Origin of the sequence: Nibribacter koreensis (assembly GCF_039541795.1) — a bacterium.
GTDB lineage: Bacteria > Bacteroidota > Bacteroidia > Cytophagales > Hymenobacteraceae > Nibribacter > Nibribacter koreensis.
The window spans coordinates 1,089,036-1,204,378 of the sequence record NZ_BAABGX010000001.1; the positions used below are offsets into that span (position 1 = coordinate 1,089,036).

At 48.6% G+C, this 115,343-nt stretch carries 76 protein-coding genes, 3 tRNA genes and 1 riboswitch (2 of these 80 cut by a window edge); of the genes, 44 read left to right on the top strand and 35 right to left on the bottom strand.

What is annotated here, in order from left to right:
* The 4 genes from ABD880_RS04810 to ABD880_RS04825 all read right to left on the bottom strand — a co-directional run.
* Positions 1 to 2,222, bottom strand: the 5' portion of a protein-coding gene (locus ABD880_RS04810; RefSeq protein WP_345162897.1) for an alpha-amylase family glycosyl hydrolase. 367 nt of this gene lie to the left of the window's left edge; 2,222 of the gene's 2,589 nt are visible here — the first part of the coding sequence; the start codon lies at positions 2,220 to 2,222; its stop codon lies beyond the left edge, outside the window.
* A 196-nt stretch (positions 2,223 to 2,418) separates the two neighbouring features.
* Positions 2,419 to 3,876, bottom strand: coding sequence for a copper resistance protein CopC (locus tag ABD880_RS04815; protein ID WP_345162900.1), 1,458 nt, complete (start codon positions 3,874 to 3,876; stop codon positions 2,419 to 2,421).
* Between the two features lie 19 nt (positions 3,877 to 3,895).
* Complete coding sequence (locus ABD880_RS04820) at positions 3,896 to 5,380, bottom strand: RagB/SusD family nutrient uptake outer membrane protein (RefSeq protein WP_345162903.1); 1,485 nt, start codon at positions 5,378 to 5,380, stop codon at positions 3,896 to 3,898.
* 70 nt (positions 5,381 to 5,450) lie between these two features.
* Positions 5,451 to 8,555: a SusC/RagA family TonB-linked outer membrane protein gene (locus tag ABD880_RS04825; RefSeq protein WP_345162906.1), complete on the bottom strand. Its 3,105-nt coding sequence runs from the start codon at positions 8,553 to 8,555 to the stop codon at positions 5,451 to 5,453.
* Between the two features lie 346 nt (positions 8,556 to 8,901).
* Here ABD880_RS04825 and ABD880_RS04830 point away from each other — a divergent pair, with 346 nt between their 5' ends.
* Together ABD880_RS04830 and ABD880_RS04835 are read left to right on the top strand one after the other, a co-directional pair.
* Positions 8,902 to 9,945, top strand: a complete 1,044-nt coding sequence (locus ABD880_RS04830) for a LacI family DNA-binding transcriptional regulator (protein WP_345162909.1) — start codon at positions 8,902 to 8,904, stop codon at positions 9,943 to 9,945.
* Between the two features lie 320 nt (positions 9,946 to 10,265).
* Positions 10,266 to 11,885: an MFS transporter gene (locus ABD880_RS04835; protein ID WP_345162912.1), complete on the top strand. Its 1,620-nt coding sequence runs from the start codon at positions 10,266 to 10,268 to the stop codon at positions 11,883 to 11,885.
* Positions 11,886 to 13,192: 1,307 nt separating this feature from the next.
* On the opposite strand, the gene ABD880_RS04840 is transcribed toward ABD880_RS04835, so the two are convergent.
* Complete coding sequence (locus ABD880_RS04840; protein WP_345162915.1) at positions 13,193 to 16,012, bottom strand: DUF4961 domain-containing protein; 2,820 nt, start codon at positions 16,010 to 16,012, stop codon at positions 13,193 to 13,195.
* 191 nt (positions 16,013 to 16,203) lie between these two features.
* Between ABD880_RS04840 and ABD880_RS04845 the strand changes: the two genes are divergently transcribed.
* Positions 16,204 to 18,222, top strand: a complete 2,019-nt coding sequence (locus ABD880_RS04845; protein ID WP_345162918.1) for an alpha amylase C-terminal domain-containing protein — start codon at positions 16,204 to 16,206, stop codon at positions 18,220 to 18,222.
* 242 nt (positions 18,223 to 18,464) lie between these two features.
* On the opposite strand, the gene ABD880_RS04850 is transcribed toward ABD880_RS04845, so the two are convergent.
* Positions 18,465 to 19,793, bottom strand: a complete 1,329-nt coding sequence (locus ABD880_RS04850; RefSeq protein WP_345162923.1) for a glycosyltransferase family 4 protein — start codon at positions 19,791 to 19,793, stop codon at positions 18,465 to 18,467.
* Positions 19,794 to 20,004: 211 nt separating this feature from the next.
* Here ABD880_RS04850 and ABD880_RS04855 point away from each other — a divergent pair, with 211 nt between their 5' ends.
* Positions 20,005 to 22,437 carry a glycoside hydrolase family 31 protein gene (locus ABD880_RS04855; RefSeq protein ID WP_345162926.1) on the top strand — a complete coding sequence of 811 codons (2,433 nt, stop codon included), beginning with the start codon at positions 20,005 to 20,007 and terminating at the stop codon, positions 22,435 to 22,437.
* A gap of 95 nt (positions 22,438 to 22,532) precedes the next feature.
* Here the strand turns inward: ABD880_RS04855 and ABD880_RS04860 are convergent, their stop codons facing one another.
* Complete coding sequence (locus ABD880_RS04860) at positions 22,533 to 24,323, bottom strand: glycosyltransferase (RefSeq protein WP_345162929.1); 1,791 nt, start codon at positions 24,321 to 24,323, stop codon at positions 22,533 to 22,535.
* A gap of 263 nt (positions 24,324 to 24,586) precedes the next feature.
* Between ABD880_RS04860 and ABD880_RS04865 the strand changes: the two genes are divergently transcribed.
* Entirely contained in the window at positions 24,587 to 25,024 is a 438-nt protein-coding gene (locus ABD880_RS04865; protein WP_345162932.1) for an acyl-CoA thioesterase, read from the top strand.
* 162 nt (positions 25,025 to 25,186) lie between these two features.
* Positions 25,187 to 26,278 (top strand): PAS domain-containing sensor histidine kinase, encoded by a 1,092-nt coding sequence (locus tag ABD880_RS04870; protein ID WP_345162935.1) that lies wholly within the window; start codon positions 25,187 to 25,189, stop codon positions 26,276 to 26,278.
* Between the two features lie 122 nt (positions 26,279 to 26,400).
* Here ABD880_RS04870 and ABD880_RS04875 read toward each other — a convergent pair whose 3' ends face one another.
* From ABD880_RS04875 to ABD880_RS04895, 5 genes are all read right to left on the bottom strand, one after another.
* Positions 26,401 to 26,733 carry a hypothetical protein gene (locus ABD880_RS04875; protein ID WP_345162938.1) on the bottom strand — a complete coding sequence of 111 codons (333 nt, stop codon included), beginning with the start codon at positions 26,731 to 26,733 and terminating at the stop codon, positions 26,401 to 26,403.
* A 161-nt stretch (positions 26,734 to 26,894) separates the two neighbouring features.
* Positions 26,895 to 32,324 carry an MBG domain-containing protein gene (locus ABD880_RS04880; protein ID WP_345162941.1) on the bottom strand — a complete coding sequence of 1,810 codons (5,430 nt, stop codon included), beginning with the start codon at positions 32,322 to 32,324 and terminating at the stop codon, positions 26,895 to 26,897.
* Positions 32,325 to 32,805: 481 nt separating this feature from the next.
* Positions 32,806 to 32,879 (bottom strand) — tRNA-Arg (locus tag ABD880_RS04885).
* 61 nt (positions 32,880 to 32,940) lie between these two features.
* Positions 32,941 to 33,014, bottom strand: a tRNA-Pro gene (locus tag ABD880_RS04890).
* A gap of 114 nt (positions 33,015 to 33,128) precedes the next feature.
* Positions 33,129 to 33,216: transfer RNA gene (locus ABD880_RS04895), tRNA-Ser, on the bottom strand.
* Positions 33,217 to 33,488: 272 nt separating this feature from the next.
* On the opposite strand from ABD880_RS04895, the gene ABD880_RS04900 reads away from it, so the two are divergent.
* From ABD880_RS04900 to ABD880_RS04915, 4 genes are all read left to right on the top strand, one after another.
* Positions 33,489 to 34,457: a vWA domain-containing protein gene (locus ABD880_RS04900; protein WP_345162943.1), complete on the top strand. Its 969-nt coding sequence runs from the start codon at positions 33,489 to 33,491 to the stop codon at positions 34,455 to 34,457.
* Positions 34,458 to 34,519: 62 nt separating this feature from the next.
* The gene (locus tag ABD880_RS04905) at positions 34,520 to 35,383 is read left to right on the top strand and encodes a tetratricopeptide repeat protein (RefSeq protein ID WP_345162946.1); all 864 of its coding nucleotides are present in this window, start codon (positions 34,520 to 34,522) and stop codon (positions 35,381 to 35,383) included.
* Positions 35,384 to 35,566: 183 nt separating this feature from the next.
* Complete coding sequence (locus ABD880_RS04910; protein ID WP_345162948.1) at positions 35,567 to 36,751, top strand: acetyl-CoA C-acyltransferase; 1,185 nt, start codon at positions 35,567 to 35,569, stop codon at positions 36,749 to 36,751.
* A gap of 72 nt (positions 36,752 to 36,823) precedes the next feature.
* Positions 36,824 to 38,158: a toxin-antitoxin system YwqK family antitoxin gene (locus tag ABD880_RS04915; protein WP_345162951.1), complete on the top strand. Its 1,335-nt coding sequence runs from the start codon at positions 36,824 to 36,826 to the stop codon at positions 38,156 to 38,158.
* Positions 38,159 to 38,419: 261 nt separating this feature from the next.
* Here the strand turns inward: ABD880_RS04915 and ABD880_RS04920 are convergent, their stop codons facing one another.
* Positions 38,420 to 38,722, bottom strand: a complete 303-nt coding sequence (locus ABD880_RS04920) for a hypothetical protein (protein WP_345162954.1) — start codon at positions 38,720 to 38,722, stop codon at positions 38,420 to 38,422.
* A 229-nt stretch (positions 38,723 to 38,951) separates the two neighbouring features.
* Between ABD880_RS04920 and bioB the strand changes: the two genes are divergently transcribed.
* The 7 genes from bioB to lysA all read left to right on the top strand — a co-directional run bounded on the left by bioB (position 38,952) and on the right by lysA (position 47,131).
* Positions 38,952 to 39,986, top strand: coding sequence for a biotin synthase BioB (gene bioB, locus ABD880_RS04925; protein ID WP_066511796.1), 1,035 nt, complete (start codon positions 38,952 to 38,954; stop codon positions 39,984 to 39,986).
* Positions 39,987 to 39,996: 10 nt separating this feature from the next.
* Positions 39,997 to 41,145: an aminotransferase class I/II-fold pyridoxal phosphate-dependent enzyme gene (locus ABD880_RS04930; protein ID WP_345162958.1), complete on the top strand. Its 1,149-nt coding sequence runs from the start codon at positions 39,997 to 39,999 to the stop codon at positions 41,143 to 41,145.
* The gene (gene bioD / locus ABD880_RS04935; RefSeq protein WP_345162961.1) at positions 41,103 to 41,741 is read left to right on the top strand and encodes a dethiobiotin synthase; all 639 of its coding nucleotides are present in this window, start codon (positions 41,103 to 41,105) and stop codon (positions 41,739 to 41,741) included. The genes ABD880_RS04930 and bioD overlap by 43 nt, the downstream gene beginning before the upstream one ends.
* A 2-nt stretch (positions 41,742 to 41,743) precedes the next feature.
* A complete protein-coding gene (gene bioA / locus ABD880_RS04940) occupies positions 41,744 to 43,033 on the top strand; it encodes an adenosylmethionine--8-amino-7-oxononanoate transaminase (protein WP_345162964.1) in 1,290 nt (429 codons plus the stop codon).
* A 32-nt stretch (positions 43,034 to 43,065) separates the two neighbouring features.
* On the top strand, positions 43,066 to 44,259 hold the full coding sequence (locus tag ABD880_RS04945) for a beta-ketoacyl synthase N-terminal-like domain-containing protein (RefSeq protein ID WP_345162967.1): 1,194 nt from the start codon (positions 43,066 to 43,068) through the stop codon (positions 44,257 to 44,259).
* A 398-nt stretch (positions 44,260 to 44,657) separates the two neighbouring features.
* On the top strand, positions 44,658 to 45,986 hold the full coding sequence (locus tag ABD880_RS04950) for an aspartate kinase (protein WP_345162969.1): 1,329 nt from the start codon (positions 44,658 to 44,660) through the stop codon (positions 45,984 to 45,986).
* Positions 45,986 to 47,131, top strand: a complete 1,146-nt coding sequence (gene lysA / locus ABD880_RS04955; RefSeq protein WP_345162972.1) for a diaminopimelate decarboxylase — start codon at positions 45,986 to 45,988, stop codon at positions 47,129 to 47,131. Before ABD880_RS04950 ends, lysA begins: the two co-directional genes overlap by 1 nt.
* 130 nt (positions 47,132 to 47,261) lie before the next feature.
* On the opposite strand, the gene ABD880_RS04960 is transcribed toward lysA, so the two are convergent.
* Genes ABD880_RS04960 through ABD880_RS04970 form a run of 3 tightly spaced genes read right to left on the bottom strand, consistent with a single transcriptional unit; the run spans position 47,262 to position 50,885 of the window.
* Entirely contained in the window at positions 47,262 to 48,512 is a 1,251-nt protein-coding gene (locus ABD880_RS04960) for a homoserine dehydrogenase (protein WP_345162974.1), read from the bottom strand.
* Positions 48,491 to 49,546, bottom strand: coding sequence for a homoserine O-acetyltransferase MetX (gene metX, locus ABD880_RS04965; RefSeq protein WP_345162977.1), 1,056 nt, complete (start codon positions 49,544 to 49,546; stop codon positions 48,491 to 48,493). The genes ABD880_RS04960 and metX overlap by 22 nt, the downstream gene beginning before the upstream one ends.
* Positions 49,547 to 49,553: 7 nt before the next feature.
* Positions 49,554 to 50,885 carry an O-acetylhomoserine aminocarboxypropyltransferase/cysteine synthase family protein gene (locus tag ABD880_RS04970; protein ID WP_345162980.1) on the bottom strand — a complete coding sequence of 444 codons (1,332 nt, stop codon included), beginning with the start codon at positions 50,883 to 50,885 and terminating at the stop codon, positions 49,554 to 49,556.
* A 276-nt stretch (positions 50,886 to 51,161) separates the two neighbouring features.
* Positions 51,162 to 51,272: riboswitch (SAM riboswitch) on the bottom strand.
* Between the two features lie 209 nt (positions 51,273 to 51,481).
* Between ABD880_RS04970 and ABD880_RS04975 the strand changes: the two genes are divergently transcribed.
* The 6 genes from ABD880_RS04975 to trpS all read left to right on the top strand — a co-directional run bounded on the left by ABD880_RS04975 (position 51,482) and on the right by trpS (position 57,009).
* Positions 51,482 to 52,417, top strand: a complete 936-nt coding sequence (locus ABD880_RS04975) for a phosphoribosylaminoimidazolesuccinocarboxamide synthase (RefSeq protein WP_345162981.1) — start codon at positions 51,482 to 51,484, stop codon at positions 52,415 to 52,417.
* Between the two features lie 68 nt (positions 52,418 to 52,485).
* Complete coding sequence (locus ABD880_RS04980; protein ID WP_066511830.1) at positions 52,486 to 52,863, top strand: STAS domain-containing protein; 378 nt, start codon at positions 52,486 to 52,488, stop codon at positions 52,861 to 52,863.
* A gap of 17 nt (positions 52,864 to 52,880) precedes the next feature.
* The gene (locus ABD880_RS04985; RefSeq protein ID WP_345162984.1) at positions 52,881 to 53,798 is read left to right on the top strand and encodes a ribonuclease Z; all 918 of its coding nucleotides are present in this window, start codon (positions 52,881 to 52,883) and stop codon (positions 53,796 to 53,798) included.
* Between the two features lie 586 nt (positions 53,799 to 54,384).
* A complete protein-coding gene (locus ABD880_RS04990; protein ID WP_345162986.1) occupies positions 54,385 to 55,179 on the top strand; it encodes a queuosine precursor transporter in 795 nt (264 codons plus the stop codon).
* Between the two features lie 99 nt (positions 55,180 to 55,278).
* Positions 55,279 to 55,935 (top strand): alpha/beta fold hydrolase, encoded by a 657-nt coding sequence (locus ABD880_RS04995; RefSeq protein ID WP_345162989.1) that lies wholly within the window; start codon positions 55,279 to 55,281, stop codon positions 55,933 to 55,935.
* 99 nt (positions 55,936 to 56,034) lie between these two features.
* Positions 56,035 to 57,009, top strand: coding sequence for a tryptophan--tRNA ligase (gene trpS / locus ABD880_RS05000; RefSeq protein WP_345162992.1), 975 nt, complete (start codon positions 56,035 to 56,037; stop codon positions 57,007 to 57,009).
* 82 nt (positions 57,010 to 57,091) lie between these two features.
* Here trpS and ABD880_RS05005 read toward each other — a convergent pair whose 3' ends face one another.
* Entirely contained in the window at positions 57,092 to 58,243 is a 1,152-nt protein-coding gene (locus tag ABD880_RS05005) for a hypothetical protein (RefSeq protein WP_345162995.1), read from the bottom strand.
* A 175-nt stretch (positions 58,244 to 58,418) separates the two neighbouring features.
* Positions 58,419 to 58,820, bottom strand: a complete 402-nt coding sequence (locus ABD880_RS05010) for a hypothetical protein (RefSeq protein ID WP_345162998.1) — start codon at positions 58,818 to 58,820, stop codon at positions 58,419 to 58,421.
* Positions 58,821 to 58,989: 169 nt separating this feature from the next.
* Between ABD880_RS05010 and hppD the strand changes: the two genes are divergently transcribed.
* From hppD to ABD880_RS05095, 17 genes are all read left to right on the top strand, one after another.
* Entirely contained in the window at positions 58,990 to 60,084 is a 1,095-nt protein-coding gene (gene hppD, locus ABD880_RS05015) for a 4-hydroxyphenylpyruvate dioxygenase (protein WP_345163001.1), read from the top strand.
* A gap of 172 nt (positions 60,085 to 60,256) precedes the next feature.
* Entirely contained in the window at positions 60,257 to 62,005 is a 1,749-nt protein-coding gene (locus ABD880_RS05020) for a phospho-sugar mutase (protein WP_345163003.1), read from the top strand.
* 695 nt (positions 62,006 to 62,700) lie between these two features.
* Positions 62,701 to 67,335 carry an FG-GAP-like repeat-containing protein gene (locus tag ABD880_RS05025; protein ID WP_345163006.1) on the top strand — a complete coding sequence of 1,545 codons (4,635 nt, stop codon included), beginning with the start codon at positions 62,701 to 62,703 and terminating at the stop codon, positions 67,333 to 67,335.
* A 264-nt stretch (positions 67,336 to 67,599) separates the two neighbouring features.
* On the top strand, positions 67,600 to 68,499 hold the full coding sequence (locus tag ABD880_RS05030) for a DUF5694 domain-containing protein (protein WP_345163008.1): 900 nt from the start codon (positions 67,600 to 67,602) through the stop codon (positions 68,497 to 68,499).
* Between the two features lie 183 nt (positions 68,500 to 68,682).
* Positions 68,683 to 71,508 (top strand): M16 family metallopeptidase, encoded by a 2,826-nt coding sequence (locus tag ABD880_RS05035; RefSeq protein ID WP_345163011.1) that lies wholly within the window; start codon positions 68,683 to 68,685, stop codon positions 71,506 to 71,508.
* A 111-nt stretch (positions 71,509 to 71,619) separates the two neighbouring features.
* Positions 71,620 to 72,696 (top strand): proline iminopeptidase-family hydrolase, encoded by a 1,077-nt coding sequence (locus tag ABD880_RS05040; protein ID WP_345163014.1) that lies wholly within the window; start codon positions 71,620 to 71,622, stop codon positions 72,694 to 72,696.
* A 406-nt stretch (positions 72,697 to 73,102) separates the two neighbouring features.
* Positions 73,103 to 75,871: a heparin lyase I family protein gene (locus ABD880_RS05045; protein WP_345163017.1), complete on the top strand. Its 2,769-nt coding sequence runs from the start codon at positions 73,103 to 73,105 to the stop codon at positions 75,869 to 75,871.
* A gap of 114 nt (positions 75,872 to 75,985) precedes the next feature.
* On the top strand, positions 75,986 to 76,447 hold the full coding sequence (locus ABD880_RS05050; protein WP_345163020.1) for a GNAT family N-acetyltransferase: 462 nt from the start codon (positions 75,986 to 75,988) through the stop codon (positions 76,445 to 76,447).
* A 77-nt stretch (positions 76,448 to 76,524) separates the two neighbouring features.
* Positions 76,525 to 76,959, top strand: coding sequence for a VOC family protein (locus tag ABD880_RS05055; protein ID WP_345163023.1), 435 nt, complete (start codon positions 76,525 to 76,527; stop codon positions 76,957 to 76,959).
* Positions 76,960 to 76,972: 13 nt separating this feature from the next.
* Complete coding sequence (locus tag ABD880_RS05060; RefSeq protein WP_345163026.1) at positions 76,973 to 77,461, top strand: SRPBCC family protein; 489 nt, start codon at positions 76,973 to 76,975, stop codon at positions 77,459 to 77,461.
* Positions 77,462 to 77,745: 284 nt separating this feature from the next.
* Complete coding sequence (locus ABD880_RS05065) at positions 77,746 to 79,584, top strand: glycoside hydrolase family 2 TIM barrel-domain containing protein (RefSeq protein WP_345163029.1); 1,839 nt, start codon at positions 77,746 to 77,748, stop codon at positions 79,582 to 79,584.
* Between the two features lie 255 nt (positions 79,585 to 79,839).
* Positions 79,840 to 80,562, top strand: a complete 723-nt coding sequence (locus tag ABD880_RS05070) for a tetratricopeptide repeat protein (RefSeq protein ID WP_345163033.1) — start codon at positions 79,840 to 79,842, stop codon at positions 80,560 to 80,562.
* A gap of 87 nt (positions 80,563 to 80,649) precedes the next feature.
* Positions 80,650 to 81,315 (top strand): DUF4240 domain-containing protein, encoded by a 666-nt coding sequence (locus ABD880_RS05075; RefSeq protein ID WP_345163037.1) that lies wholly within the window; start codon positions 80,650 to 80,652, stop codon positions 81,313 to 81,315.
* Positions 81,316 to 81,464: 149 nt separating this feature from the next.
* On the top strand, positions 81,465 to 82,451 hold the full coding sequence (locus tag ABD880_RS05080) for an SPFH domain-containing protein (RefSeq protein ID WP_345163040.1): 987 nt from the start codon (positions 81,465 to 81,467) through the stop codon (positions 82,449 to 82,451).
* Complete coding sequence (locus ABD880_RS05085) at positions 82,451 to 83,371, top strand: diacylglycerol kinase catalytic domain-containing protein (protein WP_345163043.1); 921 nt, start codon at positions 82,451 to 82,453, stop codon at positions 83,369 to 83,371. The genes ABD880_RS05080 and ABD880_RS05085 overlap by 1 nt, the downstream gene beginning before the upstream one ends.
* 202 nt (positions 83,372 to 83,573) lie before the next feature.
* Positions 83,574 to 84,077, top strand: a complete 504-nt coding sequence (locus ABD880_RS05090) for a YdeI/OmpD-associated family protein (protein ID WP_345163046.1) — start codon at positions 83,574 to 83,576, stop codon at positions 84,075 to 84,077.
* A gap of 96 nt (positions 84,078 to 84,173) precedes the next feature.
* Positions 84,174 to 84,938, top strand: coding sequence for an MBL fold metallo-hydrolase (locus tag ABD880_RS05095; protein ID WP_345163049.1), 765 nt, complete (start codon positions 84,174 to 84,176; stop codon positions 84,936 to 84,938).
* A gap of 135 nt (positions 84,939 to 85,073) precedes the next feature.
* Here ABD880_RS05095 and ABD880_RS05100 read toward each other — a convergent pair whose 3' ends face one another.
* Complete coding sequence (locus tag ABD880_RS05100; RefSeq protein ID WP_345163052.1) at positions 85,074 to 85,445, bottom strand: hypothetical protein; 372 nt, start codon at positions 85,443 to 85,445, stop codon at positions 85,074 to 85,076.
* A 247-nt stretch (positions 85,446 to 85,692) separates the two neighbouring features.
* Between ABD880_RS05100 and ABD880_RS05105 the strand changes: the two genes are divergently transcribed.
* The 3 genes from ABD880_RS05105 to fbp all read left to right on the top strand — a co-directional run bounded on the left by ABD880_RS05105 (position 85,693) and on the right by fbp (position 90,164).
* Complete coding sequence (locus ABD880_RS05105) at positions 85,693 to 86,685, top strand: Gfo/Idh/MocA family protein (protein WP_345163055.1); 993 nt, start codon at positions 85,693 to 85,695, stop codon at positions 86,683 to 86,685.
* 659 nt (positions 86,686 to 87,344) lie between these two features.
* Entirely contained in the window at positions 87,345 to 88,991 is a 1,647-nt protein-coding gene (locus tag ABD880_RS05110; RefSeq protein ID WP_345163058.1) for a UxaA family hydrolase, read from the top strand.
* Between the two features lie 183 nt (positions 88,992 to 89,174).
* Positions 89,175 to 90,164, top strand: coding sequence for a class 1 fructose-bisphosphatase (gene fbp, locus ABD880_RS05115; RefSeq protein WP_345163060.1), 990 nt, complete (start codon positions 89,175 to 89,177; stop codon positions 90,162 to 90,164).
* An 87-nt stretch (positions 90,165 to 90,251) separates the two neighbouring features.
* Here the strand turns inward: fbp and ABD880_RS05120 are convergent, their stop codons facing one another.
* From ABD880_RS05120 to ABD880_RS05130, 3 genes are all read right to left on the bottom strand, one after another.
* Complete coding sequence (locus ABD880_RS05120; protein ID WP_345163063.1) at positions 90,252 to 90,941, bottom strand: LamG-like jellyroll fold domain-containing protein; 690 nt, start codon at positions 90,939 to 90,941, stop codon at positions 90,252 to 90,254.
* A gap of 217 nt (positions 90,942 to 91,158) precedes the next feature.
* Positions 91,159 to 91,929: a rhamnogalacturonan acetylesterase gene (locus ABD880_RS05125; RefSeq protein ID WP_345163066.1), complete on the bottom strand. Its 771-nt coding sequence runs from the start codon at positions 91,927 to 91,929 to the stop codon at positions 91,159 to 91,161.
* A gap of 104 nt (positions 91,930 to 92,033) precedes the next feature.
* Entirely contained in the window at positions 92,034 to 92,435 is a 402-nt protein-coding gene (locus ABD880_RS05130; protein ID WP_345163069.1) for a VOC family protein, read from the bottom strand.
* Positions 92,436 to 92,586: 151 nt separating this feature from the next.
* On the opposite strand from ABD880_RS05130, the gene ABD880_RS05135 reads away from it, so the two are divergent.
* Positions 92,587 to 93,567, top strand: a complete 981-nt coding sequence (locus ABD880_RS05135) for an alpha/beta hydrolase fold domain-containing protein (protein WP_345163072.1) — start codon at positions 92,587 to 92,589, stop codon at positions 93,565 to 93,567.
* Positions 93,568 to 93,649: 82 nt separating this feature from the next.
* On the opposite strand, the gene ABD880_RS05140 is transcribed toward ABD880_RS05135, so the two are convergent.
* The 13 genes from ABD880_RS05140 to ABD880_RS05200 form a co-directional block, all read right to left on the bottom strand.
* On the bottom strand, positions 93,650 to 95,998 hold the full coding sequence (locus ABD880_RS05140) for a pectate lyase family protein (RefSeq protein ID WP_345163075.1): 2,349 nt from the start codon (positions 95,996 to 95,998) through the stop codon (positions 93,650 to 93,652).
* Between the two features lie 94 nt (positions 95,999 to 96,092).
* The gene (locus tag ABD880_RS05145; protein ID WP_345163078.1) at positions 96,093 to 99,107 is read right to left on the bottom strand and encodes a pectinesterase family protein; all 3,015 of its coding nucleotides are present in this window, start codon (positions 99,105 to 99,107) and stop codon (positions 96,093 to 96,095) included.
* 733 nt (positions 99,108 to 99,840) lie between these two features.
* A complete protein-coding gene (locus tag ABD880_RS05150; protein WP_345163081.1) occupies positions 99,841 to 100,638 on the bottom strand; it encodes a rhamnogalacturonan acetylesterase in 798 nt (265 codons plus the stop codon).
* 78 nt (positions 100,639 to 100,716) lie between these two features.
* Entirely contained in the window at positions 100,717 to 102,477 is a 1,761-nt protein-coding gene (locus ABD880_RS05155; protein WP_345163084.1) for a glycoside hydrolase family 28 protein, read from the bottom strand.
* A gap of 85 nt (positions 102,478 to 102,562) precedes the next feature.
* Positions 102,563 to 104,221, bottom strand: coding sequence for a glycoside hydrolase family 43 protein (locus ABD880_RS05160; RefSeq protein ID WP_425575821.1), 1,659 nt, complete (start codon positions 104,219 to 104,221; stop codon positions 102,563 to 102,565).
* Between the two features lie 135 nt (positions 104,222 to 104,356).
* On the bottom strand, positions 104,357 to 106,051 hold the full coding sequence (locus ABD880_RS05165) for a pectate lyase family protein (protein ID WP_345163087.1): 1,695 nt from the start codon (positions 106,049 to 106,051) through the stop codon (positions 104,357 to 104,359).
* Positions 106,052 to 106,136: 85 nt separating this feature from the next.
* A complete protein-coding gene (locus ABD880_RS05170; protein ID WP_345163090.1) occupies positions 106,137 to 107,138 on the bottom strand; it encodes a pectinesterase family protein in 1,002 nt (333 codons plus the stop codon).
* Positions 107,135 to 108,367 (bottom strand): glycoside hydrolase family 88/105 protein, encoded by a 1,233-nt coding sequence (locus ABD880_RS05175; RefSeq protein ID WP_345163093.1) that lies wholly within the window; start codon positions 108,365 to 108,367, stop codon positions 107,135 to 107,137. The genes ABD880_RS05170 and ABD880_RS05175 overlap by 4 nt, the downstream gene beginning before the upstream one ends.
* Positions 108,368 to 108,466: 99 nt before the next feature.
* Positions 108,467 to 109,414 carry a pectinesterase family protein gene (locus ABD880_RS05180; protein ID WP_345163096.1) on the bottom strand — a complete coding sequence of 316 codons (948 nt, stop codon included), beginning with the start codon at positions 109,412 to 109,414 and terminating at the stop codon, positions 108,467 to 108,469.
* A 13-nt stretch (positions 109,415 to 109,427) separates the two neighbouring features.
* Positions 109,428 to 110,822 (bottom strand): pectate lyase family protein, encoded by a 1,395-nt coding sequence (locus tag ABD880_RS05185; RefSeq protein ID WP_345163099.1) that lies wholly within the window; start codon positions 110,820 to 110,822, stop codon positions 109,428 to 109,430.
* Between the two features lie 149 nt (positions 110,823 to 110,971).
* Complete coding sequence (locus ABD880_RS05190) at positions 110,972 to 112,270, bottom strand: DUF4861 domain-containing protein (protein WP_345163102.1); 1,299 nt, start codon at positions 112,268 to 112,270, stop codon at positions 110,972 to 110,974.
* A gap of 233 nt (positions 112,271 to 112,503) precedes the next feature.
* On the bottom strand, positions 112,504 to 114,153 hold the full coding sequence (locus ABD880_RS05195; RefSeq protein ID WP_345163105.1) for a DUF4957 domain-containing protein: 1,650 nt from the start codon (positions 114,151 to 114,153) through the stop codon (positions 112,504 to 112,506).
* Positions 114,154 to 114,186: 33 nt separating this feature from the next.
* On the bottom strand, positions 114,187 to 115,343 hold the 3' portion of the coding sequence (locus ABD880_RS05200; RefSeq protein ID WP_345163108.1) for a RagB/SusD family nutrient uptake outer membrane protein. 676 nt of this gene lie beyond the right edge of the window; only the last 1,157 of its 1,833 coding nucleotides appear in the window; its start codon lies beyond the right edge, outside the window; its stop codon occupies positions 114,187 to 114,189.

Consider the following 115,343-nt stretch of genomic DNA (forward strand, 5'->3'; position numbering starts at 1 on the left):
ACCGTGCCCATGACAGTACCGGTGTAAAGCTCTGTTACCTTGTAGGTGCCTGCAGACAAAGTTGACACAGGTAAAGAAACGCTAGGACCCGATATGGCATCACTCCCAAAGTTAGACACCATGATAACGGCTTCTTGCTCATACACTCTTCCGTAACTGAAAATGGACGTATTACCGGTGGTAAGCTCTGTGTGATACCCTTTTCTAAGCGCCGGCTGGGCGTTTCTGATATGGATAAGCTTCTTGTAGTGGTTTAAAAGAGAACCTGGGTCTGCGGCAAGGGTCTGTACGTTAAACTGTGCAAAGTTAGGGTTAAGCGCCCGCCAAGGCGTGCCTGTGGTAAAACCTGCTTTAGCCCCTGGGGTCCACTGCATGGGTTTGCGCTTGTCTTCATCCACCCCTGACCCTTGCATGCCCACTTCTTCACCGTAATACAAGAAAGGCACTCCAGGCATGGTAAGGTAAAGAGAAGCGGCTTGTTTCATCTGCGCCAAATTTCCTCCCAATTCATCCATGATTCTGTTTTGGTCATGATTGGTTAAAAAGGTAGCATACTGCAAACGCGGATAAAGTCTGTTCACCAAGTTTAGTTGGTTTTTAAGCGAGGCAGGATTATTGCTCTTCACTGAATTAATGATGGACAAGGCCAAGTCAAATTCAAAGCACACATCCAATCTGTCATTTTGCACATAAGGCACAACTGATGAGGTATTGGACCAAGCCTCTCCAACCGTGAATGCACTAGCCTTTGCTTGTTTAGCTACTTGGTTAAATTCATGGAGGATATTAAAGGTCTCAGGAGTGTTTTCTAATTGAGAGCCGTCCTCATCTAAATACTTGACCGCATCAATGCGATACCCATCCACTCCTTTATCTAACCAGAAGCGCGTAATGTCCCACATGGTATTCTTAAGTTGTGGACTGCTCCAATTTAAATCTGGCATTCCGCTGTAAAAGATGCCGTAGTAGTAACTTCCGTTTTTTTGATGCCATACGTTTTGGCCCCACGGTCCTACCGTACCGGGATTGGAGTTTGACCAAACATACCAGTCTCTGTAAGCATTGGTATTATTGCTCGCCGACTGCTGAAACCAAGGGTGTTGATCTGAGGAGTGGTTCATGACAAAGTCTATGATCACCTTTATACCCCGGGCATGTGCCGCTGCTAAAAATTCCTCAAACTCTGCCATGGTGCCATAGTCAGATTCTGTTGCATAGTAATTAGTGACATCATAGCCGTGGTAACTAGGCGACTCCATCATGGGCATGAGCCAGATACCTGTAATGCCCAAATCTGTAGTGGTGGTGGGATTACCGTCATTTAAGTAATCCAACTTTTGGATAAGACCCTTAAAATCACCTTTTCCATCTCCGTTGCTATCGTAAAAGCTTCGCACAAATACCTCATAGAAGACAGCATCATTCCACCAAAACGTAGAATAGTCTGTGGACACTGGGATGGTGCCAGAAGTGGAGCAAGAACTGAATATAAAGGAGGGAGTTATAACCGAAGTGGTGGCATCAATGGACCTATTGAAAATATTATTCCCTCCCGAGACACCGCATGCACTGGGTACACTTTCTGCACCAGTACTTGTGTTTCCGTTCACATATTTATATTGAAACAAACCACCCGTAGGCAAAGAGACGCTTACTGAATATATGCCATCTGCGTCTTGGTCTGTCATAGGGATGGCAACAGGATTCCAGTCTGTACCGTATCCTGCCATGGCTTGAAAATTACTCATTACATGAACGCCTGCAGAAGCAACCGTCTGTTGACGCATGTCTACAGAGAAGGTAATCTGAGTATTGCAACTGGCAAAAGTGACGATTGGCAGACGTAGGTCTGTGGCCCCTACAGACACTTGCCTGTTAATGTTACCAGTTCCATCTTTTAGGCCGCAAGACTCAGGCACCAGCTCTGGCTGAGGGACTTGCCAGGTACTACCGTTTATAAATTTGTATTGGTAAACACCTGCCGGTAGCGCTAGGGTAATTTCATATACTTTATCCCCATCAGGATCTGTCAATAAGGTAGAGGCTGGATTCCAGTCTGCTCCAAAACCAGCTTCAGATTGTAAAGACCCCGCCAGGTGTACGCCATTTGGAGACACCGTCTGTTGCCTCATGTCTACTCTAAAAGTGACACGAGGTTGTTGGGCTTGTACTGCCAGTATAGAGACAATCCAAAAAAAACTAAATGTTAAAAGGATTTTCATAAAAACAGGTATTCAAATAACAATACACTTAGAGATAGCTTTTACACAAAACCCTTTAAGTTTTTGGGTAAAGATTATGACACTTTATAAGAATCCTAAAAAAAAAAAGGGACAGCTTATCACCTGTTTAGGTTTATGCTATCCCATTTTTCTTTAAAATTCTAAGTTTCTAAACTCAATAGAATAACCTTAAACGTTATACTTTGGTTAGTTTGTAAGTTCCGGTACCAGTAGTAAAATCTACCTCAATTTTATATTTGCCTGCAGCAAGGCCTTTAGTAGATAAATTTGGGCCGTTACCTTGAAGGTCAAATGTTCCTTGGGCAGATGTTCCTGTGCCAAATGCCCATTTATCACCCCATTGGTTATAATCTGGTAACAACAAATACTCACTGTCTGCTTTCAAATCAATAGTGATAGAATATTTACCGGGAGCAGTTCTAGTAAAGTCCTGTCCAGAAGAAACTCCCCAGTCGCCCGGAGTAGCACCACCCACAATAACTATTTTATTGCCAAGTGTAAATCCTGCATCTCCAAAGGTACCAATGGTAACGCGTACCGGATTTGTTTTACCATCCCATACAGCAGATTGCACAAACCCATATCTGTTTTTACCTGTTGCAGAGGCAGATCCTTTGACTACCACATATTCTACACCTGTCTTTTTAGGAACTGCCGCAGCAATTTTATTAGTGCCTTCAAAAGCTACCATTTTAACCGCGTTGGTCAAGTTAGAAGCTCCTTTTTCAACTACATAATAATCACCACTTTTTGCGTCAATGCTATTATCCAGCGTGGCAACAAGAGTCATCATACCAGATTTAACAGCATCACCAGGAATGTTTAAAATCTCACTGGTTGGGTTTGTAGGAGTTACTGTAGGCAGATCTTTCCAGTTAAAGGCAGTGGCATTGAAAGTTGCCTCACCATTATATGTAAAGTCAGAATATTCAGCACCTGCTGCAGTGGTCATCTGCTTATCCCAAGTTCCGCGAGTGATTTTGAATTTATCACCAGAAACCAAGTTCATGGCAATCTCATAGCAAGTTGGGCTAAGTTGAGTAAACTTATGAGGTCCACCACCACCATCCCAGTCAGATCCACCTTCACGGGAGCCAAAGCTACCTGTCAGGTAAACTGTTCTGTCACTTGCTGGAAGGGTTGCGCCATTAGGCACATACAAACGAATCCAAACAGTTTTGCCAGCTGGTAATCTATCTGTATAGTTACACAGCACGGGCTCCATGTTGTTGATGACGTTAATGTTGTACGTACCTACTGTTTGCTCACCGTCTTTGCTAATCATTTTATAATCAACAGTGTACAAGCCTGAAGGAGCTTTATCATTGCCAGGGAATTTCACATTCATGTTCACGCGGTTCAAGCTGTTAGACTTGATATTACTGAGCGTGTTTGTAGCAATAACATTGGTAGTTCCTTGTTTCATTACTTCCACAATAACCTTTTCAAGATCAGTAGCAGAAGCGGTAAATGAAACTGGAATGGCAGGACTTGCATCTGACAGGACTACCAAGTCATACTCTTGGTTTTTAACTTCCTGGAACATGGTGTCCACTTCATCTTCATTACAACCCCAGATGAACACACTCATCAGGAGACTGAAGAATAGGAAATAGTTCTTAAAATTTTTCATATGAATGTAAGTTAAAGGCTTAATAACCTGGGTTCTGCTTTAAAGTTGGATTATTAGAAATCGCTTCTGCAGGAATAGGGAATAATTTGTATTTATCAGCACTGGCGGCCTTGAAAGCACGGGCAGCAGTAAATGTTCCAAATCTTATCATATCCTGACGACGGTGCCCTTCCCAAACTAGTTCACGGCCTCTCTCGTCATAGATTTCATTCAAAGTCAATGTACCTGTAAGATTAGCAAGACCTGCACGGTTTCTAACTTGGTTTACTAATGCTCTTGCCGTTGCCTGGTCGCCGTTACTTCTAAGTAATGCCTCAGCCTTAGTCAACAAAATGTCAGCATACCGGTAAACTGGGAAGTCATTAGACGTACTTTCATTGCCTACAAAAGGAGCTACTGGCAAGTACTTGGCATTTCTTGCACCATCTGTAATTCCTGCATTGTCAATAGAAGAAATGTTCAGGTTGTAGGATACTCCCCCAGGTTGCGGTCCAATGAACCACTGGTCCTTGCGCTTGTCAGCGTCATCATATTTATTGATGAAGTCTTGATGAACAGTAGCACCGTTCCATCCACTAAAGCCAAACAAGGCATTTGCGTGTGGACCATGTAGTGTACGGATTCCAATAATGTTACGAGGTGCCGTTAGCGCATCTACGTAAACTGCCAAAATCACTTCTTGATCAGGAAGTCTATCACCAAAAATGGCTTGTGCTCCTGCATTGTCATACAGAGTAGGCACTAAGGAGAATCCACCTTCGTTTATTACTTTGTCAGACGCGGCAATAGCATCAGCCCAACGCTGTGTACCAGTGTACACTTGTGCATTCAAGTACAGTTTGCCTAGCAAGGCATATCCTGCCCACTTATTAAATCTACCATAGAACTGACCACCTTTGGCGGTTGTCAATAGATCCACATTGCTTTTAAGCTCACTTTCAATGAACTTAAACACTTCTGCACGCGGTGTTTGTGGAATCTGATCTACTGTCACATTGTTTTCTGTATAGAAAGGAACATCTCCCCATCCATCCATTAACATGTAATAAAAGTAGGCTCTCAAAACTTTTGCTTCGGCAATTCTTGCAGGATCTGCGTTTGCTTTAGTTAAAAGCTCTACAGCTAAGTTGGCTTTGAAAATACTTCTGTATAACCAGTTCCAGGTATTGCCAATAAATTCTTGAGAACCAGTCCAGGTGTGTTGGTACATGGCGCGCCAAATACCGTTATCATCCCAAGCGCCGTCAGCACGTCTTGGAATCAACATTTCATCTGTAGAAGACTCGTTCAAGTCAAACCATCCTCTATCTGCACCGGCAATCCCTTTGCCATTCCAGTCGCCTCTTACCTCATTGTAAATATTGGCTAAGGCCGCGTTTACACCAGCTTCAGTAGCATAGAAATCATCTGCTACCTGTTGGCCATAAATACCCTCATCCAAATCTGTACATCCAACAAAAAAGGCAGATGCAAAAATCAAGGCTGAATAAAATATCTTTTTCATAAAATGATTTTAATGATTTGCCAGGTGGCCTCTGTTTTAGAAGCTAAAACAGAGCCACTTGGTTCAATTTTTAGAAGGTTGCGTTAATCCCTAAAGCAAAGCTGCGAGTACGAGGATAAATGCCATAATCAACACCAAATCCTGATCCACCACTAGTGCTCAACTCTGGGTCAATACCAGAGTAATCTGTGATCACAAATAGGTTGTTAGCAGTAAAGGATAATCTTAAGTTTTTAATAGCCCCAAACTTGGTGGTATTCACATTATAACCAAGGGTAAGGTTTTCTAAACGTGCAAAATCTCCATCCTCCAACCAGTAATCAGTGGCATAAGTCAAGTTATTGATGCCGTCTTCTAAAGCACTCTTCAACATGTTAGTCTGACCAAAGCTACCCAAAGCGCTCATGGTGGCTCTTCTGGCATTGAAAATCTTGTGGCCATGAGCTCCTCTCAAAACCATATTCAAGTCAAAGCTCTTATAGCGTGCAGATGGCGTAAAAGCCCAAGTAAATTTAGGCAAGGCCTGACCCGCTACGTAACGGTCTGGGTTTTCTCTGTTACCATCAGAAATGATACCGTCACCGTTCAAATCATCAATAATCTGATTGCCATTAGCATCTACACCTGCGTGCTTGAATAAATAGAAAGTTCCAAGGCTCTGACCAATGATTAAGTGAGAGATGGCGTTATTGGTTGAAGCTACACCAGTGGTACCTCCTGAAGCCCAAACTACATAGTCAGTTTCTAACGGAAGGCCGTTCAAAGAACCACTTAATTCTTTTACTTCGGTTTTAGTGGTGGCTACGTTTCCAGCCAAGGTCACGCCTACGTTCTCTTTATCAATTAAAGCATAGCTAAGGCTAGCCTCAAGTCCTTTGTTCATGATCTCGCCAATATTGGCTTTGATGGTTCCAAAAGGATAAGGAGGTTGCGGTACTGCGTAGTCAAAAAGAAGATCACTGGTTAACCCATAGTAACCATCAAGTGTACCAGATAGCTTTCCTTCAAAGAAGCCAAAATCAATGCCTGCGTTATACATCTTTTTCACTTCCCAGCGCAGGTCTCTGTTTTCATTTTGAGTGATAGAGAAGTTAGGAATTACAGAGCCACCAAAGAACACTGTTCCGTCATTATTTACCAGACGTACAGAGTTTAATGGGCCTAGTCCTTGCTGGTTTCCAGTCTCGCCATATCCAACTCTAAATTTAAGGTCATTCATCACGTCTAATCCAGACATGAAGGCTTCTTCAGAAACTCTCCAGGCCCCTGAGAAAGAGTAGAAATTAGCCCATTTGTTGTTGGCACCAAAAACAGAGGAACCATCACGTCTAAAGCTGGCGCTTAACATGTATTTGTCCATGAAAGAATAATTAACCCTTCCTAAGAAAGAAGCCAATGTTCTGTCAGACTTGTAAGAGGTAATGTTGCCAGCTTGGAACAAAGTAGGATCAGATGACTGCAAGGTGCTTAGGTTGTTTTCAGAATCAACTGTAAAACCTCTGGCAGATGCTCTAAAACCGTTATAAACCTGCTGCTGCCACTCATTAACGCCAATCACGTCAATGCTGTGATTGCCAAAATCCTTCTTATAATTTAAAATGAAGTTGAACAGCTTCTCATCGGAAGAATTAAGTTCTCTGGTAGCAATGCCATCTGGCAAGTTCTGGATATACAAATCTCTTTCGGCGCCAGTAAGATTGGCTGGTACTACCCCAAGGTTTCTAGCGTTTTCTTGAGTTGTTCTAGCAGAGATGTAATTTTGGTACTCACGGTCAGTTTTGCGCCATGATCCAAAACCTGTAGCAGTTAATCCATTGAAAATGGTGTACTCTGCACGTAAGCTACCAAACAAGTTATTGGTTCTGTCACCGTCTACAATTTCATTTGTGCGGGCTACCGGGTTAAGGTAGTTGAAACCATTTGGATCAATAAAATAAGGACCAGTGTCTTTATTCAAAGGATTTTCAACGTAAATAGGGTCTGTAGGTCTGCGATTAATGGCTTCCCCAATTCTTCCACCGTTATTAAAATCGTTGGTAAGAAGTGAAGTGTTTAGGTTGAAGGTTAAGGCTAATTTGTCCTTAAAGGCAGATTGCGTCCCTTGAAAGCGGGCAATGTAGTTCTCTGAGTTAGACTTCTTGATAATACCTTGTTGTAGGATACCAGTCAAAGACGTTCTGTAGCTAAAGTTTTCTGTTCCGCCAGAAACTGCCAAGTTATGGGTGGTGGTATATCCTCTTCTAGTAATGGCATCTACCCAGTCAGTATCACCACCAAAATCATAAGAGTTTTCAATACCTCTAGCTGTAGCAGCTGCTCTGTATTCTGAGGCATTAAGAAGGTCGTAGTTTTTAGCAATAGTTTCTATTGAAGCTACGCCGCTGTATTCAATTGATGTTTCACCAATCTTACCTTTTTTAGTAGTCACCAAAACCACACCGGCAGCACCTCTAGAACCATATATGGCTGTAGCAGACGCATCTTTCAAGATTTCCATAGAGGCAATCTCGCTTGGTGGAATTTGTTTTAACAGGTTAAGATCACCTTGAATACCATCTACTACTACAAGTGGATCGTTCCCTCCAATTAAGGAAGTTATTCCTCTAATCCGGATGCTTGGAGCCTGGCCTGGCTCACTACCAACTTGGTTAATGTTTACCCCGGCAGCTCTACCATTAATTTGTTGCAATGGGTTGGTGATAGGACCTGCGTTAAAGTCCTTCTCGTCTAAGGAAGCAACAGAACCTGTTACGTCTCTTTTGTTCTGAGTACCATATCCCACCACAATGATTTCATCTAGCGCCTTGGCGTCAGAAGCTAAATTAACATTCACTGTGGACTGACCTGCAAGGGCTACTTCTTTAGAAAGGTAACCAATATAAGAGAATACAAGTGTGCCGTTAGCTTGAGCATCAGTCACAGTAAGGGAGTAACGGCCTTCAGCATCTGTAGAGGTGCCATTGGTGGTACCTTTTAATACTACAGTGACTCCAGGTAACGGGCTGTTACCTTCACCGGTCACAGTTCCAGAAACATTTCTCTGCTGGGCCTGCACCAACCCGCTGCACAGAAACAAGAAGACAGTGGCTACTACCAGAAACGAGGATTTCTGAAACAGCCGTTTGCCCTGCGGTCCATGACTGGGAGGCAAATTTTTGAGTAGTAATTTAAACATAGATAAAGGTTTAGGAATGATAGTTTAAAAAAGGTGAATTCAAATCTCAGACCTTGTTAGGTAAATAATTGTTGTTCAATTAATTACGTTTACCACCAACTTTTGGCAATCGATTTCCTTAGCGATTTACCAACTTATTGGCTAATTCCAAAGCGTTTTGCCTACAAAAAAGGAATATATTTTAAGGATTTTCTAAAATTAGCGCTTAATCAAGGATCATTTTCAAAAATACATCCCAGAAGCAGGGCTTTATTAAAATTTGTTTAATTAGCTTTGTTTGATTAAGGCCTTGAAATCATCCCGTGACAAGGCCCTTTTCCCCATTTTACGAAATCGATGGTTCTGCATGGCTAGAGTTACAATACATGATATTGCCAAAAAGGTAAACACCACTGCCTCAACCGTTTCCAAGGCCTTAAACGACCATCCCTCTATTAGTACCGCCACCAAAGAACTTATCAAAGATGCGGCCCAGAAACTAAACTACCGGCAGAACCGGCTGGCTTCGTCGCTCAGGTCTGGCAGAACCAACATTATTGGCATTGTCATTCCCAGTTCAGAGATTGGTTTCTTTGCCACAGTGGTGCACGGCATTGAAAAAGTAGCCCGCAATCACGGCTACAATGTGCTCCTGTTCCAATCTAATATCTTAGGTGAATACGAGGTAGAAGGAATTGAGACGCTGTTGCATTCTAGCGTAGACGGCATCATTGCCTCCATCGCTAAAGACACCACTACCCTGGATCATTACCTGGAGGTAAAGAAGCGCAAAGTGCCCTTGGTTTTGTTTGACCGTACCAAAGACGAGATTGGCGTGCCTTCTGTGGTTATTGATGACTACAAAGGCGCCTACATGGCCACTGAGCATTTGATCATGCAGGGCTATACCCGCATTGCCCACATTTCTGGAGCACAGCACGTAAAGATTTTCAATGACCGACTGCGGGGCTACGTGGACGCCCTGCGTGCGCACCACCTGACAGTTGATGATGACCTCATCCAGTATGGAAAGAACTCCATTGAATCTGGGAGAGCCTGTATGCAAGCCCTGCTAGACGGCGCCAAAAAACCAGACGCTGTATTTGCCGTGGAAGATTTTACTGCCTTGGGAGCCCAGCAAATCATCAAGCAAAATGGGTATAAGATTCCGCAGCAGATTGGATTGATTGGTTTCGGAAACGAGTCCTTCAGCCCGTATATTACGCCTGGCTTGTCTACGGTAGACCAACAGGCAGCGCAAATGGGCGAAGTAGCCTTTAATATGTTTCTTCACCAGATCAACAACCCAGACATTAGCACAGAATCCATTGCCAAGATTGTACTTGACCCAGTTCTAATCATCAGGGAGTCTTCCACCAGAAAGCCTAAAAAAGCAGAAAAGCTGAAATAGGGTTTATAGCTTGATGATTTTGACATCCCTTTTCGTTTTTAGCCTGTTTCTTGGAATTTAGGCCAAAAACGAAAAGGGATTTTTATTGATAGCTACTGGACATTGGCAGTTTGAGAAGGTAAAATATTCTTACTGATCAAACACTTTTTTTTAGACCTCTACTATTGCACTTATAGAAGGTAACTTTCTCAAAGTAAAATAACTATCCTCCCATAAATTATCATTTGGTGCGGCGTCAATTAAAAGAAGGTTTCCAGCTGTATTTTCTTCTTCCTATATTACCCATCCAAAACCTGACTAACCCAAACAATTCCCGCTTTATGCAGCAACATTCAAGTAAAAGTTACAGCTCGGCGCTATATACGCTGGCGATGGTGTTTTTTTTCTGGGGCTTTCTGGCCGCCTCCAACGGAGTTTTCATTCCCTTTTGCAAATCACATTTCAACCTAAGCCAGTTTCAGTCACAGTTGATTGACTCTGCCTTTTACGGCGCGTACTTTATTGGCTCCCTCCTGCTTTACCTTTATTCTACCAGCGTTGGTTTTGATTTCTTAAACAAGATTGGCTATAAAAGAGGCATTATTTATGGCCTGTTGGTATCGGTGGTAGGTGCCCTTGTGATGATTCCGGCGGTTAATACCGGTGAGTATCTCTTTATTTTGCTCGCCTTCTTTGTGATTGCCCTAGGTTTCTCTTTACAACAGACCGCAGCCAACCCGTTTGCGGTGGCCTTGGGTGATCCCGCCACGGGTTCGCACAGATTGAGCTTGGTGGGTGGTATTAACTCCCTAGGTACAACCATTGGCCCTATCATTATTACCTTGGTATTGTTTGGAACGGTAGCTGCCACTCAGGAACAGACAGAGTCGGCTCCCATTAGCTCTATAAATACCCTTTACCTGATTTTGGCAGGCGTGTTCTTGCTGGTGGCGGGTATTTTTGCTGCCCGCAACATGCCAAGGGTCACCTCTGACGAAGAACCAGAGCGCAGTGGCAAGGCGACCGTCTCTTTGCTAGCCATTACCGGTTCCATCATTGCTCTTTCCGTGATTGGCAACTTCCTGCCCGAAAGCGAAACGGGTACATCTACCATGATTCTCTTGGTCCTGGCCTTGGTAAGCGTCATCCTTATTTTAGTGCTCTCTAATTTAGCCGCCCAAAAGAACAGCGAAGGCTGGGGTGCCATGAAATATCCGCAGTTGACGCTGGGCATGATTGCCATTTTTGTGTACGTGGGCGTAGAAGTAACCATTCAAAGCAACCTAGGCGCTTTATTGGCCACACCAGAGTTTGGCGGCTACAATGAATCCCAGATCTCGCATTATATTTCATTGTACTGGGGAAGCTTGATGATAGGCCGTTGGATGAGCGCCGTTACGGTGTTTAACGTGAGCAGAAACGCCAAACTGGTATTGAGCATCTTGGTGCCGTATGTAGCTTTTGGCGTGGTATTGTTTGTGAACTACATCTCTGGCAATGACGTGAGCGATTTATACATCTATGCTATCTGTATTGCCATCATGATTGCCGCCAACTTCTGGGCCAAGGGCAAGCCAGCCAAATTGTTGATGGGCTTGGGTTTATTAGGCGTGGTAGCCATGCTGGTAGGTTTGTTTACCACCGGGTCGGTCGGATTGTTCGCGTTCATTAGTGGTGGTTTGGTTTGCTCTATCATGTGGCCAAGCATTTTTGCCTTGAGTATCACCGGCTTGGGCAAGTACACCAGCCAAGGCTCTTCGCTGTTGATTATGATGATCTTAGGTGGTGCCATCATCCCGCCGTTGCAAGGCGGCATCGCTGACTTTACAGACATTCACTCCTCTTACTGGGTGGCGGTAGTGTGCTTCGGGTATTTGACGTTCTTCGCTTGGAAGGTGTCTGACATCTTGAAGAAACAAGGCCATGACATTGAGAACCTAGAGGCTGAAGGCGGTCACTAAACGTTTTCCAACCGTTCAACTTCTGAAAAGGGCGAGTGTAATTACTCGCCCTTTTTTAATGTCCTATTCAGCAAGAATTCTCCAGGTTCATGACAGGCTATTGTCACCGATTTTGGCTTGTTTTCTGGGAAATAGGCTAAAACTGGGTGTTGATGATATGAGTCATCCGTTTAGTTTTCAATAATTCTAATCAGCCGTTATTGGTGCCCTCACCAACCGCCTCACCTGCTTCTCAAGTCGCTGTTTGAACCACCACGGCCGTTGCAGTGCACGCTGTGGGCTGTTCCTTCGGTAGTACCGTTTGCTCCGGTGCGCACCACCTTTCTTGTTTCATTTTGTCTGCTAAGCGCTCACGGCCGCGGGGCCTCGTCTTGCCCCTTCGCACTGCTGTTGTACTCTGGGCCTTTGGCCCCGCCCTGGCGGGCGACGAAACAACAGAGGCGCTCAGAGCCAAGACTGGTTCTGGTCCCAATTCTGTAAGGGCTTGATGGTTGCGTGGTTTAGTTGTAGGTGATGGCGGTCCCTGTCGCTGCAGAGTCATACGTGCTGCGCACGGTCTGCTATATCATGGTTTAGGAGACCGGCCGGGCCTTGCGGCCGTCTGCCAATTGTAGCGTCGTTCCGCGGAAAGATGTAGTTCTCCACAGCACCCAACCACCCAATCTAGTAAGGCACCGTTCTCTGCAACACAATACCCTTAAATTGCAGTGGTGAAAGGTCATAGATAACCAGAGGCGGCACCGTTTCATGGGTGTCCGTCGTGTCGGTGCCAGGAGGCTACGGCCACTTGGGCCATTTTTAGCCCCATTTCTAGAAAACAGGGTAAAAACGCAGATCCGGTGCTCAAAAGACCTCGTAGCGTGCGGAGCACCTGCCCGCGTCTGTGCCATTGACCGTTCCATCCGCAGATTCCCCCTTGATGGAGGCATAAGGGGATGTCTACTCTGTCAAATCAAAAACCTCCCCTCCTGTTTTAAAAGGGACTGGAAGTGGTTAAACCAGCTATATGAAAGAGACAAGGCATTGCGTGGTCTCTACAAGAAGCGGCCACTCACAGAAAAGGCCATCTTAACCCGGATAGCGTCATTGTCTTCATAAGAAGACATGCTCTTGCTAAGTAAGGGAGTTCAAATCTAATGGAGGCGCTCCCGTATCATGCTGGCATATCTTTCCGCGGAAAGACGCTACGTGGAGAGATCTCGTTTTTGGCTTAATTCCTGGAAAACAAGCTGAAAATGAATGGATCGGGTAAATAAAAAAGGCCAGCTCCTGTATAAGAACTGGCCTTTTGTAAAAGTGATGAGAACCTACTGCACTATGATTTGGACAGATTGTGCAGTGTTACCGGTGATGACTTTGCAGATGTACATACCCGGGGCAAGCCTTCCTCCTTTTGTAGTGGTTAAGGCTTGCTTCACGATTTTCGCGCCTGCCGTCTGACGGCCCAGGTTTTGGTCATTGACCAATCTACCTAGTTGGTCATACAGCTTTATCTGTACCTCTGTAGCAGAAACCAACTGGTATTTAAGCGTTACTTGGCCACTGTTGCTTGGATTAGGATATACTACCAATTCTTTCACCAGTGCGTCCTTGTCTTCTAAAACACCTGTGATGATGCCCGTTTGAGTAAGTCTCACGGAGGTGTACAAACGCATTTCGCCGGGTTGTAAGGTAATGCCCTGGTTGACGTTGTTCACTACTAACGCTTCGCCAGACATGTAGTCATACCAGGTGCCTGTGTATTGGAACTTGGCGTCTGCCGTAGTTGCCGTCAACCCGAAATTCCCCACAATGGCCACGTTCATGCTTGGGTCCTGGATATGGATGCGCTTGATGGTGCCACCCAAATCTAACGTAAAGTCATTAGATTCAAAGGCTGGCTGCTCTACCTTCAGTTTAATCAAGGCCGCATAGACATCATATAGTTTTTTGCGCTCGGCTTCCTGGTAGTAGTTCCAGAGAATAGGCTTGTTGCCCGTTCTACCGTTTTGATCAATGGAGATGTCATAGCCTAGCTCACCAAACTGCCAAATCATCTTAGGTCCAGGAATGGTAAAGAAGAAACCGGCAGCCAGACGCATGCGCTTGAGGGCCGTGGTTAAATTACGGGTGCTGTAGGCGCCAGCGCTCAACCCGTTTCTCAATACGTCATACATCAAGCGCTCCTCATCGTGGCTTTCCATATACCCTACCACGTGCGGGCTGTTCCAGCCGCGGCGCTTATGAGAAATCCAGTCAAAGTTAGAGTTGTTCATATCGCCTTTGGCGGCCTGGCGGTAGTTGTGGTTGAGATTGCCCCATAACATCATTCCCATGTCTGCCAATACCTTTTCCTCACTGTTGTCAGCTAAATGCTCCAGAATGACATAGGCATTGGGATCCACGCTCCAGATATGGTCTGCCATGCGCTTTAAGATATTTACGCGTGACTGATCATATTGTCCCCAAAGACCCACGTTGCCCAACGTCTGTTTCTGCGTGAAGCCTTTGGACAAGTCAAAGCGGTACCCATCAATGTTGTATTCTTGTAGCCAGAACTCATTGACGCGGTCTATGAAATACTTGGTAGCCAGGCTTTCATGGTTAAAGTCATGGCCCACGTTGTAGTCATGGGTGGGCGTTGGGTTAAACCAAGGATTGTCTGGCGTAGTCTGGCCGGTAGCGCTGTTGTAGTACAACTGCACCATAGGCGACTGACTGAAGGAGTGGTTCAAGACCATGTCAATAATCACGGCCATGCCTCTTCTGTGCGCCTCGTCAATGAACCGCTTAAGCATGTCTTTTGAGCCGTAGTACTTGTCTGGCGCGAAGTAGAAGCTAGAGTTATAGCCCCAGCTCAGGTTTCCCTCAAACTCATTAATAGGCATTAACTCAATGGTATTCACTCCCAGGCGGCTCAAATAATCAAGCGTGTCTGTCAGTGTCTTATAGTCATGGTTGGCCAGGAAATCACGGACCAACAGCTCATAGATGACCATGTCGGTCTTTTTAGGACCCGTGAAATTGGTCACCTGCCAGGAATAAGGCGTTTGATCCGTTTGCAAAACGCTGGTGAGGCCGGTGGTTTTACCGGTTGGGTAGGCTTTTAGATTAGGGTAGGTAGCCGCGTCCAGGTATTGATCGTTGTTAGGGTCCAGCACCTTCTCGGTGTATGGATCGGCTATCTTGAGCGTCTCATTCACCAGATATTGGTAGGCGTATTCCTTCTTAGGCGTCAGGTTATCAATGCGGGTCCAGAACCGAGTGCCATCCGGCGTTTTGTACATGGGGGTACTAGGCGCCCAATCATTGAAATCCCCGATGGCATATACGCTTGTCTTATTAGGTGCGTACAGGTTCAGCAAAACGCTGGTGGGGCTCAGATACGTGACGCCATCTTTGGCACCGGCAGGCAAGGCTTGAACCTGCGTGGCGGTTCTCACCACAAACCCAAATGAGTCAGCCGCCATCACCGTACCACCGTTGTCAGCGGTTAATTTAACTTTATTATAACCAGCGCTAGTGGCCACCAGATTGGCTTCTAAGGCCGTGCCAGAGGCTTCAGAAACCTTTTGCCCGTTCACATATAGCTTAAGCGACGTGCTGCTGGAGGCGGTGCCTTTTACCTGAATGGTTTGGTTTTGGTCTACAAAATAGGGATTCATGCCCACCGCCGGTTGCGTAATGGTCACGTTGATGGCCCCCGACCTATAGATGGGCACCTTAATATCCTTGTTCTCGGTGTCCTTGCCTTCCTTGGTGCCGGTGCTGGTCTTGCTCCAGAACACAAACATCAAGGCGGTGATTTCTTCATTGGCAGCCACACCGTAATACGTGCGGGGGTTGTCAATCACCAACTGGTATTTGTTGTTGCCCAGCGGCGTCATTCTGGTGGCTTCAATGCCTACCTCCCAACCGCTCTTCACGTGCGTCCAGGTAGTGCCGTTGTTCACCAGCACGCCGGTATGCGCGTAAATAGGCGTAGTCACATTCTCCAGGCCGCGGTTTCCTTTAGTAGCGTCAAAAATAATGGTTACCTTATCGGTTTGAGTAGGGAAGTCTGGCGTCCAGGTGACTACCTGCGCCTGGCCAGTATTTGCCAGAAGAGCCAACCATAAGAGGCTAAGCAATCGTAAAGTATATTTCATGCAAAGGCGTTAAATAGTTTTAAAAGAGAAATTTACGGAGAATTACTGGTTTTACGCAATCGTTTTCCTTGATAATTTACTAACGATGGCGCCAAGACCGAGGCCGTTTTTGGCATCTTTTGAGAAAAACAGGCTAAAAACGATTTAGATTCAAATTTTAAAGACCATATTTTCTGCTCAACCAACATCCTATGCCCACCACCACGCCCCTACCGCTAGTGCAGTCTGATATGTACCTGGAGCCTTATCTCCCCCAACTACTCAAAAGACAGCAACGGTTCAAGGAAGAAGTCCATAAAATAGAGCAGTCAAACGGTAATTTAGAGACATACGCCACCTGGCATGAGTACCTAGGCGTACACCAGGCAGATGATACGTCTGGTTGGTGGTACCGCGAGTGGGCGCCGGCGGCGCAATCGTTGGCTTTCATTGGCGATTTTAACAATTGGGACCGCTCTGCGCATGTGCTAACTAAAAAGGAAAATGGCATCTGGGAAGTGTTTGTTCCGGCAGACGCCTACCCTATTCAACATGGCCAGCGGTGCAAAGTGCACGTGGTAGACCAGCAAGGCAAAGGACAAGACCGGATTCCTGCGTACATCAGGCGCGTGGTACAGGACCCCGAGACGTATGACTTTGCCGGCCAGATCTGGCGCCCCCAGGAAGAGTTCTCCTGGACCGATGGTTCTTTTCAAATAAACGCCCAGTCAGCACCACTTATTTATGAATGCCACGTGGGCATGGCCACCGAAGAGTACAAAGTAGGCTCCTACCGCGAATTTGCGGATTTGGTTCTGCCACGCCTTTCCGAAACCGGCTACAACTGCCTGCAACTGATGGCTTTGGCGGAGCACCCGTATTACGGCTCCTTCGGGTACCATGTCTCCAACTTCTTCGCGCCAAGTTCCAGGTTTGGCACGCCAGAGGATTTAAAATACCTCATCAATGCCGCGCACAAACTGGGTATAGCGGTTGTGATGGATCTGATTCATGCGCACGCCGTCAAAAACGAAGCCGAGGGACTGGCCAACTTTGACGGATCCGGCGGACAGTATTTTCATGAAGGCAAAAGAGGCCATCATCCGGGCTGGGACTCTAAACTGTTCAACTACGGCACAGAAGAGGTGCGGCGGTTTCTTTTATCAAACCTGCGTTACTGGCTAGAAGAGTTTCATATAGACGGCTTCCGGTTTGACGGTGTTACCTCCATGCTCTACCACCACCACGGCGAGGGTGTCTCCTTTGACCACTATGACAAATATTTTGATGCGGGCGTAGACCAAGACGCCATTCTCTACCTGCAACTGGCTACGCAACTGTCACATTCTCTCAAGCCGGCGTCTATCCTCATCGCCGAGGACATGAGTGGCATGCCAGGCCTTTGCCGTACGCATGAGGAAGGCGGCATTGGGTTTGATTACCGCCTGGCCATGGGCATTCCCGATTACTGGATTAAAACCCTCAAACACAAACGGGACGAAGACTGGAACCTACACGAAATCTGGCATGAGCTCACCAACCGCCGCTTACAGGAGAAAACCGTGGCCTACGCCGAGTCCCATGACCAATCTTTGGTAGGCGACAAGACCCTGGCCTTCTGGCTCATGGACAAGGAGATGTACTTTCATATGCACGTACAGGATAAGAACGCCGTCATTGACCGCGGCATGGCCCTACACAAAATGATACGCCTCATCACTCTGGCGTTAGGCGGCGAAGCCTTCCTCACTTTCATTGGCAATGAGTTCGGGCATCCTGAGTGGGTGGACTTCCCGAGGGAGGGCAACAACTGGAGTTACCAGTATGCGCGGCGTCAATGGTCCTTAGTGGACAACAAAGAACTGAAATACCGCCAATTATGGCAGTTTGAGAAGGAGATGCTGGCCTTACCCAAGGAGTACAACCTCTTAACTCATGGGCCGGCACACATGCTCCATCTGGACACTACCAATAATGTGCTGGTGTTTGAGCGAGCGGATTTACTGTTCCTCTTCAACTTCCACACAAAAAACTCCATCCCAGATTACATTCTGCCAGTAAACCATGCCGGAAGCTACCAGATTCTTCTTTCTTCAGACGCTCCTGAGACTGGCGGCCATGACAGAGTAGACACTACCATCTCCTACTTTACACAACCCACCAAGTACGGTCCAAGGCTCAGCATTTATCTGCCCAACCGCACAGCCTTGGTTTTGAAACGGGTAGATTAAAGATGAGCTTTTCACTTGAATTTAATGCTTGCTGGTCAGAAACTTAATTAAGGAAGCAAATACAGAGTCACGGTCGTTTTTGGGCTATTTTTCAGGAAACAGCGTAAAAACGAATAAGGCTTTAATGAGGTGGAAAGCCTGTGTGATACTGGCACTAGCCAATAAAGTGTGCGCTACAAACAGAGCGGCCCCGCTGAGGAGTAGATTTCTCAACGGGGCCGCTCTACGCTTGTAGCGTATCATTAGGAGGGGGAATGCGCCACGTCAAACAGCGCCTGGAAGACTTTACTAGAGGTGGCCTGCCAGGTGTAAGGCTTTAAAGCTTCTTGGTTGGCCAAGACCGCTTTGTTGCGCAGTTGCGGGTCATTTAAGAGTTGCAGGATGTGGTCTGCTAAGCCTTCGGTGTCATGGGCATCGGCTAAATAGGCATTAGGCAATACCTCCCCGGCACCGGTCTGGCGGGTAATCACCACCGGTATTCCAGCTTGGGTGGCTTCAACGGCCGCCAGTCCAAATGGCTCAGACACGGCGGGCAGGCAGAAGACACTTGAATCATGCAGCAAGGCCTTGGCTTCTTCCTGCGGAAGGAAACCGGTAAAGGTCACTGCTTCTTCCAACTCCAGTTTCTTGGTGAGTTGTTGGGCTTCGTCCCATAAAGGGCCATGGCCGGCTATGACAAACGTAACGCTTGGGTCTTTTCTATGAATGCACTTGGCTACGCGTAAAAACTGCAAAGGTCCCTTCTGCGGCACCAACCGTCCCAGAAAAATCACCTGTCTGGCATTGGCCGGCGTAGTGGGTTCAAAGCTGTTCTCAGAGCAACCATTGTAGATGACCTTTATTTTGTTTTTGCTGACGCCGTAACGAGTAGCGATCATGTTGGCAGTGCGCTCACTTACGGCCAGAATCAGGTCTGCCTGTTGCATGGCTTTAGCCTCTAGTTCATACACCCACCCCCAAGGCTGGGCTACCTGTCTATCAAAAGTGAGGCTGTGCACGTGCAGTACCAAAGGCACTTTGCGTTGGGCTTTTATTTCGGCTCCCGCCAAAAACGTCATCCAATCATGGGCGTAGACCACGTCTATCTCTTTATGAGAGGCCAGCCTAGCCGCAAATCGGGCAAACTGAATCACTTCAAAGTTAAGCGTTCCTCTGGGACCGGTGGCAATTGTGATTTCGGGCTGAGGACGTGGCGTTACAGGTGGCAGGTCCTGGACTTCTTCTGATTGGCTTCCCTCCTTCTCTGCCAGTTCTTTGGCTAAGGCTTCTTTGAGGTAGTATTCCTCATCGTTCTCATATGGAAAAAGGTTGGCTGGGACTCTATAGGTTTTGGCAAAACGCTCGTAGGTCTTGGTGGCGGGTGCCTGGGTAATGGTGGCTAAATCTAAATCATTCAGGCCCACTACGTTGGTACGCTGGGACAGGGCCTGCCCTTCGGCTTGGGGGACGATGAGGGTTAACTCAACTTCTTTAGAAAGTGATTCGGCTAGGTGAAAGCAGGCTTTGCCCACTCCTCCATTCAAGACAGGCTGGTCTTCCCAGCCCAACATCAATACGCGCAGTTTTTCCATGGTAAGCTCTAATTCAAACTTGGCAGGCCCAGGGCCTCTTCTATGTAAGGTAGTCTTTCTTACGCCAAGTTAGAATCAGTAAATTTATTTAATTATCCTCTACTTAGATAAGAATAGGAAGGTTAAAAGAAACTTACAGTATTTCACGCAAAATATTTCAGAGTGCAATGGGGAATCTTTTACTTGCGAATAGTTTTCTCAGATTTTTAGAATGGACCATTCTTTTCAAGACCATAATTACATGCTCAATGACCTGGGCGCCAAGCGGGAAGAATTTTTTCCGGGCACGGTGCAACAGGTTGAGCAGGCAGACCATCATATCATTTTCACCTGTGACAACCGCGTCGCCCTCAGGCTGGAAGTAGTCACAGACAGTATACTCAGGTATAGGTTTGCCACTGAAGGCGCGTTTGCCCGAGATTTCTCTTATGCCGTAGAGCCCCAGCGCAAGCCTGCTGCCCCTTCTTTTGAGTTCAAGGAGCTGACAGACCATTACCGCATCACCACCCAAGACCTTATTTGCACCATTTCTAAATTAGGGCTGCGCGTACGGATGTTGGACCGCTCGGGTATTCTGCTCAACGAGGATGAAAAAGGTTTCCACTGGGAAGAACACAAAGACTACGGCGGCGACATTGTCAAAATGAGCAAGGTGGCCAAACCGCATGAGTTCTATTACGGACTGGGCGACAAGGCCAACAACATGAACCTGCGCGGCGAACGCTTTGAGAACTGGGGCGCCGACACCTATGGTTATGGCAAGGGTTCTGACCCGCTGTACAAAAACATCAACTTCTTCATGGGGCTGCACAACCGCAACGCCTACGGCATCTTCTTTGACAACACCTTCCGGTCGTTTTATGATTTTGGGCGGGAGCGCAAGGACGTCACCAGCTTCTGGGCACAGGGCGGCACCATGGACTACTACTTCATTTACGGTCCTACCCTGCTGGAAGTAGTCCAAAAGTACACCCTCATGACGGGCACACCCGAACTGCCTCCGCTTTGGTCTCTAGGCTACCATCAATGCAAATGGAGCTATTACCCAGAAAAGGTAGTAAAAGACCTGGCCAAAGGCTTTAGGAAGCACCAGATCCCCTGTGACGCCTTGTATCTGGACATTGACTACATGGAGGGCTTTAGGTGCTTTACCTGGAGCAAAGACCATTTCCCGGACCCGGCCCGTCTGGTGAAGGAATTAAAAGACGACGGCTTTAAAACGGTGGTGATCATTGACCCGGGCATCAAGATTGACCCAGACTATTGGGTGTACCAGGAAGGCGTGGCCAACGACTACTTCTGCCGCCGCGCCGATGGCCCAGTGTACAAAGGAACCGTTTGGCCGGGCTTATGCCACTTCCCGGACTACACCCGCGAGGACGTGCGCGAATGGTGGTCTGGCCTCTTTAAAGGCCTGATTTCTGAGGTGGGCGTGAAAGGCGTTTGGAATGACATGAACGAGCCAGCCGTGTTTGAGATTGGCACTTTCCCGAACGATGTGCGCCACCATTTTGACGGCGAGCCGGGGAGTCACCGCAAGGCCCACAACATCTACGGCATGCAGATGGCCCGCGCCACGTATGACGGCGTTAAGCGCTTTTCTTACCCAGACCGGCCGTTCACCATCACCCGCTCGGGTTATGCCGGCGTGCAGCGCTACGCCTCGGTTTGGACCGGTGACAACATTGCCTCCTGGGAGCATCTGTGGCTGGCCAACATCCAGTGCCAGCGCCTTAGTATTTCGGGGATTTCCTTTGTGGGCTCAGACATTGGCGGTTTTATTGAGACGCCAGACGGAGAGTTGTACATCCGGTGGTTGCAATTGGGTGTCTTCCATCCTTTCTGCCGCACGCACTCCTCTGGGGACCACGGCGAGCAAGAGCCTTGGTCCTTTGGCGAGCCGTTCACCAGCCTGGCTAGAAAATTCATTGAGCTGCGGTACCAGTTACTCCCTTACCTCTATACCACGTTCTGGCAGTACACTAACCAAGGTACGCCCATGCTAAGACCATTGGCCTTGCTAGACCAGAATGACCCGGAGTGCTATGAGCGCATGGCCGAGTTCTGCGTGGGAGACCATTTGCTCATCTGCCCTATTACCCAGGCCGGGGTAGACGGCCGCGTGATGTACCTGCCCCAAGGCCAGTGGTATGATTTCTGGACCGATAAAGTTTTTATGGGCAAGCAAGAATTCTGGGCTAATGCGCCCTTGGACAAAATCCCGATGTTTGTACGGGCCGGTGCCGTGATTCCGTTTTATCCCGTGCAACAGTATGTGGGTGAAAAAGACATACAGGAAATCACCTTGCATGTCTACTATAGCCCAGCCACCTTTGAGAGCATAGTGTATGAAGACGGCGGCGACGGCTATGGATATGAAGAAGGCCAGTATTTGGAGAAGACTTTCCAAACGGCTACTTCTTTGACTACCTATTCCTTAACGCAGCAAATCAAGGGCGAAGGCGTCACGCTACACCAAACGTATCGGGTGGTCTTCCATGGCATGCCGGCAAAAACTGCCTCTGTGATGGTGGATGAAGCGGTGATTGAATTTGAAGCCTCTCCTGACTTTGCCACCTTGACCGTGGTAGTGCCAAGTGGTTTTAAGGCACTCAACTTGAATTCGGCTATTGCCGCTGAGTAAGCTTCTATAAAATAACAAGAGTCCCGTTTTTGGGCTGTTTTCCAGAAAACAGCCCAAAAACGGGACTCTTGTCTTAAGATGATTTTGTCGTGACTTTACTCGTCGGCGTTGAGGGCCAAATGGTAGGCGCGCTCATAATGCACCAGTAGTTTCTTCCAGTCAAACATTTCTGAGGAGCTTTCCACCTTGTTGCGCTGGGCAATACGCTCTCTGCGGCTGAACTCCACGAAGTCAAACAAATGCTTGGCCAGTTGCTCGGCAGATTCCTCAAAGCCTTTCTCATGACGGTTAATCACGTAAATGCCCTTCTCAGTGTACTTTTTGACGTGCTTCTTCACGTAATCCCCAAAACCGGATAAGTCACTGGTCACCGCCGGAATTCCGCTGGCCACGCACTCTAGCGGCGTGTAACCCCATGGCTCATAGTAGCTTGGGAAGACGCCCAGGTGACAACCGCGCACAAACTGGCCGTATTCCATCCCAAACAGCGGGTTGGTAGGTGAGATAAAGTCTGGGTGGTAGACAATCTTCACGCGATCATCGGCATTGTTCACCAGGTTTGACGTGCGCAGGAATTCCAGGATCTCATCGCTCTTGTCATTGACCAGATTATGCGTCACCACAGATGGCAGATGATGAGTCTTCCAGGATTGCAGCGTACGGCGGTAGCGTAGCTTCCAGTAATCGTCTACAAAATTCTCCAGGTTGGGCAGCTTATACTCGGTGCTGGCGGCGGCCTCATAGAACAGCTTTTCTTTTACTTGATTGCTGATGGCGTCCACGGTTTCGCGTATCTCCTCCATCAAGGCTTTGGAATGCAACACCTCGGGGTTGATGGAATGGAACGGCTGCTTAGTTATGAAGAACATAACCACCGTGGTATCCATGCGCGCCTTCTTCATTCTATAATTCAAGCGCGCTAAAGCCTCTAGCGTCAAATCAAAGCCTTTGTTGCGGTACTCAAACCTACCGGAGGTAAAAAAGTATAGCGTCTTGTCCAGCGCAAAGGGATAGCTCTGGAAGAAGTGCGACATTACAAACCGGTGAATCTTTTCCTTGTAGGTCAGGTGCAGATTCTGGAACTCGTGCATAGCTGTGAACCGGCGTATGTTCAAGCCGTTGGGCAAGACCGTATCTGGGATTCTGTCCAGCAGGTAGATACACTCCCGCACGGTTACTTCACTAACCGTAGTAAACACGTGCGCCCCATGCGCAGCGGCGCGTTCAATGGAAACGGCTGGCTCAATGTTAAAATGGCGCGCTTCCTTCTGCCAGTCTACGGCGGTGAGCTGGTCATAGAAGTTAGGGTCGTTCATGGCTAGGTAACGTCCCAGCAAGGTAGCGTGTGTAGTGAACACAATCTTTACGGGTACCTGCTCGCGGCGCAAGTCTGGAATGGCCGAGCCCACCATCCACTCATGAAAGTGGGCCACCACCTTAGACATGTTGGCCACCAGCTTTATGAACTTCTTGGTCATCTCCCCGAACGCCAGCACCTGGTGGAGCAGGTGCTCGTCATTGGTAGGGATGTGGTGGTTTTCCCAGAGCTGGTGTTTGATTTCGTCTAGTTTATGAAGACCGCTGTTAGGGTTGATGAGTACTATGCGCGGCCGGCCCGTGATAAGCCAAGTACCGTAATAGACCTCTACCCCTTCCTCGCGCAATTGCAACACCGCCTTGCCAAACACGTCTGAGTAGTCCTCCGTCGGCTCAAATTCAGCGGCGGCCTGCTGCGGAAAATAAGGTCCCACCAAGCAGTACTGGTCACCCCAGTATTCCATCATGGCGGGTACTTTGGACCGGATGACCGTATAAATTCCCCCTACCTGGTTACAGGCTTCCCAGGCAATTTCTAATAGGTGTGGTGAGGCGGTAGAGTATGGCATAGCAAATGGATTTTGGCCTATTTTACCGAATATAGGCCAAAAATGATTGCCTGCGCAGGAGTATTTCTGAAAAAGCTTAAACTACAGGCCTCAATTCTCTGGCAAGCAAGTGCTTACAGCTAGCACAAAGGCAATCAATTCACCTCAATTATGGGTTAGAACTGGCAAGAAAATTATCCATGGTGTTAGAAGTGTGCGTAAGACCTTACATTTATGATTGAGGGCACCTTTGGATTGTCTTGAAAACCTATCTTAAATAACCTATGAACAATGAATACCTCGGCCACGTGATTTGGTCACAAGTAGATGCCAATATGCACTTGCGCCACTCGGCGTATGCAGACTTCGGGGCGCAGGCCCGCATAGTTTTGCCGAATGAACTGGGTCTTGACTTCTCGGTTTTCCAGAAATTGCAAATGGGACCCATCCTGTTTAGAGAAGAGCTCACCTATCAGCGTGAAGTAGGCATCAACGACAACATCAGAATTCTTTCCTTTCTCACCAAAGCCAAGCCAGACGGCTCCAGATGGTCTATCAGGCATGACCTGTACCGCGGCGATGGCGTGAAAGCAGCGGTGATTAACGTGGACGGCGCCTGGTTAGACCTAAGGCACAGAAAGCTTACCGGCCTGCCCCCAGAAGTAGCCGCCAAATTTATGGAAGTAGCCAAATCTGAGGACTTTGAGCAAATAGGTAGTTAAGTGCGTTTTTGGCCTGTTTTCTGAAAACAGGCCAAAAACGCACTTAATATCATTATAGAGCTCGTCCTCCTTTTAAGAACTAGTTATAAACGCTCCATTGACAACATTACCGGCTGGCATGAGTATTTATACCTATCCAAAGGTGGCTAAATAATTACGCTAATGTCAGGTAATCATCAGCATCACATTCTGGAACAAATTTTAGAGAAGACCCGCAGATTGGTCTTCTCCTTTGACGTGGACGCTGGTATTTTTACCTATCTCAACAGCGCGTTTGAGCAGGTCTGGAATCATACCCGCGAACAGCTGTATACCAACCCCAGCCTCTTCTTAGATTCCATTCATCCAGAGGACAAAGATTTCTTGTTGGCTGAGATTCAAGAGTTATTAAATGGCGAACAAAAGGAGGAGTTAGAGTTCAGGGTGCGTATTGCGGGCAACGCAGAAAAGACACTGCTACTTTCGCCCGTGGTCCTGAAGGATGAACGCGGGCATGTGCTGGTCACGGGCATTGCCGAGGACATTACCAGCAAGAAGGACAACATCACCAACCTGCAGAAGTTTGCGGCCAAGAAAAATTCCATCCTTGAGATTCTGTCGCATGATCTGGCTGGTCCGCTGGCCAGCATTCAGTCCATTTCGGGGTCTCTATCTGAGTCCTTTGACAACGGCCAATTGACTGAGGATGACAAGCAACTGGTAAACATTATTTACAAAACCAGCGCCCGCAGCATTCAAATGATACGCGAGTTTGTAAAGCAGGAGTTTCTGGAATCTGCCAACGCCGACATGATGAAGGTGCGCCTGAACCTGGCTGAGAAGCTTACAGAAATTGTGGAGCAGTACAAGCAGGCAGAAACCCACATCAAAAAGCATTTCACCTTTACCGCCACTTCAAATCAAGTCTATGCCTCAATTGACCAGAACAAGTTGATGCAAGTGGTCAACAACCTTATCTCCAACTCCATCAAGTTCAGCAAGGATAACGCGCATATTGATGTCTCCTTGACAGATATGGATGACAAAGTACTTATTGAGGTAAAGGATGACGGCATTGGCATTCCGGCGCAGTTTCATGAAGAGCTGTTTGACAAGTTCACCAAGGCCCGCCGCAACGGTCTTAAGGGAGAGCCGTCTGTGGGCTTAGGCATGTCCCTGGCCAAAACCATTGTGGAGTGGCATAACGGTCGCATCTGGTTTGATAGCCAGGAGAACAAAGGCACTACCTTCTACATTGAACTGCCCAAGGATTAGCAATGCCTCGCTGCTCATTTTTGGCTTGTTTTCAGGAAATCAGACCAAAAACGAATTCATGGCTAGGGTTTTAATTTACTTGCTCTTACCACCTTATTGACGCCGGGTTGGTCAGTCTAGGTTTACTTCTTTAAAACCTGTAAATAGCCTTTATCATACACCCGCTTTTGGGTGTAGGCATCTTTCTCATACCAGATGTCCAAGACAAAAGACGGGGTGATGTAGGTGGTAGCAAACTCTTCTTCGCCGTTAATCAACTTGGTATTGGTGACCATCTCATACCCTTTTTGCAACGCTTCTTCATAGGCAACTTCTTCGTCCTGCGTTTCTTCCAGACAAGTGTCATACATGGCATGGTATTGCTCTGTGATGGCTTCATACAACCGCTGTAACTGGCTTGTCTCAAATTCCATGAATCCCTCCTCGTCCTTGGTCCACCAACCTGTTATGAGCATACTTTTAACTTTGTTTGTTAAATACCTTTGCCGCTAAAGTATTTGATAAATCCACCATATGAAAGGATTTACTTAAATGCAAAAACCCCCTAACCAGATTTCTCTAGCTAGGGGGCTTGTGCTTTGCAACCAAAAGGTCAACAGGCAAAAATCAATGGTTCTTATTTGCGGACCACTCTGAGCGTTTGAGTGCCCTTAGAGGTCACCAATCTTACAATATACACGCCCACGTTTACAGAGTTGTCACCCCACTGCACTTGCACCGGTGTATTGGCCTGGGCTTTGCTGTTGGCAATGCTTTTCACCAGAGCCCCGTTCATGCTGTACACCAGGAGGCTATATTCATCATCCTGGTCAAAGGCAAACTCAAAGGTCACCTTATCAGAGAACGGGTTAGGGTAGCTGATAAACTTGCCTTTGGCAGTTGGCTGGTTCTCCAAAGCCACTACGCTGCTTGGTTTCACGTTGCCTTTCACGGCCTCATGGATGACAATAGAGCCACCGCCTAAGATGGTGTTAGAAGAAAGTTCTGCGTTCTCAGCGGTGCCTTTTTCATTGTCATACACCACGGGTCCACCCTTTTTCCAGATTTTGATTCTAAACTTGTCAGAACCGCCGCCGCCGGTTACCTGCCCGTCTGTGGCAACCACCATGAACTCATGTAAGTCTGTGCCACCATTCACAAAACCCGTTCCTTTATAGGTGGCTTTTGATCCGGCAATTACCAGAGTACCTGCCGCATGGCTAGAGCTTTTAAAATTGACACTGCCCGCTGCAAACTGGAACTCAGTATTGCCCTCTACCGTGTTAGTGCCTTTTTTGTATTTAGAAACAAACCCGAAGTTTGCTTTGCCCACCGCCTCTGAACCGGCCAATGCCCCAACAGGAGAATTTATCCAGCCACCTCCGGTGACAAAACCGCCCGTTGGATCATATACAGGCAGGTAGGCAGTTGCTAACCCACATCCGCTTCCGGTTGAGGCTTCTACCTTGTACACGTTAACGCTCAAGCCGGATACTTGCAAGGTGGCTACCCCGTCTGCATTTGTGACAGCAGTACCCTTCTCTACATTATCCAACTTGAATACTACCAAGACACCTGCCAGCTTGCTTCCATCTGTGCTGGAGGACACCACAGCCGAAAGCGTTGCGCTAGATCCTACCGGTACCGGATTCCCGCTTGCAGAGGCGTCAATAGCTACCTCCCCTACAGTTAACGTCCCTTTATTGAACGTAATGGCATAATTACCAGAAGTGACGCCGCTAGCAGTAATGTCATAGAATCCTTTGCCACTGTTTACATGCGCTAAGGTTGCAATAGACAAAGATCCACCCAATACGCTGGCGGTTTCATTGTTGACGAAACCAGTGTAGGTAACGGTTAACGGAGGATTCACCTGACCACAGTACTTGGCTTGGTTGTGTGGGGTTATGGAAAGGGCTGCCTGCGCTATATCAAAGGTCTTGCTATCACTAGAGCCAAAATGATTGTCATCTCCAGCGTAGGTGAAGGACGCGGTGGCAGTACCAGCATTCATGTTATTCTGGTACGACGCGGTGGGACTGAGATTTAAATTGCCAGCTCCCGTCACGCTAACCGTTGCTGGTGTCTGGGCCAATCCTGAATACGTAAACTGACTACCTGTAATGGTCACTACCGTAGTGGAGGTTGCCTTTCCAATAGTAAACGTCTTAGTATCACTAGAGCTAAGGTAGTTGGCAGATTCAGGGAAGGTATAACTGGCAGTGGCCGTACCCGCATTGATGTTATTGGCATAAGCTGCCTCAGGGTTCTGATTCAACCCTCCTGGTCCAGTCACGCTCACGGTAGCGGGAGTGATACCTGAGCCGGTATACGTGTAAGGACCTGCTGGAATTGTCACCAAGGTGGTAGTGGCGGCTTTGGCAATTTTAAGGGTTCCACTAACGGGGTCAGCCTCATAGTTGTCATTGCTCAGAGAGGCGGCTGCGGCATAGTCTCCTGCATCAGTACCTGCACCAGATACGGTTACGCCGCTTACATTTGGGGTAGCCGTCACGGTTGCAGACTTGAGAGTACCGTCATAGGTGTGGATCAAATTGCCAAGGACTAGGGTCACAGGTGCTTTGTTAATCTTAACGGCCACCTCTCCTGTCTGACTGGTATAGTTAGGGTTGGAGAATGTCCATCTGGCAGTACCGCCGGGCACATTGGTAAAGCTGTCGCCAAGTTCTAAACCTTCCAGTGCTTCGTTGTTGACCCCAGTGGCAGAACCGGTGGCACCGTGCGCCTTTCCATTATAAGTACCTTCATATCCAGAAACTACCACTGCGGCAATTGCCTTATCAATTGTAAAGGTTTTGCTGGCAGATGATGGAAGATGGTTCTCAGATTCTGGATAAGTTGCGGTGGCGGAGTACCTTCCAGCATTCACTGGCGCAGTAGAAGAATAAGCATAGGAAGTAGGTGCCACCCCTTCATAGTACACTGTGACCGGTTGATTTAACCCGCCTGCACCTGTAACATTTGCCAAGGCTCCTTTCTCAGAACCATTATAGGTAGCATTGCTGGCGGTTAGTTCTAAAACTGTAGCTGCTTTAGCAATTACCAAGGTGCCAGCCGCCGAACCACTGTAATTGTCATTGCTTAACGATGCCTGCACCAAGTAGGATCCAGCATTAGTAGGCGAAGTGACACTATGGCCTTCTTGGCTATAGATTATGTTCACCCCATTTAAACCAGTCGGGCTGGTAGAATAGCCAACGGCCTTACCCACACCATTGTAAGTTTGCGATAAATCTCCTGCTGCTAATGCAATAGTGGCAATGGCTTTTTGGGCAGTTACAGCAGCCGTTACCTCAGGCGCGGCTAGGTAGTTATCATCGCCTGGTTGGTTGTATGTTACCACGCCTGTTCCAGTCCCTGAGTTCATGGTATAGTTGGCGCCTGCATTACTCAAGGCCCCAGTGCTACCATACACTACATTCAACCCAGAAGTAGCAGTAGCAGCTACCGTAAACCCAGTATTATACACCGCACTAGCCGGCAAGGCCGTCACTACCGTAATGGTTTGTTCTGCTTTTTCTGCATTTACAATTTCTGTAATAACAGTGGCAGGATTGTAATTAGCGTTTCCGGGTTGGCTGTAACGAACACTGCCAGATCCAGTACCAGACGTCATGGTAAAGGTAGACCCTATGTTGCTAAGTTTGCCGTCACTTTGGTAACTAACCTCTAACCCTGAGGAGGCGGTAGCCGCTACCATGAAGTTGGTCTGGTAAACAGCACTGCTAGGTGCGTGGGTTGTGACCGTGATGGTCTGGTTGGCCTTATTAACCATAAAGTCATGGGTAACGGATGTTGCCGCATTATAATTTCCATTACCTGCTTGCGCAGCCGTTACACTGGCCGGGCCAGCCCCGTTAATGGTAATTTTTCCGGTACCGGCATCATAGCTGATATTACCTGAGGTGGTGATGGCTACCGGAAGACCAGATGAGGTACTTGGAGAAATGGCAAATGCTTCATCACCAAAGGTCTTGCTTTCAATTAGAGCAAAGGAGATAGCTTGATTTGCCTTTGCAACTACTAAGGTACCAGTTGTAAAACCCTCATAGTTGTCATCCTGAACTGTCACTGATACAGGGTAGCTATTCGCATCCTTTGGTACTAAATCGCCAAAGTCATAAATAAGCGTTAAGCCACTTGGCGTTGTGGTGGCAGCCACCGTTTTAACCAAACCGTCATAGGTTTGCGCTAGCGTTCCAGCTACCCAAACAGGCGTAACTGTTGCTTTATTTATTTTAATCGCTACTTCTCCATTCTGGTTTGTGAAGTTAGGATTGCTGAATGTCCATTGAGCGGTACCCCCAGGCACGTTGATAAAGCTTACCCCTGCTTGTAATCCAGAAATTGGCTTATTATCAATGCCTAATGCTGTCCCAGTGGCCCCATGTGCTAGCCCATCATACTCTCCTTCATAGCCTTGCACACTTATGGTAGCTACTGCTTTAGTAATGGTAAGAACAGACGGCGTATTGGTAATAGAATAATTATTTAATAGTTCTTGAGCCGCATTTAAGGTTGCGGTAATAGGATAACCAGATTCAGTGACATCACTCATTTTCACTGCAGTGGTAGAATAAGAAACTGGAATAACATCCGACCCCATCAAACCTGTCATCTTTCCTGTCAAAACTGGATTTTCAGTTCCATACACCTTTGACTGGGGATCAACCTCCACCTTTAGATCTGCGGTCCCAATCGTGAGAGTGCCTTTCTGAACTTCAGCTGTATAATTTGGATCCGTGATGGTGGCGTCTATTTTATAAATGCCTGCATTTGTTGGGATTGCAGTAGACTCCTCATAGGTAACACTTACTGGTAGGCCAGCTGGCATAGTTTCTACCGTTGCCCCTTGAGGGCCGCCATTGTACTTCTTAGTTAAATCAGAGATGGAGATGGTTGCAGGTGCTGGAGAAATAATCAAATCACCTTTTCCACTACTGGCAAAATAATTAGATGAGTTGGATATACTTACTGTTAATACTTCATTATAGGAATTAGCATTTTTGATAAACGATGGAAGATTAGCAAATGGAATTGTTAAAACTGCTACACCATTAGAGTTTGTATTACTAGTTCCCATGGTAATTTCACCTACACTAAATGATATAGGTAAGCCCTCTATATTTAAACTCACTTTTGCTGTGAGGGTAACAAGACCTCCATAACTTCCTGATCCCTGTATATTAGAAAATACAGGATTGGCTTTAGTAATTGTAAAATTCACCCTTTTTGTTTGTCCTGCATATGGGATATTCCCAGGATCTCCTGAAAAACTTACTTCTAACCCTGCTCCTCCACTGTAGGATCCTACATTTTGTGTTAATACCACCGCTAAGCTAGCTTCACCATCACTCTTAGTTTGACCTGTGCCCAGAATAATGCCACCTAATTTAAAGCTTAACCGCCTGTTAGGGATAGGATTATTTTGTCCCACATAAGTAGGAGGAGATCCTGCACCTTGTTGTGTAAGTTTACTTGAGAGGATAATGGCAGAGCCAAAGGCTCCAGATGTAGGGGTAGGATCACTTAAAGATGTGTTTGCATCCGTGAAAACATGACTTGCTTTATAAGCACTTGCTTTCCCAACAGCCAAAACTGTGAACTTTACTCCTATATGTCTCAATTCCACCTGATAATCTATTCTCCAAGTACCATCTGAGTTTACCGTGACATCATACTCGTGATAGTCAGGGTAATCTGGCTCCTCTTTAAACTCAACATGAACCTGTTGATCTAAAGTCCAGCCGGTTCCTGTGATATGCGCTATTTCTCCAGGCGCGTAGTCGTCCTTGTCTGAGGTTACAGTAGGCGCTGGTAATCCTGCACTCGCGTAGGCATCTGTAGCCTTTGCCATGCTTATCTTATCCCCAACAAAAGTCCGTCCAGCCCCAAACCCAAGGGTGCAAAACGAGAAAACGGCCCATAGGGTAAGGCTTACGGCTAAAAACCGCTGAAGCGTAGAAGCCCTTTTCAGCGGTTTTTGTTTTTCTTGGACAAAGGAGTCCTGCAAGCTTTTTGGAAAAGATTGAGTAAAGTTTCTCATGAACTTTAAGGAAAAGAATGGCAGTTGTTCTGAAAGAGATGGGGGAAACCCACGCCAGTAGGAGCGCGACACGAGAGCAGTGAGCAGTGCTATAGCACTACTGCTTTACATTAGGACTTGTTAAACACAGGTGTGGACACTAAAAAGTGCACAAAGAGGCCCAAGAATAGTTGTGTTGGTAGTTTCCCCACGATAGGCTTATGCAAAGCCTTCAACCCATTCCGATTTTAATGATGCTCAAAGACTAGAACTAGCTTTGATAATTCCTTTTACTATTATATACCAGAAAGGTTATACTATTTTCTATGAATTTTATAAATTATTTTTTACAAACTTAAATATTCAAAGATTATATATTTATTTTTCTTTAAAACAATAGCAACTATATTATATATGGTTGAAGAGGCTTTAAATGATCAAAGTTTGGGGCATAAAAAAACCCTCTCTAGACTAATCTAAAGAGGGTTTTTTACCCGTGTTGTGATCCCATTTGGATTCGAACCAAAGACCTACTGCTTAGAAGGCAGTTGCTCTATCCAGCTGAGCTATGAGACCATCGAAACAAAAATGAGTAATGGAGAATGTTTGTACATCCAACATTACTCATCTTCTTTCGTCGGGGTGGCAGGATTCGAACCTACGACCTCCACATCCCAAATGTGGCGCGATACCGGGCTACGCTACACCCCGAGTCCTGCAATTACCTAGTAAAACCAACTAACCAAACCCATCCTTCTGGGTAATTGCGGTGCAAAGATATAAACTGAAATCTTCTTATCAAAATTAATTTTCAAGAATATTTCGCGGAGAGAGGGGGATTCGAACCCCCGGTACCCTTTAGAGGTACGGCAGTTTAGCAAACTGCTGGTTTCAGCCACTCACCCATCTCTCCGGGTTGCTCTTTCGGTTAAAGAGTGTGCAAATATAGGCGAATAGGCCGCACTTTACCAAAGGCACAGAGAAAAAAAATCTCCAAGCTATCCCTAAATCCCATCAAGTAACTTCACACACAGGGGATTAAAATTTCTCTGGAGGCGTAAAAAATATTCAAAGCGGGTAATTAACGCAGCCCCATCAGGGCCAAGCTGGCTCCATAGGCGACTATTGCCGTGGTTTTGTATCTTTGTTCTGAGAGTCACCTACGCTCTTGCCTTAAACCTATCTATGACCTGGTACCTACCTTTTACTCTCTTGGAGCTTATGCTATGCCTGCTGTTTGCGGTGCTGTATGGCGGATATCTCTACAGAATTAAAAGTCTGGCTCGGCAATTCTCCCAAAAAGCCAATACCCTGTACATAAAAGCTGCCCTAAGAACGGTCTACGGCGCTCTATTGATGGTAGCTCTGCTGGGACCATCTTTTGGGGCCATGACCAAGGAAATAAGGACCAATGGCAAGGATGTTCTTTTGGCGGTAGATTTATCCCAGTCCATGACTGCCACAGACGTTACCCCCTCCAGGCTAGAGAAGGTGAAGATGCAGCTCCCTTCATTCTTGGAGCAGGCTAACTCAGACAGGATGGGCTTGCTTGGTTTTTCTTCCAGCGCCAATATGATCAGCCCTTTCACCTTTGACAAGAGTGCGCTGGTGTTGTTCATTCAATCCTTAAAGACCAACCAGGTTGCCCCAGAGGCGGCAAAGTTAGAACCGGTGCTGGCCATGGCCCTTGAGAAGTTTGAGAACATGCAGACCACCAGAGGATCTGAGCGCACCAAAGTCTTGGTAGTCTTCTCTGATGGCGAGACGTTTGGTGAAAACCTGCAAAACATCTCCCAACAACTTGTAAAGGATGGGATTCGTGTTTTTTGCGTTGGCATAGGCACCACCACCGGAGGTAAAATGCCTGAGGGGCGGTCTTTCAAGAAAGATAAGAACGGGCAGGTCATCCTGTCTAAGCTGGAATCTGAAAATTTGCAAAAACTAGCGGCCAAAACGGGCGGGGATTATTTTGAGATGAACCAAAACACTAATGAGCTGCCCCGGCTAGTGAGTGCCGTGAATGCCGTGCAGAGTGAGGTACGCCAGACAAAGGTGGTAGAGGTAGCCGCCAATAAATACTTTTATCCCCTGTTAGCGGCCCTGCTGCTTATTGTCCTGGATGTTTTGTGGACCCTTCAAGTACTACGTATATGAAAGGCTGGCTCTTACTCTTATTACTTTCTTTCGCCCCCCTAGACGGATTACAACGCATTAACTTGCGCAATACCTATGCAGTACAAGCCCAGGAAGCGTTTAGCAAAAAACAATACCAAAAGGCGGCTTTCCTGTTTGAGAAAGTTAAAAAGTCTGAAGGAGATGCGGTCTCTTTCGCGGTGCAGATGAACCTGGCTCACGCCTATTTTAATTTAAGGGATTACAGCCGCGCGGCGCCCTTGTACCGACAAATCCTTGCCAAGTCTAACCCATTGCAACAGGCTGTTATTCATTCCCAGCTGTCCGTCATAGAGGCAGAGGAAGGCAATTACACCAAGGCTTTGGCCTTATCTAAACAGGCGCTTAAGCTGGACGAGACCAACCTGGCCGCACGGTACAACTTTGAACTGCTCCAAAAATACCTTCTCCTCCACCCTGAAAAACAAAAGAACCTGCCGCCGCCCCAACAACAACAGAGACAGCAAAGCGCAGGCGGCAGTCCACAGGCAGGCGGCAGTCCACAGGCAGGCAACACCACCACAGCTCCTACCCCGCAAGGTGCTAACGGTTCTACTGCCACCAACCAGGATGGCACAGGCGCTGGAACTTCAGCTTCTTCTCAGTCAGGTCAGACTGGTAGGCAACAGGAGCAGGCAATAGGTTCTGAACCGGGAAAAACCCGTGGTCTGGACAGCCAAGGCAATGGGGACAATACCAGCGGATCTGCTGCCAAAGGAAGCAACCAGGCCGCAGGTGCCAATGACGCGCTCATGCAAACACGTTATGAGCGCCTCAAGAAAATGAACCTGAGCCCAGAAAAAGCCAGGCAGTTGCTAGACGCCATGAGGTCAGAAGAAACGCAGTATCTCCAACAGCTGCCCAGCAAAAGACATAGAGCCAAGCGCAGCAATGACCCAGACTGGTAAAGAGTGAGGGTTTGTTTTTGGCCTATTTTCAGCAAAACAAGCCAAAAACGATTTACCTGATACATAGAATCCTGCTAAAAGTAACACAGTTAACCTGCCTTCATGTTTTAGTTACCTAACAAGTGTTTGTTTAATTGCTCAGGAAAAAGTAATTTCATCCCATAAAACTTTGAAAAAACTGATATGCAGACCAAAGAAGTATATGTAATTTCTGCCGTTCGTACTCCCATCGGGAGTTTTGGTGGTGCCTTGGCTAGCCTTACTGCCCCGCAACTGGGTGCTATTGCCATTAAAGGCGCGGTTGAGAAAGCCGGCATAGATAAAAGCAAGGTACAGGAAGTAATCATGGGCAACGTCTTGTCTGCCAACGTTGGTCAGGCTCCTGCCCGTCAGGCCGCTATTTTTGCCGGTTTGGGGTATGAAGTAGAGTGTACTACCATCAATAAAGTGTGTGCCTCAGGTACCAAAGCCATCATGTTTGCCGCGCAGGCCATCATGCTGGGTCACAAAGACGTGATAGTGGCCGGTGGCATGGAGAGCATGTCCAATGTGCCGTATTACTTGGACAAAGCCCGTTGGGGTGCTAAGATGGGCCACAGCCAGATGATTGACGGCTTGGTGCGTGACGGTCTTTGGGATGTGTACAATGACTACCACATGGGCTCTGCCGCTGAGAATACGGCCAAAGAAATGGGCATCACCCGCGAAATGCAGGATGAATATGCCATCAGCTCTTACCGCAAATCTGCCGAAGCCGCCAAAGGTGGTTTCTTGAAAGATGAGATCATTCCGGTTGAGATTCCGCAACGCGGCAAAGACTCCATCTTTGTAACCGAGGACGAGGAATACTCTAAAGTGAACTTTGATAAAATCCCGGGCTTGCGTCCCGTGTTTGACAAAGAAGGAACTGTGACGGCCGCCAACGCCTCCACCTTGAACGACGGTGCTGCCGCCGTTTTGTTGATGAGCAAAGAAATGGCCGAAGAGTTGGGCGTGAAGCCTATCGCCAAGATCAGAGGTTTTGCGGATGCTGAGCAAGAGCCGAAGTGGTTCACCACCTCTCCTGCTCTGGCCATTCCTAAGGCTTTGAAAGTATCTGGCGTTGAGGCCTCTGAAGTAGATTTCTACGAGATCAACGAGGCCTTCTCTGTAGTTTCCATTGCCAACAACCAGAAACTGGGCTTAGAAGGCGGTAACGTAAACGTGTACGGCGGTGCTGTTTCTTTGGGTCACCCACTAGGAGCCTCTGGCGCGCGCATTGTGACAACTTTGATCAACGTTTTGAATAAGAAAGACGGAAAGATTGGCGTAGCCGGTATCTGCAACGGCGGCGGCGGTGCCTCTGCCATTGTGATTGAGCGCGTCTAGTTTTTTTCTGAACTATACTAACCTTAAAAAGCCTTACGTTCTATGTAAGGCTTTTTTTATTGCTTTGTATTTATGAACCGCATCTTTGCCATTTCCATATTTTCCCTCATTTTACTGCTGGTAGGTGTTTCAACAAGCCAGGCGCAGACCTCACGCATCGTGACGTATCATGACTCGCTGGGTACGGCCATCAAGGAAATCTACTTCATCAAAACCAAGCCTGACACGGTTCTGCATGGCTACTACCGCAAGTTCTACAAGACTGGTGAGTTAGAGGCTTTGGTGAAAGTGGTAGACGGGCAACGCGACAGTCTTTACACAGAGTTCTTTCCCAATGGAAAACCCAAACTTACCATCCCCTATAAGAACGGAAAGAAGAACGGCACCTTGGTAGCCGTGTACCCTAACGGAAATAAATCACAGGAGGGCCAGTATGAGAATGACTTGCAGAGTGGCACTTTCAAAACCTTTTACGAGAACGGCACTCTTAAGCAGGAAACCACTTTTAAGGACGGTTTTCCGGACGGCACCGTTAGAGAATACTACCCCAATGGCAAGCCCAAATCTGAAATCACCTACCAGCGCAAGGTACAAAGTGGCCCCGCCAAGACGTACCATGCCAACGGCGTGGTAGAATCTGAGGCTATGTACCGCAGCGGCATGTTGGAAGGCAGTTACAAAACTTATCATGACAACGGACAGTTAGAGACAGAAACCATCAGCGAGCCTAAAAGCAAAACCGCCAAATTTAAAAGCTACTACCCCTCTGGCAAACTAATGACCGAAGGTTCTTTGAAAGAAGGCAAGCCAGAAGGCCTCTCTATCTCTTACCATGAGAACGGACAGAAACGGAGCAGTCAAACCTATGTCAAAGGGATTAGGAACGGCAGTGCCATCACCTGGAACGAGCAAGGTCAGAAAGTGCAGGAGATTAAATATGCGAACAATGAGAAGGACCGCAAAATCACCAAGTTTCATCCCAATGGCGCTGTAGCCGCCGAAGAGGAATGGAAAGAGAACAAGAAATACGGCACCTGGCAGGAATTCTATGACAACAAGCAACCCAAACTAGCTGAGCCTTATAAAAATGGTAGAATCACCGGCGAACGCCTCACCTACCATGAAAATGGTCAACTGGCTTCTAAAGCTACCTACCTCAACAGCAAAATCATTTCTGCCGAAGTGACTTATTACCCTTCCGGCAAGCTAAAAACCGAGACGCTCTACAAAGACGGGCTCAAGTACGGCACGTTTAAGCACCTCTATGAGAATGGCAAAACCCAACTGGCCGGCACCTACCGCAACAACCGCGAAAACGGCACCTGGATTTACTTCGATGAGAACGGCAAGAAAACCAGAACCGTGGAATACAAGTTCGGGAAGATAGAGTCAGACAAGAAGCACTAATTGATTATTGTTAATATTAATAAATCCGTTTTTGGCCTGTTTTCTGTAAAACAGGCCAAAAACGGATTTTCATTTGATAGTAGGTTTCCTTCTAAAAATCAGCCGTTCATTCTATTTCACCTTTTCATAAAAGTAGGTATGGGTGACTTGGCCACTCCCAGCCTCTAACTTAATGTTCTCTTCTTGGTACTGAGTAGCTGTTACCGTAGTGATCTTAGTATAATATTCCTTCCCGAAACTGCTATAAAGTGTTCCGTTATTTTAAGTCAAATAATTTTCATGATAAGACCTTCCATTGGTGGTATTGTCTGGATTCACATAATACTCATCTACTTGAATTCCGCGTCCGTTGTACGTTTTAAGTATCACAAGATTGGTTAACACTTGTTCTGTTTTTGGGCTTCCATCTACGGTAGATTGTTTGATGACCTTTGATAGTTTCCATTTGCCTTGCAGCAACTGTAGTTGCTGTTCTACTTGGCTTAACTCATCCTTCTTACAGGAAATGAACAGAAAGAACAAAAGGAATAGGCTGGCAAGTAATCTAAACGAATAAGCTTTCAAATTTCAGTTGTTAAGGTTTATCTACTCTACAAGATAAACCTTAAACCTTAATCTACTTGAAAGCACTCCTTCAACAACTGACCATCAGCAATCAACTAAAAACCGTTTTTGGCCTACTTTTCAGAAAACAGGCTAAAAACGGAAAGTCTAAGGCTAACAAACGTTCTGTAAATTTCGGGGATTGGTTTTTGTGCCGTACTTTAGTCCCCTAAACTAGAAAGATAAAACTATGCAGGACGCCCTTACCACTACTCCGCTTCGCAACGACTGGAGCATGGACGAAATCCGCGCGATTTACCATAAACCTGTGCTGGAACTGATTGTAGAAGCTGCTCAGGTACATAAACAATATCAGGCCACCGGCGAGGTACAAGTATGTACTTTGCTATCGGTGAAGACCGGGGGTTGCCCAGAAGACTGCGCCTATTGTCCGCAGGCCGCTCGCTACCATACAGACGTGCCGGTGCACAAACTACTGAGCAACGAGGTGGTATTTGACGCCGCTAAAAAAGCAAAAGACGCCGGTTCTACCCGTTTCTGCATGGGTGCCGCCTGGCGCGAAGTGCGTGACAACCGCGATTTTGACCGTGTGTTGGAGATGGTAGAAGGCGTGAACGACATGGGCTTAGAAGTTTGCTGTACCCTGGGTATGGTGAACGAGTACCAGGCCGAGCGTTTAAAGCAAGCTGGTCTCTACGCCTACAACCACAACCTAGACACCTCAGAAGAAAACTATAGCAACATCATCACTACCCGTACCTATGATGACCGTCTGCAAACCATTGAAAACGTGCGCCAAGCCGGTATTTCTGTGTGCAGCGGTGGTATAATTGGCCTAGGCGAAACCGACGGCGACCGCATTGCCATGCTGCATGTGTTGAGCAATTTGCCACAGCATCCTGAGTCGGTGCCGGTGAATGCCTTGGTACCCGTAGAAGGAACGCCTTTGGCCGAACAGCCGCGCGTGAGCGTTTGGGAAATGGTCCGCATGATTGCCACCGCCCGTATCCTTATGCCAAAAACCATGGTGCGTCTGTCGGCGGGCCGTCAGGAGATGAGTACCGTTGAGCAGGCCATGTGCTTCCTAGCCGGCGCCAACTCCATCTTCTCCGGCGACAAGCTGTTGACCACGCCTAACCCAGGCTTCAACGATGACCAGGCCATGTTCCAGTTACTGGGCTTGACCCCAAGAAAATCATTCAAGGAAAACTCTGGCTGTGGCGTAAAAGTAGTAGCTCCAGAAGGCGCGCTAGCGGCAGAATAACTCTTCCTACATGGTGCCAGAACGCCTGTTGCGTCAGTTAGAGAACCGGGCACAGAAGGGAATTTTGCGTCAACTCCAGACACCGACAACGGGTTTGGTGGACTTCTGCTCCAATGACTATCTGGGTCTGGCTTCTTCACAAGAGTTGACTCAATTGGTAGAAGCAGAACTGGCAGGAACCCACCTACATGGGGCCACCGGTTCACGCCTACTGAGCGGCAACAGCGTATATGCCCAGGAACTAGAGGCGGCTTTGGCATTATTTCACCGCGCCGAAGCCGCTTTGCTGTTCAACTCTGGCTACGCGGCCAATGTAGGCTTTTTCTCTTCTGTGCCACAGCGCGGCGACACCATCCTGTATGACGAGGCCAGCCACGCCTCCATGAAAGACGGCATCCGCTTGAGTTTCGCGCAGAGCTTTGCCTTCCGGCACAATGACCTAGAAGACCTGCACGCCAAACTGAAGCGGGCCCGAGGCGATGTTTACGTGGCAGTGGAATCACTCTATTCCATGGACGGCGACCAGGCTCCTTTGGCAGATTTAGCGGCTTTGTGTCAGGAACAAGGTTTGTATTTGGTAGTGGACGAGGCTCATTCCAACGGCATTTATGGTCCCAATGGTGAAGGTCTGGTGGTAGAACTCGGCTTGCAGGAGCAGGTATTTGCGCGTATCATGACCTTCGGGAAAGCCCTAGGGAGCCATGGCGCCGCGGTCATTGGTCCGAAAGCCTTGCAAGAGTTTTTGCTGAATTTCAGTAGGGCTTTTATTTACACCACTGCTTTGCCGTTCGCCTCCCTAGCCACCATCAAAACTGCCTATCAGTTACTACCAAGCTTGGACCAAGACCGAGAAACCTTAAAGAAACTGGCTAAGCAATACCAAAATCAACTTACAGAATCAGGCGTTTTTGGCCTAAATTCTGGAAAAGGGACTAAAAACGGACCCATCCAATCCTGGCATCTGGCAGACCCACATGCCTTGAAACAATTAGCGGGCACAGTACAGGAAGCAGGGTTTGACGTTCGGCCCATCTTCTCTCCTACTGTGCCGCCAGGCACCGAGCGCCTCCGGATTGTGCTTCATGCCTTTAACACCCAAGAGCAGTTACAACAACTATGCAGTCTTCTCCTTCAGCACAGCCCAAGCGTTATTTTGTAACTGGCATAGGCACCGACGTGGGTAAAACCATTGTCTCAGCTATATTGACGCAAGCTTTACAGGCAGATTATTGGAAACCCGTTCAAGCTGGTAGCCTAGAGGCTACGGATACCATGCGGGTGCAGAGCTTGGTGAGTAATCCAACCTCGGTTTTTCACCCAGAGGCTTACCGCCTACAATTGCCTGCCTCGCCGCATCTGGCCGCCGCCCAGGAAGGCCTTGAGATATCTATGGAATCCATTCAACTGCCCCAGACGCAAAACCATTTAATAGTAGAAGGCGCCGGCGGCGTGATGGTCCCGCTCAACAATAATGAGCTGGTGCTGGATTTAATTGTAAAGCTAAACCTTGAGGTGATTTTGGTTTCTCGGAATTACCTGGGAAGCATCAACCATACCCTAACCTCCGTGGAAGTGCTCAAGTCCAAGAACATTCCCATTGCGGGCATCATCTTCAATGGAACGCCTAATCCAGGCACCCAGGAATTCATCAAGGGTTACACCCAATTGAAAATGCTTCCGGCGGTCTTAGAAGAAGAAGAATTTACGCCAGAAGTGGTGGAGAAATACGCCCAACTTTTCAGAAAAGCCCTATAGTCATGCTGAATTTATCTGAGAGAGATGTCCTGGTAAACTGGCATCCGTACACGCAGATGCACACTGCCGCCCCTCCCATTGGCATCACGCGCGGCGAAGGCACTTTGCTGTTTTCTGAGGACGGCCGAACCTTTATTGACGCGGTGTCTTCCTGGTGGGTGAACATCCATGGGCACGCGCACCCGCACATCGCTACAAAAGTGAGTGAACAGTTGCGCACGCTGGAGCATGTGATTTTTGCGGGGTTCACCCATGCCCCCGCGGTGGAATTATCTGAACGTTTGTTAAAACTGTTGCCAGAAAACCAATCCCGCGTCTTTTTCTCAGACAACGGCTCTACCGCGGTGGAGGTGGCTATGAAAATGTGCCTGCAATACTGGTTCGACCGCGGTGAAGCCAGAACCAAAATCATCGCATTCAAAGACAGCTACCATGGTGACACCTTCGGGGCAATGTCGGTGAGCGAGCGTTCTGCCTTTACGCGGCCTTTTCAACAATACCTGTTTGACGTGGTGTTCATTGACGTGCCGGTGGTGGGCCAGGAGGAACAAACGGTGGCGCAGTTGCAAGCCGCCTTGGCGACGGGAGACATTGCAGCCTTTATTTTTGAGCCATTAGTGCTGGGCACCGCCGGTATGGTCATGTACGAGCCTGCAGTTCTGGACCGATTGATTAAGCTTTGCCAGGAGCAGCAAGTGTTTACCATCGCAGATGAGGTAATGACGGGCTTTGGCCGGACGGGCAGACGCTTTGCCTGTGATTACCTGCACCAGCAACCCGACCTGATGTGCTTCTCCAAAGGTTTGACCGGCGGCACTATGGCCATGGGTGTGACTACCTGCACCGACACGCTGTACAGTTCTTTCCTAAGCGAAGACAAAACCAAAACTTTCTTCCACGGGCACTCCTACACCGCCAATCCCATCGCCTGCTCGGCGGCATTGGCTAGTCTGGACTTGGTGGAGCAAGATACTTTCCTAAAGGATTTAGCTAGAATCTCTGCCTCGCATCAAATCTTCGCACAAAGTTTGCAGGGTAAACCCGGCATCAAAGACATCCGGCAGACAGGTACCATTCTGGCTATTGAGTTTGCCACGGATACTACTTCGTACTTTAACAACCTTCGGGATACGCTCTATAACTTTGCAATTGACAGTGGCGTCTTGCTGAGGCCTTTGGGCAACATTGTATATGTACTGCCGCCTTTTTGCATCACGCAGGAAGAGTTAGAGAAAGTGTATGCGGTCATTACCGGCATGCGGGAACTGGTGGTAGAATCGTTTTCCGCCTGATTTCCAAAAAACAAGCCAAAAACGGAAGAGAGATGCAACAGGAATGGATTGTGGTAAGAGGAATGGGTTCGCTATCGGGCTTGGGCTGTACAGAGGCCGAAATAGCTGAGTCCTATGCTATCGGCAAATCTTGCTTTACTTCTTTCAAAGGCAACCAGAGCCTTGCCGTTTCACCGGTTTCTACATCCTCTGAAGAGTTGCTAGCGGCACTGTTGGTAGAGAAACCCAAATACGCCTCCTTAGACCGTTCTGTCTTACTGGCCATTGCAGCCGCGCGCCAGGCAGTGCGCCAAGCGGGTTGGGAAATGAAGGAGCATTCCATGGGCATTAACCTTGGCTCCTCCAGAGGAGCGACGGGCTTGTTTGAGCAGTTCCATGCTGATTTTCTAACCAACCCAGAGCAGCGGCTTTCTCCGATGGCCTCCCCTAGCACCACCATGGGTAATCTGGCCAGTTGGGTAGCACAGGACTTAGCAGCGCAAGGCCCGTTGATAAGTCATTCAGTAACCTGCAGTACGGCGTTGCAGGCGGTGGCCAACGGCGTGGCCTGGTTAAAGGCCGGCATGGCGAAGCGCTTTTTGGTAGGCGGCACCGAAGCGCCGCTCACCGATTTCACCTTGGCCCAAATGCGCGCCATTGGCATCTATTCTCCATTTTCGGCCAATGACCAGCCTTGCCGTCCCTTGAACGGACAGCAGAATACCTTTGTCTTAGGCGAAGGCTGCGCAATATTTGCCTTGGAGCGCATGACTGAAGCAGAGATTTCCCAACTGCCCACCCACCAGCGGATAGTGATTGCGGGCGTGGGTATGGGCTTGGAGCAGACTCCCTCAAAAACCGGGGTTTCCAAGGATGGCCAGCATTTTCAAAGGTCTATGCGAGAAGCTCTTCTTCAGGCGCAACTTTCTCCTGAGCAAATTGACGCCTTGGTCTTGCATGCCCCCGGCACCAAGGCAGGTGACGCCGCCGAAGTTGCAGCGGTTTCCAGTGTTTTTGATGAACATCAACCATCCCTATTCACCAATAAGAATCAGATAGGCCATACCTTGGGAGCCTCTGGGGCCTTGAGTCTTTCACTGGCAATGGCGCTCTTGCAGAAGCAATCCATCTCAAAACAGCTTCAACTTTCTAATGCTTATAGTGCTTCTTTAGCTCCTACTGCGGTGATGGTCAATGCCGCTGGGTTTGGCGGTAACTCGGCCAGCGTGATTTTGCGAACCCTGTAAAATCCTTCCTAGGTTTTGTAGGATTTTAGGTCAGCAGGAAATAGTACTTCATAAAGCTTATAACCCATTTGTCATCCTGAAAGGACCTTGTGTTCGAACTAGATAGGCAATGGCATTGAAACAAAGTACTCGCTCCTTTTCAATCTAACGTTGTTTCCTCTTTAGTAAACGTATCTACAGCTTGCCCACAAGGTCCTTTCAGGATGACAATAGAGAAAAAGAATACTGATAGAAGTAAACAATGCCTAATAGCAAATGCAGTGTCGTTTTTGGCCTGATTTCCAGAAAACAGCCCAAAAACGCCTTATATAAAAAGAGGAATAAATCTTGTCTAATCCACTCTGGCTTACCGGTATCTAGACTTTGTTTAGTAAATTCGCAGGTTTTATTTACGTTTTATGAAAATCATGAAATTTGGGGGCACGTCTGTGGGTTCAGCAGAACGCATGGGTGCCGTCTCACAACTCCTCCCCACACAGGAGCCGGTGATGGTCGTCTTGTCAGCGATGTCTGGCACTACCAACAGCCTGGTTCAGATTGGGCAGCAGCTGGCGCAACAAGATTTGGCGCAGGCTGAAGTATTTACAAGCCAACTAGAAGATCGCTATAAACAGGTGATCACTGAGTTATATAAACAGGACGCTTCCAAACACAAGGCCAAACAGGTCATAGACACTACGTTCCAGGACATCAGAAGTACGTTCACTTCTTCTTTCTCTCCTGCCTCTGAGAAAATCATTCTGGCGCAGGGCGAATTGCTGTCTACCCAACTTTTCCAGATTTACATGGAAGAGCAGGGCAAGCAGTCTGTTTTGTTGCCAGCCTTGGAGTTTATGCGCATCACCCAGGATGAAGAGCCCGACCAGGCCTACATCCGGGAGCACCTGCAACAGCAGTTGGCCCAATACCCAGACAACCAACTGTTCATCACCCAGGGCTACATTTGTAGAAATGCCCAAGGCCAGGTTGACAATTTAAAGCGCGGCGGAAGCGACTATTCTGCATCCATCATTGGAGCCGCCGTGCGTGCCCAGGAAATCCAGATTTGGACCGACATTGACGGCATGCACAACAACGACCCGCGCATTGTTAAGAACACCTATCCTATTGCCGAGCTGTCGTTTGACGAGGCGGCCGAGTTAGCCTATTTCGGCGCGAAGATTCTGCACCCGTCCAGCATTCTGCCAGCCCAGCAATTCAACATTCCGGTAAGGCTGTTGAACACCATGCAACCAGAGGCACAGGGTACGACCATCTCGTCTAAGCGCACCGGCAACACCATTAAGGCGGTGGCGGCCAAAGACGGCATTACGGCCATTAAAATCAAGTCCAGCCGAATGCTTTTGGCCTACGGTTTTTTGCGCAGCGTGTTTGAAGTGTTTGAACGTTTCAAGACGCCTATTGACATGATTACCACCTCTGAGGTGGCCGTGTCACTGACCATTGACAATGACACCAACTTATCCAGCATAATAGATGCGTTGCAAGGCTTCGGGAATGTAGAAATTGACACGGACCTGAGCATCATTTGCGTGGTGGGTGACTTCATGGAAGACAAGCCGGGTGATGCCCTGCGCGTGATTCAGTCCTTGAAAGAGATTCCGTTGCGCATGATATCCTACGGCGGAAGCAAGAACAACATCAGCTTGTTGGTAAACACCAGCCAGAAGAATGATGCCTTGCTGGCCATCAACGAGGGCGTGTTTTTGGAAAGGAGTTTAAACTAATGTTGCAGAACCATCTTTCTGAGATAAGTCAGCACCCTACGCCTTTTTACTTGTATGACCTTGGCCTGTTGCGTCAAACCTTGGCCTCGGCGCAGTTTGAAGCACAAAAATACGGGTACCATGTACACTACGCCCTCAAAGCCAATGCCAACGCGCCTATTCTGGCAGAAGTGCTGGCCCACGGTTTCGGGGCCGACTGCGTGAGCGGCAATGAGGTGCAACGCGCCTTGGACGCTGGCTTCACACCGGAGCATGTGGTGTTTGCCGGAGTGGGCAAGTCTGACTTTGAAATTAACCTGGCCCTGGACAATGACATCTTTTGCTTTAACTGCGAGTCTAGCCAGGAACTGGAAGTCATTAATGAACTGGCGGCCGCTAAAGGCAAAGTAGCTCAGGTGGCCCTGCGCATTAATCCCAACGTGGACGCCTATACGCATAAGAACATCACCACCGGTCTGGAGGAAAACAAGTTCGGGATAAACGCCTGGGAACTGGACGCCTTGTTGCCGCAACTGGCCCAATGGACCAACTTGAAACTGATTGGCCTGCACTTCCACATCGGGTCGCAGATTACAGATTTGCGGGCCTTTGAGAACCTGTGCACACGCGTGAATGAGATACAGCAGTGGTTTGAGGACAAGGGCTACACGTTTCCGCATTTGAATGTGGGCGGTGGACTGGGCGTGGATTATAAGAACCCAGACACCAACACCATCGCAGACTTTGCCAACTACTTTGCCATCTTCCACAGGTTGCTGGAAAAGCGCGAAGGCCAGCAGGTGCATTTTGAACTAGGTCGTGCGCTGGTAGCCGCCAGCGGAACCTTGATTTCTAAGGTGCTCTATATGAAGCACGGTCAGAAAACCAACTTCGTGATTCTGGACGCCGGCATGACAGAATTGATGCGCCCTGCCTTGTACCAGGCCTATCATCACATAGACAACCTGAGCAGCACGTTGCCCGCCCAGACCTATGACGTGGTAGGACCCATCTGCGAGTCTACAGACAGTTTCTCTAAAGCCATCCAACTGCCAGAAACCAAACGCGGTGACTTAATGGCCATTAGAACCGCCGGTGCTTACGGCGAGGTAATGGCTAACCAGTACAACCTACGAAACCGCGTACAGGCGGTTTATGTAAATTAAATTTTCGTTTTCGGGCTGTTTTCCAGAAAACAGCCCGAAAACGATTTTACTAGAATTGTTTTTAAACGAAGACGCCCAACTTAGATGTCGGGCGCTTTACGTAAAAAACGAACTATTAACAAGCACTTTCTTAGATAGCCTCTGCCAGTTCTGGTGAGGCTATTTTCTTTTCCTGGGTGGCAAAGTGTACAGATGTGGCCATCACCAAAGAGCCGGTTTCCCTCAATCTTTCCTGATATTTCAACAATGCACCCAGCTTGATGGTACCTACCAGGTTGATCGTCTCCCCTTGGCGTTGCAGTAACTTAATATGAGTTAGGCTCAATGCCCCAAGCAAAGCGGCGTTCTCTGTACGGACGTACACTTCTAGTTCAAAATCTGTGTCTAGTTCTGCAACACCGGCTTGCTCGTGCAGTTTCTGGTAATGATATTGGTAGCCCTTCAACAACCCGGTAATGTCTGACAATACCGCCGCGCCTGTTGGGTGGCCGCCGGCTCCTCTTCCTTTGAAAAGCTGTGCACCCGCGTAGGCCCCTTCCACCACAATGCCGTTAAATTCCTGCTCCACCGTGTACAAGTCGTCTATGGAGTTGACTAGTGTGGGCAACACCAAGGGCACCAGCTTGCCTTCCTCGGTGGTGTGAAGGGAGGCCACCAGTTTAATGACCGCTCCTCGGCGCTTGGCAAACTCCCAGTCTGCTTTGGCAAGGGCATTGATGCCAATAAACGGCACTTCTTCCGGCGCGAGGACTCTACCGAAGGCATGGGCCGCCAAGATGCAGAGCTTGTGCCGGGAGTCGGCGCCGCTCACGTCTAGCCACGGGTCCAATTCAGCGAAGCCTTTGTCCTGGGCCTCCTGCAAGGCCTCTGAATAGGGTTTCTGCTCCTTGAAAATCTGACTGAGGATGTAATTAGAAGACCCGTTCAAGATTCCGGAGATTCTGCTCACCGGCTCCTGTCCAAAATATTCTTCCACGGTTCTCACTATGGGAATGCCTCCGGCCACCGCCGCTTCATATAATAACACGCCGCCATACTCTGCCTGCAGCTGCAACAGCTTCTCCAAGTGGTGGGCCACCATTTTCTTGTTGGCCGTCACTACCCGCTTGCCCTGGCGAAGCGCCAAGGTGACAATGTCATAGGCGTCATGGGCGTCACTGATGGCTTCCACCAGAATGTCCAGGCTGTCATCATTGAGCAATTCCTGCGCATCAAAGGTGAAACGGTCGGCGGGCAATGAGCGCTCTTTCAAAGGGTCCTTCACGCATATTTTTACTATTTGCGCTGGGAAATTGGGCTGGCGTTGCAGAATATCATAGAGCCCCTGCCCTACGCACCCAAACCCAAACAAGCCTATCTTTAAAATACGGTTGGAATCCATGTCTTTCTTTGTGGTTTTTGCTCCAGGAAGGAGGTAATACTTTTTTCTAATTGGTCGGTCTCCAGTAAAAACCCGTCGTGCCCTTGGTCAGATTGAATAATTTGCAAGGTGGCATTGGGTATATACCGGGCTAAAAACTTCTGCTCCTTTAGCGGGAACAAGCCATCTGAGTCCACCCCCAGAACCAAGGTTTGCGCCTGCACTTGGCTTAAGGCTTCTTCCACGCTGCCTCTTCCCCGGCCTACGTTATGCGAGTCCAGCATTTTGGTGAGGTGCCAATACGTGAAGGCATTGAACCGCTGAGCCAGTTTCTCGCCTTGGTAGCGCTGGTAGGCCGCGGCTCTGTATCTGTCTAAGGACTTGGGATTTTGCTCCCGCTGGCCCAAATGGTAGGCTTGGTGGCTCCTATAGGACAGCATGGCCACGGCCCGGGCCGTCTGCAAACCCTGCGCGCCGGCGCCGTCAGTGTTCAACTGCCAGGTCACGTCCTGCTCAATGGCCATGCGCTGGGTCTCGTTCAGGGCAATGGCGTACGGTGACTGTACCGCGTTGGAGGCCACCAACACCAAGCGCTGGATTACCTCCGGATACTCAATCGCCCACTCCAAGGCCTGCTGTCCGCCCAAAGAACCGCCAACCAACACTTGGATGGTGTCCAGTTCCAGGTGCTCGCGCAGTAGATGGAAAGCTTTCACCACATCCCGGTTGGTGACCGCTGGGAACTGGTGATAATAAGGCCGACCGGTTTCTGGGTTCACGGACAAGGGTCCGGTAGAACCGTAGCAACCCCCCAGGGAGTTGGCGCAGACAATGAAATGCTTGGCGGGGTCAAAGGTCTTGCCTTCGCCAAAGAGGCCACCCCACCAATCTTTCACAAACGTGTTTCCACTGAAGGCATGGCACACCCAGATGACGTTGTCACGGGATTCGTTAAGGGTGCCCCAGGTCGTATAGAAAAGCTGGAAGCCGGGCAGATGCCGCCCAGACTCCAACTCAAAGGGTTCCTTGTATTCAAAAACTCTTCCTTTCAACATGGTTCTCTTAATTAAGCGCCTCGGCGACCGGACGGGCCACTTTCACCTTGGCAAACGCCTGTTCAAAATCTGCTTGAATGTCATCAATGTGCTCAATGCCCACTGACACGCGCAACAACGTCGGGTTCACGCCCGCAGAGAATTGCTCCTCTTCTGAGAGCTGTTGGTGGGTGGTAGAAGCTGGATGAATGATGAGGGTCTTGGCATCTCCTACGTTGGCTAGGTGGCTGATCAGTTCCAGGTTGTCGACAAATATTTCAGCCTCTTCCTTGCCGCCTTTTAGGTTGAAGCTTAATACTCCTCCAAAGCCCCGTTTTAAGTAGCGCTTGGCCAAGCCATGATAAGGGCTGGAAGAAAGACCGGGATAGTTCACGCTCTCCACGGCCGGGTGTTCTTCCAGCCATTGGGCTAAGGCTAGGGCGTTTTGCACGGTCCGGTCCACGCGCAGGGAGAGCGTCTCCAGGCCTTGCAGTAACTGGAAGGAATTGAAAGGACTGATGGCCGCTCCGAAATCGCGCAAGCCTTCTACCCTGGCCCTGATGGCGAAGGCAATATTCCCGAAAGGCCCGTCGGCACCGAACACCTCCCAGAAGTTGAGTCCGTGGTAACCTTCTGAGGGCTCACTGAACTGCGGGAACTTGCCGTTGCCCCAGTTGAAGTTACCTCCGTCCACAATCACGCCGCCCACGCTGGTGCCGTGCCCGCCAATCCATTTGGTAGCCGAAGCCACGACCACGTTGGCGCCGTGCTCCAGCGGCCGGAACAAATAACCGCCCGCGCCGAAGGTGTTGTCAACTATTAAAGGAAGCTTGTGACCTAGAGCCACGGCCGCAACGGCCTCAAAGTCTGGAATGTTAAAGCGCGGGTTGCCAATGGTCTCCAGGTAGAAGGCCTTGGTGTTTTCATCCACCAATTTGGCAAACGAGGCTGGCTCATCGTCTTTGGTAAAGCGTACTTCTATCCCCAGCCGTTTGAAAGCCACCTTGAATTGGTTATAAGAACCCCCGTACAGGTTGCTGGACGCAATAAAATTGTCGCCGGCCTGCAGAATATTGGTGAGGGCGATGAACTGGGCCGCCTGACCAGACCCGACTGCTACAGCAGCCACGCCCCCTTCCAGCGCAGTCATGCGTTTCTCAAACACATCGGTGGTGGGGTTCATGATGCGGGTGTAGATATTGCCAAACTCCTTTAAGGCGAACAGATTGGCCCCATGGGCAGCGTTCTCAAACACGTAAGAGGTAGTCTGGTAGATAGGCACCGCTCTGGAGCGGGTGGTAGCGTCTATTTCTTGGCCAGCGTGTAGCTGAAGGGTATCAAAATGATAGGATAAGGACATGGGAATTCCAGGTTACAATTTAAAATTGAACAAAAACAAGACAGGAGGCTAAATATAGACGCGCAGAACCAGTTGGCTACGCGCGGTTAGCCCTGAAAAAAAGAAGGAGAATAAGCTGGATTAGCGGCAACAACAGCAACAATAACCCAGCACGGGCATTCGCTGCTGATTAGGCAAGAAAGTGAGGATTGCAGACACAAGGGTCTGGGTGAACACTTGAAAGTGCTCTGCTGTGATTTGACGAATGGTTTGGAATTGTTTTTCCATCATTGTATCAATTTATATTCCCCAGCGCACTATGCGGATGGGTTCAGGAATTAGCACCTTACACCAAGGTAGGTTGCTAGAGCTTCACAGAGCCTGTCTCTCCACTCTTCTTTATAAATCAACTACCGGAATAATTGACTTGATGACGCAAATGTATAGACGAATTGGACAAAAACAAAAATTCGTCTATTTTTTTCTTTTTTCTCTACGCAAGTTCTGGCACTTTCGTTTTCGGCTTCTTTTCTGGAAAACAGGCCAAAAACGGAAACTGCCTTTTCTGCTTGCCCCCTTCGCATCCTTTTCTAACTTTGCCTCCTTAAGCACACGCCATGCAAGCGCTCAAAGAAACCAATTTCCATTTCCCTCAGCAGACCGGCTTCTACCGGGGCAAGGTGCGGGACGTCTATTACTTTCAAGACAAGCTGGCCCTGGTGGCCACCGACCGCATTTCTGCCTTTGACGTGGTCCTGCCCAGAGCCATTCCTTATAAAGGACAGGTCTTAAACCAGATTGCCGCCAAGTTCCTGGAAGCCACCAAAGACGTAGTTCCTAACTGGGTCATCAATCATCCGGCGCCCAACGTTACCATTGGCAAACAATGTGAGACCTACAAGGTAGAAATGGTGATACGCGGCTACCTGGCCGGCCACGCCTGGCGCGAGTACAGCGCCGGTAAGCGCACGGTGTGCGGGGTGCCTCTGCCCGAAGGTTTAAATGAAAACGACAGACTGCCTGAGCCCATCATCACTCCTACCACTAAAGCCGACGAAGGCCACGACGAGGACATCTCCCGGGAGGAAATCATCAATCAAGGCATAGTATCAGAAGAAGAGTACCAACAACTAGAGGCGTACACCAAGGCGCTTTTCCAGAAAGGCACGGAGTTGGCCGCTGAGCGGGGCTTAATTCTGGTGGACACTAAGTATGAGTTTGGGAAGGCCGACGGTGTTATCTATGTGATAGATGAAATTCACACACCAGATTCGTCAAGGTTCTTTTACTCAGAAGGTTACCAGGAACGGCAGGATGCGGGTCAGCCGCAACGGCAACTTTCTAAGGAATTTGTACGTCAATGGTTGATTGAGCAAGGTTTCCAAGGAAAAGACGGCCAGCAGGTGCCCGAGATGACCGACGAGAAAGTGGCCGAAATCTCTCAGCGTTACATAGAATTATACGAGCAAGTCCTAGGCGAAACGTTCTCCCCCCAGCCCTACGCCCAAGACCTGGAAGCACTGAAAAACAGCATTGCCTCCAACATTTTTTAAACCACTTTGTTACAGATATTCCACCAATTTTTGGTAGATTCGCACTCTAAACCTTTTTGCTGTTACTTATGAAGTACACAATTGATAAAAAAGAGAATTATACCGTCATCACTATAGATGAAAAGAAGCTTGATACCACGATCGCGCCAGATCTGAAGTCAGAGTTTGTGAAGTTGAACGCAGAAGGTATAACTAATTTGATCCTAGATCTTACCAACGTAAAATATACAGATTCCTCAGGGCTTTCCTCTATCTTGATTGCCAACCGTCTTTGCAACTCTTCTGGAGGGGTATTGATCTTGACTGGCTTGCAGGAGCACGTGATGAAGTTGATCACTATCTCTAAGTTAGAGTCTGTGTTGAACATCTTGCCTACGGTAGAAGAAGGTATTGACCGTGTATTCTTACACGAGATTGAGAGCGATCTTACCAAGAAAGAAGAATAGTCTAAAAGGGCGTCGGTTTGGACTTTGAGTTAAAAATTCTTGGCAGTTCTTCTGCTACGCCCTCTTTTGACCGACATCATACCGCCCAACTTTTGGCAATTGGCAATCAATTAAACCTGATTGATTGCGGAGAAGGTACACAAATGCAGCTGATGCGTTACAAAGTAAAGCATCAGCGCATTTGTAACATCTTCATTAGTCATCTCCACGGTGATCATTACTTTGGCTTACCCGGTTTGCTGTCCACCATGCATTTGCAGCAGCGCACCGCCTCCCTCAACCTTTTCGGCCCTAAAGGCTTAGCTGAGATTCTATCTCTCCAGTTTAAATACGCCGGCACCCAGCTTCCTTACAAAATCAACTTCCATGAGGTAGACACTACCGTCTCCCGGAAGATTTTTGAGGACAAAACCATCACGGTGCACACCTTGCCCATGCAGCACCGCATCAACTGCTGTGGCTACCTGTTCAAGGAAAAGCAAAAGCCCCGCCACCTGCTTAAAAGCAAACTTCCCGCCTTCTTGACGCCGCCTCAACTGGTCCGCTTGAAATGGGGTGAGGATGTTTTGGATGAAGCCGGTGAAGTACTGGTGCGGAACGCAGATGTAACCACCAATCCCAAGCATAGCCGCAGTTACGCCTACTGCTCAGACACCAAGTACAAGGAAGACATTCTGCCCCTAATCAAAGGCGTGGACCTGCTCTACCATGAGTCTACGTTCCTGAGCGACATGACCCAGCGCGCGGACTACACCTTTCATAGCACGGCCCAGCAGGCTGCCACACTGGCGTTGAAGGCCCAGGTAAAGCGTCTGCTCATCGGCCATTTCTCAGCCCGCTACAAGGACTTAACTCCGCTTTTGGCAGAGGCGCAGGCCGTGTTCCCCAACACGAATCTGGCGGTGGAAGGAAAGACCATTAACGTGTTGGAGTAGTCGCCTATATCTTTGGTTGTTATAATCAAAAACAGAAACTGCCTAACTTTTAGCCCCGCCATTATTGGTATTATCACCAACGACCTAAACTGCCTCACAATGCAGCTTTTCTATGCACTTCCGTTGGCTGTTCCTGGAGAAAGTTCTTCCTTCCGGTGCCCTTATGCCGCCTTGTTGCATCCTCACCGCTAAGCGCTCGCGGCCGCGGGGCCCCGTCTTCCCGCCTCGCGCTGTACCAGCTTGCCTCTTCTGCGTGGCACCGCCTTTGGCTGGGTAACCAATCCCGCCTGTTTTAACCGCTTACCTGTCAGAGGCGGCAACCTGCTTAGGTGACTCGCCGGAAAGACTGGATCAGGCGCTAGTTGTAGAGGCTGTTACTAAATGGGGACTCCCCCCTTGAGGGGGGCGAAGGGGGGTGTTTACACTTGCAAATAAATCAATCAGCAATCCTTTCGTTTTTGGGCTGATTTCCTGAAAACAGGCCAAAAACAAGACATCCCCAACAAATTACAAGTCTAGCAGTTTATGGTCTAACAATATCGCATAAGCGCTATCTTTACAGCACTGTACATTTCTACAAAAGCCAATGTCCTTAGCCACCTCTGCCCATACCATGGGTTATAGAAAACGACAGCTCTTCATGGTGTTGAGCGGAATCTTTTTGACCAATGCTTTGCTCGCAGAGTTGATTGGCGTCAAGATTTTCTCAGGCGAGGCGCTTTTTGGTCTACCCGGTGCGCAGATTCCGGTACTGGGGGCCAACTTGGATTTCAATTTGACGGCGGGCGTCATCATCTGGCCTATTGTGTTTGTGACCACAGATATTATCAATGAGTACTTCGGGCGGGACGGGGTGAAGAAGATAAGTATTCTTACAGCCATGCTCATTGCCTACGGGTTTATAGTAATTGTGGCGGCCACTAGCTTACCGCCGGCACAATTCTGGCTGGACATAAACAATCAGGGTCCCAATGGCTCCGCCTTTGACATGGATTTTGCATTTAACCGTGTGTTCAGACAGGGCCTGGGCATTATCATTGGATCATTGGTGGCCTTCTTGGTGGGCCAGTTGCTAGATGCGTATGTCTTTCATTGGCTTAAACACTTAACCGGAAGCAAGAAGCTGTGGTTACGGGCAACGGGCTCTACCCTTATTTCTCAACTGGTAGATACCGTAGTAGTGTTGTTTATTGCCTTCTACGTGTTTGGCAACTGGGATTTAAAAACGGTGCTTTCTGTTTCTGTGATCAATTACCTGTACAAATTCACGGTGGCAATTATTTTGACGCCAGTGCTGTACCTGGTGCACCCTATCATTGACCGCTACCTGGCCGGCGACCACCACGACGTGCCCATGGAAACGTTCATCTCTAATGACTGAAACCGTTTTTGGCTTGTTTTTCTAGAAATAGGCCAAAAACGATGCCCACCGTTTACTCCGTACTTCAGAACCTAATCCATTTAATTCAGTTTACAGACCATGAGTCAGCAGGCACCGGTGTATTTATTGAGTGGATTAGGGGCAGACGAGCGGTTGTTTCATAACTTAAAATTGAAGCATCCGTCGCCGAAGGTGATCAAATGGATTAAGCCCGAACCTGCCGAGTCATTGAACCACTACGCCCAACGGCTGCTTCCGCAAATAGCTCCATCTGACCAGCCGCCTATTTTGGTTGGATTGAGCTTTGGTGGCATGGTGGCCCAGGAGATAGCCAAACTCATTCCGGTCAAGCGCGTCATCCTCCTTTCCAGCTTGGCAGACACCAGGGCCCTACCTTGGCATTACCGGCTGGGCGGATTCTTGAAATTGCAGCAATGGCTTCCGTTTACCTTGGCTAAAAAATGGCCAGTGCCGGGATACTGGCTGTTCGGGATTCAAGACCCAGAGGAAAGAAAGCTGTTCAACTCCATTGTCCAAGACACAGACATCCACTTTTTGCGCTGGTCCCTCACCCAGATTCTTAAGTGGAAACATCAGGCCCAGGGCTATGAGATGGTGGTCATTCACGGCGACGCTGACAAAGTCCTGCCCGTGCCTCAACACGCCAACGTGCACGTGCTCAAAGGTGGTGAGCATCTGGTGGTCTTAAACCGCGCCGAAGAGGTAAGCGCCTTGATTAACCAATACCTGGACTAGTCCGTTTTTGGCTTGTTTTCTTGAAACCAGGTTAAAAACGGATTCCCTTTCTCGTTTGCCCATCAATCGCTTACTTTGCAGGCTAATTACCTATACACCATGGCACGTATTCTTACCGGTATCCAGAGCAGTGGCCGTCCGCATTTGGGCAACCTGCTAGGCGCCATCCTTCCCGCAATTGAGCTTTCCAAGAAAGCCGGCAACGACTCTTTGTACTTCATCGCAGACTTGCACTCTCTCACGTCCATTAGAGACGCTGAGGAGCGCCGCATGAATACGTACGCAGTAGCGGCGGCATGGCTGGCCTTCGGGTTTGACACAGACAACAACATCTTCTATAGACAAAGCGATGTACCTGAGGTAACGGAGCTGACATGGTATTTGAGCTGTTTCGCGCCGTTTCCCATGCTGGCCAACGCGCACTCGTTCAAGGACAAATCCGCACGCCGCGGATTGGCAGACGTAAACGCTGGTTTGTTCACCTACCCTATCCTCATGGCCGCTGACATCCTTTTGTACGACGCCAATTTTGTGCCCGTAGGTAAAGACCAAATCCAGCACTTGGAAATCACCCGCGATGTGGCCTCTTCTTTCAACCACATCTATGGCGACACGTTTGTCATCCCAGAGGTGAAGGTGGATGAGAGCGTAATGACCGTTCCCGGCATTAACGGCGAGAAGATGAGCAAATCCTACGGTAACACCATTGACATCTTTTTGCCAGACAAAGAATTGTTGAAACGCGTGAAGAGCATTGTCTCTGACAGCAAGAGCCTGGAAGAACCCAAAGACCCATCCACAGACACGACCTTCAAGTTGTACGCCTTGTTGGCCTCTGAGGAAGAATTGGAGACCATGCGCCAGAACTACCTGAACGGTGGCTTTGGCTATGGCCACGCCAAGCAGGCGCTGTATGATTTGATTATCACCAAATACGCTGAGCCACGCGAGCGCTTCCAGTATTACATGAACAACCTGCCAGAGATAGACGCCAAACTAGCCGAAGGCGCCGCCAAAGCCCGCGCCATTGGCGGCCCGGTATTGAAGCGGGTACGGGAGAAGTTGGGATTTTAGGTAAGAGGTTAGTAGCTGGATATTAGATTTTAGACTTTTATTAAAACAGAGAGGCCGAGGCGGTTTGCCTCGGCTTCTTCGTTTATCCTTCATATTCACTGTATTGTTCAGTCACATAATATTTGATGCCTTCTGGGAAAAAGTAAATGAAGTATTTTTTCCCGAGCACATATAATTCATGCTCAAAATTTTGGCCCTTCTCTAATCTTTTATTCAGTCTTTTAAGGGATGAAAGCTTTATTTCTTCAAATTTTGAAGGGGATGCAAGCGAAATAGAAAGCATATTCTGTTTCCCATCATCAATTAATATGAGTTTATTCTTTTCAGGAATAATGGCAATTGGAACTGTATATCCTAACTCTTGAAAGTATCCATGGTATTTATAAGACGCTAGCTTCTTTCCATTTACATGGTATATTATTAAGTTATCAGAAATAGAATCTCTCTCCTCATAATACTCTTGCACGCCGTTTTCAATTCTTTTGCCACTTTTTGATATGATATCATAAATGGCGACAAAAGATGTATCTGTAAGAAACTCAGCATGTACTATGTTAGGCTTTTGAAAGGAAAACTCATAGCCATTGGGTCCATACAAAGTTGTGCATGTTATGAAGTACTTGCCACTTTTGCTTACAGCAACTGAGCTATAGCAACCTTCTGATGTACTCAATGACTCCATTTGAAGCAGATTCCCTTTCAAGTCAGTGGTAAAGAATGTCATCATGCCAACATCACTTTCTGGATACACGAAAGCAAGCTCAAACACTACTCTTCCATCATTTGTAACGCCCCTAAGCTGTGGAGCTAATGGAGCACTCCTCATGACTAAATCTTCCTTCAGTAAGGAATAGAATTCTGGTCTTGTGTATTTCTTGTCATACACCACTTTACCGTCTTGAGAAAGTTTAACACTATATACATACGAGTGCGCGCGCTCCCTTCTTACATTGATAACGTCTTCTATTGTATCAATACTTGTATGCAATAAAGCCGAATCATTCAGGCTATAAGTCCTAGCTGTAGACTGATACACGGTATTTCCAATTCTTACTTTACTTATCTGCTCGTCACGGTCTTGTATTATCTCATGTATACTATAGGTAGTATCTATTATTAACTTAGAAGCGGTTGATACAGGAGCTACTTTTAGTTTTTCTTGTGTTGTATTCTTATTCTTCTGGCAAGACCAAACTAAAATCACTGCAACTATTAAAAGCCAAGACGTTTTCATTACCTAGATTAGCAACAATCCCTTTCAAAAGCAACTCAACAAACCAGCCGTTTTTGGCCTGTTTCCACCAAAACAGGCCAAAAACGAAAGCGGCTCCTATGCAGTTAAAACTACACAGGAGCCGCTCCATAAAAATCTAAAGTCTAAAATCTAGTATCTAGCGGTCTTCCAAAGACTACTCAGACTTCCAGACTTCCTGACGTACGTTTTTGCCTACGCTTAAGAAGATGCGCATAGGATTAGGTACCAAAAGCAAGCGGGCCTCTTTGTTAGGATAGGCGTCTGCCTCAACCCAAACGCCTTCTTTGCCGGTGATTTCTACCTGGCCTTCTGCGTTCATAGCATCTGGAAGATAGGCTGTTGGTAACAACACATCCGTGTCTGGGCAAACCTGGGCGTGTACATCGCCTAGCACGTCTTCCAGGAACTCCCCGAAGTTATCATTGAAGGTATCCTCCAGATCGTGTAGTTCTTCTTCTACGTCATCGTAGCGCTCATCATTATAGGAAAGCTTGCTGAGTTCTTGCTTCTTTTGGATAAGCGTTACCAGCGAGTTGTTCAGTTCTTCGTTATTCATGCCGTCTGTCGGTTTTTTTACAAATTTTATAACATCTACGGCTAATTCCAAGCGTTGCTCTAAATCTCCCGTACCATTACTTGTTTTCTTTCCTGCCAATTTCTCCTATTTTTACCTAGAAAACACGGTTTTCTGACAATTTCATCTAATTAAAGAACATAAAATGACCATGGCCACAGATTTCCTTCCTCTCAATGGCACAGATTATATTGAGTTCTATGTGGGCAATGCCAAGCAGGCCGCCTATTTTTATCAAAGCGCCTTCGGGTTTGAGCAGGTTGCCTACGCGGGTCCAGAAACAGGTTTACGTGACCGCGTGAGCTATGTCTTGCAACAAGGCAAGATACGTTTTGTACTGACCACCTCTTTGGTACCTGAGTCTCCTATTTCTGAGCACGTGCGCCTGCATGGTGATGGTGTTAAGGTGATGGCTCTGTGGGTGGATGACGCTTATAAATCTTATGAAGAGACCACCAAGCGCGGCGCCAAGTCGGCGGGTGAGCCTCAGACTTTGACAGATGAGTATGGTGAAGTGAAAATGGCTTCCATCTATACCTACGGTGAGACCATCCACACATTTGTGGAGCGCAAGAACTACACCGGTGCCTTCATGCCGGGTTTCGTGGCCAAGAAAAGCACCGTGCCCGTTTCGCCAATTGGCTTAAAGCACGTGGACCACTGCGTAGGCAACGTGGGCTGGGGCGAGATGAACACCTGGGTGAAGTTCTACGAGGAAGTGATGGGCTTCCAGTTGCTGTTGACCTTTGATGACGAAGACATCTCTACCGAGTATTCTGCCTTGATGTCTAAGGTGATGAGCAACGGCAACGGCTACGTTAAATTCCCGATCAACGAGCCTGCCGAAGGCAAGAAGAAGTCACAGATAGAAGAGTACCTGGACTTTTATCACAGCCCGGGCGTACAGCACATCGCTATTGCCACGGATGACATTGTAAGCACCGTGGGCGAGTTGCGCAGACGCGGCATAGAATTCCTCTCTGTACCGGCTTCTTATTATACTGATTTAGCTGACCGCGTGGGCAAGATTGACGAGGACATGAAGCCTTTGCAAGACCTCAATATTCTGGTGGACCGCGACAATGAAGGATACCTCTTGCAGATCTTTACCAAGCCCGCCCAGGACAGACCCACCGTCTTCTTTGAGATCATACAGCGCAAAGGCGCCAAATCCTTCGGGAAAGGAAACTTCAAGGCCCTATTTGAGTCTATTGAGCGCGAGCAAGCGTTGCGCGGAAACCTTTAATTAATGTGCTAATTGCGTAATGTGCTAATGTGCTATGTTTATAATGCATATTAATCATTTCCCAATTAGCACATTAGCACTTTAACTAATTAGCATATTTAACACGGCTATTTTTAGCTTGTTTTCGTAAAAACAGGCCAAAAACGCCTGCCCTATTCTTTACACTTTTACTATGGAAAATAATTTGTCATTAGACACGGCCGTTCAGGCAAAGCTAAATACGTGGCTGCAAGGCGGCTATGACCAAGAGACCAAAGCCCACCTACAGCAACTATTGGCCAACCAAGACACAGACACGCTTACAGACTGCTTTTACAAAGACCTTGAGTTTGGCACCGGCGGTCTGCGCGGCATCATGGGCGTGGGCAGTAATCGCATGAACCGCTACACGGTGGGCATGGCTACGCAAGGCTTAAGCAATTACTTGATCAAATCCTTCCCTAACCAAGAAATCTCTGTGGCTATTGCGCATGACAGCCGCAACAATTCAGATGTATTTGCCAACGTGGTGGCAGACGTCTTCTCGGGTAACGGCATTAAAGTGTACTTCTTTAAGGAATTGCGTCCTACGCCAGAGTTGTCCTTCGCCATCCGTCACTTGGGTTGCCAAAGCGGGGTGGTTTTAACGGCCTCACACAACCCGAAGGAATACAACGGCTACAAGGCCTATTGGAACGATGGCGCCCAGGTGACAGCCCCGCATGACAAAAACATCATTGCCGAGGTCAACAAGATCCAAGACCTGAGCCAGGTGAAATTCACGCGTGACGCTTCAAAGATTGAGTACGTGCTGGAGGAAATTGACGAGGCCTATCTGGAGAAAGTAGCAGGCTTATCGGTAGACCCAGCCGTGATTGAGCGCCAGAAAGATTTGAAGATTGTCTACACCCCTATTCATGGTACGGGCATCACCTTGGTACCGCGCGCCCTGGAGCGTTTTGGGTTTACTAATGTGACCGTGGTAGAAGACCAAGCCACGCCAGACGGTAACTTCCCGACGGTGGTCTACCCTAACCCTGAAGAAAAAGAGGCCATGACCCTGGCCATGAACAAAGCCCGTGAACTGGATGCTGACCTGGTCTTGGCCACTGATCCTGACGCCGACCGCGTGGGCATTGCCGTTAAAAACCAGAAAGGCGAGTTTGTGCTCATTAACGGAAATCAGACGGCCGCTTTATTGACGTACTATGTGTTGAGTGCCTGGAAGAAAGCAGGCAAGCTGACGGGCAAAGAATATATTGTAAGCACCATTGTGACCACAGACCTCATCAACCGCATTGCCGAGGGCTTTGGCGTGGACTGCTATGAAACCCTGACCGGCTTCAAGTACATTGCCACCATCATGCGCGAGAAGGAAGGCGAAGCTCAGTACATCTGCGGAGGCGAGGAAAGCTACGGCTTCTTGGTAGGTGATTTTGTGCGGGACAAAGACGCGGTATCTGCCTGCGCCATGATCGCAGAGATGGCCGCTTCTGCCAAAGACCAAGGCAAGACGCTGTTTGAACTCATGATCCAGATGTTCATGGAGTTTGGTTATTATAAGGAGGACTTGATTTCTATCACCAAGAAAGGCCATCGCGGCGCTTCTGAGATTCAGGAGATGATGCAGGAGCTGCGCGAGAATCCACCTAAATCCATTGCGGGTTCTCCGGTGGTAGAAATAAGTGATTTTAAAACTGGCTTTATACGCAACCAGCAAAACCGCCAGGAAAGACCTACGGGACTTGAAAGTTCTAACGTACTCCAGTTCTTGACCGAAGATGGCACCAAGGTGTCAGCCCGCCCATCTGGCACTGAGCCTAAGATTAAATTCTACTTTAGTGTAAAAGAACCTCTTGTCTCTGCCGATGACTTTGACAGAGTAACACAGGTGCTGGATCAAAAGATTGACGCGGTGATCAATGACCTTAAGTTGAGGTAGATTGCCTAGGCATTTACATTTAAAATCCCTCTGTTGTAGATACAACAGAGGGATTTTCGTTTATGGCCTGAATTCTAGAAAACAGGGCAAAATCGTCCTTAACAATGCTCCAGTTTATTATAGCTGCTTGTTTACTTAACGATCCTGTAATGGTACAGGCAATTCTAAGCCTTGCAAACTCCTACCCATTCAATTCTACACATGATAAACCATTGCCTATGCTGCCTGCTTCCTACCAACTTGCACGTTCTATTAAATAAAGCCTGTCTAACCCATTTTCATTTTATCCAATTATGTCACTCTTTCCAACTTTGCACATTTCATATTTTTGGGTAATACTATTATCATATTATATCATTATATATATAATTATTTTACAATTTAATCAACAAAATAAATATCAAAATATGCTTAATACAAGGTGCTGATTTTGAAAGATTTACAAAACAATATATAGCTTAATTAGATATAATTCAGGTTGTCTGATTCATCGTGCAAATGTCTCCGTTCATCGAATAAGGGTTTCCAAACCACGCAATTTATTGCTTCTTGAAGGCACAGGAATTGAACAATACAATTCTTTGATAAGTGATAATGGCATGGAGAGAATTTTTACATTACTTAGTTTAGTCTTATTTTTTAGCTTTACAGTAAATTTTTCAGCGAAGGGGCAAACGGTTCCTACTATTTCTGAAGTGGCACCTACCACAGGCCAACCTAATTCTACTGTAGTGATTACGGGCACTAACTTAACCAACACTACATCAGTTCTTTTTGCCGGGACCTCTGCCAAATTTACTGTAGTGTCTAACACTCAATTAACCGTCACAGTACCCGGCACAGCATTTACTGGCCCTATAAGGGTTACCACGCCAGCGGGAACGGCTTTGAGTTCTCCCTTTACAGTATTGCGTACCACCAACTCTTATACCTTCACCACCACTGGGGCTTTATCTTACACGCCATTTTTATACAACGGCAGTAAATCTGCTGAAAACCCTATTCCAGTTTTTACAGACCTGGACAATGATGGCTTGTTAGATCTGCTGGTGGGTACCATAGACGGTAATGTGGAGCACTACAAACAGTCGTCGGCTAATTCATTGAGCTTTGTGCAAGGCAGCCAGTACTTTATCAACCTGAACCCTGTCCAGAGCAACAACACGCTTAAATATGCCTCGCCTACCATCTCTGACTTGGATGGCGACGGCTTATTAGACATTCTCATAGGGGACGGAAACGGCCTTATCAGTCATTTTAAGCAAGCATCAAAGAATTCATTAAACTTTACGCTCGTCACCAACAGCTTCTTGGGAGTGGCATTGGCTAAAAACGCATCTCCTACAATATCTGACCTGGACGGCGACGGACTTTTAGACCTGTTAGTGGGTGCCGCTGACGGTAGCCTGCAGCATTTTGAACAGAATGCGCCTAATACTTTATCCTTTACCAGAAGAACCGCTTCTACTGGTACTTTCAGTAATATTGACGTAAGCAGAACCCACGGCTGGGCGCAACCTAAGGTAGTAGACCTGGACGGCGACAATTTGCTTGACCTAATCGTTGGCGGATATGACGGGATTACCTATTATTTTGAGCAGACTGCTGTCAACAGCTTAACCTTTGAAGGCAATTCTATTCTATTAGGTGACATAGGTGACCACGCTGCTCCTGCCTTTGCAGATCTTAACGGAGATGGTTTGCTGGAGATTGTGGTAGGTGGCTGGAAGATTCCTATGCGCCTTTACACGCAACAAGCGTCGCCAAAAGCTGATGTGGGCGTCACTATTACAGCTTCTAGTGGCCCTTATATTGTAGGCAGAACTATCACTTTTACGGTGTTGGTGAAAAATGAGGGCCCAAGCGCCGCCTCTGGCATTACAGTGAAAGACCTTTTGGACCCAACCAAGTTTCAGAACATTACCTCTGGAGATGCTACGTATGATGCGGCAAACCGTACTTGGAACGTAGGCTCCCTGGTTGCCAACGCCAGTAAAACACTTACTATTACGGCCCAACCAATGGCCACCGGCACGTATTCCATCTTAGCCAAACAGACCCACCCCGAAGTGGATTTGATCACGGCCAATGACAGCCAGACCCTTACCCTTAATGTGGTGCCCTCCGCAGACATTGAGGTTAAAAACACGCCTTCTAAAACCACCTATAATAGCGGCGAAGTAGTAGAATTCACCATTTCAGCTAGAAACCTAGGGCCTAGCACGGCCAGCAACGTGGTAGTTCAAAGCAAAGTACCCACTAACCTTGTCTTTTCTGGGGGCATACCCGCTGGGTATGATACGTTGTCAGGCAATTGGACAGTAGGTGCATTGGCGCTCAATGAAACCAAGACATTAATTATTAGAGCGACGCAGAAGTTACCTTCTAATCTTGGTTCTTTTACCTCTACGGCCACTTTATTGGACAGAGGCTCTAATGAGGCAGACTTGAACACCAACAACAATACGTCTTCTACAACCATTACCATTACCCCTTCAGCCGATGTTGCCGTGAGCATGCTGGTATCTACTACTGCACCAGCGCAGGGCTCCAATTTTACCTATACAGTTAGAGTAACCAACAATGGCCCTAACAACGCCTCTAATGTAGTAGTATCAGGTTCCGTTCCAGCGGGGCTGGCCTTCTCAGGTGCTACGCCTACTACTGGTACCGCTACCATTGGTGCTGGCTCCATCACCTGGAATGCCGGCCTTATCCAGAGGGGCACAACGCAGACCATGGTATTAACGGCTTCCGCCTCTACGGTAGGGTCCATCACCTACACCATGGCACAAACGCACACTGAGTTTGACGGCACCGCGGCCAACAACAGTGCGTCACAAACGGTAAACGTCTTGCCCACAGCAGACATCAAAGTAGAGAACATAGTTACCTCTACCCCACTGCAACAAGATAAGTACAGCAATGATGAAGTGGTAACCTACCAGGTAAAAGTGACCAACAATGGTCCAAGCACCGCTACCAATCTTAAAGTGAGAGACCTGCTCCCAAGCACCTTGAAGGACATCACATTTACGGCTCCGGCGGGCACCACCTATTCTACCACTACCGGTGACTGGTCCATTCCATCTTTGACCAGCGGCAATTCACTTGTGCTGCTTCTGAACGCCAAAGTGAAGGAAAGTGCGGTCATCAACACTACGGCCTCTTTGGTGTCCTTAGACCAGTTTGACAATGAGTCTGCCAACAACAGTGCCTCTAACACCATACAAGCCGGCACAGGAACCATCACTGCAGATATTGCTGTGTCGGCTACCGTTGCGGCAGGCACTTACTATACCCAAAACCCCATCACTTTTACGGTACTCGCTACCAACAATGGTCCAGATGCAGGCAGCAACCTACTGTTTAGCGCACCGCTTCCGGCGGGGTTCACCTTTGTGAGTGCCTCTGGCAACTACAGCAACGGAGTTTGGACGGTAGCCTCTCTAGCTTCTGGCAGCTTTGCAGAATTGACCTTGGTGGGCAAACCTGGCGCCAACCGTGCAACAGACTCAACTGCTGAGATATCCTATTCATTTACCGCTGCCCGTACCGGCACTTTTGCGCAGGCAGATAATGTATCTGCTAACAACTTCTCCACAGTGAATGTCCAGGTGAAGAAGCAGGCAGACATTGTGACGAAGATGACAGTAACCAGCCAAAGACCTGATGGCAAATACTACCATAACCAGACCGTTGCCACCTTCTATATGGTAGTGGTAAACAATGGGCCAGACGTTGTCACCAACCTGGTAGGGAAAGACACGCGTACAGGCAACATAAACCCAACCGGTTTAAAGCTCTCGCAGGGATCTTATTCTTACTCAGGCGTAAATGCAGGATACTGGTTTGTAGGCAAAATCCTTCCGGGAGACTCGGCTACGTTAACCTTGACGGGTATTCCAAACACCACCGGCCGCATGAACCTGGGAGGTAGTGTTATCAGCGCTGACCAGTTTGATCCAATAACAGAGAATAACAGCACCGTCACCTTACTAAACGTATTGCCCGTGGCAGAAGTGGCTGTGACCAACACGTTAGTGACCACTTCTCCTTACAACGGTGGGCTGGCCACGTTCAAGGTGACCGCCGTAAACAACGGTCCAGACGCGGCCACAGCCCTACAGATACAAGATGTATTACCAGCTGGCCTCACCTTTGACCACGCCGAAACCTCTTCTGGATCATATGACCCCGCCACCGGAATCTGGACGTTGGGCACTGACTTACTGTCTGGCGGAAGCCATGCACAGACTATGACTTTGGTAGCTAGAATCAATAAAGCAGGCGCCTTTGCCACTACCGCTTCCATTGTAGAGCCGGCCGCGGTGTATGACCCTACTACAGCCAACAATAGCGCCACTGCCGGTGGCACTGCCATCACTGCCGCCGACGTATTGGTGACCAGTTCCCTGTCTGGCGGGCCATACTATCCTTCAGAACCTTTCACCATCGTGATAGATGCCACTAACCTGGGTCCTGACAAAGCCACGCAAGTGAAGATAGACCATGACATGTCCGGTCTGAAACTATTGTCTGCGGTGCCGTCACCTGGCAGCACCTATGATGCAGTAGGTAAAACGTGGACTATTACCGAACTCGTTTCGGGGGGTGTGAATAAAGCCACGTTGACCTTAACCGTCTCTGCCCTGGAGATTGGCTTCTTCTCCAACTCGGCGTATAAGACGGGGGGCATTGAGTTTGACAGCAACGGGGGTAACACGGCCAGTGGTAACAACAGCAGCGTAGCCTCTGGACAAGCCGAAGAAAAGCCATCCGTGCTTCCGGTTACGCTCACTACGTTTACGGGCAAGGCGCTGGTTCAAGGAATTGAATTACGCTGGGCTACCGCCTCTGAGCAGAACAGCGCTTATTTCGCGGTGCAGAGAAGCAGCAATGGCAAAGACTTTACTACCATTGGCAAAGTAAGCTCAGCGGGTAACAGCAGTCAATTGGTGAAGTACCAATACTTGGACCAAAACGCTCCGGCAGGCGTGGTATACTACAGGCTGCATCAAGTAGATTTTGACGGCGCGTTTGAAGACAGCAAGGTCATTGCTGTGCAACAAAAGACACAGCAGGTGACTGGCAAAGTAAGCGTCTATCCTAACCCTTCTGTGGGCAACCCAACACTTAACCTAAGCCAACTATCTACTGAAGCGTATCAGGTTACTTTCTTTAACATGCAAGGACAGCGCGTGCACCAACTCACCTTACAAGGCGGCGCACTCCATACCATAGACGTACAGCGCTTGGCCATTGGTCAATACATCATCCAGTTAAGCAATGGCGCTACCTTGCAGTCCTTAAAATTCATTAAGCACTAGAGAAAGGCAAAGTTATTTTTACGGATTCAGGTAGCAAATTTATCCAAACCTCCCTATTTGCCTCAGCGCAGATAGGGAGGTTTTGTTTTTGGCCTGCTTTCTGGAAAAGAAGCTAAAAACGCTAATTAATTTATTTCCCTTCCCTTTCTTAAAACCAAGTAAAACAAATTTAAGCCATATCTTCGCTGACAGGTAATGGTATATCTTCTAGCAAATCGGTACCCCATTCCTTTAATCATCAAGTCGCCCGGTTAAATTACATCAATGAAAAGACTCTTCTTTGCCAGTGCAGCGCTATTACTTTCTATCCAGCTTCAGGCGCAAGACTTAAAGGCTTTAGTTAAGAAAATACCTGCGGTTCCCGAGAAGGACAAAGTACAGGTCATGATGTTGGGTAGTACCCATTTCGGGCAGGAAAACTTTTACAAAAACTCACCAAAGGCAGACCTTTTCTCACAGGAAAGACAACAGGAAGTGGCGGCCATAAACAAACTGTTGCTCAAGTTCAAGCCAGACATGATCATGATTGAGAACACGCCAGAGGAGCAGTCGGTGGTAGACAGTCTCTATTCGTTGTTCAGGCAGGATAAGATAGAATTGAAGGACATTGGTCACGGCCGCGCTGAGCGCTATCAATTTGGCTACAACCTGGCCAAGCAGTTGCAGCATGAGCGACTCTATGGCGTGGACCATTATGAAAGCGTTTCTAACCGGATTCTGGCCTCTGGCGACAACATTGAGCAATACACCAAGGCATTAACCGCTTTCTCAACCATTGGTAGAGAGGCAGATGCAGGCTTTAAGGCAGGCACGGTCACCTTGCAGGAGTATCTATCCTTCCTCAATTCGCCCCAGGTCTTAAATAGTACCTATGAATTGTTTTACGTTACGCCCGCCAGGGTCAGGAACAGTGGTTTCACCAATGCGCCTGCCATGTACCAGGACTCTGTGCACGTGAGCAAAGCGTATATTGGGGCAGAGTTCATCTCTCTGTTTTATGAGCGTGAACTCAAGATTTACTCCAACATTGTCACTACCCAAATGGCTCATAAAGGGAGACGATTGTTGGTGATCATGGGCCAGCGCCATGCCGCCGCGCTTTCTAAAATCATCGCCAATGATCCTGCTTTCCAAATCATACCCGTCAATAAGTATCTAAAATAGGGAATACTTTAAGTCTTAAAATTTTCGTTTTTGGCCTATTTTCCAGGAAATAGGCCAAAAACGGCTCCTGATTTACATCGTTGTTCATGAAGATTTCAGTTGGGGGCTTATCTTCACAGTCATAGGCTTCGTTACAAGTTTAAATTGGCCCTACCCAAACCCACGTACCACCAAACCTTACCCATGAAACACATACAAAAAATTGGCTACTTGCTGCTGTTCACGGTGCTGCTGCTGGCTTGCCAGAAACTTAGCAAATCCAGTACAGACAAAACCGAGTTTAAGGTAGACTATGAGAAATTCACGCTGGACAATGGCCTGCAGGTCATCTTTCATGTAGACAAGTCTGATCCCGTAGTAGCCGTAGCCTTGACCAGCCACGTGGGCTCTGCCCGCGAGAAGGAAGGCCGCACCGGTTTTGCTCACTTGTTTGAGCACTTGCTTTTCTTGGAGTCTGAGAACCTGGGCAAAGGCGGTCTGGACAAGATGAGCGCCCGCATTGGCGGCTCAGGGGCCAACGGTTCTACCAGCCGCGACCGCACCAACTACTACCAGACCGTGCCCAATGATGCCCTGGAGAAAATGCTCTGGGCCGAAGCCGACAAACTAGGCTGGTTCATCAACACCGTCACCGAGGAAGTGGTGAACAAGGAAAAGCAGGTGGTGAAGAACGAGAAGCGCCAGAGCTATGACAATGCCCCGTACGGCCACACCTCCTACGTGATTGACCAGAACCTATACCCCAAGGACCACCCCTACCACTGGCAGGTGATTGGCTCTTTAGAGGATTTACAGAACGCCACCTTGGCAGACGTAAAGGAGTTCTACCGCAAATGGTACGCGCCCAACAACGTGACCCTGGTGGTGACCGGTGACTTTGAGCCGGGCCAAGCCAAGGAGTGGGTAGAAAAATACTTCGGGGAGATTCAGAAAGGCGAAAGCATCCCTAAGATGGACAAGCGTCCCGCCGTCCTTTCTGAGACCAAGAAGCTGTACCATGAGGACAATTTTGCCCGTCTGCCAGAACTCACCATGGCCTGGCCAACCGTGTACACCTACCACCCAGACTCCTATGCCTTGCGCGTGCTGTCAACTTATTTGTCTGAAGGCAAGAAAGCGCCCTTCAACCAAGTGATTGTAGATGAGAAGCAACTGGCGCCAAGGGTGAGCATTTACAATTACAACTCAGAGATTGCCGGCCAGTTGATGCTAAGCGTGCGCGGCTATGACAAGGTAGACCTCAACAAAATCCACAGCGCCATTGAAGAGGCTTTCGGCAAATTTGAAAAAGAAGGCATCACCGAAGCCGATCTAAGCCGCATCAAGGCTGGACAGGAGGTGGCTTTTTACAACGGTTTGGCCAGCGTGCAAGGCAAAGGCTTCCAGTTGGCGCAGTACCAGATATTTGCCGGCGACCCGGGTTTTGTGACCAAAGACATTGCCAACATGATGGCCGTGCGTGTGGAGGATGTGAAACGCGTGTACAACCAATACATCAAAGGCAAACACTACGTTGCTACCAGCTTCGTGCCGAAGGGCCAGACCAACCTCATCTTGACCGGTTCCAAAAAAGCCAGCGTGGTAGAAGAGAAGATTGTGGAGGGCGCAGAGGAGAAGTTTGATTTGAACGCCAAGACCACCTATGAGCGCACGCCGTCCAAGTTTGACAGAACCGTAGAACCCGCCTACGGTAAAAGCCCTGAGATAAGCGTGCCAGCCGTCTGGGAAACCAAATTAGACAACGGCATGCGCGTGCTGGGCATAGAAAACCGCGAGGTGCCTTTGGTGCAGTTTAACATGCGCATGAAAGGTGGTCTGTTACTAGAGAACCCTAATAAGGTGGGCGTAGCCAATCTCTTAGCCGAAAGCCTGACCAAAGGCACTAAAAACAAAACAACGGCAGAACTGGAAGAAGCCATTGACGCGCTAGGTGCTACCATCACCATCTCTGCAGACGATGAGGAGATTGCCGTGAACGGCAGAACCCTGGCCCGCAACTATGCCGCCACCATGGCCCTGGTGCAGGAGATGCTCTTAGAACCGCGCTGGGACGCCAAGGAGTTTGAACTAAGCAAACAGAAAGTAGAGAGCCAGATCAAAGGTCAGAAAGCCAATCCTAACTCTATTGCCAACAACCAGTTCAAGCAGATTTTGTATGGCAAAGACCATATTCTGGCCAACAACATTCTGGGTACCGAGGCTTCTCTAAAAGCCATCACTCTGCAAGACCTCCAGAACTACTACAACGCCAACCTGTCTCCTTCCCTTGGCACTTTCCATGTGGTAGGTGCCTTAGAGAAAGACCAGGCCGTGGCCGCGGTAAAAGGCTTAGAGCAGAACTGGAAAGCCAAGAACGTGGTCATCCCATCAATGGCTACACCAAGTGCGCCAACCGCTTCCAAAATCTACTTCTATGACGTACCGGGGGCCAAGCAGTCTGTGCTGCGCTTTGGCTATTTGGCCTTGCCGGCCACGCACCCAGACTTTTATCCGGCGCAGGTCATGAACTACATTCTGGGTGGCGGAAGCTTCGCCTCTCAGCTAACGCAACAGCTCCGGGAGGGCAAAGGCTACACCTACGGCATCAGTTCATCATTTTCAGGTAGTGAACAGGCCGGGCCTTTTATGATCCAGAGCGGCGTGCGTTCTAACGTTACCTATGAGTCTACCAGCCTGGTAAAGGATATTTTAAAGAACTATGGTCCCACCTTCTCCGCACAAGACCTGGACGTGACCAAAGGCTTCCTGGTAAAAAGTACCGCCCGCGCCTTTGAGACCATGGGTGCCAAATTGAACATGCTTCAGAACATAAGCGCCTACAACTGGCCGTATGACTACGCCAAACAACGCGAAGCCCTGGTGAAAGGCATGACCGTAGACAAGATTAAAACCCTGGCCAGCCAATACGTGAACCCAGACAGAATGTACTACCTCATTGTGGGTGATGCCGCTACGCAGTTAAAAAAGTTAGAGGAGCTAGGCTACGGCAAACCAATATTGCTGAACTAACCATCTTTACGGATCAGAAAAGCAGAATAGAAAGGGGAAACTCTTTCTATTCTGCTTTTTATCAATATCTTACTTCTCTGTTTAGACCTCTATCCTACCCAACCAACCACTATGAACTACAAACAAATACTCACCATGAGTCTGGCAACGGCGGGCTTACTCTTCTCCTCCTGCCAGCAAGACCGCACCACCCAGGGCACGCTGCCCAAAGCCAGCCCGGGCCTGACCGCCGCCTATTTCCAGAAGACTGAGTCTGGGGTGCAGGACGGCGGCGTGCAGATGATTCCCATTAAGACGCCTAAAGGCGAGTTTAAGGTATGGACTAAGCGCTTTGGCAATAACCCTAAGATGAAGGTTCTGTTGCTGAACGGTGGTCCAGGGGCTACCCATGAGTATTTTGAGGCTTTTGAAAACTTCTTCCCCGCCGAAGGCATTGAGTTCATCTACTATGACCAGTTAGGCTGTGGCAACTCAGAAGACCCTAAAGACCCCGCCATGTGGGACCTGCCCCGATTTGTAGAAGAAGTGGAGCAGGTTCGCGCTGCCTTATACCTGACCAAAGACAACTTCTATCTTTTAGGGCACTCCTGGGGCGGCATCCTGGCCTTAGAATACGCGCTTAAATACCAGGACAACCTCAAGGGCATGATCATCTCTAACATGATGGCCAGCGCTCCAGACTATGGCAAGTACGCAGATGAGGTGTTGGCTAAGCAGATGGACCCAAAGGTCTTAGCCGAGGTACGGGCCATTGAAGCCCGTAAAGACTTCACCAACCCGCGGTACATGGACTTGCTGTATCCCAACTTCTATACCAAGCACATCTTGCGTATGCCCCTTGACCAGTGGCCAGAGCCGGTGAACCGTTCTTTCTCTAAGATGAACCAGTCCTTGTACGTGACCATGCAGGGCCCCAGTGAGTTTGGCATCTCGGGTAAGCTAGAGACCTGGGACCGTACGGCAGACCTCCCAAAAGTAACCGTCCCTACCCTTACCGTGGGCGCCCAGTTTGACACCATGGACCCCGAGCACATGAAAATGATGGCGGGCAAAGTGCAGAACGGCACCTACTTGTACTGTCCCAACGGTAGCCATATGAGCTTATATGATGACCAGGAAACCTATTTTGCCGGCTTGATAAAGTTTGTGAAAGGAGTAGACGCGGGCCAGAAGGAAGTGAAGTTATAAACTAAACTTATGCAGGAAAAACGGCGGGGCCTTCTGGAGAATTCCAGAAGGCCCCGCCGTTTTTGGCCTGTTTTCTGGAAAATAGGCCAAAAACATTTATTGTTAAATTATTTCTGAATTCTGGAAATATAAATCCCTAAGGAAGAATCTTCTAGACATGCACAGGAACCCCAGATGTTTTAAAAAATTATTTAGAATGCATTAGAATCTTCTATATATAAAATACAATTATTTATAACAAAATAACAAGTTAAAGAACTCTATTTCAATTAGTTAGGTTTTTAAAGAGACCTGACCTTCGGTTTAATTACACTCCCCCATGCCAGTAATTTATTCATAGTTGCTAAGCCCTTTCTATGGGTTCTTCTCTTTAGCATTACTGCAACCAATCTTACACAAGGTGGTTATGACTAAGTTTCTCTTTTTCCTGAATTTTTTAGTGCTCACCACTACGGCTGTTGCCCAGACTAGCCTTATTCCTTTCAATTCAACTTGGAAGTATTTAGACAATGGCACCAACCAAGGCACTGCTTGGGCAGCATCTGCTTTCTCAGACCAAACCTGGAAAACGGGCGATGGTAAATTTGGGTACGGCATCAATGATGCCAAGACAATCATAAGTTTTGGTAGCAATGCCAAAAAGAAGTTTGTCACTACGTATTTTAGAAAGACTCTCACCAATCTGGATCCTGCATCTTTCACAGCATTTACCGGGCATATAAAACGTGATGATGGGGCAGTCATTTATGTAAATGGAGTAGAAGTGTACAGATCCAACCTTCCGGTAGGCACTATTTCTTATAATACTTTGGCTACTTCTGCCACAGATCAGGGAAAAACAGAGCAGGCGTTCTCCATTGCCCCTTCTGCGTTTGTAAAAGGAACCAACGTGATTGCAGTAGAGATCCACCAGGAAAAACTCAATACCACAGACATGGCCTTTGACCTGGCGCTAAGCGGCAACCTTCCTGCTATGGACTTAACCCCTCCCGCCGTGACAAGCATCAATAGGCAAAGTCCTTCTACCACGCTGGTAGAGGCTGGAAACGTCACCTACAGGACTACGTTTACTGAAGCTGTCACCAGTGTGAGTCCAGATGATTTTACAATCTATTCTACCGGTTCGGCCAACGGGGAGATAACATCATTAGCCCCAGTGTCTGCCTCAGTTTATGATGTGACCGTGCTTGCTTCTGGCGAAGGCGACCTACGCCTAGATTTAAAAAGCAATGAAACAGGTATAGCAGACCTGGCAGGCAACTCCATCACCACAGGCTTTACCAACGGACAGAACTATACGCTACAACCTCCGCCGCCTTCTGACGCAACGGCGCCCACCGTGGTAAGCATACTCAGACAGAATCCGCTTTCAGAGGTCACATATGCTACCACGCTCACCTTCAGGATAACATTTTCAGAGGCAGTGGTTGGAGTAGATAAGCAGGACTTCAGTCTGTCTACCACCAGCACTGCCACTGGAGTGCTGGGGACCCTCATCCATGTTTCTTCTTCAATTTTTGACATAACCGTTACCAACGCATCTGGTGAAGGCTCTTTACGGCTTGACTTGAATAGCTCTGGCACCGGCATTCTGGACGCCGCCGGTAATGCCCTGGCGTCTGGGTATGATCTGGGGCAGGCTTATTATGTCCAACCTAAGGATACGTCAAACCCTACACATGATGAGTTATTTTCTTTTGGAGCCAGCTGGAAGTACCTGGATAATGGTTCAGACCAGGGAGCGGCCTGGAAAACGCCTAATTTTGATGACGACACCTGGAAAACCGGGCACGGTAAATTTGGCTATGGCATTACAGATGCCGCCACTACCATTCAGTATGGCTCCTCTGCCACCTCCAAGTATATTACTACTTACTTCAGGAAGACCGTCACGCTTTCTCAACCGTTAGAGTACGGTACCTTTAACTTCAACATTAAAATGGATGATGGCGCGGTGGTGTATGTGAATGGCACTGAAGTGTACAGGTACAACATGCCTACTGGACCCATTGCCAGTACTACCCTGGCCTCTTTAAGCTCTAGTGGTGACGGCACCAAAATCCAGACCTTCTACGTTAATAATGCCATCTTTGTAGCTGGTGATAATGTCATAGCCGTAGAAATTCATCAACAAAAGGCCAGTAGTAGTGATATGGCCTTTGACCTAGATTTCTCTTCTTCGCATAAGACCCCGGTGATGCTTTACTATGAAGGGTTTGAAAACGGAACCGGCTTTGCCGGCATGCACATGCAGACCAGCACCACCTACGGATTTGTGGTAGAAACAGATACCGTATACAGTGGCACTAAAGCAGGCCGCTGGGAACTGCGCGCAGGTGACCCTATTGTGGCAGACGGAGCCAGGGCAGAAGTGCTTTTCTCAGAGTCCTATGCGCATGAAGAGACCTGGCATTCTTATGCGGCCTATTTTCCTTCTGCCAATTACCTTCTTGACTCAGATGACGAAGCTTTCAATCAATGGCACCAAGGTGGAGACTTAGGGTCACCGCTACTCACCTTAAGAACCCAAAATGGCCGGTTTGAGGTACGCAGACGATCGGCAGATGGCACCATTCTTAACATAAATGTACTGGGTCCCATCATTTATGACCAATGGATTGGGATGGTCATACACGTTAAACAGCACCTCACTGATGGCTTTATGAAAGTCTGGATAAACGGAGAGCTACGATTAGACATCAAAGACCTGCCCACCATGTACAACGGTAGAATTGGCAAATGGAAAATGGGCATCTATAAAAGCGATTGGACCAAAAAAGGCGTTACAGATTCTAAAAAACGTGTCTGGTTTGTTGATGAGGTCAAGATTGGCAACGCCGCCAATACCTATGAGAGCATGAGGCCTACCACTAACCTGTCAGTGCCCGTATTACAAACCAGCTCAGCTTCTTCAATACCTATGGATGTACCTCTCAATTTAAGAGACAAGCTTTATCCTAACCCAGCCAAAGAAGGAAGTATGGTTACGCTTGAGTTGGCAGACTCTGACTGGAGAGAAGTAAAGGTCACAGATGCTACGGGGCGCGTTGTATATACCACCAGGATAAAAGGCAATGGCCAAATAGACACCAGAAACCTTCCCAGCGGAATGTATACCATTCATGCTTCCAGCGGACCGGCCATATCCAAATTAAAACTTTTAATGGTAAAATAGGGTCAAGCATACCCTTAGGTAGGGGCAGTATAAGCAAAACGCGTAAACACAAGAGCCAAACCTGTGTATCAGGTACAATTTGCGTATACTGCCACCTAAACTAACTCCTCATTTATGGTGTCTTTACCCACACTTATAAGACCCTATACTCCCGTAGACCAAGAGCCCTTATTACACCTTCTGCGGCTCAACACCCCCCAATACTTTGCCCCCGAAGAAGAAGCGGACTTTGTTCAGTATCTGCAGAATGAATTAGAAGAATATTACGTGGTAGAATACCAAAACCAGGTGGTAGGTTGCGGCGGCCTTAATATATCTAAAGATAAGCGCACCGGTTACATTAGCTGGGACATCTTCCACCCTGCCTACCAAGGCAAAGGATTGGGCACTTTGCTCCTTCAACACAGAATAAACCGCTTATTGGACCATTGGGCAGTTGAGCACATCATAGTCCGCACCTCGCAGTGGGTGTATGCCTTTTATGAGAAAAATGGGTTTGAGCTAACAGAAGTGGTCAAGGATTACTGGGCGCCTGGGTTTGACCTGTACAAGATGAACTATGCGCAGAAAATCTAGCACGGCCTGCTGGATAATTCTTGTAAAAGGGAGTACCTTACTTGCTTAAATCTTCCTTCATTAAACCATTTTCCTTCATGGCCTCTATTCACGCATACCTCAACTTCAACGGAAACACAGAAGAAGCTTTCAATTTTTACAAATCAGTGTTTGGCGGTGAGTTCATCACGTTTCAACGGTTTAAAGACATACCTGGCCAGGACCACGTGGCCCCGCAGGACCAGGACAAAATCATGCACGTGTCCCTGCCTATAGACGGCACTTCGGTTTTGATGGGATCAGACACGCTGGAGTCTATGCAGAATACCGTGACCCAAGGCGATAACATTCACTTATCTATTAACGCTGAAAGCCAGGAAGAGGCAGACAAGCTTTTTACGGGATTATCCCAGGGCGGCAAGATTACCATGCCCTTGCAAAAGACTTTTTGGGGCGCCTACTTTGGCATGTTCCAGGATCAGTTTGGCATCAACTGGATGGTGAACTATGATTTTACAGAAACAGAAAACTAAACCCTTACCTGCCATGGCACAGCATACAGATTTTATCTATACCCATGAACTACCCGCCCCCCTGTCAAAAGTATGGGACGCATGGACCAACGAAGAGAACTTAGGACAATGGTGGGGACCCAGCGGATATGACCTTGGCGTAAAAGAATTCAACCTGCAACCAGAAGGCTTCTTCCATTATAGCATGAGTGCGAATGGTGGTCCTAAAATGTGGGGAAAATTTGTCTTTAAAGAGATTCAGCCCACAAGTAGGTTAGTGTTTGTCAACTCGTTTTCTGATGAAGAAGGCAATCTGCTAAGAGCCCCATTCAGTGCCACCTGGCCCATAGAAATGCTCAATGAGGTTACGTTTGAGGAGAAAGACGGTAACACCCTTATGACCTTGGCTGGACGCCCGCACAATGCCACGCACGCAGAAGAACAAACCTACGCAGACGGCCACGCCTCCATGCAACAAGGCTTTGCCGGTACTTTTAAGAAACTGGAAGAATTTCTAAAATAAGTCTTTACCCATTCTATTTTAAAAAGCGGTTTCTATTTAGGAGGAATCGCTTTTTTTATGGTTTGCTTTTTTTGAGAGAGGCCTCACTGCACATTCATCTATTGATGGTTTACCTGAACCTAAATAAAACATCCTGCCATTTCTAAACAGAACATAGGCGGTTACATCTTCTGCAACGGGGTAATTTCCTTTTACATTAAGGACGGGATTGGTAGCTGTGATTAAAGTTTTCTCGTTTATAGGATGAAATTCTAGTAAACAAGACTCAAACCAGTGCCTAGTATATGGAACCCAACCAGCCCAACCTTAGCGTCACAGAAAGCGCCCAAGAAGAAGAAATTACTGCCAGCCACCTAGATAAAAACCCTCTGCCCAGAGCGGTCTTACGGCCCAACTCGCACTACATTCTGGATGGCGAATGGGATTTTGCCATAGACCCAGATGACCGCGGCCTTCGGGAAGCCTGGTACTTAGGGTATAAATATGAGCATACCGCTCACTGGCCCGGCTCTGTAGAAGACCATATGGCCAATGCCAAAGGACACGTACAAACCCCCGCCTGGCAAGACAAAGTGGTGGTTTGGTATGAGCGCGAATTTGAGCGTCCAGAGAAAAGCCACAACACTACCCCTACCATGTTCCAGATCACGTTTGGCGCCTGTGGCTATGAAACCCGGGTTTGGCTAAATGGAAGGCTCTTGAGTACCATTGATGGCGAAGAAGTCCATTACGGCGAGTACACCTCCTTCTCCTATGAGCTGAATGAAGAGCACCTACTCCCCGTCAACCATTTAACGGTGCGCATTGCAGATACCATGGACGCCGAGATTCCCAGGGGGAAACAAGAGTCACACGTGTATAAACGAGGCGGCATCTGGTACCAAACCTATACCGGTGCCGTGCGCAGTGTCTGGCTAGAAACCGTAGAACGCAACCGGCTTAGGTCACGGGTAGGCGTCATCAGTATTATTGAAGACTCACTGGTTAGGTTTGGTATCACCACCCGCGTGCATGACCCCGGCCATTATACGCTTAGGCTTAAAATCTATGACAGAGACGACCTGGAAGGAGAGCCTTTGTCCGTGTCTGATTATCCTTTGCGGTTAGAAATTGGCCAGAAGCACCAATATGTGACCACCCATCTGCCCAACGCAGAACAATGGTCACCAGAGAGTCCCAGGCTTTACCAATTGGTAGCCCAGCTCATAGACAACCACGGCTATGTAGCCGAGATCCAGGCGCATTTTGGCCTGAGAAAATTTGGCGCGCGCGGCAGGCATCTCTATCTCAACAACCAGGAGATCTACATAGACGGCATTTTGTACCAACCGGGCACCGCCACCTATGAAGAAATGCGTAGGCATATGTACGCCATGAAAAAACTGGGCTGCAACCTGGTACGCGTACACATAGCCGGCGTTGACCCCAGAATTTACAATCTGGCAGATGAGATTGGCCTTCTCTTATGGGTAGAAGTGCCAAGTCCGCACAGTTCTACGCAGCGCAGCCGTGAGAACCACCGCGCAGAATTGATGCGCATGCTGGCCCTTATAGAAACCAATCCGTCTGTGGTCATCTGGAGTCTGTACAATGAGGACTGGGGCGCCCAAGACATTGCCACTAACCCAGAAACGCGCCAGTACATCATGGACGTGTACCATTACATGAAAATCAGGTACCCGCAGTTCCTGGTGGTAGACAATGACGGCTGGCAGCACATCTCCTATGAAGGAAAGCTAAAGTCTGACTTACTCACGGCCCACGTGTACACCCCAGACGTGGACCGCTGGTGCGAAGTGCTGGACCAAATCACAGCCGGCCAGATGGAAGGCGTGGCTGCCTTCCCTCTGGTGGTAGGTGACCCCTACTTTTACCGCGGCCAATCCCCTTTGATCATTAGTGAGTGGGGCGGCTTCGGGTTCTCAGATTATGGCGGACCCAATGACTTGGAGGAACGCGCCAACAGAATAAAAATATTCAAACAAGAGATGCGCAAACGCAACGTAGCCGGTGACGTGTACACCCAGGCCACAAACATTGAAGATGAGCGCAACGGCTTGCTAGACATGCACACCGGGGAGTTGTTTGTTCCAGAAAACCTGCTCAACTCCAGAGAAGGCTAATTTAAAAATAAGGTTCTATAAAAGAGCCGCTCCTGCAACAGGAGCGGCTCTTTCGTTTTTGGCCTGTTTCCTGAGAATTAAGCCAAAAATGGCTTACATTTATTAAACGGCTACTATAAAGTAGATTCGTTAGTCCAGTTCCGTTTAGCCGCACAACGGTAGGCGGCTAAATGAATGTTACATTCCATACATATTGCAGATAAGCCTAATAGTTCAGTTTAGCAGATAGTTAGCGGTAATTTCATAAAAAATTAAATGAAACATATTCTACTTCTGTTCCTCTCTTTCTTCACCCTTCTATCATGTTCGCGTCAGAATAGTGGAAAAGTGTTACGAGTTGAGAATCAAGCGTCAGATAAGCAAAGGCTTGAAGCAGAACTTAAGGCTTTTAATTCAGCCTTAAGGGTTGAACCTGATAATAAGAGAGCTCTGCTTCTAAGAAGCCAAGTAAAATATAAGCTCAAGGATTATCAAGGAACAATCGTCGACTGCCTGAAAATGATTTCAATTTCCTTTGATTCAACTTCACAAGATGATTATGATGCTGTATGGAATATAGGGGTTACTTACAACAGCATGAAAGAATTTGAAAAAGCAAGACAATATTTTAAAAGAGCAAAAGGTATTAGGCCAAATGACATAAGACTTCATGAGAACATTGGGTACGGCTATCTTCAGGAGAACAAACTGGACTCTGCACTGGTCGAATTCGAGAGCATGAGAAGAATCAAAGGCAAGTCTGAAAAAGCATACTATGGAATAGGACGGGCTAACCTTGGCAAAGGAAACTTCAATGAGGCAATATTAGCCTTCGATAAGGCCATAGAAATAAAGCCAGATTATGCCCTTGCTTACCAAAACAGAGGCGCGGCTAAAATTGAGTTACAGGACATGGACGGTGCCTGTAAAGACTGGCATAAATGCTTAGAACTTGGGGTAACGCAATTACAGCCTTATTTAAAACAATTTTGCAAATAAAAACTTCCGCTAACCACATGTAAACACCATACTTCGGCCGATGGCCTCGCACGCCATTTATACTAACCGTTACATGCAATAGAAATAATGACAAAGCACCTTTCAATTTGTATCATAGGATTCATCTTGATTTCATGTTCTAATGAAAAGGAAATTCCCAAAAATTTACATCTGCCCACATTCAACCAAGATAAGAAAATCCAAAATTCACAAATGGACACCATCAACACAGAGCAGTTCTGGTCGCTCATAGACAAAGCCGTAAAGTCATCAAGCGGCGACAAGGAATTGAAAGAAAAGTTCTTGGTTAATGAATTGACAAAACTATCACTGGAAGAAATCATGGATTTTGAGATGGCCTTTAGAAAGTCAATCCTAGAGGCAGATGACTTCAAGGTAATGGCGGCCCAAAAGATTATAGAAGGGTACGTTTCAGATGACTCGTATCTTTATTTCAGGTGCTGGTTGATAGGTCAGGGCAAACAAGTTTACCAAGAAACGCTCAAGAATTCAGACTACCTGGCTCATGTTGTCCAAAAAGGAGAATCAACCGATTTTGAAAGTTTACTGTATGTGGCAACAGCGGCCTACTCCCGTAAAACTGGCAAAGACGAAGATGAAACCTTTCCAAGAGATACGGCCATTGGTTTGGGACTGGATTATGATTTTGGGGCTGCTGCCACAAAAGGTACAGATTGGAGTGAAGATGAACTACCTAAGCTATTACCCAACCTCTGGGCAAAGATGAACTAAACAAAATAAGTGGCTAACCTTACGCATCAGTCATGCCCCCGGCAGATAACCTTTAGTGCCTCCATCACGGGGTATTTTGCCTAATAGTAACCTAAGCAGAAAAAAATATCTTTTATATGTTCGGCATAAAGCACATAAAATTTGACTCCATGACCTACGTTCTTCATTTTAAGAACGGGAGAATTAAAAGAGAAGGCAGAGGGCTTTCCTTTTTCTATTTTTCACCAAACAGTTCCATTGTCGCCATCCCAATGGGGAGCAATGACCTACCCTTTATCTTTAATGAATCCACCAATGATTACCAGACGGTAAACATACAAGGACAGATTAGTTACAAGATTAGTGACCCAAAAACGTTGGCAGATGTCTTAGACTTCACGGTGACAGACAGTGGCGTTTATAAGAAGAACGACATAGAGAAACTTAACCAGCGCATCATCAATGAAGCCCAGACGGCCACCTCTTCCTTTATCCATGAGATAAAATTGAAAGACGCCATACGCTCGGCCAAAGCAATTGAAGATAGAATTTTAGCGGGGCTTACCACCTCCCCAGCCATTGGCATGCTAGGAATAGAAATTTTGGGCGCCAACATACTGGGCATTCAAGCCACCCCAGAAATGGCCAGAGCGCTAGAGACAGAGACTAGAGAAAAGCTCCAGCAAGAGGCAGATCAAGCCATCTATGAACGCAGAAACTTTGCGGTAGAACAAGAAAGAAAAATCAAGGAGACCGAACTCAACACAGAGATTGCGGTAGAGGAAAAACAAAAGCAGATTGCTGAAAAGAAAATGGAGTCTGAGGTGCAAAAGGCAGACAATGACCGTAGACTTCGTGAAATGAGGCTCTCCGCAGATATTGCCGTTGAAAACCAACGCAAAGAACTCATAGAGCAGAAAACAGCTAATGACAAAAAAGAAGCAGACACCCAAGGGTATATTTTAGAAACCACGCTTACGCCGTACAAGTCCGTTGACTGGAAAATACTTACCGCCATCAACAACAACACAGACCCTAAATTCAATATCTCGCTTGCCTTTAGAGAACTGGCAGAAAACGCCAACAAGATTGGCAACCTTAACATAAGTCCAGAACTTTTAGACACGTTGTTGAGTGAGAAGAAAGAAGGCAGGTAATGAGTATTGAGTACGCTATCATTGTTAAGAATAAAACCCGGCTAGAATCTCTGATTGAGCGCTTCAACACCAAGGCGCAGGCCAAGTTTTACATTGAAAGCCTGGGAGGAGATTTTGACGACTATGAGGTAGAGCATGAAACTTTTCATGCGTCTTTAAATTCTTTACAGACGCAGCTTTCAAGGGTAGTCAAAAACAAAACGGTAGAGAGAATGTACCTTCCGTCGTTCATTTTTTCTGAAAAGAATCTGATAGTTGTCATTGGCCAGGATGGCCTGGTTGCCAACACGGCAAAATATTCTAGAGGATGCCCCATGGTGGCCGTAAACCCTGACAAAAACAGATATGACGGGGTCTTATTACCGTTTGACACTATTGATTTTATAGGCGGTGTAGAGAATGTGATAAGGGACCAGTACCCATCCAAAACAATGCGGTTTGCCGAAGCTAGACTCAATGACGGCCAAAGGCTTTTAGCGTTTAATGATCTTTTCATAGGGCCTTCTTCACATACATCGGCACGGTATAAAATAACCTATAACCAAACCACAGAAGAACATTCTTCTAGCGGCCTCATCATTTCTACCCCCGCGGGTGCCACCGGTTGGATGAGTTCCATATTTAATATGGCGTACGGCATCACCAGCGTGTTTGAGGAAGACATACAGCCTAAACAACCTAGGTTAAAAGACAACGAATTGTTCTTTGCCGTTAGAGAACCTTTCAAGAGCATCAGGACGCAGACAAGCATAACAGCCGGCGTCATCAAAAGTCAACACCATCTGGTCCTTGAATCACTCATGCCCACCAGCGGAATCATATTTAGCGATGGAATAGAAACAGACTTTCTAAAATTTAACAGCGGTTCTATTGCCACTATTGGCATTGCCCCAGAGACAGCCATACTAGTAACCAAATGAACCTTCTTAGAACCACCATCTCGGTTGTTTAACCAGAAAATTATTCAACCTCCAACACGCTCCTAAAATCCAGCGCTTACAAGAGAAAGAACCAAGCCTCGTTTTTGGCCTGTTTCCTGGAAAACAGGCCAAAAACGAGGCTTGGCTGGTCCATAACAGTAGGGTACTATTTTCTCTTAGCCAAATAATCATGTGACAGCCTATGACCAATGCCATCTCCTATTCTACCTCCCTCCAACGTTTAGACCACCTCGTCAATACCCATTACCTGGAGGTGCCACCCGCTATCATAGACCAATTAGGCGGTAAGTTAAAAGTCCGGTTGCTTTGCACCGTCAATGACCGGCTTACCTTTCAATGCGGGCTGGTAGCCTTGGGCAATGGGTCTGCCTACATTACCCTTACTAAAAAACGCATGCAGGACCTCGGCCTTACGTACCTAGACCAGGTACAGGTAAGCCTGGCACTAGATAGCAGCCCCTATGGCACGCCCATGCCTGAAGAACTGGCAGAAGCCTTACGCCAAGACCCCGATGCCGAAGCGCGTTTCCATCAATTGCCAGACGGCCTCAAACGGTACGTGCTACAGTATGTGGCAGGCGTAAAAAGCAGCCAGTTACGCATTGACCGCGCCCTGCTCCTCCTGGCAAACTTAAAGCGCCTGGCGCCTGGCAGGGAGACGTTTAAAGAATTACTGGCCAAATAAGCCCGTTCTGGTAAGACCGGGAGAAAACATCCAGACTTTTTGCTGGTTAATCGCGTAATGGCACTATCTACAGCCACAGAAAAACTGATCCACACTATGAAAAAAAACCTGTTACTCCTTTGCATGACGTCCTTGCTGGGCTTTACGGCCTGTAAAACCCAACAGGTCACCGGAGACGGCATTCCCACCCGGGCCGGCGAAATCATCATTCAGCCTATTCTGCATGGGTCCTTTGCCATGAATTGGAACAAGAAGACCATCTTGGTAGATCCGTACGGCGGCCCCGAATTGTACAAAGACGTGCCTGCCCCAGACATGATCCTCATTACAGACATTCACGGCGATCACCTTGACCTGAAAACCCTGGAGGGCATCAACACCCACAAAGCCACCATCATTGCGCCCCAGGCCGTGCTAGAAATGCTCCCAGAGAACCTTAAGAGCAAAGCCATTGACCTGGCCAACGGTGAGGATACCACCACCATGAACATTCGGGTGATTGCAGTGCCCATGTACAACCTACCCGAGACGCCAGATTCGCGCCATCCCAAAGGCCGTGGCAACGGGTACATCCTGGACTTTACGGGTAGGACCGTTTACATTTCTGGTGACACAGAAGACATCCCAGAAATGGAGAACCTGAAGGGCATTGACGTAGCCTTTGTGTGTATGAACCTGCCCTTCACCATGGACATTGACCAAGCCGCCGCCGCCGTTCTCAAGTTCAAGCCCAGAGTAGTATACCCGTATCATTACCGCGGCCAAAGCGGCCTGAGCGATGTGCAGGCATTCAAGAAAAAAGTAGACGCCGGCAAGCAGAAGATAGACGTACGCCTGCGCAAGTGGTACCCAACTGAATAGATTAAAAACACCTTCAGATATAAAACAGAACAGCCCGCTTCTACATAAAGAGGCGGGCTGTTCTGTTTCATATCTGAGGTAGAAATTGCAAACTCGTTTTTGGCTTATTTTCCAGAAAATAGCCCAAAAACGCGCTTATAGTTTATCAAACTCAGGCTTTTCATTGCCTTGTTCCGGGTCTTTGCCCAGCGGCTGGTCTTTCATCCTGATGCCGTTGTTCTCGCCGCCCATAGAGGTGTCGCTGCCTTCCACGCCAAAACCGGGTCCTTGGTTATGCGACTCCGTGCTCTCGCGGTCTAAGTGTCCCATGCCAGTCACTTCATTTCCGCCAATGTGTAGGTTTTCAAGCTTGTCTTTCTGGTCGTTGCGCTCCAAGTCGCCGCCCAAACCCACGTTACGTTTAGCCGATGGATCTGGCCTATATCCTGGCTCGCTGCCTTGGTGACGGTTGTCATTCACATTCTTCACGTTGCCTGCAGCATTAGTATCTTCTTCTTGTATTGCCATGGTGTTAGTTTTATAGGTTGAGGTATTGTTTACGCACAGCATGGGGCAGGGTTGATTTGAAAAACCCAGGGGTATCTGCAAATAGCTACTTAGAGAGTGGGGTCCCTTTCCGTTTTTAGCCTGTTTTTGGTAAACCAGGCCAAAAACGAAAAACAAGGCCTAGCCCAAAAGGTGGTAACGACCGCTTTTGCAACACTCGTTTAAACAGAACCTATTATTTTAGGACTCTCTTATCAACACAAGCAACATGGCATTGAATTTCAAGGATAAGACAATACGGTGGGGCATCATTGGTTGCGGTGACGTTACCGAAGTCAAAAGCGGTCCCGCCTTCCAGAAGATACCGCACTCCCAGTTGGTGGCCGTCATGCGCCGCGACGGTCAGAAAGCCCAGGGTTACGCCCACCGTCACGGCGTACCCAAATGGTACGACAACGCCCAAGCCTTACTAAATGACCCAGAAGTAGATGCCGTCTACATTGCTACTCCGCCAGGCTCCCATGCAGAGTACACCTTGCAAGTGGCCAAAGCCGGAAAACCGGTTTACGTAGAAAAGCCCATGGCCCACAACTATGCCCAATGCCAGCAAATGGTAGACGCCTGTGAAAGAGCCGAAGTGCCCTTGTTTGTAGCCTATTACAGACGCAGGCTTCCCTCCTTTTTAAAAGTGAAAGAACTGGTAGACTCTGGCATCATTGGCGACATCCGGTTGGTGAACGTGCGCCTTTACCACCCGCCGCAACCCAATTTAAACCCAGATAAACTGCCCTGGCGCGTACAGCCTGAGATTGCCGGCGGCGGGTTGTTCTATGATTTAGCTTCGCATCAGCTGGACTTTCTGGATTATGTCTTCGCCCCCATCATCTCAGCTTCTGGCCAGACGGCCAATCAGGCAGGTCTTTATCCGGCAGAAGATTTGGTCACGGCACAGTTTAAGTTTGAAAGCGGGATTTTAGGGACCGGCATTTGGTGCTTTACGGTAGACCCTAAGCAGTTTAAAGACGAAACCGAAATCATAGGTAGCAAAGGCCGCATCACCTTTCCCTCTTTCGCGCAGAGCCCAGTGGTGTTGGAGACCGCTTATGGTACTCAGGAATTCATCCTTCCGCCGCCAGAACATGTGCAACAACCCTTCATCCAAACCATTGTAAACGAACTGCGCGGCGAAGGTACTTGCCCCAGCACCGGCCAAACCGCCATGCGCACCGCCTGGGTCATGGACCAGATTATGGAGAGGTAAGAATTTGCTTCAAACTCTCTCTCAAGACCATGCAGTTTGTCATTCTCCCGTATGTGTCTGCACCAATCGCCAAAGATGGGTCATGTCGCAGATTCCCCCCTTCAGGGGGGCGAAGGGGGGTGTTTACACCAGTAGAAAAATAATGCCCCCCTCCTATTTTAGGAGGGGGCGGGGGTGGTAACCTCAGCAATGCGTCAGAGACAAGGCAGTGCCTGGTCTCTACAATTCAAAACGCATTCCGTCCCCCTTTGAAGGGGGGGGTGGGGGATGACTGCAATAGCTGATAAATCAACCAAAGGAAGGAATACGTGGGCAGCCAGGTCAAGCCCTGTCCCTACAAGTCTGCAACGAAGCACTATCTCTAACACTATCCCCCTCATCACCTTCTACCTCAGAAAGAAGGAACTTGCCTTTCCATTTTCCGCCTGTTTTCCAGAAAACAAGCCAAAAACAACCGTATCCATTGCAATCATTTAATGGCTACTACCCAACTAGTTGCCTCATCTTCATTCTGATTTTGTCACTTCACAGCACCATTTCCTCCCCTTCTTTATTTTTCTCTTAATTTTTCACAGAAATGATTCAGATTTTTTCAAAGTTTTAGTTTTATCCATATATTGCGCAATCGATTGCACATTCTTCCCTTTTGATAGATAAAGATGTTACACAGATTTTTGAAGATCCACCCCAATGACAACGTGCTGGTGGCACTGACGGATTTAAAGAAAGGCGAGACCATTGAGTTTGATGGCGCGCCCATTACGCTGGTAGACGACGTACAGGCCAAGCACAAATTCGCGCAGTACGTGATTCCGACCGGCGAGGAAATCCTCATGTACGGTTCGCTGGTAGGCAAGGCAGTCTATGACATTCCCAGAGGCGGCGTGCTCACCACTGAGAATGTGAAACACCAGGTGCATGGCTTCACGGGCAAGACCAAAACCATTGGCTGGACGGCCCCGGACGTGTCTAAATGGGCCAACCGCACCTTCATGGGCTATCACCGCGAAGACGGCCAGGTAGGCACCGCCAACTTTTGGCTGGTCATTCCCATGGTCTTCTGCGAAAACCGCAACGTAGACATCTTGAAGCAGGCCTTTTTAGATGAACTGGGCTTCGGTCAGCGGGACGTGTACAAGTCCTACGTTTCTCAACTGGTAGATTTGTACCAAGCGGGCAACACAGAAGCTATTGATACTTTAACGCTTCAAAAAACGTCTGCCCCGGTGCAAAAGCGCGTGTTTGAAAATGTGGACGGCATCAAGTTCTTGACGCATGAAGGCGGTTGCGGCGGCATAAGACAAGACTCTGACATGCTGTGCGCCCTGTTGGCTGGTTACATCCATCACCCCAACGTGGCCGGAGCTACCATCCTAAGCCTGGGTTGCCAGAACGCGCAGGTGAACATCCTGGAAAGCAAAATCAAAGCCCTCAACCCTAACTTCAACAAGCCCCTCATTGTCTTGGAGCAACAGAAGGAAGGCACCGAGGAGGAATTAATGTCTAAGGCCATCCGCCAAACCTTCTTGGGACTGATTGAAGCCGATAAAATCAAGCGCCAGCCAGCGCCGTTGAGCAAGCTGTCCATTGGTTTGGAGTGTGGCGGTTCTGACGGCTTTTCGGGTATCTCGGCTAACCCGGCCATTGGCCATACTTCTGATATTCTGGTGGCTTTGGGTGGCAAGACGGTTTTGTCTGAGTTCCCGGAGTTGTGCGGCGTGGAGCAGGAACTGATTAACCGTTGTGAGACCAATGAGTCAGCGGAGCGTTTTGTGTCCTTGATGCGTGCGTATGCCGCGGCCGCTGAGGCGGTAGGCTCTGGCTTTGACATGAACCCAAGCCCGGGCAACATCAGAGACGGATTGATTACAGACGCCATTAAGAGCGCAGGTGCGGCCAAAAAAGGCGGCAATTCCCCTATCGTGGACGTGTTGGATTACCCAGAATACGTAACCAAGCCGGGCTTGAACTTGCTTTGCACGCCAGGCAACGACGTAGAATGTACTACGGCTCTGGTAGGCTCAGGCACTAACATCGTGTTGTTCACCACCGGTTTAGGAACACCTACGGGTAACCCTATTTCACCAGTGATTAAAATCGCTTCTAACACCAAGTTAGCCGAGCGCATGCCCGACATCATTGACATTGACACGGGTCCGGTGATCTCTGGCGAGAAGACCATTGAAGAAATGGGCGAAGACGTGCTGGAGTTCATCATTGAGGTTGCCAGCGGCCGCATTGAAGCCAAAGAGAAGGTCTTGCAACAAGACGATTTCATTCCTTGGAAGAGAGGCGTGTCTCTATAAGAAAAGAAGGCACAGAACAGGTTTGGGTTTGTATTTGACTGTGCCTTTGTGTGAAAGCCCTGCCTTTTGGATTCTATTTCCGTTATTGGGGTAGAGTTAGAGAGGCAGGGCTTCTCTTTTCAGTAAATTCTTCATCATTAACGCCTTTCCAGTAGTTGGTGGGCTTTCCTATTTCCTTTCTTCATGAACGATGCATTAGCCCTGCCGGTAGGCACCACTTTAGACAGATTCATCCAGAGAAAACAAGAAGACTTTCCCTTTGCCACCGGCGAGCTGTCTCAACTGCTCCGCGACATTGTACTGGCCGCTAAGATCGTAGCCCGGGACATCAGTCGGTTTGACCAGGACACGGTGGGTCACATGAATACAGAGAACGTGCAGGGCGAGCAACAGCAGAAGCTGGACGTGATAGCCAACATCCGGTTCATCAGGGCCCTGCGCAACGGCGGCGAAGTCTGCACCATCGTCTCTGAGGAAGAGGAAGAACTCATCCACACGGGCAACCAGCACGCCAAATACATTGTGGCCATGGACCCCGTAGACGGCTCTTCTAATATTGACGTGAACATTCCGGTGGGCACCATTTTCGCCATTTACAGAAGGCTTTCTGAGGCCAACGGAGACGGCACGCTGGAAGACTGTCTGCAACAAGGCACCCGGCAGGTGGCGGCGGGCTACATTTTGTATGGGGCTTCTACCATGCTCGTCTACTCTACCGGCAACGGCGTCAACGGCTTCACCTATGAAACTTCTCTGGGCGAATTCTTCTTGTCTCATCCAGACATCAAGACCCCAAAGATGGGGAAACAATACTCCTGCAATGAGGCCAACGTGAGCTCCTTCCCGCTGGGCGTGCAGAACTACCTGGCCTTCTGCAAATCAGAGAAATACAGCTCACGGTACATTGGCTCTTTGGTGGCAGATTTTCACCGAAACCTGGTAAAGGGCGGCATCTACTTCTACCCGGGCTCTACCAAGAACCCCGGCGGAAAACTGAGACTGCTCTACGAGTGCAACCCCTTGGCTTTTCTGGCCGAACAGGCCGGCGGACAAGCCACCGACGGCGTAGAGCGCATCCTGGACAAACAGCCTACAGCGCTGCATGAGCGCTGCCCATTGGTCATTGGCTCTGCTGACATGGTAGAAAAGGTAAAGAAATACATGACGCTGTAAAGCAAAGAATTACACCGAATACAAAAGCCGTTTTCGGCCTGATTTCCAGAAATCAGGCCGAAAACGGCTTTATCTTTTATAGTCCAATTAACGGGTGGTAGTAGGAATACCTTCTGAATATTTTTTTGGGAGCAAAGCGGTTTTGAAGAAACGAACGGTCTCAATCTCGCCGTTAAACCAGGAGCGTTGATCCATGCGGACCCCAATAGAAGTCTTAGCTGAGGCAGGCAGTGGCTGCATCTCCAGCTCTCCGCTTACCTCTGGCATGCCGTTCACGTAGCCGGTCGCCTTTTTGTCTTTGTACACCAGGGTCATGGTGGCCCACTGGTCTACCGGGTGCGTTTTAGAGGCATCCATCAAGGTAAGCTGGCCGGTGTCAGACTTCAGAAAAAAATCAGCGTACCATTGGTTGTTCTCCTTTAGCCGCAACTCTAGTAAAATACGACGATTAGGATTGGCCGGGTCTTCAATGTGTAAGAAACGCTGTTCTACGTTATTGGGATAGGCGACCTTAGGTTTAAAGATCACCTCTACGGTAAACTCATCCACGTCAGCAATGGGATTGTGGTTGATGATCAGGCCGTCATCCACCCCGTCAAAGGCCACCGCGTTGGCTCCTCCCCTGCCCGCCGTCTGCGTTGGGTTGCCCAGCACCGTAGTAGAATGGTCCATGAGGCCGGTAGGCGTGACTTTCCAGAGAATTGGTTTTTGAGGCGTACAGGCCGCCAGGGCAAACAATAACAAAAAGGTAAACGACCGAGAATACAGTGTTTTCATAGTATGGCAGGTAGGTGAAAGCGTCTTAGGCAGTAACAGAACCAGTTGAAAAAGGCAGTTGTAACCTACCTTTCCCCGAGGCACCAGCAATTCTTCTTATATTTTACGGCAATCTTAAAATAGTGAACAATTGCGGGCTTCAATTTAACCGAATCTTTCTTTGCAGCTTTACCCAAAGGCGGTCATCTACTGCATAAACATGTCTGCCACTGCCTTTTTAGTCCTTCTTGAGAGCCGGCTGCACTATTCTTTGAGCCAGTTCCAGCTTTAAGTATTTAATCTCGGCTAATACCAGCTGGGCCATTTCACGGGCACCTAGTTCATTGAAGTGCGTGTCATCCTGTTTGCCCTGTGGGTAGTTTGGATGTTCTTCTGGCTGTAAGTGTACGAATAACTTTTTAGAGAATTCTGGCCCGTACTGTTGCAACAAGGCCTGGCTTTTCTTGTCCAAGTCAATCAAGGGCACCTTCTGCTGCTGGGCCACCGTGCGCACCAAGGCTGAGTACACCGCATGGGTTTCTTCCACCTTGCCACTAGCGTCAAACTTACGACGGGCGGCAGGCGTGATGAGCACCGGGTTCCCCTTCTTTTTTCTGGTGTCTGAGATGAACCGCACCAGATTGGCTTTGTAGTCTGCTTCAGTGGTATAGCTTTTCTTGGTGGGCACCTCGTCGTTATGGCCAAACTGGATGAATACGTAATCACCGGCTTTCAAATTGGTAAGGACGGGTTGCCAGCGGTTTTCTTCCAGAAACGTGCGGGTGCTGCGGCCGTTCTTGGCGTAGTTATGCACCGTGACGGTGGAGTCAAAGAAATGCACGAACGGCATGCCCCAGCCGGTCTCTGGATAGGCCCTGGTTTCTTTGATGGAAATGGTGGAATCGCCAATCAAAAATACTGTGACAGGCTTTTTCTCTATAGATAGAAAGGACATCAAGCCCAGGCCACTTACAAGAAGCAACACTAAGGCAACAGGTATTTTAAGCATATACTAGAGGTTTCTAATAGGAATATGGTTGACCTAGCCAGAGGCCAATTCTTAATTTTCGTTTTTGGCCTGTTTCTCAGGAATCAGGCCAAAAACGATGATAATCAGGTAAGTTCTTCGGATGCTAACATGGGCCTGCCCCGTTTGCACAACTGGAGTGCCAGCCCCCAAGGATCGCGGAGCATGACCAAATGCGAGCCGTCCTCCAGATGCTGGTTGCTCACTAGCGTAGCCCCTGCCGCACATAACCTTGCATGGTCCGCGTCAGGGTTCTCAGACACGAAGGCCAGATGCACCAACAGCGGATCCATGGTTCTATAGGGCGGCACTTGGTCTGCCGGGTTCAAGTAGATTTCTACCATGATGCGGCCACTGTCATCTGCCAGAAAAGTCGTGAAGGGCGCATTGGGCAACTGCCTGACAATCCGCATGCCCAGATGAGTTGCGTACCAGTCTGCCATGGCCGCCGGATTTTCTACGTTCAGGGCAAAATGTTCCAATTTCATAGTCTACAATTTAAAACGGCCGGTGAACTTAGGGTCTACTCCCTTTTAACCGATAAGAAGAGAAAGCTACAAAAATACTAGGAAAGAAGCGCAATCGATTGCATATTTCTGTATCAAAAACATCTATTCCATTCAGCATAATTTTATCCGAATGAGATTTCTGTTCATATGCTTCTTCTTGTTCACCAGTACGGCCTTACAGGCTCAAATGACCTCTGGCCTCACTGGAAAAACAGATACTTCCTTTTCCAATGCCAGCGCCTATCGGCAAGCGGTAAAGAAGCATCCCGGTATTCAATTAATCACTGAGTTTGAATTGCCCTCGGTCAAGGAAAAACGCAACATTACTTACCGAAAAATAGGATCCCGAAAACTGGCTCTGGACGCTTTCTACCCGAAGAAGAGTAATAAAGAAAAGACTCCTGCCATCCTCATCATTCACGGCGGCGGCTGGCGAAGCGGCCACCGACAGCAGCACATTCCCTTGGCCCAGCGCCTAGCCGATTTGGGATATGCCAGCTTCACGGTAGAATACCGGTTGTCCACCGAGGCCCTCTACCCGGCGGCAGTACATGACTTGAAGGCGGCTATACGGTTCATCAAGGCGAATGCCAATAAATTCAATCTGGACACCTCCAAAGTGACGGTTTTGGGCTTTTCGGCGGGCGGCGAGTTGGCGGCCTTGCTGGGAGTGACCAACAAGAACCCAGCCTTTGAAGGTGAAAAAAGTAAAGACAAGTCAAGCAGCACCGTGCAGGCAGTCATAGACTTGGATGGAACTCTTTCCTTCGTTCATCCTGAGTCGGGGGAAGGGAACGACAGTAAATCCATTTCGGCGGCCACGTATTGGTTTGGCTTCCCTAAGAAAGACAATCCTGCTTTGTGGGCAGAGGCCTCTCCCCTCACGCACGCAGGAAAAGCCACGCCGCCTTTTCTATTCATTAACAGCTCCGTAGACAGAATGCACGCCGGTCGGGACGACTTCAGGAAGGTACTGGACCAATTCAACACCTATTCAGAGGTGCACACCTTTCAAGATGCACCCCATACGTTTCCGTTGTTTAATCCTTGGTTTGAGCCTACCCTCCGTCACATTGACGACTTCTTAAAAAAGGTCTTCTCCGAAAAGTAAATGACATAAAAAATCCGTTTTTGGCCTGTTTTAAAGAAAACAGGCCAAAAACGGATTAAACCCTACCGGTAAATTCTATTAGTTATTGAATAACCAACCGTTGCCGGATGGCTCCTTCAGAGGTTTCTACCTGTACAAGATACACCCCTGCTTTTAAACTATTTGTCTTGTAGGCTACCCTATTCACCCCGGCCGGAATCGTTTTGGTAAGAGTGGCTCCTACCTTTACGCCGCCCAGTGTCTGGAGGGTAATTTTTACCATCTCTGTTTTGGACAGGGTTAATTCAAGCACTGCCTCATCTGTGGCCGGATTAGGGTAGACTCTCAACTGTCTATTCAGCTGGCCTTGGTCTTTCTTACCGCCCATTACCGTGCCCGTCACGTCTACTTTTCCTACGCCCACATTGGCCGGCACCAAGGCAAAAACCGTCTCTACCGGATCTAAGTCATAGCTGTAGGTGAGGTTGGAGGTATTCCACCAGGCACAATCCGTCTGGGTGATGCTGTTGGCACCCGAGGTACCAATGAACAGGTTGCCCCGTTCACAGGCGAAGCCTTCGCCGTCAAACTTATTGGTAGAGATGGGCAGTTTCACGTTCTCATAGACATTGTTCTCTATCAAGCCGTGGGCTCCCTGGCGCAAGGCCAATCCATAATCCGTGATGTTCTTAAAGTAGTTGTTGTACAAATGGGCGGCACCCCAGCGCAAACTTGGGTTGCGGCCGTCTGTGTTGCTGAAGTAGTTATGATGGAACGTCACTCTAATGGCCCGGTCCTCGGCCTCTGCGGCGGCATTGTCTGTGTGGCCAATCAATACGTTCTTCATGTGGTCATGGAAGTAGCTCCAGGACACAGTAACATACCGAGACCCTTTCTTGATGTCCAGCAAGCCGTCATAGGTGTCTACGCCAATGCCCGCGCCTATCTTACTGTAAAATTCGCAGTGGTCCACCCACACGTGCTGGCTTTCATCAATGGTGAGGGCGTCATTTGGGTAGAAGACTTCATGCAGTTTAAGGTTGCGTACAATCACGTTTTTGTACTCTCTTATGTTCAAGCCCACGTTCTGCAACTCTGCGGTGGCTCCTACCCCCAGAATGGAAATGTTGGCCCCGTCCTTAATGGTCACCACCATGGTAGCCGGAGAAGAGATCTTACCAGAAATGTGGACGATCTCTGGCGTAGAGTTGCGCTCTCTGGAGGCAGCCCAGGCTTCCAGCTCTGCCAGGGTAGAAATTTGAATAATCCTGCCGCCTTGCCCACCGGTCGTGGTGGTGTATCCTTCGCCGCTGGTAGATGCATACCCCGTCATGGCGTTGTTGATGGCAGGCGGCGTGCCCTGGAAAAAGTTGGCGGTGATGGTCTTGGCACTGTTCATACGCACTGTAAGCGGGTTTACAGCACCAGTGGTGTCACCGCTCCAACCAATAAACTGCCAGCCGGCGGCGGCCGTAGCCGTCAAGGTCACCGTCCCGTTCTTGTCTACCAATTGACTAGCCGGACTCACCGTGCCCTCGCCTCTGGTAGTAGCAGTTATTTGAAAAGCAGTAGGGCTATTGTCTAAGGCAAAATTGGCAATGACTGACTTTTCGCTGTTCATGGTCACGGCGGTGGTTGGCGAGGTGCCGGTGGCGTTTCCGCCCCAGCCAGTAAACACATAGCCAGGCGCCGGGGTGGCCGTTACCGTCACTACCGTGTTTTTAGCATAGGTGCTGGCATTGGGGTTAACCGTTACCGTACCACCTTGCGCCGGGTTGGCACTGGCAGATAGGGCAAACGTTGCATTGGGATCATCGTTTCCGCCGGAGCCTATGGCCTGACTGCAGTCTGCAGCTATGGGGTCTTCACCGGTTATTTCCATCCAGGCAATGTCTCCCAGCGGAGCGTTGGCCGTAGATTCAATCTTGATTTCGTTCACGCCCTTTGCCAGCGTCACCGGGACTAGCTCAGTCGTCAGGAAGGTGTTGCTGTCCTTTGGCTTTAAGAAGGAAACGGTCTCACTTACTATGGCTTGATTGACTAATAATCTAGCCACTTCTAACGCCGCAGATCCGCCGCCAGCGTAATTCCATTGCAGTTGATAGGTTCCAGGGGTGGTTACTTCTACTTTCCAGGTCACGCCCTTACCCGCGGTGTTGGAGATGTTGATGACTGAAATGCTCGTGTTGGTAACGCGTATGCTTCCGTCAAAACTACACAAACCTGTACCTGCCGTGGCCGTAGCCGTTATCCTGACCGTGGAAGCCCTAAAGAATCTGCTGATGGATGTGGCGGATGTTCCCTCTGCCGTATTAGTTACTTCCAGGCTGTTTGATATTAAAAGAGGCACGGCCTTTACAGGATGAAAGGTTGTGGTTAAGAGCAGCATGAAAGCGCCCCCTCCGGCCAGAATTACTTTCCTGGCCCTGTTTTTTAACTCGCGGTTGGTCATGGTTTCTTTTATTGGTTAGGCAAGCGCATTTGGCTCCCTGTAAATGACATACAAGGAAGGCCCTCCCAACGGAGAGCCTTCCTTTTTAGATTTCTTACTTGGCAATCATCATTCTGCGGGTGTCGCTCAAGCCATTGGAGGTCAATTTGTAGTAGTATAGTCCACCAGGCAAAGTTGTATTGAATTCTACCTGGTACTTGCCTGCCTGTTTTTGCTGGTTAAGGACGGTGGCCACTTTAACACCCATTGCGTTGTAAACTTCAATGATTACCAGGCCGGCCTTTTTTACTTCAAAAGGAATGCTGGTTTTGCCATAAAGCGGGTTAGGATAATTCTGACCTAGACTGAACGTGGCGTTGCGCAAGGTTTCCTTATTTACACCGGTGACCACATAGGCAGGTACTTCGGGCATCCAGTCAAAGGCATAGCTAGGGTGTGTCTCTTTCTTGAAGATGTTGACCACGGTGTGCTCAGCGGCTTCTTGCGCGGTCAACATTCTGGAGATACTGCTTCTGTTGGTAGTCACGGCGCCAGGACCAGAGTTGTTATACTCCCCGTACAAAGCAGGCGGTACGTTCCAGGCATCCCAGCCGGCTGGATTCAAGGTAGCTGGCAAAGAACTGCCAATGAAGACGGTTCTAGGTGCCGCCTGCCATGGCCTGCCCAGGTAGAAGTTGGTGATAGGATTGTTGTCAAAGCCTAACTCTTTGGAAGAGACAGCAGAATTCAAGAAGACAAACCCGAACTTGGTATTAGCTTCTGTAGAGGCGGCCGTGACCACTCCCCCGTTTCTATTCACCTTTAAGGTACAGTTGTCAAACACTACCACCTGGCGCCCGAAGATAAAGTCCACAGACCCCTCCAGGTAGCAGTCCTTCATGTACACGCGGCCTACTACTCTCCCGCCCCAGGCGTAATAAGTGTCTTGATAGCCTGTAATGCGACAGTTATAATACGCCTGGCGGTCACCGTTGGTGCGCAAGGCCACAGCCTGCTGGTTACCTACAGACCCATCGTTTACCACGGTGTTCTGAAAGGTGATGTTGATGGCCGTGAAATCATCTGCGTCAATGGCCACGCTGTACGAGCCTGAGGTACCCAGGTTGTTTTTGCCGGCGTAGTCATCATAGGTCAGGATGGTGGTCAACGGATTCTCCCCCTTCAAGATGACATTCACCTTGTTGCTGGCCAGCAATAGTTTCTCATAATAGGTGCCCGGCTTTACCAAAATGGTGTACTTGCCGGTATAGTTGGCAGGAACGGCATCAAAGGCGGCCTGCACGGTGGTATAGTCACCAGTACCGTCTTTGGCTACTACCTTGGTTACATCTGGGGCCTGCTCTTGCGTGGTGAAGGTAACTTCTGGACCATAGGCAGTCCCTACGCTGTTGGTGGCATAAGCGCGCACATGATAGCTGGTCTTCTCAGCTAAGCCGTACATAAAGCTTTTAAAGCTTCCCAAGCCGGTTCCATCTGTGGTTTTATTGTCAGTCAAGGTAGGAGTGCCGGTGGTGTTCCAGACAACGCCTCTGGCCGTCACATCTGCCCCGCCCCAGGCGGTGACATTACCGCCTATCTCAGCGGACTTCACCAAAACATTGGCTACTGCGGCTGTGGTCACCGTGGGCACCACCAATTCCTGTAGGGTGGTAAACTCTACCAGGTCTCCATAGGCCGTCCCGGCAGAATTGGTCGCGAAGGCTCTGGCAAAGTATTTTGTATTAACCGACAAACCCGTCAGTTCAGCGGTAAAGGAACCAGAACCTGCACCGCTTTCTTTCTTGGCGTCTGTTATGGATGGGTTTTCTCCGGTGCCATATACCATGCCACGGGCGGTAACCGGTGCTCCTCCGTCACTAGAGATGGTCCCGCTTAGCGTAGCCGAAGTGGTAGAGATTCTGGTAATGGCCGTAGCCGTCGTCACCGTAGGAGGATCAATGGTTACCCCTAACGCAGATCCAGAAATGGTCACGTTGGATACGGCCACCAGTTTAGCCCAGCCCTCGGCGTTCTTGTTATGCGGATAGATTCTCAGGTAGAACGTCTCACCTGAATTAACGGTCTCTGCCAAATCCACACTAATGGGCTCCAGTTTGTTGCCCACCAAATCACGGTCTGCCACCAAAACGGTACGGTTAGCAAATGTAGGGTCCTTTGAATAATAGATGGCCGCTCTAAGATTAGAGGAATACCAACCGCCAATGTACAAGGACACGTTGCTCACGTTAAACGTGGCTCCCGTCTTGGGTGACACCGCATATTGGAAGTAAAGCGCCTCTACTGGGTTGGGCTCGGCTTGCCAGTCCTGAGAGACGGTCTGAATGGCGGCCGCGCTCAGGTTCTGGTTGGTGTCTGTGGTAGGCAGGTCCGTTTTGCCATAATACTTCATGGCGGTGCTGTAGGTTGGCCCCTGGCCTAACAAACCGCCGGTAATGGAATAGGTCTCATCACTGGCCCACACAATGGAGGATGGCACAGCGGTGGCCTCGGTCTCACCAGAAATCACTACGTCTTGCAGGGTCAGGTACTTGCCGGTGGCGACCGCACCTTGGTTATGGTACCAGGGATAGAATCTCAGGAACAGACTGTCGCCTTCAGGTACTGCCAGTGAAAGCCCAGCCGCAGTGACCGGTGTCAAAGCCGTGGAAGGAACCGCATTGTCTACCCCGCCGCTTCCGTTGTCAATCATGGTAGCAGTTTTAAAGGAGCGGTCTGTAGAATAGAACACTTTCACTCGCATGGCGTTTCCGCCCGCAGAGGCCAGTTTGTACGCAATGGATTTTACGGTAAGGATATTGCTGGCATTGGGAGCTATGGCAAACTGAACGTACGTGCCCGCAATGGTATCTGTCTGAGTAGCAGGCCACGTGTTGCCCACAATGCGCAAACGCTGGCTATTGCCCAAGCCGGTGTATTGGTTTATTTCCAGGTTTTTAAGACGCTCCTTAGAACCAGACACCTGGCCTGCGGTAGCCACCTCTAAGCCTGTCCCCCCGGCCCCCGGGTTAGTCAAGGCCCAAGTGGCCGAAGCCGCCGTCTGCGCAAGGGCAAAATTGAATGAGCACGCCAACACCAGCATAGCTCCTAACAGAAAGTAGATTTTCTTCATAGAAAACAGATTAAGGTATAACAGAAGGACTTATTTTGAATTTGATCGAACCTAAAACTTGACCCTTTCCTTGGGCCTAGTGGATACACCAGTTTACCACTAAGTATTGCTAAGGCGGATTATTAGTTGAGGTGCCTCTTTCAAAGGGAACCGCTTTCCAACCCAAGAAAACTATTTACCTTCTTAAGCTGAAATTACTCCTGTAATTTATCATTATAACAAGAGCAATCGATTGCACATTACTTCCGAAATTAAGGCAGTTTTACCTGCCTTTCTTATATATCTTATTAATGCGTTCTAAGATTCAATTCCTTATTTTAAATCTATTTGTTAATTCTTAAAAATGCAATAGATTACCTTGATAGTTTTTATCGAAATACTAATTTTTTAGTAGCACATTTAGCAAATCTTAAAATTTTAGATTAGAAGAAAAGCATCTCCACTGGTTTCACAAGAATTGTAATTAATGTAGTCGGGCAAAATCGTATAACCCTAAACTGGCATCCTCCTTTTCAGTGAAATCTATACCTCTCATCATTCCACTTATAGAAGCTAGATTTAGCATCTCTGATTTTAAAATGCCTATTTCTGCAGCCGCCAAAAAAAGACACATTTCAACGATTTAAAATGGGCGTACCATCATTTCATTTCCATTTATAACGCCTCTCGTTTTTGGCCTGTTTTCATCTAAACAGGCCAAAAACGAGAGGCGTCAATCCTGTACAATTTGCCTTTATTGTTTAGGCAATGCCTTCATCCCTTGAAACACCAGTCTGGCTACCTCCTGGGCGCCGGCCGGTAAAAAGTGGGTATTGTCCTTCTGGCCTTCGGGGTAGTTCTTGTATTTGCCCGACTCAAAGTTCATGAAGTAGGTGGTGGTCACATAGGGTTCGCCCTTAGCCGAGAAAGAGTCAATGGACAGTTGCTGCAGGTCAATCAAGAGCACGTTCAACTCCTTGGCCACGTCTTTGACTGCCTGTGGGTACTCGCCGTGCACGTTACCAATCTTCCCGTCCTTCCAAGGGTAGTTGCGGGTTACCGGCGTGAGCAGGATAGGCACCGTTCCTTTTTCTCTCGCCTGATTCACGTACAGGCGCAGGTATTCTTTGTAGCCCTGTATGTTCACGTACCGCTCCGGTTTATTTTCGGCGGCGTCATTATGCCCAAACTGAATCATCACCACATCCCCTTTCTTCAGTTCTTTGGTCACTTTGGTCCAGCGACCTTCTTCAAAGAAGGTACGAGTGCTTCTGCCGCCGCGGGCCTTGTCCAACACCTGCACGCTGTCTGCTTTGAACAGGTGCTTTAATTGGGCCAGACTGTCTTTGCGCATGAACGGCTGAAATACCTGTCCCCAGCCCATAATGGGATAGCGCTTGTTTATGTAGTCCTCGCCGTCATAATCAGAATAATCGGCCATGGTAGAGTCACCAATCAGGTAAATTCTAACAATTTTCTTTTTGACAGGGGCAAACGCAGTGGCTCCTAAGGTGAAGAACAACAGCAACAGCAGTACAGATTTCTTAAGCATAAAAGGGGAAGGTTTAGTAATAGACAATTGAACCAAGAGAGGAGAAAGTGCCCTATACCTTTCCCTCTCTTACCTGGCTTATTTTATGGAAACAGCGGTTTTCCCGAGGTCTTTTCCTTTAGAAATTTGAGAAGCCGTGTTAGTAAAGTCCTTGTTGTTTAGCTTCACGTTCTGAGTCAAAGGACCTAGCACGCGTACCACCGGCTCTTTGGTGTCATTGTAGGTAAGGCCTTCTACAGTCACGTTTTTGCTGTTGTAGATGGTCAAGGCTGGTCCTTTTTCAGTGATGACCTTCACGTTCTTCAAAGTTATTCCCGTAGCATCTACCGCCGAAATGCCGCGCGTGGCCTTCAGGTAAGCATTCTCAATGTTCACGTTCTGCAGGTTCATTTCTGGTAAACCTTGCAAAGCCACCGCCTCTGCCGCACCCGACACGGTAATGTTGCGCATCCAGATGTTCTTGAACGAAGGGGTTTCTTCCGTCACGGGCACCAGCTTCTCTACGCGGGCCTCGTCACTGGCGCGCTGGTCTTCTTCCAGCACAGGGCTGTTGCCGCCATAGAACAAATTAAAGCTAATGGCCTGGGTTGGAATGTTAATCATGTCTATGTTGGAGATCCAGATGTTCTCCACCACGCCGCCTCTGCCGCGCGTGCTTTTAAAACGCAAGCCAATGTCGGTGCCCATGAACGTACAGTTAGACACGTGGATATTGCGCACGCCACTGCTCATCTCACTGCCTACTACAAAGCCACCATGACCATGGTACACCACGTTGTTTTTCACTACCACGTTCTCGGTAGGCACGCCTCTATCCCGGCCGTCTTTATCCTTTCCAGATTTAAAGCAGATAGCGTCATCGCCTACGTCAAAGGTGTTGTTGTACACCAAGGCATTTTTGCAGGATTCTAAATCCAGGCCGTCGCCGTTCTGGGAGTACCATGGGTTGCGCACGTTCAGGTTCCGGATGATGACGTCCTGGCACATGAGCGGGTGCAGGTTCCAGGCCGGTGAGTTCTGGAAAGTAGGCCCGTCTAGTAATACTGTTTTGCAATTGATAAAGCTCAGTAAAACCGGACGAAGATAATCCTTGATGGCCTCAAACTCGGCGCGGGTTTTCAGGTCCGGCACGTTGAAGTTACTGCCCTGGGTATCGCCTTTCAAGGCATTTGCCGAAGGATACCACATATCACCTTTGGCATTGAGAACGCCAGTTTTGGTGAGTTTCTGCCACTGGGCAGTGGTCATCTTGCTTTTCTTAACCGGGCGCCAGGCATCTCCGTTTCCGTCAAACGTCCCCGAGCCGGTAATGGCAATGTTGGTTAAGTCTCTACCGGAGATAGGCGATTGAGTACGGTAGGTGTTCAGCCCTTCAAAGCTGGTTTCCACCACCGGGTAGTCGTCAAAATCTTTGCTGAAGATGATCATGGATCCGGCCTCGGCGTGCAGGTTGATGTTGCTCTTCATCACGATAGGGCCCGTCAACCACAAGCCGCGCGGAATCACCACCGTTCCCCCGCCTTTGGCCGCCACGTCATTGATGGCCTGCTCAAACGCCTTGGTGTTTTTGGTAATTCCGTCGGCCACCGCGCCGTATTTGGTGATGCTTACGCGGTAGTCAGGAAACTTGGTCTCTTTCACGCGCGGCATGTTAAACTCAATGTTCTCATACATTTGGTCCACAGACGTAATGCCCTGACCGTACCCAGAAGTAGCCGAAGCATTTGCCGAAGCACCACCAGAAGTGGCCCTAGAAGCGGTTTGACGCTGACACGAGAACTGGAATACTCCTGCCACAGTCAAGGCCAACAGTAAGTTAGATTTAAGCGAACTCTTCATATAAAAGCTTTTCATTAATTCCTGTAAGTTTTGGTTTGGCATCCGTTTTTTGCCTTTTTTCTGGAAAAGAGGTCAAAAACGGATGCTATTTAGTAATCCTGAACCAATCAAAATCGGCGTAGCCAGAATCATTGGTTTTGTCTTGTCTAAGCGCAAAAATGCCCACCTTAGCCCCTATCCAACGACCGGGCACGGCCGTAAAAGTCTCTCCTACTTCTTTAAAGTTTTGCCCGTCCTGGCTGTAGCTGAAACGGCATTGCGCGCCTTTGCTCACCTTCACTTGCAGGTATACTTCCTGCCCGTTGATTTTGCCTAAGTTCTGCTCTTTCTCACGGGTGCCTTTGTCGGCTTTTTGCGCGGTGTTGTACGTCAAATACAGTCCGTCTTTCTGGCTCACCAAGGATAGGTGCGCATAATCGGCACCCATGGTCACCAAGCCGGTCCGCTCGTTCTGCAACTTGGCATTTGGCGTGAATTTAACTTTGGTGGTCACCGTGAATGCCTCTCCCGGAAACTTCTGCAACAGCAGGTTGGGTACGTCCCAAAGGTTCTTGCCGCCCTCGGGCATTTGGTCTGTGAACAGGCGCAGAAAACCCCGGTTAGTAGGGAATGCCCAGGTAGTTTTGGGGTTGGCGTGCCATTGCCATTGCAGGCCCAGTTGGTGGCCGTTAAACTCATCCGACTCGGCTGGCGTCATGACGGGTTGGTTTTTCCCCACGTTCGGTTTTTGGTAGGTAAGGACCGGCTGGCCTTTTCCGTCGCCGTCAGGGTCTTCGCCAATCACCGGCCAGTCGTTTACCCATTTCATAGGCTGCAGGTGCATCACACGCCCATAAGCTTCTTTGTCCTGGAAATGCAGAAACCAGTCCTCACCAGATTTGGTGTCTACCCACGCGCCCTGGTGCGGACCATTGATAGGTGATTTGCCTTGGTCCATAACAATCTTCTCCTCAAAAGGGCCATAGATGTTCTTAGAACGCAAGACCAGTTGCCAGCCCGTGGCCACGCCGCCCGCCGGCGCGAAGATATAGTAATAGCCGTTCCGCTTATAGAACTTAGGACCTTCCACGGTTGGGTGATTGTCATGGCCGTCAAAGACCATTACGCCCTCGTCTAGGACCTTAGTGCCTTCTGGGTTCATGCGGTTGACGGTGAGCACACTCTTGATGCCGGCCCTACTTCCTGCCCAGCCATGCACCAAATACGCTTGACCATCTTCATCCCACAACGGACACGCATCTATCAGGCCTTTGCCCGGCATCACCAGTACAGGCTCTTCCCATCTGCCCGCCGGGTTCTTGGTCTTGACCATGTACACCCCGAAGTCAGGGTCGCCCCAATAGATGTAGAACTCGCCTTTGTGGTACCGGATGGATGGTGCCCAAACACCGTTGCCGTGCTGGGGTTTGGCAAAATGCTCAAACGGTGGAAGACGGTCTAGGGCGTACCCAATAATTTGCCAGTTCACGAGATCCTTGGAATGCAAAATCTGCAAACCCGGAATGGCATTGAAACTGGACGAAGTCATGTAATAATCATCGCCCACGCGGCACACGTCCGGATCAGAATAATCAGCGTCTAGCACCGGGTTCTGGTACCGGCCGTTGCCCATATCTGAAACCCATACTTTGGAAGTTTCTGTTGGCAGAACTGTAGGAGCAGAAGCCGTTGGAGCCGAGGTTTTCTCTGCTTGACAGGAAACCAATAAAAGCAATGCTATTAGGGGATGGTAATAGGTGCGCATATTGTTTTTTGGTAAAATCCTTTCTTTCAGATGCCAGCATTTTCTACTGATGTATCTAAAGAAACTTCCCAGTCTGCCCAGCTTCCATTTTTAGCCTGTTTTCTGGAAATCAGGCCAAAAAATGGTTTAAGTTTTTCATTTTCTTACAATGGCCAATCGCTTGACTACGCGCTCCTTGCCAATCTGGAGCGAATACAAATACATACCGGCACTCAGTTTTCTGCCTTGGGCATCCGTTCCGTCCCATTCCACCTGATGCGCGCCGGCTGACAGGGTTTCATTCAATACCGTGGTGATTTTCTTCCCAGCCAAATCTGAGATAGTCAATACTACCGGTGCTTTTTGAGGAGAGGTAAAGGTGAAGGCCGTGCTTTCTGAAAAAGGATTAGGATAGACACGGTTCTCAAAGGCGTCTACTTCTTCTCTTGAGCCAGTCACTACGGCTGTGGTCATGCTGTTGAGGTATTCCTCCAGGTTAGTGTAACCGTCGTTGTCTGCGTCTGCGTTGCGGTCCTCGGCGTTGTTCGGGTTCAGGCCTTGTTGCGTCTCCCAGGTGTCAGGCATGCCGTCTTTGTCGGTATCGGTGGGGGCAGGCAGAGACTCTAAAGAGGGCCACCCGCCTACCGAGGCTTGGGTGTCAATGATGCCCTTGGCGGCGCCGTACGCTCCCCCGTAGGTGGCAGTGCCGGTGCGCACTTCATTGATGATTCTGGCGTCCACGGCATCGCGCTTCAGGCTGGCGCCCACCTGTGCCAAAACGGCCTCATAGGCTTGCACCGCGGTATGGTCTGTGGCAATGTGGTAGTCAATGGGAGCCTGCAACCGTACGTTGGGCCGCTTTGCTACTGGAACGGCGCTGTTATAGTCTACGCCGCCCGCCCAGTTGTCTGCCGTGACGGTGGGATTGTTGTGCACGTAATTACCGGCAATGTAAAAGGTACCGTGACCGGCTCCGTATTGTGGGTCAGACTCATAGGATACTTCTACAATGCGCTTGGTTCTACTACTAGACGTGGCTGGCCCTGGCTTGTAGTAGTTATTGACCATGTTGTACTTGCCGTTCTCTCCTCCGTATGCACTGTTGCCGCCCCAATTATAGATGACGTTGTTTCGGAAGTCCATGTGCTCATTGGGGTAGGTTCCTCCGCTGATGCCTGAGCGCCCCCCGCCGTTGAACCGCGGGTTTCGGCTGGTATGGTGGGCCAATAAGTTATGATGAAAGGTGGCATGGTCTCCGCCCCAGATGCCGCCGTAGCCATGATCGCCTTTGTCATGTACTGACCGGAAAAGGCTTTCGCTCAACAAGCACCATTGCATGGTGAAATTCTTGTTCAGGTAGAAACTGGCGATTTCATCTACAGACCAGCTCATGGTGCAATGGTCTAGGATGATGTTCTGGCGGTTGCGTCCCCAGATGGCGTCATTGTCTACCTTGGCCTCATCTCCCAGCCTGAAGCGCATATACCGAATGATGATGTTGTCTGCGTCTACCTGCACCGTTTGGTTGCTGATGCAGATGCCATCGCCGGGCGCGGTTTGGCCGGCAATGGTCAGGTTGCCGTTTTTAATGGTAAGCGGTGTTAAAAGTTTGATGGTGCCGCTTACTCTAAAGACAATGGTTCTTGCCCCAGACGCCAATACCGCCGCCCTAAAACTCCCAACGCCTGAGTCGTTCAGGTTGGTCACCTCATAGACCACGCCTCCCCTGCCGCCGGTAGTGAATCGGCCAAAGCCTTCTGCCCCCGGGAACGCCAGTTGTTGTGCCTGCGTGTCTATCCCTGTCATTAACATGGCGGCTAGTGGAAGGATGTATAGAATAGACTTTTTCATGGGTTTGTTGTTTAGGGGAGTTTTATTCGTTTTTAGCCTAGTTTCTTGAAAAGAGGCCAAAAACGGAGTACGCCGTCATGCTGTTTTACTTTCCGGCGGGTGGGGCAGGCTTTTCAGCGAGTGGGTCCCAATCTCCGAAGATTTTTTTCAAGGTATATTCCTGTGCTTCTATCGCGGTCAATTGCTTAGACCATTTCACCCTGGCTTTTGGGTTGGCGCCCGGTCCTTTAGAGTTGTACTCCGCGTACAGCACCTGCTGTTCAGCCTCGGGTTTATTCCAGTTGTGCCAACCAGCGGGGTTGATGTGCTTGCCAAGGTAGGTGTTCAAAAAAACCGTTTTCGCGAAGGGTCTCCAGGGACGGCCCAAATAATATGATTTCTCAGGAGCATCTCCCGTGAGCCGACAGTTCAAGAAGACAAAGCCGTAGGGCTGGCCTTCACTGGTAGAGGCGGCTGTTACGTAGTTGCCCCCTTTCTTGCTGTAGATTTCGCAATTTTCAAACACGGCCGTAGACCACCCGAAGATGAAATCTGTGGTGCCTTCAATGTAGCAGTCTTTGTAGTACTGGCGGCTCTTCTCGCCATGCGGGTAGAGCGTGTCTTGAAAGCCTAAGAAGCGGCAGTTCTGAAACATGACCTTGTCGCCGTCCACGCGAACGGCTACGGCCTGCCCTACTGGCCCGGCGCTGTTCTCAAAGGTGATGTTTTCCGCCTTGAACTCGTCCCCGAAGACATAGAAACTGGTAGAACCCGTGGTACCCATCTCCTCGCCAAAGCGGTTTTTCTTGCTGGCAAAGTCATCATGGGTGAGAATGGTTTTTTGCACGTCCTGTCCTACCAATCGCACGCCGGTCTTAGAGGGAGCCACCGTAATCTTCTCTTTGTAAACGCCGTTTTTGATGTAAATGGTGGTGGGGTTCTTCCGGAAGTCTGGCACGGCGTTGATGGCTTCCTGCACGGTCTTAAACTGACCAGACCCGTCATGGGCCACCACAAAATCATAGGACTGCGCGCGGGCCTGGGCAATGAGTATACCTAGCAGAATGAGCAGTACCAGAATCTTCTTGAACTCCATTCTCAGTATCATTTGGCGGCCTGTTGGTTCAATTCCTCAAACTCCAGAGAGGCCATAATGAACGGCGACACCGCCTTCGGGTCATTGTCGCGCTTCTCCTCATGAATGTAATATTCATAAGAACCCGAGCGGTACGGCGTGCCGCCTAGACCTGCCACCGCGCATACCTGTGTAATACTGATGGTACCGTCTGGGTTTTCCTTGATAAGGTTGTTGAGTAAGCCTTTGTAGCCGTTCTTGGCGTTCTGCAGGTACTTTTTGTCTATGTGACCCTTCTTTACCGCTTTAACCAGAAAATACGTGAACATGCTGGAGGCCGAGCCCTCTAAGTAGTTACCTTCTCTGCCGGCCTGGTCCACTACCTGCCACCAAAGTCCAGTGGCCGGGTCTTGGTATTGCGCAATGGAGCTGGCCATTTTCTGCGTGATTTTCAGGATTTCTGGGCGCTTAGGATGGTCCTGCGGGAAGTTGTCAAGCACGTCTACCAAGGCCATGGCGTACCAGCCCATGGCGCGTCCCCAGACGTTCGGTGAAAGGCCCGTTTGTTTATCGGCCCACGGTTGCTCGCGCTTTTCATCCCAACCGTGGTAGAACAGGTTTTTCTCTTGCACATAAGCATGTTTGTCCATGAGGATGATTTGCAAGGCCACATCGTCATAGATAGCCGGCTCCATATAAGCGGCGGCGTATTGCGTCAGGAACGGCGAGGCCATGTACAAGCCGTCCAGCCACATTTGGTGCGGGTAGATTTTCTTGTGCCAGAAACCGCCTTCAGAGGTTCTGGGATGCGTGCGCATTTGGTCACGTAGTTCATCCAGGGCAATCTTGTATTTCTGCTGACCGGTTTCCTGGTACAGCGCCATTAAGAACTTGCCGGGGTTCACGCGGTCAATGTTGTAGTCGATCTTTTTATAGGTTTTGATTTTACCGTCTGCGGTAATCATAGTATCGGCGAAGGCCTTGATGTAGGTCAGGTACTTCTGGTCTCCGGTACGCTTCCAGACCCGCTCCAGGGCGCTGGCAAAAAGGCCTTGCGTGTAGTCCCATTTCGGCTCTTTTCTAAAGTCAATCATCCAGCCTTCAGGGCTCCGCTTCATTTCAGAATTTGCCATCCAGATGGAATATGTTTTGCCGTTCGGAGCGGTCACCGCTGTGCCTTGCACTGAAGGTTGTCCTGATTTACAGGCCGTGAACAACAGTGCTAGTAACAAAGGGAGGGAAAACAGGGTACGCTTTTTCATATATCTTGTCATCGTCTTCTAGTCAAATGCACCTCTTAATGGATGCTCGGTTGGTCTATCGTTTTTGGCCTGTTTTCTGAAAATTAGGCCAAAAACGGGTTAAGGCTTGGTTGGATTCCAGTTGTCTTTGCCAGCCAACACTACTTCGGGCTTGGACAGTTTTTTGGCTTCTTTTCTTTTTAGTTGTCTAGACCAAGCCACTCTTTTTTCAGGGGCGGCGCCTGGTCCCTTGGATTTGTATTCCGCGTAAAAGGTGGTCTTCTCGGCGTCTGGTTTGCTCCAATTGTGCCAGCCTTCGGGCCGAATGAAAGCGCCTAGGGTGGAATTCAAAAACACCGTCTGCGCAAAAGGCCGCCAGGGTCTGCCAAGGTATACTTTGGTTGCCACTTCTGAGGCGGTGACGGTGCAGTTCTTGAACACATAGCCAAAGGGTTGCCCCTGCGGCGTAGAAGCGGCCGTGATGTAGGAGTTCTTCTTGCAATGAATGATGCAGTTCTCAAAAAACGCCGTGGCCGGCCCGAAGATAAAATCTGTGGTGCCTTCTATGTAGCAGTCTTTGTAGTATTGACGGCTGTTGTCTACCCCCGCGTACAGCGTGTCCTGGTCACCTATGATGCGGCAGTTGGTGAACACGCACCGGTCGGCCTCCACATGCAGGGCCACCGCCTGCCCTACCGGGCCCGCACTGTTTAGGAAGGTGATGTTCTCGGCTCTGAACTCGTTGCCCTGCACTAGCACCGTGTAAGAGGTGAAGGTATTGATGTCGCCTTTCCCTGAGTAATCATTCCAGTCGATTATGGTCTTCTCCCGGTCTTCGCCAATAAACGACACCTTGGTCTTCCAGGAAGGCACAACTATTTTCTCTTTATAGGTACCGTTCTTGATATGGATTTCTATGCGGTCTTGCGGGAAGGCGGGAATGGCGTCTACCGCGGTCTGAATAGTCGTGTAATCACCAGAGCCGTCCTGCGCCACCACCAGCTTTTTGTGCTGCGCCTGCGCCAGAAACCCCGAAAAAAATACAACCAAAACCGCTATCCACTTCATCCTTATCTCCCTCCTACTTTACCAAACTGTTCAAATACACCTCAATGTTGGAATATTGCTTGTGCAGGGTGAATGCCGTTGCATCTGCCGCGCTGGCCGGGTTCAGTTTGTGCTGTGTTTCCCAGGCGTCCGGCATGCCATCCAGGTCATTATCCTCGGGGGTAGGCGCCGATTTTAAAACTGGGTAGCCGCCTGCCTCTTGCGGCGTGTCAATGATGCCGTTCTTTTTCTTGCCGTTGGCAGAGGTTCCGGTTTTCACTTCCTGCACCAACCGCGCATCTACGGCGTCACGCTTGTGACTGGCACCCGCGCTAGCCAAGACTGCCTCAAAGGCCGCCTGCGGAGCTTGCACCTTTATAGAATTTACCACGAAGGCTTTGCTTACTTTAGCCGAGTCAGGATGATCTGCCTGGACGCCCCCGGCCCAGTTGTCTTTTGAGATGGCCGGAAAACCGTCAACGTAATTACCGGCCACGTAAAACTGGCCGTAGGGCTGAGACGGGTTCACGATTCTATCCTTCTTGGAAGAAACCGTGGCTGGTCCGGCCTTGTAGTAATTGTTGACCATGTTGTAACGGCCTTTCTCGCCGCCATAGGTATTGTTCTGGCCCCAGTTGTAGACCACGTTGTTGCTAAAGTCTACCAGTTCTTCTGGTGAGTTGGGCGTAGTGCTGGACCCGCTGAAGCGTGGCATTCTGCTGTTGTGACTAGCCAATAAATTGTGATGGAAGCTAGCGCCCATGCCGCCCCAGATCCCGCCGTAGCCGTGGTCTCCCTTGGCGTGCACAGACTGGTTCAGGCTTTCTGAGATGATGCTCCACTGCAGGGTAAAGTTCTTGTTGCGGTAAAAAGAGGCGCTTTCATCAGTGGCCCAGCTCATGGAGCAGTGGTCAATGATGATGTTGCTGTTGCCTTTGTTGGCGCCAAATGCGTCTGCCTGCTGGCCTGCCTTGTCGCCTAGCCTAAACCGAAGGTACCGCACTATCACGTTGTCTGCCTTGATGCTGACCTGGTAATTTTTAAGACAGATACCATCTCCAGGCGCCGACTGGCCGGCAATGGTCAGGTCCCCGTTGTTGATGTCCAGCGGAGCCTCTAGCTCAATGTTACCAGACACGGCGAAGACGATGATGCGGGGTCCCTTCTTTCTGATGGCTTCCCGTAAACTGCCGGGGCCGTTGTCATTTAAATTAGTTACCACTACCACTTGACCGCCCCGTCCGCCGGTGGTGTGCTTGCCAAATCCTTCGGCTCCCGGGAAGGCCAGCGCCTGTCCGGTTTCTACCGGCAACGCACTGGCAGAGGTGACTCCCCCTGAAGCTGATTTCTGAGCGCACCCTGAAAAGGAGACCATTTGGAAGGCAAGTCCCAGCAGGGAAAGTTTGGTAAGGGTATGTGGTACTTTCATTTGTTATTTGATAGTGAAGAGGCGGGAATAGCCGGTAATGAAATCCCGCGTCCTACGTGAGTTTAAAGTAAATCTCCTGCTTTAGTTGACCCTCGCTTTGGGGTTATTTTCTGGAAAACAGGCCAAAAACGACATCAGCAAGGGTACTGTTATTTTGAAATTTTCACCTGTGCCGGGTTCGCCAATTCTTCAGCCACACGTTCTATATATTTCAGGAACTCTGCTTCGGTTTTTATGCCGTTCTGCTCCAGCTCCCAGGCCGCCAGAAAGTAGTATTCAGCCTGCCCGTTGCTTGGTTTTAATAGCACTAAGTGGTTCAATGGATCTTCTGTAATGGAGATCAAATCCTGCGGTTTAAAGAACACGGCAATGCCTACGTTGTCTGGGGGCGTGTTCAGGCTTTGCTTGCCGTAGGTGGCAATGTACCCATAATGCTTGCCGGCCTCCCCCTTGTTAGTAGTGATAAGCTTTGCGTTTTTGTCCTTTATTAAGCCGGTGGCAATGTTCTGGGGCTGGCCGTTTTCAATGCGCATCTGGTGGTGAGTGAGCCTGGTGCCGGCGTGTATGCTGAGTTGAGAGTGTACATTGAGATTCTGCCCTGCCACCCGCCAACCGTAGTAGTCTGTTAAGATGGAAGAATAAACGTCTCCGTTCTGCGTGATTTTACTGTAGGTACTGTCGGTTTTCTCTACGCGTACCGCTTGTTCGTTGTCAAAGATGGCCAAAGAGCCTACCCCCAAAGTCTTGCCTACTTTCAAGATATCCATGCCCCACGGTTGGGCCGTGTGGTAAGAATCATATCCATCCAGACCTACATCTTGCAAGACCATGTCAGCCGTTTTCTTCCCGAACACGTCCACCCCATTGCGCCAGTCCAGGTAAAAGCGGTAGCCTACTTTGTCAGACTCCCAGCCCGGGCCTTCATAGCGCAGGAAATAGGAGTGGTCGGTTACCTCATCGGGGACGCGCAAAGAGTCTATGTTTTGGAAGGTGCCGCCAATGTATTTTCGGTTCTCAAAGTGTCCGCCTACTTTTTTGGAAAGCTCGGCCTGGGTGCGTTTGGTGTAGGTGCGCTTGTTGGTGCCGGTGGCATTGTACCGGATGGTGAGCTGGCGTTTTTCACCGGCTTTCATGTTGTCCAGAACCAAGGCTAGGCCTTTGTTGAAGGTGTCTTTGGCGTTGTATTGGCTGGCTATCTCTGTAGTGCCGTTTAGGACTACAAATGCCTGTTTGTTGAAGGAAGAATGCATGCGCAAAAGGTCGGTTTCTGGCAAGAGCACCAGCACGCTTTCGCGGTCACGGTTGAGGGGGTTGGAAACAGTTACGGTAAAGGATTGGGGGAACTCATTGGATAGAAAAGGTACGCCTTGGGTAGAGGCACAACTCAAGTTCAGGAGAAGCAAAACCGCTAGCACTCCGTTTATCCATTTCTTTACGCTACTCGTCATTTCAAATGGTTTGGTAAGGGGGAATCGCTCCTTTTGAAGAGCAGAATTTCGGGTTTGTTTTTGGCTTGTTTTCTGGAAATCTGGCTAAAAACGAAAAATCTTTGGTTAGGATAAGCCACTCAAAAAAAGTCAGCTCGACCATTTTTTATCAGAATCAGGAGGGGTATGGGAAAGGCAACGAATACCCATACCCCAGCCTTCTTCTTTATTCATTCATTTACACTATTTGGCTACTACTTCACCCAGCGCGGGTCGCCAAGGGCCGTTCCGCCAATGCCTGAAGTTCTCAACTCAGAACCAGCCGGAAGCGTGAAGTCCGTAGTAGCGGCCGTCCAACCCAAGTCAATGGTTTTGTTGTTGGATTGCGTCACTATTGACGAGAAAGTCAATGGGGCTAAAATGGCACCACCTTCTAACTTGAAATAATTGTTGTATTTGAACTCAACCGTTGAGCCTGCCCCTGCTCTGATGGCACTTGCCCCAACTGTTTGACCTGGCTTAGGCGAGTTGGCAATAATGCTATTCTGCATAGTGAAGTCCACAACTATTGAAGTACCATCAAATAGGATGTTATCTCTTCCGCCAGAACCAAAGTTGTTCAACGTCACCTTGTCTATAAAGAAGGTAGGCTTTGTAGCTGGAGTAAAGGCAGTTGCATAACTAATGAATCCTCTTCCTGCTTCATTGAAAGTTGAGTTGGTTACCTCTAGTCTGTTTAACTCTAGCTTATCAAGCATAAAGGTCTGGTAGTTAGAGATGGCATTTTTGGAAACCACAGAATTAATCACCTTGATAAAGTCAATCTTCTGGCTTCCGCCGCTTGCGCCTCTGTTGGCTCTTAAGAAAGTACTCTTCAGGTCATGGATGTTACTGTTCTCCACGGTGATAGAGGACAAGGTACCAGCTGTGGCGTCAATGTTGAGGAAGTAATCTCCCGTCACTTCACCGGCTGGGTTCTTCCCGTCAAACTCAATCCCATTGATACGCACCCCTGCACCAGTTCCTTTTAAGGTAATTTCCTTAAAGTAGATTTTGGTGTCATTGGGGTTGCCAGACACAGATCTGAGGGTTATGTACTTTTCTGCGATTAGAATATTGGCGATAGAAGCGTCATACACCCCTGCCTCTAAACCAATTACGTCGCCGTTTGCGGCACTTGCCACCACTGCTACCAAGTCACTTCCTGGAGAGACCGTATAGGTATAGATGCTGGGTTCTTTGGTTGTAAATGTGGTGATTCCTTTACTAACCGTGCCGGCAAAAATCTCTGCAGTATAAGCAGTAGTGGCCGTGAGGTTGGTCAGGGTGATGGCATTGGCAGAGAGTTGCTCTGGGGTTAAGACAATCTCAGTACCGGTTCCGCCAGCTGGGGTTAAGATAATTTTAGTAAGACCCACCGTAGGTCTCCATCTTAAAATGGCTGTCTTGTCTTTGACCTCAGTTGTAAGTACAGTAGCAAAAATCTGCTCTCCTCTAATTCTAAAACGGGAACTTACCAACCATTTAGACTCAGGCGTATTGCCTTTGGCATTGGTTTTCACCCGTGCAAAATAATTCTCTTTTATCTCAAGCTGCTTGTCTGTGAAGGTGATGGCCGTCGTGTCAATTTGAGCACTAAGAACAACTGGCGTCTTAAACAAAGTATCCTTGGCCACCTCTACCGTGTAGGTGGTGGTGGAAGGATCAGTGTTTATAGATGCTTTCCAGCTTAGTTCAACATTGGTTTCCCCGCTTTTAGCCTGAATGTCACCAGCGGGCATAAACATACGGGACAGTTCCAGTTGTTCCTCATCCTCTTCTGGGTCACAAGCCACTACTCCTAGCAGGCCCACCATCAAGGCAGGCATTAACCACTTGGAAAGTTTGAAATTGAAGTTTATCATATCTTCTGTATTTGACTTATTGGAAGCCTCTTTTTAATAACCGTAATCCTGGGTTAATCTATAGTTTGAGTTAATGATCCCGAAATAGATTGGGAAAAGCTCAGAGTGATTTGGCGTAAAATGACTAAAGAACCCAGAATTAGCCCCGTTGATCTGAGCGTCTGTAATTGCGGCTCTCCAATTAATTTTTCTGTAACCTGCAGGGTCAGTAGTAGGACCGGGCGTATACATCACCTTGTTAACGCTGCCGCCCAGAGGGTCAGTAGAGGCGGCACCTCCAAATAGATCAAAATTGGCCATTTCCTGCTGCGCAGATACTCCTGGTCCCAGAAGCTTGTTAGGGTTGTAGAAGATGTGGGTTGGAACGTTAGCATAACGACCCGTTCCGTTTTTCATCCTGGTCAACTCAGCTTTTACTTCATTAATCTTGGCCTGCAAGAGGTTCCACCGGATAAGGTCATACTTCCGGATACCTTCCCCTCCAAACTCCAGGTAGCGCTCCTTGACAATAGCGCTAAAGAAGCCAGACTTGTCTGTTGGGATAGTACCCATTCTAGCCTCTGTTTCATAAGCGTCAAAGAAGGCTCTCTTTCTTATAGACTCTAAGGCTGCTATTGCTGGTCCAGTAGGACCGCTCAATTCATTTTCAGATTCAGCAAACATTAACAACACGTCTGCATACCTAATAAGCGGCCAGTTAATGCCCAGTGTTTGGTTGGCACCAGAAATGGCAGTCCAGTACTTTCTAAACTTGCCCTCTCTCATTAACATAGGAGTTGTAAGGACTTTGTTGTCTGTCCCATCTACCTGAAAATAGGCAATGGTAACGTCTCTCCTTGAGTCTCCAATTGAGTCAAAGGCATAGAAATAAGTTGGGATGGCAGTGGTCAAACCATTGGCGCGTCCATACTTGCTAGCACCATCAATACGAGGTCCGTTACCAAATCCTAGCTTGGTGTCTGTTCTAGAGTTACCGCCAAAAGCACCCACTTGCCAGATATGCTCCTTGGTCACATCTGCTACTCCGTTGCCATGCAAGCTTCTAAAAACATTCTCATAGCTTGGGTTCAGGTTGTTCTCCTTTCTCTGGATGATGTCATTGGTTTCATCTCGGGCAATCTTGTAGTAATCCAGGTAGTTGGCGCGGCGCTCAACGGCCTTGGTCTGTCTTCTTAGGGCGTATCCGCCAC

Coding starts and splice junctions, on each gene's coding strand:
- ABD880_RS04880 (WP_345162941.1), bottom strand. CDS start 32,324: ATGAGAAACTTTACTCAATCTTTTCCAAAAAGCTTGCAGGACTCCTTT.
- ABD880_RS05110 (WP_345163058.1), top strand. CDS start 87,345: ATGTTACACAGATTTTTGAAGATCCACCCCAATGACAACGTGCTGGTG.
- ABD880_RS05100 (WP_345163052.1), bottom strand. CDS start 85,445: ATGGCAATACAAGAAGAAGATACTAATGCTGCAGGCAACGTGAAGAAT.
- ABD880_RS04995 (WP_345162989.1), top strand. CDS start 55,279: ATGAGTCAGCAGGCACCGGTGTATTTATTGAGTGGATTAGGGGCAGAC.
- ABD880_RS05180 (WP_345163096.1), bottom strand. CDS start 109,414: ATGAAGTGGATAGCGGTTTTGGTTGTATTTTTTTCGGGGTTTCTGGCG.
- ABD880_RS05055 (WP_345163023.1), top strand. CDS start 76,525: ATGGCCTCTATTCACGCATACCTCAACTTCAACGGAAACACAGAAGAA.
- fbp (WP_345163060.1), top strand. CDS start 89,175: ATGAACGATGCATTAGCCCTGCCGGTAGGCACCACTTTAGACAGATTC.
- ABD880_RS04815 (WP_345162900.1), bottom strand. CDS start 3,876: ATGAAAAATTTTAAGAACTATTTCCTATTCTTCAGTCTCCTGATGAGT.
- ABD880_RS05120 (WP_345163063.1), bottom strand. CDS start 90,941: ATGAAAACACTGTATTCTCGGTCGTTTACCTTTTTGTTATTGTTTGCC.
- ABD880_RS05095 (WP_345163049.1), top strand. CDS start 84,174: ATGAAAAAAAACCTGTTACTCCTTTGCATGACGTCCTTGCTGGGCTTT.
- ABD880_RS05130 (WP_345163069.1), bottom strand. CDS start 92,435: ATGAAATTGGAACATTTTGCCCTGAACGTAGAAAATCCGGCGGCCATG.
- ABD880_RS04950 (WP_345162969.1), top strand. CDS start 44,658: ATGAAAATCATGAAATTTGGGGGCACGTCTGTGGGTTCAGCAGAACGC.
- ABD880_RS04875 (WP_345162938.1), bottom strand. CDS start 26,733: ATGCTCATAACAGGTTGGTGGACCAAGGACGAGGAGGGATTCATGGAA.
- ABD880_RS05010 (WP_345162998.1), bottom strand. CDS start 58,820: ATGAATAACGAAGAACTGAACAACTCGCTGGTAACGCTTATCCAAAAG.
- ABD880_RS04980 (WP_066511830.1), top strand. CDS start 52,486: ATGAAGTACACAATTGATAAAAAAGAGAATTATACCGTCATCACTATA.
- ABD880_RS04915 (WP_345162951.1), top strand. CDS start 36,824: ATGAACCGCATCTTTGCCATTTCCATATTTTCCCTCATTTTACTGCTG.
- ABD880_RS05160 (WP_425575821.1), bottom strand. CDS start 104,221: ATGCGCACCTATTACCATCCCCTAATAGCATTGCTTTTATTGGTTTCC.
- lysA (WP_345162972.1), top strand. CDS start 45,986: ATGTTGCAGAACCATCTTTCTGAGATAAGTCAGCACCCTACGCCTTTT.
- ABD880_RS05045 (WP_345163017.1), top strand. CDS start 73,103: ATGACTAAGTTTCTCTTTTTCCTGAATTTTTTAGTGCTCACCACTACG.
- ABD880_RS04860 (WP_345162929.1), bottom strand. CDS start 24,323: ATGCCATACTCTACCGCCTCACCACACCTATTAGAAATTGCCTGGGAA.
- ABD880_RS04960 (WP_345162974.1), bottom strand. CDS start 48,512: ATGGATTCCAACCGTATTTTAAAGATAGGCTTGTTTGGGTTTGGGTGC.
- ABD880_RS04930 (WP_345162958.1), top strand. CDS start 39,997: ATGGTGCCAGAACGCCTGTTGCGTCAGTTAGAGAACCGGGCACAGAAG.
- ABD880_RS05195 (WP_345163105.1), bottom strand. CDS start 114,153: ATGATAAACTTCAATTTCAAACTTTCCAAGTGGTTAATGCCTGCCTTG.
- ABD880_RS05175 (WP_345163093.1), bottom strand. CDS start 108,367: ATGAAAAAGCGTACCCTGTTTTCCCTCCCTTTGTTACTAGCACTGTTG.
- ABD880_RS04870 (WP_345162935.1), top strand. CDS start 25,187: ATGTCAGGTAATCATCAGCATCACATTCTGGAACAAATTTTAGAGAAG.
- ABD880_RS04865 (WP_345162932.1), top strand. CDS start 24,587: ATGAACAATGAATACCTCGGCCACGTGATTTGGTCACAAGTAGATGCC.
- hppD (WP_345163001.1), top strand. CDS start 58,990: ATGGCCACAGATTTCCTTCCTCTCAATGGCACAGATTATATTGAGTTC.
- trpS (WP_345162992.1), top strand. CDS start 56,035: ATGGCACGTATTCTTACCGGTATCCAGAGCAGTGGCCGTCCGCATTTG.
- ABD880_RS04825 (WP_345162906.1), bottom strand. CDS start 8,555: ATGTTTAAATTACTACTCAAAAATTTGCCTCCCAGTCATGGACCGCAG.
- ABD880_RS05140 (WP_345163075.1), bottom strand. CDS start 95,998: ATGACCAACCGCGAGTTAAAAAACAGGGCCAGGAAAGTAATTCTGGCC.
- ABD880_RS05065 (WP_345163029.1), top strand. CDS start 77,746: ATGGAACCCAACCAGCCCAACCTTAGCGTCACAGAAAGCGCCCAAGAA.
- ABD880_RS05135 (WP_345163072.1), top strand. CDS start 92,587: ATGAGATTTCTGTTCATATGCTTCTTCTTGTTCACCAGTACGGCCTTA.
- ABD880_RS05155 (WP_345163084.1), bottom strand. CDS start 102,477: ATGAAGAGTTCGCTTAAATCTAACTTACTGTTGGCCTTGACTGTGGCA.
- ABD880_RS05145 (WP_345163078.1), bottom strand. CDS start 99,107: ATGAAGAAAATCTACTTTCTGTTAGGAGCTATGCTGGTGTTGGCGTGC.
- ABD880_RS04855 (WP_345162926.1), top strand. CDS start 20,005: ATGGACCATTCTTTTCAAGACCATAATTACATGCTCAATGACCTGGGC.
- metX (WP_345162977.1), bottom strand. CDS start 49,546: ATGTTGAAAGGAAGAGTTTTTGAATACAAGGAACCCTTTGAGTTGGAG.
- ABD880_RS04945 (WP_345162967.1), top strand. CDS start 43,066: ATGCAACAGGAATGGATTGTGGTAAGAGGAATGGGTTCGCTATCGGGC.
- ABD880_RS05170 (WP_345163090.1), bottom strand. CDS start 107,138: ATGATACTGAGAATGGAGTTCAAGAAGATTCTGGTACTGCTCATTCTG.
- ABD880_RS04990 (WP_345162986.1), top strand. CDS start 54,385: ATGTCCTTAGCCACCTCTGCCCATACCATGGGTTATAGAAAACGACAG.
- ABD880_RS04840 (WP_345162915.1), bottom strand. CDS start 16,012: ATGAAATATACTTTACGATTGCTTAGCCTCTTATGGTTGGCTCTTCTG.
- ABD880_RS05185 (WP_345163099.1), bottom strand. CDS start 110,822: ATGAAAGTACCACATACCCTTACCAAACTTTCCCTGCTGGGACTTGCC.
- ABD880_RS05125 (WP_345163066.1), bottom strand. CDS start 91,929: ATGCTTAAAATACCTGTTGCCTTAGTGTTGCTTCTTGTAAGTGGCCTG.
- bioA (WP_345162964.1), top strand. CDS start 41,744: ATGCTGAATTTATCTGAGAGAGATGTCCTGGTAAACTGGCATCCGTAC.
- ABD880_RS05035 (WP_345163011.1), top strand. CDS start 68,683: ATGAAACACATACAAAAAATTGGCTACTTGCTGCTGTTCACGGTGCTG.
- ABD880_RS05030 (WP_345163008.1), top strand. CDS start 67,600: ATGAAAAGACTCTTCTTTGCCAGTGCAGCGCTATTACTTTCTATCCAG.
- ABD880_RS04900 (WP_345162943.1), top strand. CDS start 33,489: ATGACCTGGTACCTACCTTTTACTCTCTTGGAGCTTATGCTATGCCTG.
- ABD880_RS05070 (WP_345163033.1), top strand. CDS start 79,840: ATGAAACATATTCTACTTCTGTTCCTCTCTTTCTTCACCCTTCTATCA.
- ABD880_RS05040 (WP_345163014.1), top strand. CDS start 71,620: ATGAACTACAAACAAATACTCACCATGAGTCTGGCAACGGCGGGCTTA.
- ABD880_RS05005 (WP_345162995.1), bottom strand. CDS start 58,243: ATGAAAACGTCTTGGCTTTTAATAGTTGCAGTGATTTTAGTTTGGTCT.
- ABD880_RS05085 (WP_345163043.1), top strand. CDS start 82,451: ATGAGTATTGAGTACGCTATCATTGTTAAGAATAAAACCCGGCTAGAA.
- ABD880_RS05190 (WP_345163102.1), bottom strand. CDS start 112,270: ATGACGAGTAGCGTAAAGAAATGGATAAACGGAGTGCTAGCGGTTTTG.
- ABD880_RS05165 (WP_345163087.1), bottom strand. CDS start 106,051: ATGAAAAAGTCTATTCTATACATCCTTCCACTAGCCGCCATGTTAATG.
- ABD880_RS04845 (WP_345162918.1), top strand. CDS start 16,204: ATGCCCACCACCACGCCCCTACCGCTAGTGCAGTCTGATATGTACCTG.
- ABD880_RS05080 (WP_345163040.1), top strand. CDS start 81,465: ATGACCTACGTTCTTCATTTTAAGAACGGGAGAATTAAAAGAGAAGGC.
- ABD880_RS04835 (WP_345162912.1), top strand. CDS start 10,266: ATGCAGCAACATTCAAGTAAAAGTTACAGCTCGGCGCTATATACGCTG.
- bioB (WP_066511796.1), top strand. CDS start 38,952: ATGCAGGACGCCCTTACCACTACTCCGCTTCGCAACGACTGGAGCATG.
- ABD880_RS05060 (WP_345163026.1), top strand. CDS start 76,973: ATGGCACAGCATACAGATTTTATCTATACCCATGAACTACCCGCCCCC.
- ABD880_RS04820 (WP_345162903.1), bottom strand. CDS start 5,380: ATGAAAAAGATATTTTATTCAGCCTTGATTTTTGCATCTGCCTTTTTT.
- ABD880_RS04850 (WP_345162923.1), bottom strand. CDS start 19,793: ATGGAAAAACTGCGCGTATTGATGTTGGGCTGGGAAGACCAGCCTGTC.
- ABD880_RS05105 (WP_345163055.1), top strand. CDS start 85,693: ATGGCATTGAATTTCAAGGATAAGACAATACGGTGGGGCATCATTGGT.
- ABD880_RS05020 (WP_345163003.1), top strand. CDS start 60,257: ATGGAAAATAATTTGTCATTAGACACGGCCGTTCAGGCAAAGCTAAAT.
- ABD880_RS04975 (WP_345162981.1), top strand. CDS start 51,482: ATGCAAGCGCTCAAAGAAACCAATTTCCATTTCCCTCAGCAGACCGGC.
- ABD880_RS04970 (WP_345162980.1), bottom strand. CDS start 50,885: ATGTCCTTATCCTATCATTTTGATACCCTTCAGCTACACGCTGGCCAA.
- ABD880_RS05050 (WP_345163020.1), top strand. CDS start 75,986: ATGGTGTCTTTACCCACACTTATAAGACCCTATACTCCCGTAGACCAA.
- ABD880_RS05075 (WP_345163037.1), top strand. CDS start 80,650: ATGACAAAGCACCTTTCAATTTGTATCATAGGATTCATCTTGATTTCA.
- bioD (WP_345162961.1), top strand. CDS start 41,103: ATGCAGTCTTCTCCTTCAGCACAGCCCAAGCGTTATTTTGTAACTGGC.
- ABD880_RS05090 (WP_345163046.1), top strand. CDS start 83,574: ATGACCAATGCCATCTCCTATTCTACCTCCCTCCAACGTTTAGACCAC.
- ABD880_RS04830 (WP_345162909.1), top strand. CDS start 8,902: ATGGCTAGAGTTACAATACATGATATTGCCAAAAAGGTAAACACCACT.
- ABD880_RS05150 (WP_345163081.1), bottom strand. CDS start 100,638: ATGCTTAAGAAATCTGTACTGCTGTTGCTGTTGTTCTTCACCTTAGGA.
- ABD880_RS04910 (WP_345162948.1), top strand. CDS start 35,567: ATGCAGACCAAAGAAGTATATGTAATTTCTGCCGTTCGTACTCCCATC.